This is a genomic window from Deltaproteobacteria bacterium (assembly GCA_026129095.1).
Taxonomy (GTDB): Bacteria; JAGRBM01; JAGRBM01; order JAGRBM01; family JAHCIT01; genus JAHCIT01.
Genome location: JAHCIT010000003.1, coordinates 1 through 115,343, shown reverse-complemented (window position 1 = coordinate 115,343; position 115,343 = coordinate 1). Strand labels below are relative to the sequence as shown.

The 115,343-nt window shown below is 61.4% G+C and carries 93 protein-coding genes and 1 tRNA gene (1 of these 94 running past the window's edge); 29 read left to right on the top strand and 65 right to left on the bottom strand.

Translation table 11 applies throughout. The annotated features are described in order from the left end of the window. Both folP and ftsH read right to left on the bottom strand, forming a co-directional pair. Nucleotides 1–383: the start of a dihydropteroate synthase gene (gene folP, locus KIT79_05420; GenBank protein ID MCW5828736.1), read on the bottom strand. Its footprint begins 400 nt before the window's first position; 383 of the gene's 783 nt are visible here — the first part of the coding sequence; it begins with the start codon at nt 381–383; its stop codon lies beyond the left edge, outside the window. 65 nt (nt 384–448) lie between these two features. Beyond that, on the bottom strand, nt 449–2,332 hold the full coding sequence (ftsH, locus tag KIT79_05415) for an ATP-dependent zinc metalloprotease FtsH (GenBank protein ID MCW5828735.1): 1,884 nt from the start codon (nt 2,330–2,332) through the stop codon (nt 449–451). 225 nt (nt 2,333–2,557) lie between these two features. Between ftsH and KIT79_05410 the strand changes: the two genes are divergently transcribed. Then, nucleotides 2,558–3,859, top strand: a complete 1,302-nt coding sequence (locus tag KIT79_05410; GenBank protein MCW5828734.1) for a ChaN family lipoprotein — start codon at nt 2,558–2,560, stop codon at nt 3,857–3,859. Between the two features lie 28 nt (nt 3,860–3,887). Here KIT79_05410 and KIT79_05405 read toward each other — a convergent pair whose 3' ends face one another. Continuing rightward, on the bottom strand, nt 3,888–5,123 hold the full coding sequence (locus KIT79_05405; GenBank protein ID MCW5828733.1) for a diguanylate cyclase: 1,236 nt from the start codon (nt 5,121–5,123) through the stop codon (nt 3,888–3,890). Between the two features lie 152 nt (nt 5,124–5,275). Here KIT79_05405 and KIT79_05400 point away from each other — a divergent pair, with 152 nt between their 5' ends. The 4 genes from KIT79_05400 to pgsA all read left to right on the top strand — a co-directional run bounded on the left by KIT79_05400 (nt 5,276) and on the right by pgsA (nt 9,026). Next, complete coding sequence (locus KIT79_05400; protein ID MCW5828732.1) at nt 5,276–6,160, top strand: ParA family protein; 885 nt, start codon at nt 5,276–5,278, stop codon at nt 6,158–6,160. Nucleotides 6,161–6,387: 227 nt separating this feature from the next. After that, nucleotides 6,388–6,993 (top strand): lytic transglycosylase domain-containing protein, encoded by a 606-nt coding sequence (locus KIT79_05395; GenBank protein MCW5828731.1) that lies wholly within the window; start codon nt 6,388–6,390, stop codon nt 6,991–6,993. A 2-nt stretch (nt 6,994–6,995) separates the two neighbouring features. Further along, entirely contained in the window at nt 6,996–8,384 is a 1,389-nt protein-coding gene (locus KIT79_05390; GenBank protein MCW5828730.1) for a tetratricopeptide repeat protein, read from the top strand. A 33-nt stretch (nt 8,385–8,417) separates the two neighbouring features. Next, nucleotides 8,418–9,026, top strand: a complete 609-nt coding sequence (gene pgsA, locus KIT79_05385; protein ID MCW5828729.1) for a CDP-diacylglycerol--glycerol-3-phosphate 3-phosphatidyltransferase — start codon at nt 8,418–8,420, stop codon at nt 9,024–9,026. A 4-nt stretch (nt 9,027–9,030) separates the two neighbouring features. Here the strand turns inward: pgsA and KIT79_05380 are convergent, their stop codons facing one another. The 6 genes from KIT79_05380 to KIT79_05355 form a co-directional block, all read right to left on the bottom strand. After that, nucleotides 9,031–10,080, bottom strand: coding sequence for an NADH:flavin oxidoreductase (locus KIT79_05380; protein ID MCW5828728.1), 1,050 nt, complete (start codon nt 10,078–10,080; stop codon nt 9,031–9,033). Nucleotides 10,081–10,155: 75 nt separating this feature from the next. Continuing rightward, entirely contained in the window at nt 10,156–11,652 is a 1,497-nt protein-coding gene (locus tag KIT79_05375) for a hypothetical protein (protein MCW5828727.1), read from the bottom strand. Nucleotides 11,653–11,784: 132 nt separating this feature from the next. Next, nucleotides 11,785–11,860: transfer RNA gene (locus KIT79_05370), tRNA-Pro, on the bottom strand. A gap of 73 nt (nt 11,861–11,933) precedes the next feature. Next, nucleotides 11,934–12,560, bottom strand: a complete 627-nt coding sequence (gene rdgB / locus KIT79_05365) for an RdgB/HAM1 family non-canonical purine NTP pyrophosphatase (GenBank protein ID MCW5828726.1) — start codon at nt 12,558–12,560, stop codon at nt 11,934–11,936. A 17-nt stretch (nt 12,561–12,577) separates the two neighbouring features. Then, the gene (rph, locus tag KIT79_05360; GenBank protein ID MCW5828725.1) at nt 12,578–13,309 is read right to left on the bottom strand and encodes a ribonuclease PH; all 732 of its coding nucleotides are present in this window, start codon (nt 13,307–13,309) and stop codon (nt 12,578–12,580) included. 33 nt (nt 13,310–13,342) lie between these two features. Then, on the bottom strand, nt 13,343–14,134 hold the full coding sequence (locus KIT79_05355; GenBank protein MCW5828724.1) for an enoyl-CoA hydratase: 792 nt from the start codon (nt 14,132–14,134) through the stop codon (nt 13,343–13,345). A gap of 172 nt (nt 14,135–14,306) precedes the next feature. On the opposite strand from KIT79_05355, the gene KIT79_05350 reads away from it, so the two are divergent. Continuing rightward, complete coding sequence (locus KIT79_05350; protein ID MCW5828723.1) at nt 14,307–14,795, top strand: phosphatidylglycerophosphatase A; 489 nt, start codon at nt 14,307–14,309, stop codon at nt 14,793–14,795. 39 nt (nt 14,796–14,834) lie between these two features. Next, a complete protein-coding gene (locus KIT79_05345; protein MCW5828722.1) occupies nt 14,835–16,127 on the top strand; it encodes a competence/damage-inducible protein A in 1,293 nt (430 codons plus the stop codon). Nucleotides 16,128–16,129: 2 nt separating this feature from the next. Here the strand turns inward: KIT79_05345 and KIT79_05340 are convergent, their stop codons facing one another. The 5 genes from KIT79_05340 to KIT79_05320 all read right to left on the bottom strand — a co-directional run bounded on the left by KIT79_05340 (nt 16,130) and on the right by KIT79_05320 (nt 20,015). After that, complete coding sequence (locus tag KIT79_05340; GenBank protein MCW5828721.1) at nt 16,130–16,537, bottom strand: PaaI family thioesterase; 408 nt, start codon at nt 16,535–16,537, stop codon at nt 16,130–16,132. 125 nt (nt 16,538–16,662) lie between these two features. Further along, nucleotides 16,663–17,340, bottom strand: coding sequence for a hypothetical protein (locus KIT79_05335; GenBank protein MCW5828720.1), 678 nt, complete (start codon nt 17,338–17,340; stop codon nt 16,663–16,665). Nucleotides 17,341–17,349: 9 nt separating this feature from the next. Then, nucleotides 17,350–17,793, bottom strand: a complete 444-nt coding sequence (locus KIT79_05330; protein ID MCW5828719.1) for an SRPBCC family protein — start codon at nt 17,791–17,793, stop codon at nt 17,350–17,352. A gap of 87 nt (nt 17,794–17,880) precedes the next feature. Next, nucleotides 17,881–19,338 (bottom strand): HAMP domain-containing protein, encoded by a 1,458-nt coding sequence (locus KIT79_05325; GenBank protein MCW5828718.1) that lies wholly within the window; start codon nt 19,336–19,338, stop codon nt 17,881–17,883. Then, the gene (locus tag KIT79_05320; GenBank protein MCW5828717.1) at nt 19,335–20,015 is read right to left on the bottom strand and encodes a heavy metal response regulator transcription factor; all 681 of its coding nucleotides are present in this window, start codon (nt 20,013–20,015) and stop codon (nt 19,335–19,337) included. Before KIT79_05320 ends, KIT79_05325 begins: the two co-directional genes overlap by 4 nt. 326 nt (nt 20,016–20,341) lie before the next feature. Between KIT79_05320 and KIT79_05315 the strand changes: the two genes are divergently transcribed. From KIT79_05315 to KIT79_05305, 3 genes are read left to right on the top strand one after another with little or no spacing between them, the layout of a single operon-like run. Then, nucleotides 20,342–20,749, top strand: a complete 408-nt coding sequence (locus KIT79_05315; protein MCW5828716.1) for a DUF1844 domain-containing protein — start codon at nt 20,342–20,344, stop codon at nt 20,747–20,749. A gap of 15 nt (nt 20,750–20,764) precedes the next feature. Next, on the top strand, nt 20,765–22,438 hold the full coding sequence (locus KIT79_05310) for a HEAT repeat domain-containing protein (GenBank protein MCW5828715.1): 1,674 nt from the start codon (nt 20,765–20,767) through the stop codon (nt 22,436–22,438). Beyond that, a complete protein-coding gene (locus KIT79_05305; protein ID MCW5828714.1) occupies nt 22,435–23,766 on the top strand; it encodes an HD domain-containing protein in 1,332 nt (443 codons plus the stop codon). The genes KIT79_05310 and KIT79_05305 overlap by 4 nt, the downstream gene beginning before the upstream one ends. 10 nt (nt 23,767–23,776) lie before the next feature. On the opposite strand, the gene KIT79_05300 is transcribed toward KIT79_05305, so the two are convergent. The 23 genes from KIT79_05300 to KIT79_05190 all read right to left on the bottom strand — a co-directional run bounded on the left by KIT79_05300 (nt 23,777) and on the right by KIT79_05190 (nt 57,750). Continuing rightward, nucleotides 23,777–24,355 carry a HEAT repeat domain-containing protein gene (locus KIT79_05300; protein ID MCW5828713.1) on the bottom strand — a complete coding sequence of 193 codons (579 nt, stop codon included), beginning with the start codon at nt 24,353–24,355 and terminating at the stop codon, nt 23,777–23,779. A 9-nt stretch (nt 24,356–24,364) separates the two neighbouring features. After that, the gene (locus KIT79_05295) at nt 24,365–25,675 is read right to left on the bottom strand and encodes a DnaJ domain-containing protein (protein ID MCW5828712.1); all 1,311 of its coding nucleotides are present in this window, start codon (nt 25,673–25,675) and stop codon (nt 24,365–24,367) included. 22 nt (nt 25,676–25,697) lie between these two features. Further along, entirely contained in the window at nt 25,698–26,615 is a 918-nt protein-coding gene (argF, locus tag KIT79_05290; GenBank protein ID MCW5828711.1) for an ornithine carbamoyltransferase, read from the bottom strand. Nucleotides 26,616–26,617: 2 nt separating this feature from the next. Next, entirely contained in the window at nt 26,618–27,874 is a 1,257-nt protein-coding gene (locus KIT79_05285) for an acetylornithine transaminase (protein ID MCW5828710.1), read from the bottom strand. Then, nucleotides 27,871–28,785 (bottom strand): acetylglutamate kinase, encoded by a 915-nt coding sequence (gene argB / locus KIT79_05280; GenBank protein ID MCW5828709.1) that lies wholly within the window; start codon nt 28,783–28,785, stop codon nt 27,871–27,873. The genes KIT79_05285 and argB overlap by 4 nt, the downstream gene beginning before the upstream one ends. A gap of 80 nt (nt 28,786–28,865) precedes the next feature. Continuing rightward, a complete protein-coding gene (gene hslU, locus KIT79_05275; protein MCW5828708.1) occupies nt 28,866–30,260 on the bottom strand; it encodes an ATP-dependent protease ATPase subunit HslU in 1,395 nt (464 codons plus the stop codon). 44 nt (nt 30,261–30,304) lie between these two features. Next, nucleotides 30,305–30,838 (bottom strand): ATP-dependent protease subunit HslV, encoded by a 534-nt coding sequence (hslV, locus tag KIT79_05270; protein ID MCW5828707.1) that lies wholly within the window; start codon nt 30,836–30,838, stop codon nt 30,305–30,307. Next, nucleotides 30,835–31,767, bottom strand: a complete 933-nt coding sequence (locus tag KIT79_05265; GenBank protein MCW5828706.1) for a tyrosine recombinase XerC — start codon at nt 31,765–31,767, stop codon at nt 30,835–30,837. The genes hslV and KIT79_05265 overlap by 4 nt, the downstream gene beginning before the upstream one ends. 80 nt (nt 31,768–31,847) lie before the next feature. Next, a complete protein-coding gene (trmFO, locus tag KIT79_05260) occupies nt 31,848–33,185 on the bottom strand; it encodes a methylenetetrahydrofolate--tRNA-(uracil(54)-C(5))-methyltransferase (FADH(2)-oxidizing) TrmFO (protein MCW5828705.1) in 1,338 nt (445 codons plus the stop codon). Further along, complete coding sequence (topA, locus tag KIT79_05255) at nt 33,172–35,859, bottom strand: type I DNA topoisomerase (protein ID MCW5828704.1); 2,688 nt, start codon at nt 35,857–35,859, stop codon at nt 33,172–33,174. The genes trmFO and topA overlap by 14 nt, the downstream gene beginning before the upstream one ends. Before the next feature lie 61 nt (nt 35,860–35,920). Then, nucleotides 35,921–37,084 carry a DNA-processing protein DprA gene (dprA, locus tag KIT79_05250; protein MCW5828703.1) on the bottom strand — a complete coding sequence of 388 codons (1,164 nt, stop codon included), beginning with the start codon at nt 37,082–37,084 and terminating at the stop codon, nt 35,921–35,923. A 15-nt stretch (nt 37,085–37,099) separates the two neighbouring features. Continuing rightward, the gene (locus KIT79_05245; protein MCW5828702.1) at nt 37,100–38,632 is read right to left on the bottom strand and encodes a LysM peptidoglycan-binding domain-containing protein; all 1,533 of its coding nucleotides are present in this window, start codon (nt 38,630–38,632) and stop codon (nt 37,100–37,102) included. Nucleotides 38,633–38,703: 71 nt separating this feature from the next. Further along, nucleotides 38,704–39,534, bottom strand: a complete 831-nt coding sequence (gene ybgF / locus KIT79_05240) for a tol-pal system protein YbgF (GenBank protein MCW5828701.1) — start codon at nt 39,532–39,534, stop codon at nt 38,704–38,706. A 144-nt stretch (nt 39,535–39,678) separates the two neighbouring features. Next, nucleotides 39,679–39,948, bottom strand: a complete 270-nt coding sequence (locus tag KIT79_05235; GenBank protein ID MCW5828700.1) for an HPr family phosphocarrier protein — start codon at nt 39,946–39,948, stop codon at nt 39,679–39,681. A gap of 38 nt (nt 39,949–39,986) precedes the next feature. Further along, nucleotides 39,987–40,418: a PTS sugar transporter subunit IIA gene (locus KIT79_05230; GenBank protein ID MCW5828699.1), complete on the bottom strand. Its 432-nt coding sequence runs from the start codon at nt 40,416–40,418 to the stop codon at nt 39,987–39,989. Between the two features lie 95 nt (nt 40,419–40,513). Further along, nucleotides 40,514–41,380: an RNase adapter RapZ gene (gene rapZ, locus KIT79_05225; protein MCW5828698.1), complete on the bottom strand. Its 867-nt coding sequence runs from the start codon at nt 41,378–41,380 to the stop codon at nt 40,514–40,516. 2 nt (nt 41,381–41,382) lie between these two features. Then, on the bottom strand, nt 41,383–42,339 hold the full coding sequence (gene hprK / locus KIT79_05220; GenBank protein MCW5828697.1) for an HPr(Ser) kinase/phosphatase: 957 nt from the start codon (nt 42,337–42,339) through the stop codon (nt 41,383–41,385). Between the two features lie 33 nt (nt 42,340–42,372). After that, a complete protein-coding gene (locus KIT79_05215) occupies nt 42,373–42,852 on the bottom strand; it encodes a PTS sugar transporter subunit IIA (protein ID MCW5828696.1) in 480 nt (159 codons plus the stop codon). A 109-nt stretch (nt 42,853–42,961) separates the two neighbouring features. Then, a complete protein-coding gene (gene raiA, locus KIT79_05210; protein MCW5828695.1) occupies nt 42,962–43,492 on the bottom strand; it encodes a ribosome-associated translation inhibitor RaiA in 531 nt (176 codons plus the stop codon). A gap of 127 nt (nt 43,493–43,619) precedes the next feature. Next, complete coding sequence (gene rpoN, locus KIT79_05205; protein MCW5828694.1) at nt 43,620–45,089, bottom strand: RNA polymerase factor sigma-54; 1,470 nt, start codon at nt 45,087–45,089, stop codon at nt 43,620–43,622. 249 nt (nt 45,090–45,338) lie between these two features. Further along, the gene (locus KIT79_05200; GenBank protein MCW5828693.1) at nt 45,339–46,967 is read right to left on the bottom strand and encodes a CTP synthase; all 1,629 of its coding nucleotides are present in this window, start codon (nt 46,965–46,967) and stop codon (nt 45,339–45,341) included. A gap of 86 nt (nt 46,968–47,053) precedes the next feature. Beyond that, nucleotides 47,054–53,893, bottom strand: a complete 6,840-nt coding sequence (locus KIT79_05195) for a hypothetical protein (GenBank protein MCW5828692.1) — start codon at nt 53,891–53,893, stop codon at nt 47,054–47,056. A 26-nt stretch (nt 53,894–53,919) separates the two neighbouring features. Then, nucleotides 53,920–57,750, bottom strand: coding sequence for a hypothetical protein (locus KIT79_05190; GenBank protein ID MCW5828691.1), 3,831 nt, complete (start codon nt 57,748–57,750; stop codon nt 53,920–53,922). A 436-nt stretch (nt 57,751–58,186) separates the two neighbouring features. Between KIT79_05190 and KIT79_05185 the strand changes: the two genes are divergently transcribed. Both KIT79_05185 and KIT79_05180 read left to right on the top strand, forming a co-directional pair. Then, nucleotides 58,187–61,327, top strand: a complete 3,141-nt coding sequence (locus tag KIT79_05185; GenBank protein ID MCW5828690.1) for a polysaccharide deacetylase family protein — start codon at nt 58,187–58,189, stop codon at nt 61,325–61,327. A 323-nt stretch (nt 61,328–61,650) separates the two neighbouring features. Next, on the top strand, nt 61,651–62,076 hold the full coding sequence (locus KIT79_05180; GenBank protein ID MCW5828689.1) for a hypothetical protein: 426 nt from the start codon (nt 61,651–61,653) through the stop codon (nt 62,074–62,076). A 22-nt stretch (nt 62,077–62,098) separates the two neighbouring features. Here the strand turns inward: KIT79_05180 and KIT79_05175 are convergent, their stop codons facing one another. The 12 genes from KIT79_05175 to KIT79_05120 all read right to left on the bottom strand — a co-directional run bounded on the left by KIT79_05175 (nt 62,099) and on the right by KIT79_05120 (nt 78,082). After that, nucleotides 62,099–63,319, bottom strand: coding sequence for a sterol desaturase family protein (locus KIT79_05175; GenBank protein MCW5828688.1), 1,221 nt, complete (start codon nt 63,317–63,319; stop codon nt 62,099–62,101). 3 nt (nt 63,320–63,322) lie between these two features. Further along, nucleotides 63,323–64,825, bottom strand: a complete 1,503-nt coding sequence (locus tag KIT79_05170) for a GMC family oxidoreductase (protein MCW5828687.1) — start codon at nt 64,823–64,825, stop codon at nt 63,323–63,325. A 22-nt stretch (nt 64,826–64,847) separates the two neighbouring features. Beyond that, nucleotides 64,848–65,552: a TetR/AcrR family transcriptional regulator gene (locus KIT79_05165; protein ID MCW5828686.1), complete on the bottom strand. Its 705-nt coding sequence runs from the start codon at nt 65,550–65,552 to the stop codon at nt 64,848–64,850. A gap of 89 nt (nt 65,553–65,641) precedes the next feature. After that, complete coding sequence (gene clpB, locus KIT79_05160; protein ID MCW5828685.1) at nt 65,642–68,260, bottom strand: ATP-dependent chaperone ClpB; 2,619 nt, start codon at nt 68,258–68,260, stop codon at nt 65,642–65,644. Nucleotides 68,261–68,362: 102 nt separating this feature from the next. Next, nucleotides 68,363–69,733 carry a trypsin-like peptidase domain-containing protein gene (locus KIT79_05155; GenBank protein MCW5828684.1) on the bottom strand — a complete coding sequence of 457 codons (1,371 nt, stop codon included), beginning with the start codon at nt 69,731–69,733 and terminating at the stop codon, nt 68,363–68,365. A 15-nt stretch (nt 69,734–69,748) separates the two neighbouring features. Continuing rightward, on the bottom strand, nt 69,749–69,958 hold the full coding sequence (gene rpoZ / locus KIT79_05150) for a DNA-directed RNA polymerase subunit omega (GenBank protein MCW5828683.1): 210 nt from the start codon (nt 69,956–69,958) through the stop codon (nt 69,749–69,751). Nucleotides 69,959–70,054: 96 nt separating this feature from the next. Next, nucleotides 70,055–70,864, bottom strand: coding sequence for an ABC transporter permease (locus tag KIT79_05145; GenBank protein MCW5828682.1), 810 nt, complete (start codon nt 70,862–70,864; stop codon nt 70,055–70,057). Beyond that, nucleotides 70,861–71,808: an ABC transporter permease gene (locus tag KIT79_05140; protein MCW5828681.1), complete on the bottom strand. Its 948-nt coding sequence runs from the start codon at nt 71,806–71,808 to the stop codon at nt 70,861–70,863. Before KIT79_05140 ends, KIT79_05145 begins: the two co-directional genes overlap by 4 nt. Next, nucleotides 71,805–73,397, bottom strand: coding sequence for a peptide ABC transporter substrate-binding protein (locus KIT79_05135; GenBank protein MCW5828680.1), 1,593 nt, complete (start codon nt 73,395–73,397; stop codon nt 71,805–71,807). Before KIT79_05135 ends, KIT79_05140 begins: the two co-directional genes overlap by 4 nt. Next, nucleotides 73,394–75,493, bottom strand: a complete 2,100-nt coding sequence (locus tag KIT79_05130; GenBank protein MCW5828679.1) for a glycoside hydrolase — start codon at nt 75,491–75,493, stop codon at nt 73,394–73,396. Before KIT79_05130 ends, KIT79_05135 begins: the two co-directional genes overlap by 4 nt. Before the next feature lie 57 nt (nt 75,494–75,550). Further along, nucleotides 75,551–76,420 carry a lysophospholipase gene (locus KIT79_05125; protein MCW5828678.1) on the bottom strand — a complete coding sequence of 290 codons (870 nt, stop codon included), beginning with the start codon at nt 76,418–76,420 and terminating at the stop codon, nt 75,551–75,553. A gap of 51 nt (nt 76,421–76,471) precedes the next feature. After that, the gene (locus KIT79_05120; protein ID MCW5828677.1) at nt 76,472–78,082 is read right to left on the bottom strand and encodes a sigma-70 family RNA polymerase sigma factor; all 1,611 of its coding nucleotides are present in this window, start codon (nt 78,080–78,082) and stop codon (nt 76,472–76,474) included. Here KIT79_05120 and KIT79_05115 point away from each other — a divergent pair. Further along, entirely contained in the window at nt 78,066–78,386 is a 321-nt protein-coding gene (locus tag KIT79_05115; GenBank protein MCW5828676.1) for a hypothetical protein, read from the top strand. The genes KIT79_05120 and KIT79_05115 overlap by 17 nt on opposite strands. Nucleotides 78,387–78,582: 196 nt before the next feature. On the opposite strand, the gene KIT79_05110 is transcribed toward KIT79_05115, so the two are convergent. The 6 genes from KIT79_05110 to KIT79_05085 all read right to left on the bottom strand — a co-directional run bounded on the left by KIT79_05110 (nt 78,583) and on the right by KIT79_05085 (nt 88,272). Beyond that, on the bottom strand, nt 78,583–80,082 hold the full coding sequence (locus tag KIT79_05110) for a TonB family protein (protein MCW5828675.1): 1,500 nt from the start codon (nt 80,080–80,082) through the stop codon (nt 78,583–78,585). Nucleotides 80,083–80,247: 165 nt separating this feature from the next. Then, the gene (locus tag KIT79_05105) at nt 80,248–80,718 is read right to left on the bottom strand and encodes a hypothetical protein (GenBank protein MCW5828674.1); all 471 of its coding nucleotides are present in this window, start codon (nt 80,716–80,718) and stop codon (nt 80,248–80,250) included. Between the two features lie 271 nt (nt 80,719–80,989). Then, nucleotides 80,990–82,048, bottom strand: coding sequence for a hypothetical protein (locus tag KIT79_05100; GenBank protein ID MCW5828673.1), 1,059 nt, complete (start codon nt 82,046–82,048; stop codon nt 80,990–80,992). 15 nt (nt 82,049–82,063) lie between these two features. Further along, nucleotides 82,064–85,522: a tetratricopeptide repeat protein gene (locus KIT79_05095; GenBank protein MCW5828672.1), complete on the bottom strand. Its 3,459-nt coding sequence runs from the start codon at nt 85,520–85,522 to the stop codon at nt 82,064–82,066. Between the two features lie 43 nt (nt 85,523–85,565). Next, a complete protein-coding gene (locus KIT79_05090; GenBank protein MCW5828671.1) occupies nt 85,566–87,722 on the bottom strand; it encodes a tetratricopeptide repeat protein in 2,157 nt (718 codons plus the stop codon). Nucleotides 87,723–87,732: 10 nt separating this feature from the next. Next, nucleotides 87,733–88,272, bottom strand: a complete 540-nt coding sequence (locus KIT79_05085) for a hypothetical protein (protein ID MCW5828670.1) — start codon at nt 88,270–88,272, stop codon at nt 87,733–87,735. Between the two features lie 229 nt (nt 88,273–88,501). Between KIT79_05085 and KIT79_05080 the strand changes: the two genes are divergently transcribed. Further along, entirely contained in the window at nt 88,502–90,574 is a 2,073-nt protein-coding gene (locus KIT79_05080; GenBank protein ID MCW5828669.1) for a hypothetical protein, read from the top strand. Nucleotide 90,575: 1 nt separating this feature from the next. Here the strand turns inward: KIT79_05080 and KIT79_05075 are convergent, their stop codons facing one another. From KIT79_05075 to KIT79_05060, 4 genes are all read right to left on the bottom strand, one after another. Next, nucleotides 90,576–91,271 carry a response regulator transcription factor gene (locus KIT79_05075; protein MCW5828668.1) on the bottom strand — a complete coding sequence of 232 codons (696 nt, stop codon included), beginning with the start codon at nt 91,269–91,271 and terminating at the stop codon, nt 90,576–90,578. Nucleotides 91,272–91,334: 63 nt separating this feature from the next. Continuing rightward, on the bottom strand, nt 91,335–94,220 hold the full coding sequence (locus KIT79_05070; GenBank protein MCW5828667.1) for a hypothetical protein: 2,886 nt from the start codon (nt 94,218–94,220) through the stop codon (nt 91,335–91,337). An 11-nt stretch (nt 94,221–94,231) separates the two neighbouring features. After that, nucleotides 94,232–94,735 carry a hypothetical protein gene (locus KIT79_05065; GenBank protein ID MCW5828666.1) on the bottom strand — a complete coding sequence of 168 codons (504 nt, stop codon included), beginning with the start codon at nt 94,733–94,735 and terminating at the stop codon, nt 94,232–94,234. A 55-nt stretch (nt 94,736–94,790) separates the two neighbouring features. After that, entirely contained in the window at nt 94,791–95,882 is a 1,092-nt protein-coding gene (locus tag KIT79_05060; protein ID MCW5828665.1) for a tetratricopeptide repeat protein, read from the bottom strand. Nucleotides 95,883–95,896: 14 nt separating this feature from the next. Here KIT79_05060 and tmk point away from each other — a divergent pair, with 14 nt between their 5' ends. After that, nucleotides 95,897–96,547, top strand: coding sequence for a dTMP kinase (gene tmk, locus KIT79_05055; protein ID MCW5828664.1), 651 nt, complete (start codon nt 95,897–95,899; stop codon nt 96,545–96,547). 67 nt (nt 96,548–96,614) lie between these two features. Beyond that, entirely contained in the window at nt 96,615–97,778 is a 1,164-nt protein-coding gene (locus KIT79_05050; GenBank protein MCW5828663.1) for a hypothetical protein, read from the top strand. 107 nt (nt 97,779–97,885) lie between these two features. Here KIT79_05050 and KIT79_05045 read toward each other — a convergent pair whose 3' ends face one another. The 3 genes from KIT79_05045 to KIT79_05035 all read right to left on the bottom strand — a co-directional run bounded on the left by KIT79_05045 (nt 97,886) and on the right by KIT79_05035 (nt 100,704). Next, a complete protein-coding gene (locus KIT79_05045; protein MCW5828662.1) occupies nt 97,886–99,190 on the bottom strand; it encodes a hypothetical protein in 1,305 nt (434 codons plus the stop codon). 106 nt (nt 99,191–99,296) lie between these two features. Beyond that, the gene (locus KIT79_05040) at nt 99,297–99,950 is read right to left on the bottom strand and encodes a hypothetical protein (GenBank protein MCW5828661.1); all 654 of its coding nucleotides are present in this window, start codon (nt 99,948–99,950) and stop codon (nt 99,297–99,299) included. Nucleotides 99,951–100,098: 148 nt separating this feature from the next. Next, entirely contained in the window at nt 100,099–100,704 is a 606-nt protein-coding gene (locus KIT79_05035; GenBank protein ID MCW5828660.1) for an outer membrane beta-barrel protein, read from the bottom strand. A 189-nt stretch (nt 100,705–100,893) separates the two neighbouring features. Between KIT79_05035 and nadA the strand changes: the two genes are divergently transcribed. From nadA to KIT79_04970, 13 genes are all read left to right on the top strand, one after another. Continuing rightward, the gene (gene nadA / locus KIT79_05030) at nt 100,894–101,850 is read left to right on the top strand and encodes a quinolinate synthase NadA (protein MCW5828659.1); all 957 of its coding nucleotides are present in this window, start codon (nt 100,894–100,896) and stop codon (nt 101,848–101,850) included. Then, nucleotides 101,838–102,881 (top strand): hypothetical protein, encoded by a 1,044-nt coding sequence (locus tag KIT79_05025; protein MCW5828658.1) that lies wholly within the window; start codon nt 101,838–101,840, stop codon nt 102,879–102,881. The genes nadA and KIT79_05025 overlap by 13 nt, the downstream gene beginning before the upstream one ends. 86 nt (nt 102,882–102,967) lie before the next feature. Continuing rightward, a complete protein-coding gene (gene rplU / locus KIT79_05020; GenBank protein MCW5828657.1) occupies nt 102,968–103,282 on the top strand; it encodes a 50S ribosomal protein L21 in 315 nt (104 codons plus the stop codon). Between the two features lie 42 nt (nt 103,283–103,324). Then, entirely contained in the window at nt 103,325–103,585 is a 261-nt protein-coding gene (rpmA, locus tag KIT79_05015; GenBank protein ID MCW5828656.1) for a 50S ribosomal protein L27, read from the top strand. An 87-nt stretch (nt 103,586–103,672) separates the two neighbouring features. Continuing rightward, nucleotides 103,673–104,731 carry a GTPase ObgE gene (gene obgE / locus KIT79_05010; GenBank protein ID MCW5828655.1) on the top strand — a complete coding sequence of 353 codons (1,059 nt, stop codon included), beginning with the start codon at nt 103,673–103,675 and terminating at the stop codon, nt 104,729–104,731. Beyond that, nucleotides 104,728–105,852 (top strand): glutamate 5-kinase, encoded by a 1,125-nt coding sequence (proB, locus tag KIT79_05005; GenBank protein MCW5828654.1) that lies wholly within the window; start codon nt 104,728–104,730, stop codon nt 105,850–105,852. Before obgE ends, proB begins: the two co-directional genes overlap by 4 nt. Before the next feature lie 30 nt (nt 105,853–105,882). Then, nucleotides 105,883–107,145, top strand: a complete 1,263-nt coding sequence (locus KIT79_05000; protein MCW5828653.1) for a glutamate-5-semialdehyde dehydrogenase — start codon at nt 105,883–105,885, stop codon at nt 107,143–107,145. Nucleotides 107,146–107,154: 9 nt separating this feature from the next. Further along, a complete protein-coding gene (rsfS, locus tag KIT79_04995) occupies nt 107,155–107,712 on the top strand; it encodes a ribosome silencing factor (protein ID MCW5828652.1) in 558 nt (185 codons plus the stop codon). Then, the gene (locus KIT79_04990) at nt 107,709–108,182 is read left to right on the top strand and encodes a 23S rRNA (pseudouridine(1915)-N(3))-methyltransferase RlmH (GenBank protein MCW5828651.1); all 474 of its coding nucleotides are present in this window, start codon (nt 107,709–107,711) and stop codon (nt 108,180–108,182) included. The genes rsfS and KIT79_04990 overlap by 4 nt, the downstream gene beginning before the upstream one ends. Before the next feature lie 18 nt (nt 108,183–108,200). Then, nucleotides 108,201–108,602: a TraR/DksA family transcriptional regulator gene (locus KIT79_04985; protein ID MCW5828650.1), complete on the top strand. Its 402-nt coding sequence runs from the start codon at nt 108,201–108,203 to the stop codon at nt 108,600–108,602. A 33-nt stretch (nt 108,603–108,635) separates the two neighbouring features. Next, nucleotides 108,636–110,195, top strand: a complete 1,560-nt coding sequence (gene gpmI / locus KIT79_04980) for a 2,3-bisphosphoglycerate-independent phosphoglycerate mutase (GenBank protein MCW5828649.1) — start codon at nt 108,636–108,638, stop codon at nt 110,193–110,195. 8 nt (nt 110,196–110,203) lie between these two features. Next, nucleotides 110,204–110,602 carry a lactoylglutathione lyase gene (gloA, locus tag KIT79_04975; protein MCW5828648.1) on the top strand — a complete coding sequence of 133 codons (399 nt, stop codon included), beginning with the start codon at nt 110,204–110,206 and terminating at the stop codon, nt 110,600–110,602. Continuing rightward, entirely contained in the window at nt 110,595–111,071 is a 477-nt protein-coding gene (locus KIT79_04970) for an OsmC family protein (GenBank protein ID MCW5828647.1), read from the top strand. The genes gloA and KIT79_04970 overlap by 8 nt, the downstream gene beginning before the upstream one ends. A gap of 36 nt (nt 111,072–111,107) precedes the next feature. Here the strand turns inward: KIT79_04970 and KIT79_04965 are convergent, their stop codons facing one another. From KIT79_04965 to dusB, 3 genes are read right to left on the bottom strand one after another with little or no spacing between them, the layout of a single operon-like run. Beyond that, entirely contained in the window at nt 111,108–112,559 is a 1,452-nt protein-coding gene (locus KIT79_04965; GenBank protein ID MCW5828646.1) for a sigma-54-dependent Fis family transcriptional regulator, read from the bottom strand. Between the two features lie 9 nt (nt 112,560–112,568). Beyond that, on the bottom strand, nt 112,569–113,702 hold the full coding sequence (locus KIT79_04960; protein MCW5828645.1) for a PAS domain-containing protein: 1,134 nt from the start codon (nt 113,700–113,702) through the stop codon (nt 112,569–112,571). After that, nucleotides 113,692–114,798 (bottom strand): tRNA dihydrouridine synthase DusB, encoded by a 1,107-nt coding sequence (gene dusB, locus KIT79_04955; GenBank protein ID MCW5828644.1) that lies wholly within the window; start codon nt 114,796–114,798, stop codon nt 113,692–113,694. Before dusB ends, KIT79_04960 begins: the two co-directional genes overlap by 11 nt. Nucleotides 114,799–115,343: the final 545 nt, after the last annotated feature.

Genomic DNA, 115,343 nt, shown 5'->3' with positions numbered 1-115,343 from the left:
CCCCGGCGGTGCATCAGGACTACCGGACACCCGGCGGCAGCGCAGATGGCCGCCATTCCCGTGTCGCCTTCCAGGGCGCTCACGTCGTTCACGATATCCGCACCGGCCTCCAGCGCTCTACGGGCGACTTCGGCCTTCATGGTGTCTATGGAAACGGCTGTGCGGGAGTCCTTCTGCCGGATCTTCTCGATCACCGGAATCACGCGGCGGAGTTCCTCCCTCGTCGTGACCGGCCGCGAACCCGGCCGGGTCGACTCCCCGCCGATATCCAGAATGGCCGCACCTTCAGCCGCAAGCCGAAGCGCGTGGGCTGCCGCCTTTGCCGGTGATATGTGGCACCCACCATCATGAAACGAATCGGGTGTCACATTCACGATCCCCATGATGAGCGGACCCTTCGAGGCGTCCAGCAGACAGCCCCGGATACGGGTGCGCCACAGTGGAGGAGTCACGTTGCGACTGGGTCAGGAACAGCGATTCCGGGAACCGCAGGGGCTTCCGGTTCGGCTGGTGCGGCAGTGCCGGCCTTTTGCTCCGGCTTCGACCCGGCCCGGACCATCGGAGGCAGTTCCTCGCCGGCGGCGATTGCCTTGACCTCTTTCATGTCAAGGGTTTCGCGTTCGATCAGATAGTTCGCCATGCGGTGCAGGACGTCGATATTTTCCTCGAGGATGGTCTTGGCACGGTCATAGGCCCGCTGGATGATGCCACGCACCTCATTGTCGATCTCGATTGCGGTCGCCTCGGAGTAGTTCTGGCGCCTCTGCATCTCCAGTCCCATGAAGGGCGGATCGTCGGAGTGCCCGTAGGTGACCGGCCCCAGCCGGTCGGACATGCCCCACTCGCAGACCATCTTGCGGGCTAGCGCTGTGGCCCTTTCCAGATCATTGCTGGCCCCGGTCGTGATGTTCTTGAGCACGATCTGCTCGGCCAGGCGGCCGCCCATCAGGATGGCCAGATCGCCTTCCAGATGTTCCTTGTTGTAGTTGAGACGGTCTTCCTCGGGAAGCTGCATCGTCAGCCCCAGCGCCATTCCGCGGGGAATGATGGTCACCTTGTGAACAGGATCAGAGCCTTCGATCCGGAGGGCGACCAGGGCATGTCCGGCCTCGTGATAGGCGGTGACACGCTTGTCCTTTTCACTAATAAGCGCGCTCTTGCGCTCGCGGCCCATCAGGACCTTGTCCTTGGCCTCCTCGAGGTCTTCCATATACACGGCATCCTTGTTGCGCCGTGCAGCCAGCAGGGCCGCCTCGTTCACGAGATTCTCGAGGTCCGCCCCGACATAGCCAGGCGTTCCGCGGGCGATCACCGAGAGATCGACGTCCTTGCCAATCGGAACTTTCTTCGTGTGGACCCGGAGTATCTCCTCGCGGCCCTTCACGTCCGGCCGCGAAACCACCACACGTCGGTCGAACCGTCCGGCCCTGAGCAACGCCGGGTCCAGAACGTCCGGCCGGTTGGTGGCGGCGATGATGATGACCCCCTCGTTCGACTCGAAGCCGTCCATTTCGACCAGCAGCATGTTCAGCGTCTGCTCGCGCTCGTCATTGCCTCCGCCAAAGCCAGCACCGCGATACCGGCCCACCGCATCGATTTCATCAATGAAGATGATGCACGGGGCGTTCTTCTTTCCCTGGGCGAAGAGGTCGCGTACCCGGGAAGCGCCGACGCCAACGAACATCTCCACAAAGTCGGAACCCGAGATGGAGAAAAACGGCACACCGGCCTCGCCTGCCACCGCCTTGGCGAGCAGCGTCTTGCCGGTGCCGGGGGGCCCCATGAGCAGGACGCCCTTGGGAATACGGCCAGACAGCTTGGTGAACTTCTTGGGATCCTTGAGGAACGCTATGATTTCCTCAAGCTCTTCCTTGGCTTCATCGCAGCCCGCCACGTCGGAGAAGGTGAGCCGGTTCTGGTTGTCCGAGAGCATCCGGGCCTTGGACTTGCCGAAACTCATCGCCTTGCCGCCACTGGCTGACATCTGGCGCATGAAAAATATCATGATGGCGATCAGCAGGAGCAGCGGAAGCCCTTGTATCAGTATCTGCAGGAGCGGCGACTGGCCATCCTCCACATACCGCGTGTTGACGCCATGCTGGGCGAGCAGTTCCGACACACGAAAGTCCGACGTAGGCCCGTAGGTGTCAAATGCCTTGCCGTCCTTCATCCGGCCCGTGATCACCGGGCCTTTGATCTCGACCGAATCGATATTGCCGGTCTGCACCTCGGTCATGAACTGGCTGTACGGGATCGTATCTGACTGCTGGCGCCCCCTCTGAAAATACACGATGACAAACAGCATGAGGACGCCGATTAGCACCCACAGCATGAGATTTTTCAGAAACTGGTTCAAAACCGACCTCCGCCCGCGGCAAGCGGACCTGAACGGAACAAAGTAACACCTGTCCGGCACAGGGACAATCCATGCACTTATGTATCGCACCGCTTAGGGAAATCTTCTAAACTGGCTTTAAGGTGACGTGTGGCTATGGGGCTTCCCTGCCAGCAGTCTGATTTTTCAGTTGCCACGGCCCCCGGTGCGTGGGCCCGGCCGATGCGCTTGCGCCTTTTTCGCAACAATCAGGCCCTTATCGCACCCCGGGTAGCCGACCCGTCCGGGCAGATCGATTCCTACGCGCGCCGTTACCGGCGGTCGCTGCACGGAATCGAACCATTGCCCGCTTCGCTTGGCGAATTCCTGGCCAGTGCCGCCGCCCACCCAGTGACGGTAATTGGAGATTTTCATACCCTGCCCCGGACAACGGCCAGTGCCGCCGCGATCGCTGAGGCTCTCTGGCGACGGGGAACGCCGCTTGTGCTTGCACTGGAAATCTTTTCCCCCCGTCACGATGCAGATATCAGAGCCTATCTCGACGGCCGGAAAGACCTGCCGGCTCTCCGTGCGGCGAGCCGGTTCGACCGTACCTGGGGCGAAGCGCTGTGGGATCACTACGCTCAACTGCTCAGATGGGCGCGTGAGCGGCGGGTTCCTGTATGCGGCATTGACCAGCCCGGCGGATCGCTCCCCGGCCGTGACGAGGCCGCCGCCATCGCCATCGGCGGCCAGCTCCGGCGTCAGCCCGGACGGAAGGTGTTTGTCCTCATGGGCGAACACCACACGGCCCCGGGGCATTTGCCGCGGAACCTGCGCAAGTGGACCGGTCGGGAGCCCCTGGTCCTGCACCAGTCGCCAGAACCACTGCTCTGGCGGCTGGACCGCGCCGGCGAGGCGGGCGAGTGGTACAAGCTGGGTAACAGCCGTTTCGTGCGTCCGGCTGCACATCCGCTGGTCCCGCAATCGACCTTTGCTTATCACATACTCGGCGCTGAACACTCCGACCGGTGCGAGAACTGGGAACGGGCGTTCCGCTATGCCGCCAAGCGTGTGGGCGAGATGGCCCATATTGATGTGCGCCCGATGCTGGATGACATCCATATACAACCGGACACCGGCAAGGCATTCAGGATTCATCCATATGGAAACGAAAGCCAGGCGGTCGAATGCAGCGAAACCGCCGAACTGGATGATCTGGCCGCACTCGCCGCCCGGGTCATCGTACGGTTTTCCGGTGGCCGGAAGCTCCGGCCTGTAAAACCCGCGGGCGATCCGGCTCTCCTTGTCCGCGAGGACGCGGCAGCCTGCCTGGCAGGGTTGTGGATCAATCCGTGGCGGTTTGGCCTGGCTACTGCCGATGCCCCAAACCGGGCCCGTATCCTTGCGCTCTCGATTGACCGGGCAATGGCTTTCGGCACATCCCGCCAGATACTTCTCAGGAATCTCTTTCTTGGTTCAGGCTACGCCCGTGAAACCGAAACGGCCCTGCTCCGCCGTCTCGAAGAAACAGCGACTGCCTGAGAAGCCCTTCCTCGGTCATTCCGCTGAATCAGGCTTCGGCGCGGTTGCTGAATTCGGCCAACGCCCCCGCCGCAACCCGGTCCCGTCCTTCACGCTTTGCCTGGTAGAGCAGCGTGTCGGCAACTTCGACCAGCATGTTCACGTCCACCGGTTCATCGTGACGGCCCACCACGCCGATACTGAGTGAAGTCGAGTAGTGGACCCCATTCCGGCCAAACAGCTGGCGCCGGACCGCTTCGGCGATCCGGTTGGCCAGTGTCCGGGCACCATCGAGGTTCGTATCCGTCATGACGATGGCAAACTCGTCTCCACCGATCCTGCCCACCGTATCAAGCCCCATCCTGAGATTGGCCCGCATAACATCGGCTATCGTTTTCAGCACCTCGTCGCCCGCCTGATGGCCATATGTGTCATTGATCGCCTTGAACTTGTCCGTGTCGCAGATGACGAACGAAAGCGGACGGCCGGTGCGGAGTGACCTCGCGACCTCGTTCTGGAGCGTATTGAAGAAATGCCGCCGGTTGGCGAGGCCGGTGAGCGGATCGGTTTTCGACATGCTCTCGATCTTCGCCTCACGCTCCCGCCACTGGAAAATCGTCGCAGCCATGGCCCCAAGCATCAGCGTCATCAGGGCAAAACCCGAGGTGGCGTTTACTGCCGTGTAGACCGGCGACAGTCGGCCATCTCCGTCGATCGGAACGTACGCCACCAGTGGCGCCGCCGGAATGACCCCGGCAAATATCCCGGCACTGATCACGACATAAATGACTGCAAGCGTCGCAATCCCCCAGAGCGCCTGGTTCTGGTCGAAGAACAGAAGCAGCATCATCCCGCCCCCCAGGACTCCCAGCAGATACAATGTCGTGAAGTAACCGGGCGCGTACAGAAAGATCGCGCTGCTGATGCAGGCGAACTGGCTGGCTGCGTAGGTATAGATCTTGTTGTCCCTGGACCGTCTGCGGATAACGAGACCGGCGATGCCAATGGCAATCCAGCCGCCGATCGTCACTTCATGCATCCGCAGGTAAGCCGGCATGAAATCCTGGTTGTAATAGGGCGCCAGGCCGGGGTTACTGACAAAGTAGAGATGCAGCAGGTAGCTCATCACCATCAACGGAGTGATGACCATCCCCGCCGCCAGGCATTTGTCAACGCCATTCCATTTCGGTGGATGGCCGACAAACCTGAGGAACCGCCTGACGGTATCTCGCAACTGACTGTCCTGCGCCGACACGATATCCCTCCGGTAACCGAACCCAAGCACAGGCGCACTGGAACTGGTCCTGCCAGTTTAACGTGGACACTGCCCGATTGGAACAGCAGCCCGGCTCCCTCTTTCCCCTTGTGTCCGGGCCCGGCGGGCGGTATGGTCATAGCCAGCGTGGGGGCATCTTCTGCCAAGGAGAACCAGCAGTCATGGCTGGCCCGACCTCACGCTTCGCCCGAACACTCCGCCGCCTTATCATTCAACCCGAACGCTCGCCGGTCCGCGAAACTGCCCGTTTCCGGGGCCAGATAGCCGCGTTTACCGCCCAGAAAGGCGGCGTCGGCAAAACAACCACGGCGGTCCAGCTGGCAGCATCACTCTGCCGGTACCATGAAAAGCGGGTGCTGCTTATCGATATGGACCCACAGGGGCATGTGGCATCATCCATGAAACGCCAGGTGGGGGATGGCACGGGCGCATTTTCGGACTTCTTCCTGAACCGGGGGACGACGGCGGATTTACTCAGGCTCCGCCGCCCGACCAGTGTCCAAGGGCTTGACGTGATTCCTGCTGACAGGAAGCTGGGCGACGTGGAAAATGCCATCGCCGGAAAGTTCGGCAAGGAATTTCTCCTGAAAAACGCCGTGCGGGCCATTCCCGACCCGTATGACTACATCCTGATTGATTGCCCGCCACACCTGGGAACCCTGACCGTCAATGCGCTCACCGCCGCACACGGGCTCGTCGTGCCAACGGATCTTTCCATCCTCTCGATGGAGGGAGTGCACGACTTGCTGGATACGGTGGGACATATCTGCGAGCACCTGAATCCGGAACTCGAAATCTGGGGCGTCCTGCTGACCAAGGTAGACAAACGCAACAAGTCGCTGAACGAGACCCTGCGGAAAAATCTCGAATCGGCCTTCGCCGAACTGCTCTTTGATGCGGAAATTTCCACAAATACCGCGATCCAGAAGGCCCAGATGCAGGGGAAAGTCATCTTTGACTACGACGCCGGCTCCACCAGTGCCCACAACTACCGGGCCCTGGCGGCGGAGTTCCTGGCCCGTGCGACGGAGGGGGAGAAGAACTAAATACCCTTGTGACCCCCGTCACGGGGGTTTTCCGTTTCCCCTTGTCATTTCAACAAGTTGGTTCCTATACTGTAGGGGTATTCTGTACCCACGCCTCATTGGTGACTATGAACTGCTTGTTATCACAACGTTTTCTGGTGCTGGGCGCCGTGCTGACGATGGCCGCGATTGCGGGGCTGACGCGTGATGCGCGGGCGGACGTCTACATGTGGCGGGATGCCCGTGGCGTGATCCATTTCAGCGACCGCAAGAAGAACGACAATTACCAGCGCAAGGCCCCTGGCAGGCTGGAAGTGGCTCCTGAGCCCCAAAAGGCGGCCCAGCAGACCGGCACGACTGTCCGCTCGCGGATCGCCAAGAACGATATTGACCACGACCAGCTCAATCGCTGGATCGCCAAATACAGCAACGAGTTCGGGGTTGACCCGGATCTCGTTCGCGCCGTTATCCACGCCGAGAGCGACTACAACCATCTGGCTGTTTCCCGTGCCGGGGCAATGGGCCTGATGCAGCTCATGCCGGGCACGGCGGGCGATGTGGGCGTCAACGACGCTTTTGACCCCGAGCACAATGTCCGGGGCGGCACAAAATACCTGGCCATGATGCTCGACCAGTTCCAAAACAACGTGAAGCTGGCAGTCGCGGCATATAATGCGGGACCGCACAACGTCACCAAATACCGTGGCATTCCTCCTTTTGAGGAAACCCGGACTTATGTAAAGCGCGTGATGATGCTTCATGAGGCATATCGCCAGCAGCGGCTCTGGGCCTCGGTACTCCGGCCTGAAACCGAACAGTCTTCCCTTACCAGTCCCGCATCTTTTGATCCCTGAGGATGGCATTGGAACCGGCCACCGACACCGGCGAAACAAAGGAACGAAGCGAACACACCTCCGTGAGCGGCGGGTTTTACCACTGTCTTTTCAAGGGTCAGGAGCTGCTTGAAAAGGGCGAGGTTCGTGAGGCCCGCGAGGCCTTTGCCGATGCCATTGCCCTCAAGCCTGATCATCCGGAGGCCCTTGCGGGGCTCGCACTGGCGAGTTTCAAGCTGGATGATTTCCAGCCTTCGGCAAACGCCTACTCCCGGCTGATCGAAGTGACACCAGGGCAGGCCACGCTGCATGTGAACCTGGGGATTGTCGAACTCAAGCTCGGCCAGCTTGACAGCGCCGAGGCCAATTTCGAGAGGGCCATCGAACTGGGCGGCGACACGGCCAAGGTCCAGAACTATCTCGGTCTCATCTATTCCAGGCGGGGTGAATATGCCCGTGCGCTGGATGCCTTCCGGCAGTCGGGATCGGCCCGGATGGCCAAGCAGATGGAGGAGATGCTCGAAAAACACCGTCACCCCGGACAAAATGCTTCCGATGTGGAGGTGATGGTCAATAACGAACTGAAGGCCGCCGGGGTAGACAGCACCCCGCCAGTAAAATCCGTACCCGCCTCGGCAGAGACTGCTCCCGAGGCTCCAGATACTGCGGAAGACGCTGACGCCGAGCGCCGCCGGAATATCCTCAAGCTTGGGCAACGCGGTGGTAACGGTTCACCCACGACTGCCACCATGCAATCAGGCACGCCGGTTCCGGCAGCAACCTACTCCCGGGGCGAAAACCCCCGAACGCAAATTCCCGCCACCGGCAACAGTGCCTTTATTCTCACCGGACCTGGCCTGCTCACAGCCCGGCTCGAAACCAGGATTTGCGCCAAGCTGAGCGGACTCGCCATTGTCAGGGGCGGCATTTCTGCTTCCGAGCCGCTTTACAAGAAGTTCAAGGGCCGCAAGACGAACGTCCTGTTCGGCGAGGCTTCACGTCCTGTACACCGCCTGGAAGGCACTGGCGAAGCCGTCTGGAGTTCCGGCCGGGAGCAGTTCCACCGGATTGTGCTGGATGGCGACAAGATTTTTCTTAACGAGCGGGTGCTTTTTGCCTTCACCACCTCGCTTGGATGGGAAAATGGCCGAATCACGACAGGCGATCTGGAGGGTGTCCACCTGGTCAACTTCACTGGCCGGGGCGAAATCGTGCTCCGGATCGAAGGTCCCATGACCGTTGTGGATATTGTGGGCGAGCAGTCCCTGGAAGTCCGGGCCGACCGGCTTCTTGGCTGGAAAGGCCGGATTGCCCCGCGCATGCAGGTGGTGGGAGAGGACGGAATCTTCCCCTCCGGGACGCAACTGCTCCAGATGCAGGGTGAGGGCAGTCTTTTTGTTGGCTCAGCCTGATCCGGACGTCTAGGCTCCTCCACCGGAGCGGAGATGGCGTCCAAAAACCTGAACCTTCCCAATACCCTGACCGTCCTGCGGCTTGCACTGGTTCCAGTCGTCGTCGCACTCCTTAATCCGCTGTCGCTCGCGCCACCTACGACGGGAGAAGCCCTTGCAGCAACCGTCCTGTTCATGGCTGCCTTCGCGACCGACTGGCTCGATGGTTATATCGCCCGCAAATACAATCTGATTACACCGCTGGGGGAATTTCTGGACCCACTGGCGGATAAAATCATCATTCTCTGTCCACTGGTTGCACTCATCCCCCACGGGTGGGCCCCAGCCTGGGTTGTGTCGCTGCTCATGTTCCGGGAAATTGCCGTGACAGGCTTGCGGGCTATCGCTGCCGAGCGAGGCATGCGGATCAACTCAACCACGAGTGGGCGGTCAAAAACCGTTTACCAGTTTGCCGCCGTCAGTTTCCTGCTGCTGCACTACAGGCTTAGCGAACTGTGGGGTGATGAGTCCCCCCTGCCCGTTCCAGACGTGAATTTCCACGCCATCGGCCTGGTATTCCTGTATATCGCCACGGTGTTCACATTCTACAGCGGTGTCCGGTATTTTGTTGCCTTCATCCAGGCTGACCGGCAAGCGAAGTGATTTTCTAAAGCCGGGCCATCATCATCGGCTCGAATGGAGTCAATGGCTGGCCAGTGCGAACCCGGTTCGCCCAGTCGGCATTGGCGAGCATCGGCTTCCCGAGTGCAGCCAGTTCCGCCAGGCCCGACCGGACCAGTTCACGGGCGCGCGCGGGGTCTTCACCGAGCTTGCCCACGCCAACAAGCGGCTTCTTCGTCATCTCCCGCACATGGGCAAGCAACGGCTTGCCCGTATCATGAAAAGGCTTGAACGCGTCGTAGGTCGAGACGTGAAACACGTCCACACCGGCCTTTTCCAGCGCAGGAACAAGGGCCCGGAATATATCGAGCGTTTCGGGATGGGAATACTTGAGATCATCCACGCGGAATTCACTGAAGCGGTAAAGGACCGGATAGTCCGGCCCTACGGCCGCGCGGACCCGGCGGACGAGTTCCACAGGAAACCTGATCCGGTTTTCGATCATGCCACCCCAACGGTCGGTGCGTGTGTTGGAATCGGAATAATAGAACTGGTGGATGAGATATCCGTGGGCGCCATGAATCTCCACGCAGTCCATCCCGGAAGCCTTGGCCTTCCGGGATGAATCGGTGAACCCTTGCAATGATTCCTCGATCTGCGCCTCGGTCATGGCCTCGGGCATTTCCATCGGCCCTCCAGCCGACGCATGCATCCCTTTGGCGGGAACCGCCGATGGCGCGAGTGGAGTCCGGCCGATGATCTTTGAGTGCGAGCAGCGCCCGGTGTGGAATAGCTGCATGCCCACAAGACCGCCAGCACTGTGGACTGCGTCGGCGACCTTCTTCCAGCCGGCTTCCTGTGCGCCATTCACAATGCCTGGCTCGCCAAAATAGCCTTTCGACGCCGTAGTGTCGGTATAGACACCTTCGGTGATAATGAGCCCCGCCCCGCCTTCGGCAAAGCGCCGGTAGTACGCAATCACGGCGTCCGTGGGAATGCCTTCGGTCCCGCACTGCATCCGGGTCATCGGCGCCACAACGACACGGTTGGGGAGCTTGAGATGTTTCAGTTCAAAGCTATCGAAAATGTCTGCCATGGCGGCAGGTTTAGCCGGGATCAGCTGTGAGGGAAAGGGAGGCCGCTACAGGCCGACGGCTTCTTTCGGGTGGTCTTACTTGCTGCCCTTGCCTGCGGGAGTTCCGTCCGTGCCATCCGCCTCGGCCGGAAGCGGCGGTTCATTGGGACGAGTGGACAGGGTAAAGCGGGTCACCGGTACACTAACACCGTCGGCCGGGGACAGTTCGACCAAGAGAGGCTTATCCACCACATCGAGAAGCGACTGGACATCCGCGGGGCTCCAATCCTTCGTCCTGTAGAGCACCGAAGAGATAGCGAACCGGCCGCCCTGCATTTCATCCAATGAATCTACCTTGAACCCGATCTCGTGCACTCCGGGATAGCTTTCCGGCGGGTTTGCGGCGCGGTCGTCATCATTGATCTGCGGCGCGTATTTCGTCGGGACATTGAAACCCGGAACAACACGGGAGAACCATCCGAGATTCCGGCCCGGACCGACACCGTAGAGTGCGCTCCAGACGTAGGGAACCCGGCCTAGGACTTCCGGGGTGGGCTCGGTTTTGGGCGTGCCGTCGAAGGTAACTCCCTCCGTATAGGCGCCCGTATAGAACTGAGCTCCTTTCACCGCATCATTGTAATCCACATAAACACCAAATCCCCCGCTGGGGGCAACCCGGCGCAGGTCGAACGGAAGGCGTCCGGTAATCGCCACCTCGAAATGATGAGGGTAGAACACCAGTTCGGTATCAAACCGGACCGTCGGAACGACCGTGATCGTATAGCTATTTTTGGTCCTCCGGATAACACGCACCGGACCATCCACAGCAGCATGGTACCTGCTCGTCCAGTCACATTCATTGGTCTTGATGCTGATAAGCCCGAACAGCTTCACCCATCCGCGGACTTTCAGCCGGTCCATGATATTCACTTCCGGGATCGCGCCGTCCCTCACTGCGAGATAGTCGAACGTAAGCTGGCAGTCCCGGGCCAGACGGAAACCGTATCCCTCGGCAGTGACGCGAAGGCCCTCGTCCGGGTCATCCAGCTTCACACGCTTTATGTCCGAGAGCGGGAGCATATCGGAATGCGGGAACAGATAGGCCCACATCCGTGACCCGTTTCGCTGGTCGATCAAGGTCGCCTCAATGACACCGGCTCCCAGATTCTCGCGGGCCCCGGCCGAAAGGCGCGACCCCGCATCACGGGCCAGGAACACGATTTCATCGTTTTCGTCGAATATCCCTGGTGTCTCGTCACGAAAATCAGCGCCGGGTCCCAGCGAGTAGACAAAGGCACCATTACGTTCGTTACGCTCATCCACCTGAAACGGAATCGGTTTCAGCGAGACGCCATCGCCTGCCGCCACGCCTACCCGAAAACTGCGGATGCTTTTCCCCATGAAACCCGGCAGGGTTTTTCCGTTCAGGATAACCGGCTCGTAAAACCGGGTGAACGGCGGCACGGTCTCAGCCGGTACCGGTTCCGGTTTGCCGCCGGTTTCCGCCGGAGCAGGCGTCACCGCCGTGTTCTTTTTCCGTGCGGGCTGGGCCCCGGCGTCACCGGATGCAGTCAGAAGGACCGCCAGCGTCATGACGACCGGCAGGATGATAAGTATGGAATGAGCCAACCCCGGATTTCGTGGGCGGTTCCGGACAATTCGCTGCACTTGGAAGGTTTCCCTTTCCCCGGCAGATTGGCCTTCTGCCTTAAGTCCAGAGCGGACTGGTCGGGGTGAGAGGATTCGAACCTCCGACCCTCTGCTCCCAAAGCAGATGCGCTACCAACTGCGCTACACCCCGGTTCGGCTGCCGATTACCACAAGGCCCCTTTAAGGGCTAGGGAATGGCCATAAGGCTATAGTATCAATTGGATTCATCCGGCAAAGATTTCGTCCAGCAGCCCGGTTTCCAGTCGCCTGACCAGTTCCCGCACCGCCCGTCCCCGATGGCTTACTGACGCCTTTTCCTCCGGCGTGATTTGGGCGAATGTGCGCCCGGGTAGTTCATCGCTGATGAATACGGGGTCGTAGCCAAATCCGCCCTCTCCCACCGGCCCCGGTGCGATTTTGCCCCGGCACTCGCCACGGAAGTGCCACTGCTGTCCACTGGGCAAGGCTAGACATAAAACGCACACAAATCCGGCTTTTCGTTCACTTTCAGATACTGAACCTAGCTCAGAAAGTAGCTTGCGGACATTGCTCGCATCGTTCGCTTCTGGACCGGCATACCGTGCACTCTGCACGCCGGGTGCGCCGCCCAGAAAATCCACCGTCAGTCCGGAATCATCGGCAAGCGCCGGAAGTTTATAGAAGTCGGCGTACGCGACCGCCTTGAGCCGGGCATTGCCTTCAAACGACTGCTCGGTCTCCTCAACCGGAGGCAGTGGCGACATACCTTCATCAGCGAATGATACGACCGAAAGGCCAAGCGGCGCGAGAAGGTCCCTCAGCTCCCGGATCTTGCCGGGGTTTGTGGTCGCAACGAGCAGTTTTCGCGGCATCGGCGGAGCCTTCAACATCAACCCTCGATGGCTTTCCTCTGAAGACTGACGAGTTCGGCGCAACCCTTGAGACCAAGATCCAGCAGCTTGTCGAGTTCCTCGCGGCTGAACACCCCGCGCTCGGCCGTACCCTGGACCTCGACCAGCTTGCCTGCCCCTGTGGCGATCACATTCATGTCCACTTCGGCCGTAGAATCCTCCGTGTAGCAGAGATCCAGAATCGCCGTTCCAACCAGCATCCCGACACTGACGGCAGACACATGGCCGGTCAGGATTTCAGACACAGGTGGCATCCCCGGGTTCCGTTCATGCAGGTGCACGATGGCATCGTGAAGTGCCACCCAGGCGCCAGTTATCGATGCACAACGCGTTCCGCCATCTGCCTGGATCACGTCGCAATCAATCCGGATCGACCGCTCGCCGAGCTTGCCAAAATCGGTTACCGCCCTGAGCGCCCGGCCGATGAGCCGCTGGATCTCCATGGTCCGGCCGGACTGCTTGCCCTTGGCCGCCTCCCGGTCGGTGCGCGTATGGGTGGAGCCCGGCAGCATCCCGTATTCGGCCGTGACCCAGCCTTCGCCCTTCCCCAGCAGGAACCGTGGCACGGAGCTTTCGACCGTGGCCGTGCAGATCACGCGGGTGAGACCCATCTCGATCAGGCAGCTTCCGGGCGCATGAACGATGAAGTTCCTCTGTATCTTCGCCGGACGGAGATCGGCTGGAGCCCTGCCGTCACTTCGAGTAGTCATCAGGAGGTCACTTTCTGCGGCAAGAGTCGCCGGCTATTTGCCGTGGAATTTCGGAATACGCTTGTCTTTCACTGCGGATATCCCCTCGCGGAAATCCTCCGTGGCGAAGGTCACCGCCTGCTGGATCGCCTCGAAATCGAGCTGTTCGTCCAGCGAGTTCCCCTCCGAATGCTGAAGCGCTTTCTTCGTCAGCCTGACCGCCACTGGCGCCTGATGGGCGATTTCTTCTGCCAGCTTGACCGCTTCGAGCAGAATATGGTCCTTCGGGACCACCCGGTGAACAAGGCCGATCCGGAGTGCTTCTTCGGCGGTAAGGGTGCGGCCGGTCAGCAGCAGGTCGGCGGCTGCCTGCGGACCGACAAGCCGCGGGAGCAGCCATGTCGCTCCCATACCCGGATGAAGCCCCAGCTTCACGAAGTTGAGGGCCAGCTTCGCGTCATCCGACGCAAGACGGATATCACAAGCGAGTCCGATACACAGCCCCGCACCAATGGCCGCCCCGTTAAAAGCAGCAATCACCGGAACCGGTATCTCGCGGATCGTGAGGTACCGCCTGTAGAACTCTTTCATATAGGTGCGGTTTTCGAGGATGGGCTGGTTTCCGTTCTCCTCAATCATCTTGAGGTCGCCACCGGCTGAAAAGGCCTTGCCGACACCTGTCAGCACTACCGCACGGACGTCAGGATCGCTTTTAACGTCAGATATCTTATGGATCAGGGCATCGCCCAGTTCGGCGGTCATGGCATTCAGCGCATTGGGGCGGTTCAGCGCCAGCGTCACTACCCCGGATGGGGACCGCTCCACCTGTATCAGCGGTGTGGACATACTCCTGGAATCTCCCCGGCCGGATTACGTCAAATGCCCCGGCTGCCGGAGACCTAACCATATTCCGCCAGCAAAGTGCAATTGCGCCGTTGGGATAACCCTCGCGCCCGTGCTATCGCACCCGGTCAGGATGCCAAACCGGAAACCGGTCAGACCCATTCAGCACGGCTCTGTGGCCGATCACATCGCCCATTTTATCGGAACGATGGGTTATGTGGGGCATCTCCCGGGCGCTCCTGGTACATGGGGAACGTTGGCTACCGCCCCATTATGGTATTTCGGATTCGGCCTGATGCCCCCGCTGCTCTATGCCGTAACGCTGGCGGGGTTCTATTTCGCCGGAGTCTGGGCAATCAGTGTATGTGATCCGCTATTCCAGACACACGATTCCACTGACATCGTGATTGATGAGCTCGTGGGATTTCTGACGGGCATGATGCTGGTGCCGGTAACCCCATATACATTGATAACCGGTATCGTCCTGTTCCGGATCTTCGATATCGCCAAGCCCTGGCCATGCCGGATCTTCGACCGCAAGCACGAGGGCGCCCACCCCGTCGTTCTGGATGACTTCATGGCTGGCATCTGGACTTTGGTGTGCATGCATATCCTTGGCTATCTTTCCCGCAGCGGGCACCTGCCAGCCTGGTTCTGGGGCTAAGACCCGGCTCCATTCCCTGATCCGCCTGTGGAGGCATCCATGAGTCTCACCTGTGAAATCCTGTCCACTGGCGACGAAGTGCTCACCGGCCAGATTACCGACACCAACGCCACCTGGCTCGCCGATCAGCTGGGGACGCTCGGTTTCGTCGTTACCCGGCATACTACCGTCGGCGACGACCGGGAACGGCTTGAAGCCGCCTTCCGCGAACTTGGAGGACGGGCTGATATCGTCGCCTGCACCGGCGGGCTTGGCCCCACAGTGGATGACCTGACAACCGAAATCGCCGCGAAGGTAGCCGGTTGCGGCCTGAAGCTGGATGAACCGGCCCTGCAGCGGATGCAGATGCTCTGGCAGGCCCGTGGCCGCCCGATGCCGGAGAACAATCGCAAGCAAGCCCTGCTTCCCGAACTGTCTGAGGTGCTGCCGAACCCGGTCGGGACCGCGCCGGGGTTTACGATGAAGCTAGGACGGGCGGTTTTCTTCTTCATGCCAGGCGTCCCTTCCGAGATGAAGAAGATGTTTTCCGAACAGGTCGCCCCGCGAATCGAGAAACTCCGGCCGGAGCCCAGCATATTCCAGGTCCGGGTTCTCCGAACCCATGGGCTTCCCGAGTCGAAAGTGGACGAACTGCTTTCAAGACTGGAAGCACAGTTCCCCGGCGTAAAGCTCGGCTTTCGCGCCCACTTCCCCGAAATCCAGGTAAAGCTCACTGTCCAGGGGAAAGATGCCGAAGCCGCCCGGCAGCTTCTCAAGTCCGCATCCAGGGAAGTGTTCAAGCGGCTTGGTCCCAGTATTTTCTCTGACGGGCCTTCAATGGAAGAAACCGTTGGAGAACTGCTGAAAATGGAGAAGGGGACCATATCACTTGCTGAAAGCTGTACAGGCGGCATGATCGGCGAGATGCTGACATCGGTTCCGGGATCTTCGTCCTACTTCGACCGGAGCTTTGTCACCTACACCAATACAGCAAAGCGGGATGTGCTTGGCGTCAGCGAGGCAATACTCGCCGAGCATGGGGCCGTGAGCGAAACCTGCGCACGGGCAATGGCCGAAGGTGCGCGGAAACTTTCTGGCTCAAGATTTGCGCTTTCGGCTACCGGAATTGCGGGGCCCACGGGCGGATCGCCTCAGAAGCCGGTAGGAACGGTGTTCGTTGCGCTAGCGACACCGGCCTCCACATTTGCGAGGAAAATCTACTTTCCCGGCAGCCGTCATCAGGTCCGGCAGATCACCGCCATGACCGCCCTCGACATGCTCCGCCGCCACCTGACAGGGCTGCCTGTCGACGGGAACCGTACCGATGCCCTGCCGTTGGAGGAACGGGGATAGAACTACTCCCGGAGCTTCTCCGTGTTCTGCATCCCCTTGAGGTTCAGGAAGGCCTGGGCCTTCTCCATATCAAGGGCGAAGAACTTCCCCGAAACGGTAGCCAGTTCCTCGCCATCGGGGTTGATAATCCGGCCACTGGCCCGGACAATCTTCTCACCGATATCGTCCACCCAGCCTTCGATACGTACGAGGCTTTCGATAAAAACCGGCTTCCTGAACTTCACGGTCAATTCCACCGTGACACACTTCTTGTCTGACGACTGGGCGGCGGTGATCCCGACCACCTCATCGAGCAGGGTTGCCACGATACCACCGTGAGCGGTCTTCGACATGCCCCGCATGTGAGACTTCAGCGAAGTATCACAGTAAAAATGCATGTCCCGGTTCCACCGGTAAACCTGAAGCTGCATTCCGCACTGATTTTCCGTCCCGCAGGCAAAGCAACCCCTGGTTGTGGGAATATAGTACCGTTCACTTTCTGGGTGTTCCGTGAGGGCCACTACTGGTCCCTCCTTTCGTTACTGCCTCAAGGCTTTCAGAGCCGTGAGACGCAAGCTCGCTCCCACACCATCACTTCCGCAAAGGCCGGGAACCGGCGCTCCATCTCGCGGAATCTCCGGTCATGGTGATGACCATTCGACCGGTTTTCGGCTTTCGCCTCCCGGATCAGCCGTGCATGACACAGTTCGTGGTAGACCAGGAACTCCATGACCACTGACGGGACATCCGCCCTGTCAAGACGCGGGTTGACGCGGATCAGATGTTCGCCCGGATCGTATACGGCAAGCTGGATACGCCTCCTCCCGCGGCTCCCCCTGCCCCAGCAGATCGCCGCCGGAGGAAGTTCCGGAAAATACTGTCCGTGGACCGACGCCAGGATACCGGCAAGATCGAAGTACCGGCCGCGCGCAGCTTCCAGTGACGGTCGTGGCTTGGGTTCCCGCTGACGAATCCTGTGGCGATGGCGTGCCACATGGGCTGCCAGTTCAGGATGCCTGCCTCGCCCGCGGCGGCAGTATGCTACCAGCGAGTCGAACACGGGCGGTTCCACCTCTTCAAACATGCGGTGAAGACGGAGCGTGGTCACACCGTCCCGCCGGCGCATGGCAATCATTGTGGAGGTATTGTCCGTCCAGTTCAGATCAACCGGCGTGCCCAAGGCGTCACCCAGCCGCCCGGCATCAACCCGTACCTGCTGAAAACCAAAGGCCAATTGAGCCATTTAACCGGCTGCTTTTCCCGTCAGACGTTCGGCGTACGCCTTCAAGCCCTCAAGACAGTTAATGGTTACCTCATCGATCATCTCGCGGACAAGGGCCGCCAGAGGGGACAGAAAGCCGTCCCAGGTCTCCTCGCTACGGACCCGCGTCCGGCTACCAAGGTCGTCCAGCAGGATCCGGTGAACCACTTTCAGACCCGGTCCGCCGCCTTTCCAGGCAATACAGGCTGGCTCACTGAACTCGCACAGCCTGGTCGTCACCGGGGCCTGAAGGCTGCCAATCTTCATTTTCTGGATGAACACGGTGCCCATTCCCGCCGGGCCCGGTTTCTTTCGCGTGACCGAGATCATGCCCGGATACCAGACCGGCCAGCCTTCAAGATCCTGCCACAACTTCCACACTGTCTCGACCGGTGCGTCTATCTCGATCTGGTGTTTGACCAGCATATTCATTTCCCCCCGACGTTTATGCCCGTTTCTGGGCATACGAATTCAGATAAAGCACGGTGCGGTAGGCATGGCAAGGGTACAATTTCACGTCATTGTGCCTGGTAGTGGCGGCGATCCGCCGGGAACCGGCTTGCGGAACGGGAGAAACACCATGAAACTGCTACCCCTGCCCGGCTCGGACTCGACCTCGATACGCCCGCCGTGGGCCTCAGTGATCCACCGAACGATGGAAAGGCCTAATCCAGAACCACCTTCACGTCGTGTGCGGGCCTTGTCGGCCCGGTAGAAGCGGTCGAATATCTTCCCGAGATCTGCCGGGGCGATTCCGATACCGGTGTCCTTCACTTCCATGAATACAAAGAAGGCGTTGGCCTGGCCGATTCTGACGGTAATCGCCCCCCCCGGTTCGGTGTAATGGATGGCATTGTCAATCAGATTGCTCACCAGTTGCGAGAGCCGCGTGCGATCTCCCTCAATCAGCACCGGCTCCTCCTCCCGTGGCCACTCCAGCCGTATCTGCTTCTCACCCGCAAGTATTTCCAGCCCTTCCGCAACCTCATGGACCAGTTCGCGCAAATCCACTGTTTCGTAATTAAGCGGAACCTGGCCAGCGTCGGCCTTGGACAACATCAACAGATTCGTGGTGATCTTGGACAGACGGCCAATTTCCTCCAGGGCCGAGGCGAGAATCTCCTGATAATCCTCCGGGCTGCGTTCCTGCGAAAGTCCCAGCTCAATCTGTCCGCGCAGAACCGTGAGCGGCGTCTTGAGCTCATGGGAGGCATCGGCCGTGAACTTGCGTATCTGCTCAAAGGAAGTTTCGAGCGAGTCGAGCATGGTGTTGAAAGTCCGCGCCAACCGCCCCAGTTCATCATCCGCCAGCGGCTCGTTGAGGCGTTCCTTGAGGTTTCGGGCGTTAATCCCCCGCACGGTCCTGACAATACGGCCGAACGGGCGGAGTGCCTGTTCCACGAATATCGTGCCCGCGAATGTCGCCACCAGCAGTGAAATGCCAAACACTATGGCCATTACAGTGATGAGCCGGTCCAGGGTATCTTCCACATAGCCAAGCGAAGCGGCTACCTGCACAACGGCGTTCGTCACCTGGCCGTTCAGGATGATCGGCATGGTGATAACCCGAACCGGCCATTCGTCCAGATCCCTGAAGGTTTCGTACGTCGCAATACCTCGGCGGGCATTCGCCTTTGCAAGATCGGTCAGAGGAACAATCTCGCGCCGGAGCCGGCCGTGCTGGCCGCTGACTGCCGGTGTGTCGAGGATATCGACGTAACGGTCAATCACCTGACGGCCAAATACCCAACCGAACATGGACTGCCGGCCATAAATGGACCGCTCCGCCTGGGAGGCATAGATACGGGCAAGGCCGACAGATGCGGTCTTCAAGGACGCATCGACCTGCCGGAGCAGGCCGCGGTCAAAAAACAGGAACAGGGTAACGGCAAAAGCCGTCAGGAGGGCAATCAGCAGCCCCAGATACCAGACTAGAAGTTTAGCCCTTAGGGATAAGGGCCTTCGTTTCACGCAGCATCTGCTTCCTTCAGGACGTAACCGACGCCGCGAACAGTATGGATGAGCTTCTTCTCGGTGGGTGCTTCCACCTTGTTACGGAGGTGGTTAACATAAACATCCACGATGTTCGTGGACGAGTCGAAATTCATGTCCCACACATGCTCGCTGATGACGGTCCGGGTAAGAATCTTACCACAGTTCCGCATGAAGAACTCAAGCAGTGCGTATTCCTTGGCCGTAAGATCAATCTTCCTGCCGCTGCGGCGGACCTCCCGGGAAACCGGGTCCAGACTCAGCGTATCTACCTTGAGCACCGCCGCCCGTGAATTGCTCGACCGGCGAAGCAGCGCACGGACACGGGCCAGAAGTTCAGTGAAGGCGAACGGCTTGGGCAGATAGTCATCTGCCCCGGTATCCAGACCCTTTACCTTGTCCTCAAGCGTATCGCGTGCCGTGAGCAGCAGTACCGGAACCTGGCGGCCCTTTGCGCGAATCTGCTCCAGCACCTTCAGGCCATCCATCTTGGGCAGCATGATATCGAGAATGATGAGGTCGTACTCCTGCTGCAGCGCAAACCCAAGCCCTTCTTCTCCGTCATGAGCCACATCAACGGCATAACTCTCTTCGGTCAGGCCCTTTTGAATGAAGCTCGAAACCTTTTTCTCGTCCTCAACGACCAGGATTCTCATCGTGCGCATCCCTTGCTGGGGCCGGAAATGGTCCGGCGAAATGGTGTGACTGCTGTTCGAATTGCTAACGGAACCGGCGGAAACGTGCATATTCACCTCTAATGCCTGTTCAACTCCCCGCCCCTTGTGGTTTACCCCAACGTTTTTAATGAATGCTACAAACCGGGCCCTGTGGCAATTAAAACCGTATCCCTTAAGGAGGTTTCACGGGCCGTTCATAATTGGGGCCCTTTTACATTAAAGCTAGTTAATAGTTGTCGCAACTACCAAGGATAGTTAAGATTTTTCCACATCTGTCCCTAGGTCGTCAGGAGGGGTTCTCACTCATGAGTGATTCATCTGAATCGGGTTTCAAGACCGTGGACCGGCGGCGTTTTACCCCCGAGGGCGAAGCCCGCAGCGAGGGTTCCAAGGAGCCCGCTGAGTCCGCATCCGGCCTCCGCGGGGAAACCTTCGAGCGGCATCCGGAAGAACAGCCATCAGACGCCCCGGAAGTTTCCTTTGGAACACTCTGCTTGTCGCTCCATACCCAGGCCCTGTTTCATCTGGGACTCATCCGGACGGAAGATAATGAGGCTCCCACACCCAACTTCCCGCTGGCCCGATACACCATCGACATCCTGCACATGTTGCGGGAAAAGACCCAGGGCAATCTGACCGCAGACGAAGGCCAGCTCCTGAACGGCCTCCTCTACGAACTTCAGGTCCGGTTTGTCGAGACGAGCAGAAAGTAAGCCGTTGCCGGCCGTATGGAAGTAACACAGCAAGGTGACCGCGGCAGCGGCCGGGAGATTGAAGCGCTCCTGGTGGAGCTTCAGAAGGGGTTGCGCGCAGTTGCATTCTATCCGTCCAATCACCCCTCCCTGCTGAAGATCATCCAGCAGACTTTTACCCCCATACGGCAGGCCGCCCATGCCAGCGGCGAGTTTGTTTTCAGTGTCACCCGCGCCGGGGTCTGGTACAACGAAACCCTGCAAAACCCCGAAAATGAACTGCTTCAGGGGCTCGCCAAGTTTCTTTTCCAGCGCCGCATCAAGAAGCTGTATTTCCTGGATGGCCTCACGCAGGAGGAGTGGCTCCGCTTCCTCAGGCTTGTCTCAATGGAAGCCGAGGATATTTATCTCCGGGGCGGTCTTGAAAAGCTGCTGCAGGAAGCCCACCTGACTCACGTCTTCGTTAACGACATCGATCTGGAGTATCTCAAGCGGGGGGGCGAGCCGGCTCCACCCGATGTGCCTGAACTGCCCGAACCCGAGCCTCCCCCCCCGGACCCCGAAACCCCAGCTGCCGAACCTGTGATCGACACGGTTGGTATCGACGGTGCCATCGTCGGCGACGAAGACAGCATTGATCGTGATAATGAACTGGTCGAGAACCAGATCGGCGACCTGAACGGCACAGCCGATGCGGATGCCTATTATCAGGCGGCACTGAAACTGGCCGAAACGGCCGCCGGCCTTCTCAAGCGGCGACGCTGGGCCTTGCTGTTCAGGATCATCCAGGTTTTCGAGCAGGATTCACGCAATACCGATCTGGACATAGAGTTCCGCAAGTACGCCATACGGGCCATGCGGAAAAGCGGATCGTCACAGGTGATCCGGGCACTGCTGACGGAACTCTGTACCGATGACAAGTCCGAAAGCGAAATCGAATCCCTGCTCCGGATACTGGAACTCTTCGGACCGGCCACCATGGACGTGGTGGCTGAACGGCTCAAAACACCACTGAATTCATACACCGAAACATTGATCTCCCAGTTGTTGGCCCGCATGGGACCACCTGCGATACATTTCGCGCTGGGGCTCCTGCATGGCACACCACAGCCGCCCATTGCCCGGCTCGCGGCCCAAACGCTTGGGGCACTGACAGCCGATGAAGGGGTTACCGCCCTTGAGCCGCTCGTGTTTCATGCCGACCCAACTGTCAGCGAAGCGGCTATCGATGGCCTGCTGGCCATCCGGAACATGGACGCGATCAATGTTCTCGGACGGTACCTGACCAGTAATGCTCCCATTGCCAGTCGCAGGCGGGTGCTGGAGGCATTCGGGACACTCAGGGAGACGCGCAGCTCAGTGCTGCTTCTTGACCTGTTCAGGAAGGCCGACGAGTTCGAACTGACGGTCGATTTTCGCAAGACCCTGAATATCGCCCTTGCCCGCATCGGCGGGCGCCCCATTATTGACGGCCTTATCGACATCCTGAAAGCCCGGAAGCTGTTCGGCCCCCTCTACGACAAGGTCACGCTGAGCGATGCCCTGAAGATCCTTTCGGTCACGGCAGGCCCCGAAAGTCTCGCCCGCCTCCGCAGCGAGGTGACATTGCGCGATTCGACTCTCGCCCAACAACTGGAGGGAGTTATTTCCCATATTGAACACCGGCTGTCGGGAACTTCGCCTGGGAAAAACGAGGGCAACGGCTCGTGAAACCCTACGAACAGATTCTTCATCTCGTTGCCGGAGCCATCAAGGCGAAAGCCCTGTATCCAAAGGAGCACCCGGCCTTCAAGAAAGCAGTGGCAAACCTGCTCCTGGCTCTCAAACCGTTCCACGACCGGAGGCAAGAGATCACTGTTGCCGTCGCAGAAGATACCCTGACCTGTGAGGACTTCGCCCTCTATCACCTGCCAGCAGCCCTTCAGGAACTGCTCGAGCAACTCCTCAAAATCGAAGTGAATGTGATCCGGTTCAAGCCAGGGCTAACCGCAGAAGAAATCATCGACTGGGTGGATATCCTCGATGACGCCGAAACCAACAACCAGAAAGGCGACTGGGTGTCCGGGGAACTGGTGATGCGCGGCATTTCGCACATCACCGTCGAACTGGTGTCGCCCGATTCCACGAAAGTCTACAACGACGCCATCAGTTATGTCGGCAGCATGTTCCACGAACTCCGAATGGGTGAAATACCCCGCCCGGACCGGGCCAAGGGTATCGTCTCCGCGATGACCCGCTGCCTGGATGACAATCCGAGTGCCCTGCTCGGACTGTCAATGATCAAGAGCTACGACAACTACCTGTTCAACCATTCGGTGAATGTGGCCATCCTGTCGCTGGCGCTCGCCAATGCGCTCGACCTGAAGGATCCGATCCTTTCCGCAGTGGGGCTGGGCGGCCTCCTGCACGATCTGGGCAAGATCAAGGTGCCCAAGGAAATTCTCCAGAAGCCGGGCCGGCTTTCTCCGGCCGAATGGGAGAAGATGAAGGAACACTCAGTTCACAGCTTTGAGATCATCCAGAAGATGAATTCACTCCAGGAAACCACGGCCCGCTGTGCACTGGAACACCATGTCCAGTACGACCTGAAGGGTTATCCGGATCTGGGGTCAGGCAACAAGCCCAGTCCCTTCAGCCACATTGTCGCCATCGCCGACTGCTATGACGCGATCACGACGCTCCGGGTTTATCAGAACCAGAGTGGGCCCCGCGAAGCCCTTGTCCTTATGGACAAGCTCGCTGGCACCAAGCTTGATCCCCACTATTTCGAGCGATTCGTGACCATGCTGGGCATGTATCCTGTCGGATCGCTCATCCGGCTGGAGACGAATGAACTGGCCGTAGTTACCGGAACCAATGAAGCGCCTGATGCGCCACCGAAGGTCAAGATAATTATCGATGAATTCGGTAACCGGCTGCCCCAGCCTATTGACCTGAATCTGGCCGGCCCATTGCCCGCCAGCGCGCCATCTCGCCGGATTATCGGGACAGTTGACCCGCTGCTCAAGAATATCGATGTAACTGTCTATCTCAAATAAAGCGGAACCGCTAGACCGAAAGCACACCCAGCACTTCGGCCGCAGCCCGCCGGAGCCGCGTGGGGCCCTTTGACAGGAGAATGATAAGAGCATCCTCGACGGCCCGGTCCCCGATCCGTCCGCTGGCCCGTATAGTAGCCTCCACCACATCGGCATTCTTGCTCCGGAGCATGCCTCTCAGCACATTCATCATTTCCGGGTCCTTGAAGTTCGGGAGGATCTCCAGAATGGCGATCTGGCAGGTTGGCGTCTCGTTTGGCAGCACTTCCAGTAACGGACCGATGGCCCGCGGATGGAGCTGTTCTCCAATGGCCCGGATGGCAGCGGTCCGTACTTCCTCGTCCTCCATCCGGAGCGCGAATACCAGCGCCGTCAGCGACCGGTCATGGCGGATCTTGCCAAACGCATAAAGCGCCCGGATCTGCGATACCTTATCGCCCTTCTTGAAGTTCTCAACCAGCAGGTCGAGGTCAGACAACGCCTCCACCTGCTCAAGCGATTTTGATGCCAACTGACGGACCTGTTCATCCGAATCCTTCAGGGCCTGGCGAAGGGCGGCGAAGCGTTTCTGCAGGTGCTCGGGAATCATGATCGTGCGTCAGTCTTTCAGGCTGTCAAGTTCCTGCCGGGCGGTTTCGTTGTTCTTATCCTTTTTCAGGGTTTTCTTGAGATAGTCCGCAGCGGCCTTCTTGTTCCCCATAGCCTTGCATATCTGCCCCGCAAGCAGCAGGTACTTCGGATTTTCGGGCTCCATGATCAGCGCTGCTTCCACATGGTCCATGGCTTTCCCCAAGTACCCGCCCTCTATCGTATTCTCCCGCTCCTGGAAAAGTAGCCGGGCGTATTCATACCGGTGGGCCGGCCGGGCCGGGTCGATATCAACGACCTCCTCCAGCAGCTTGAGCGCTGCCTTCGCCATCTTTGGATTATGGGCCATATGGACCGCTTCCTGGAACATTTCCTTCGCCCGCTTGATGTTCAGCTTGGGGCGGAGCATATCCGCCTTTTTTTTGTAATCAGGGTTGTACGGATCGAATGTCGCCGCCATCTGAAGCGCATTGAAGGCATCCTGCCAATGCCCCTGATTCATTTGCTGTTCGGCAGTCCTGGCCAGATCGCGGGCCTTCTGAACCTTCATCCGGATCTGGTCCAGAATGGTCCCGCCCGGTTTGGGCTTCTCCTGAGCCGTCACCTTTACCTCTTCGGCCTCTGGCTCGGCGGGCTCTTCCGGTTCCGGTGCGTCCATGTCCGCAAGTTCCTGGTTATACCGGGCCCGTTCAGCCGGATCACTCAGTGTGTCGTAGGCACGGGTGAGCAGATCGAAAGCATCGTTCAGTCGCTCCCCCCAGGTCCCCAACTCCTTGCCAAAAAAGTTGTCGGGATGAATTTCAGCCGCAATTGCACGATAGGCCTTTTTGATTGCCGCCACATCTGCCCTTGGAGATATGCTCAGCACTTCATACCAGTATCCAAGCGACCCACGCTCAATGGCACGCATGACATGGGTAGCCACTTCCACGGACAGCATTCCAGTGTCAGTGCCGGCTGGCAGGACGAAAGGCGCAGCCTCCTTCAATCCGCCGAGGCTCGCCGCCAGTCCACCAGTAGCGCCGGTCTTCCCGCGAACCATGCGGATTTTCAGCTCATTCAACGCCCGTGGAGTAAGAGCGATAATCTCGCCATCCTTCAAACGGACCTGAACCATCCGGAGCACCATCAGCTTGGCGACCGATTCGTCCGTACGGTCTCCTGGCCAGGTCGTGAGAGCGCGCAAGGCTTTCATGTTTGTTCCACCATCAATGCGCGACAACAGGAAGCCGTCCTCAACCGTCAGTTCCTTCGAACTGAAATCGGCTGCCGGCAGCAGCGAAGGGATGCCGTCATCTGGCAAGCGGATAGAAATTCCCATAAACCCGCGGGATTATACCCTTTCAGGACATGAGGAGAAGCAGCAGCGCCTTCTGGGCGTGCAGCCGGTTTTCGGCCTCGTCATAGACGACCAGTTCGGGGGCGTCCTGGAGTTCCAGAGCCAGTTCCTCGCCCCAGTGAGCCGGAAGACAATGCATGATCCGGACACCCGGCGCGCATACCTCCATCAGCTTGCGGTTGATCTGGTAACCCTGAAATGCATGCCGACGGATTCCCGCTTCTTCCTCCTGGCCCATGCTGGTCCATGTATCGGTATAAAGGATATGGGCGTCCTTTGCGGCCGCTCGGGGATCCTGCATGATCGTCAGCCGGCCGCCGCATCTGGCACCCGCAAACTCAAGAAAGCCAGGATCGGGACCGTAACCCGGCGGATGAGCGATCGAAAGCTGAAAGTCGAAAAGGGCGCAGGCCTCGATCCAAGAGTTCGCTACGTTGTTACCATCACCGATATAGGCGATCTTGAGTCCCTCGAACTTTCCAAACTGTTCCTGAATGGTCATCAGGTCGGCGAGTATCTGCACCGGATGCAGAAGGTCCGTCAGTCCGTTGATCACCGGCACCGTCGCGTTTCGTGCAAATTCCGCCAGCCGGGAATGGTCGTGGGTGCGCAGCACTATCCCGTGGCACATGCGCGAAAGTACCTTGACCGTATCCCGGATCGATTCCCCCCGGCCCAGCTGTATCTCGGATGGCGAGAGGAACAGCGCCCGGCCGCCCAGTTCGCCCATTCCGACCTCGAACGAAACACGCGTACGTGTTGAGCTTTTCTCGAACACAAGGGCAAGGGTTTTCCCGGTAAGTGGCGATGGCTGCAGCTTTCCAGCGGCCCGGTCGCGCTTTAGCGCGAGGGCGTGATTGATCGTCTCCCGAATCTCGGAAGCGGTCAGGTCGGACAGTTCCAGGAAATGACGAATGACCATGCTCAGATCCCCATTGCCTGGCGGAGCAACCGGCACGCCGTATCCACTTCCCGGGAAGTGACATTGAGGGGTGGAACGAGCCGGATCACATTTCCCGCCGTACAGTTGGCAATAAGACCCAGTTCAATACCCCGCTTCACGATCTCCGGTCCCTCGCGGGTAACTTCGATCCCGGTCATCAGCCCTATGCCTCGTACATCGGCGACAAGTCCGGTGTGGTCGCCCGCCTGCAACTTCCTGAAGTAGTGCCGTATCCGCTCCCCCTGTTTCCGGACATTCGCAAGGAGAGCCGGCCGGGCAATCTCACGGACCACCGCCAAAGCAACCGCAGTGGCCAGAGGATTGCCGCCGAAGGTACTCCCGTGCGTTCCGGGCCCCAGAGCCTCCATAATTTCGGTGCGGGCACACATGGCGCCGATCGGGACTCCACCACCCAGCCCCTTCGCCAGCGTCATGATATCCGGCTCAAACCCCATCTGTTCGTATGCGAACAGAGTGCCGGTCCGGCCGATCCCTACCTGAACTTCATCAACAAGGAGCAGCGCGCCCCTCTCCCGGCAGATTTCCTGCACCCGCGGCAGGTAGCCATCGGGCGGCAGCACCACGCCACCCTCCCCCTGAACCGGCTCGATCAGCACAGCACAGGTTTTTTCCGTGACTGCCTCGGCGAGAGCGCCAGCATTTCCGAACGGAACGAAACGGACCTGCGGGAGCAGCGGTCCGAACCCCTCCGCATACTTCGTTTGCCCCGTGGCCGAAAGCGATCCGATTGTCCGTCCGTGGAATGAGTTCGTTGTCGAGACGATCTCCACTCTTCCACCATGCTCCTGTCCCCATTTGCGGGCGAGCTTCAGGGCGGCTTCGTTGGCTTCGGCACCGGAGTTGCAGAAAAAAACACGGCCCGCGAAGGAACGCCGCGTAAGCTCTTCCGCCAGTTCCGTTTGCGAAGGGATATGAAAATAGTTGGAGATATGCAGGAGCTTAGATGCCTGCTCCCGCACGGCCCGGGTGATCGCCGGGTGCCCGTGTCCGAGACAGTTCACGGCGACGCCCGCAAGAAAATCCAAATATTTCTTCCCGTTGGCATCCCACACCCAGGGCCCCCTGCCCCGCACGATCGCGACAGGAAACCTCCGATAGGTAAAGGCGACTGTCTCCAGCGTGCGTTTTTCCCACTGGAGATTCCGGTCAGGAGGCTTTGCCTGGCGGGCCGGTTTTCTTCCCGTAACCCGCCGTTTTTTGCCGGGAGCGGCCGTCATGCTTCGTCCACCAGCGGCATATGGGGCCGCTTCTCACGGACGGGATTCCAGCTGATCTCGGAGCCAATCCCCTGTTCAGTAAAGATTTCCAGCAAACAGGCGTGCTGGACACGCCCGTCAATGATGTGCGTCTTGCGGACACCGCCCTGGAGGGCGTCGAGACAGCAGTTCACCTTGGGGATCATGCCACCCTTGATGACGCCCCCCTTGATAAGTCCTTCGACCTGCTCCGCGTTGAGCTGCCGGAGCAGCTCGCCTGCCTCGCCAAGGACGCCTGCCACATCGGTCATGAGAATCAGCTTTTCCGCCTTTAGTGCAGCAGCGACCTTGCCAGCCACGATATCCGCATTGATGTTGTAGCCCTGCCCGGTAGCATCCGCGCCGATTGGCGCAATCACGGGGATGAACTTGTCGGTCACCAAGGTCCGGATGATCTTCGGATCCACATGATCGATTTTGCCCACGAAACCGATGTCCTTCTGGACACCAGTGCCGTCATCCATGAGCAGTTTAGAGGACAGGATCAGCCCCCCGTCCTTGCCGCTGATGCCTACGGCCCGTCCGCCCTGCGACTGGATCAGCGTGACAATCTCCTTATTCACATGACCGGCCAGTACTTCCTCGACGATGACCATCGTCTCGGCATCGGTGACCCGCATTCCATTGACGAATTCGCTCTGGACCCCCAGCTTCTGGAGCCGGATCTTGATCTGCGGGCCGCCGCCATGAACCACGACCGGCTTCATGCCGATATACTTCATCAGCACAATATCGCGGGCGAAGCTCTGCTTGAGCGTTTCGTCCACCATGGCGTGCCCGCCATACTTGATGACGAACACCTTGTCGGCGAAACGGCGAATATAGGGAAGAGCCTCAAGGAGCACCTTCGCCTTGGCTACATATTCCTGCAAACTGGTTTCAGCCTTCCGGCCGGAAGATCATTCACCCGGCGAGGATCCGGTCCGTTTTCCTCCGGATCCGGTCCCTGAAGTCACAATATGTAATTGGAGAGGTCCTGTTTCTTCAAGATGCCATCCAGCCGGCCTCGTACGAAAGCAGCATCCACGACCACCTTCCGGCCGGGATAGTCCGGACCGGCAAAGGACACTTCTTCCAGCACCTTTTCCATGATCGTATGGAGCCGTCTGGCGCCGATATTTTCGGTCTGGCCGTTCACTTGAGCGGCGATCCGGGCCATTTCCTCCAGGCCGTCCGGGGTGTAGGTGATCTCGACCGCCTCTGCCCCCAGTAAAGCCGCATACTGGGCCGTCAGGGCATTCCGGGGTTCTTTCAGGATTCTCAGCATGTCCTCAGCCGTGAGGGGCTCCAGATTAACCCGGATCGGGAACCGGCCCTGGAGTTCAGGGATCAGGTCTGAGGGCTTGGAAACATGGAATGCGCCGGCCGCAATGAACAGAATCTGGTCAGTTTTCACCATGCCGTATTTGGTCGTAACATTCGATCCTTCAATAATAGGCAGGATATCGCGCTGGACCCCTTCGCGGGAAACATCCGGGCCGTGGGCCTGACGGTCGCGGCTGGCGATCTTGTCGATTTCATCCAGAAAAACGATTCCCCCTTCCTCCGCCCGCCGGAGAGCTTCCCGGTTCACGGCGTCTGAATCGAGCATCCGGCGCGACTCCTGCTCGATGAGAATTGTGCGAGCTTCAGACACCTTCACTGTGCGCGACTTCTTTCGGCCGCCACCAAGCATCCCGCCCAGCATTTCGGACAGGTCCATGCCCATCTCCTCGACTCCCTGTGGGGTAACGATCTGGGCAAGAGGCATGGTTTTCTGGGCGACTTCTATGGTGACCTCGCGGTCTTCCAGACGGCCCTCCCTCAGCATCTGACGGAACTTTTCCCGCGTGTCGGCGGCGCCGGGGGATTCCTGAACCGTAGCCGGGCCCCCGGCGGCCGGGGCCACGAAAAACCGGTTTTCAGCCTTCTGTCTGGGCTCGGAAACACCGGGGAGCAGTGCATCCAGGAGGCGTTCTTCGGCTGCCGTTTCAGCCTGCTGACGGACCCGGCCCTTGTGTTCCTCGGTCACCATCTTGACCGACATTTCAACCAGATCCCGGATCATGGACTCCACGTCCTTGCCGACATAGCCCACTTCGGTGAACTTGGAGGCCTCCACCTTCAGGAACGGCGCACTGACCAGCTTCGCCAAGCGGCGGGCGATTTCAGTCTTGCCGACTCCGGTCGGCCCGATCATCAGGATGTTCTTGGGAAAAATCTCGTCGCGGATTGCAGGATCCACACGCTGCCGCCGCCAGCGGTTCCGGAGTGCCACTGCCACGGCACGCTTGGCCTCGGCCTGTCCGACAATATAGGCATCAAGCAGTTCGACGATCTTTTGGGGCGTGAGTGAGGTTGGATCCATTGCCAAACGGTTAGCACCCGGCACCGGGAGTGGAAAGCGGCACGTTACAGCTCCTCCACATTTACCGAAGCGTTGGTATAGATGCAGATTTTCGCGGCGATCTGGAGGGATTCTTCCGCAATCTGCCGGGCGGAAAGCTTCGAATGGCGAAGCATGGCCAATGCCGCCGATTGTGCGAATGCACCGCCTGAACCAATGGCCAGAACATCATCGTCCGGCTCCACAACATCCCCTGCGCCGGTCACCAGATAGCTCCCGGACCTATCAGCGACGATGAGGAGCGCTTCGAGCGTCCGGAGCATCTTGTTCGTCCGCCATTCTTTTGCCAGTTCGACGGCCGCCCGCTGCAAGCTGTCCGGGTACTGCTGGAGTTTTTCTTCGAAACGCTCAAAAAGGGTGAATGCATCCGCCGTGGCACCGGCAAACCCGGCGATCACACGGCCGGAGGCGAGGCGGCGCACTTTCCGGGCGGTATTTTTTAGGACCTGATTGCCGTGGGTTACCTGGCCGTCTCCGGCGATGGCGACTTTGCCGTCCCGGCGAACACAGACGATGGTAGTAGCATGCATCGGCTTCACTCTGGTTTCTCTCCGTCAGCGGAACCGCTATTGCGGTTCCGGAGCTTATCTCTAGCGCGCCCGTGGGCCTCATGATAGGTCCGCATCATCCGGGCCAACTGGACCGCCGTATACCGCTGGGTAGCCGCCAGGGAACTGTGTCCCAGCATCTCCTGAATTGCCCGCAAATCGGCCCCGCCCTCCAGCATATGCGTGGCATAACTGTGACGAAGCATGTGGGGTGTCACCCGGACCGGGTTACTTCCTTTCGCCCCGTATTTTCGCACGATCTTGCCGATCATCGAAACCGAAAGCGCTTTCCCGCGGTTCGAGAGGAAAAGAGGCATATCCGGACCGAGTTTCTTGCGAAACCGCTCTCGAAGGGGCTGGTAAGCGTTCCATGCCTGAATAAAGGCTTCGCTCAAGGGAACAATCCGTTCCTTCTGCCCCTTCCCCATGACCCGGATATCGCCGGACTGGACATCCAGTGCCGAATCGGAAGCTGCCGCCAGTTCCGAAAGCCGCAATCCGGAACCATAAAAGAGCTCCAGCAGGGCCCTGTCCCGTTCCGGTTCCCGGTCGCCTTGGCCGGGAGCATCCATCAGATCTCCCGCGGTCGTTTCAGGCAGAAACCGGGGGAGGCTTTTTTTTCTCTTGGGAGATTCGAGCAGTTCTGTCGGGTCGGCTGGTATCCGGCCGGAGCTCTTCAGCCATCCAAAGAAGGTTCTCAGGGCCGAGACATGGCTTGCCACGCTGTCGTTCGACATGGCGCCAAAAAGGGTCGAAACAAATCCCCGCAAGTCGTAGAGGTTGATCGACGCAGGATTCTCCAGCGCGGCCTTGCGTTTTCCGGCAAGAAACCGGCCGAAGGCTGCCACGGTACCCGCATAGTGCGCCTGCGTTCTTGGCGAACGGTTCCGGAGCTTCAGGTACCTGACGAACTCATCCAAGGTAGTGTCAAAGGCAGATTGATCCGCCTGTTTCGCCGCCGGGGAACGCAGCGGCCCGGAACCACGGGGAGTATACTTTTTCACGCCGCCTCCAGCCCGGTCAGGAACGAGCGGTATTCGGCCCACGCACGCTCGCCCAACAGCCGGTGACGCTCTTCCTTCCGGGCCTTGTGGCCGAGGGGTTCCAGCAGGCCCCAGTTGAAGTTCATCGGCTGGAATGTTTCGGGGTTTGCCTCTTTCAGATAGTGGAGAAGCGATCCGATGGCGGAATTGCGAGGCCATTGGGGAAGCGCTTTCCCCTGAAGCCTGCAGACAGCATGAAGCGCCGCCACGGCCCCCATGACCGTCGATTCGGTATAGCCCTCTACACCGGTGATCTGCCCCGCGAAATAGAGTCCCTTTCGGGCTTTTGCCTGGAGGGTTCCATCCAAAAGCCTGGGGGCACAGACAAATGTGTTGCGATGAATGGAGCCAAGCCGGAGAAACTCCGCCTGTTCAAGTCCTGGCAGGCTCCTCAGTATCGCCATCTGGTCGCCATGCCGGAGTTTCGTCTGGAACGCGACAAGGCTCCACATGGTCGCTTCCCGGTTCTCCATGCGAAGCTGCACGACCGCATAGGGGTCACGTCCGGTTCTGGGGTCCGGCAGACCGACCGGTTTCAAGGGTCCGAACCGGAGTGTGTCGCGGCCCCGACGGGCGATGTCCTCAATCGGCATGCACCCTTCAAAGGGACGCAGGTTTTCGAACGACTTTTCCGGGTAGGGCTCGGCGGCCACAAGCTGATCAACGAGACGGTAATAGGCTGCTTGATCCAGCGGGATGTTCCAGTAGTCATCTCCACCGTGGCCGTACCGGGAAAGACGGTAGAGTCTTGTGCCATCCACGCTCTCGGCATCCACAATGGGGCTGATGGCGTCATAGAATGCGAGATGTTTCTCGCCCAGTATCCGGGAAATGTCCGTACTCAATGCGTCGCTGGTAAGCGGCCCCGTAGCGACGATGACCACCGGATCATCCGGTATCCGCTCCAGTTCGCCCGGCACCCGTTCAATCAGCGGCTCTGCCAGCAGAGCCGCCTCGACACCAGCAGCGAACCGGTCCCTGTCCACGACGAGTGCTTCCCCGCCGGGGATGCGTGCCGCATGGGCACAGCGCAGGACGAGCGAATCCAGTGCCTCCAGTTCGCGCTTCATCACGCCCTGGGCAGATTCGATGCGAATACTCTTGAATGAATTTGAGCAGACCAGCTCGGCTGCATTTGCGGTCCGGTGCGCCGGGGTCATTTTCCCTGGCCGCATTTCGTGAAGCCGGACCCGATAACCGCGCCGCGCAAGCTGCCAGGCGGCCTCGCTTCCAGCGAGGCCCTCGCCGATCACAACGACCGGTGGGGCATTCCGGTGCTCACTAGCCGGCGGCATCCATCCGGGCCTCCGCACCAGCCCCGTCACCGGCCTCTTCCGGCAGTTCGCGCTCGTAGTCGCACCCGGTATTCGGGCACTTGACGAGGCGGCCAGTGCGCTTGGAAACCTTCTCCACCAGGTACGGATTCCCGCAGGTGGGGCATGCCTCTTTGAGCGGCTTGTCCCAGGTAGTGAAGTCGCACTCCGGATACCGGTTGCAGCCATAGAACATCCGCCGACGCTTGGTCGTGCGCTCGACAAGCTGGCCACCCTCCGTCTCGCCACACTTGGGACACGGGACGCCAATTTCATAGGACTTGGCGAACTTGCAGGCAGGATAGTTCTCGCAGGCGACGAACCGGTTTCCGGTCCATGCCTTTCGGACGACGAGCCCCGCCCCGCACGTATCACACTTGCCAGGGTACTTTTCGACCTTCTCAACCCCCATCTTGTTTCCGGCCTTCTTGACGATCTTCCGGGTGAACTTGCAGGCGGGATAGTTCGTGCAGGCGATGAACGGACCAAAGCGGCCCTTTCGGAGTGCCACCGGGCTGTTGCACAGGTCGCAGGGCTCCATCGCCTCGGCACCGAACTCCTCGACCGGATCGACAAGTTTCAGGGAGCCATCGGGCTGGCGCTTGAAATCGGATGTGAAACTGCACGTCGGGTAGTTCGTGCAGGCAATGAATTCGCCCATCCGGCCCCACTTGATCACCGTTTTCCCGCCACAAAGCTTGCAGGGGATATCGGTCGGAATCTCCTGCCGCTTGAGATCCCGCATGTGTTCGGCGGCGTGTGCGAGGGTTTTCTCGAACGGTCCGTAAAACTCCTTCAGGGTTTCCAGGAACCCCGCCTTGCCTTCCTCGATCAAATCGAGCTTGGACTCCATTCCGGCGGTGAAGTTGACGTCGATTACGTCACCAAAACTCTCGACAAGAAGCTCCGTCACCTGCTCTCCCAGATGCGTCGGATGGAACCGGTTTTCGACCTTCTCGCAATAGGCCTTGTCCTGAATGGTCGATATGGTCTGGGCATATGTCGAAGGGCGGCCGATACCGCGCTCTTCCATCTCCTTTACCAGCGATGCTTCGGTGAACCGGGGCGGCGGCTGGGTGAAGTGCTGTTCCGGGTTTACGGACAGGATATTCACGGCATCGCCTTCGTTCAGGGGAGGCAGGACCCGGTCACGATCATCTTCCTCCGCATCTCCGGAATCCTCCTTCGGTTTCTGGGTAGCGACCTTCTCTTCGGCATCTTCCTTGTAGACAGCCGTAAAACCGGCAAACTTCATGACCGATCCCGAGGCACGGAGCAGGAAACGTCCGCCCGTTACCTCGACCGAAGTCTGGTCGAAAACTGCTGGGGCCATCTGGCACGCGACAAACCGCTTCCAGATCAGCTCATAAAGGTCGAACTCCTCCTTGGAAAGATACTGCTCAACCTTCTCCGGCGGATAGTCCATGGATGTCGGGCGAATCGCCTCGTGAGCATCCTGAGCGCTCGCCTTGGACTTGAAGAAGTTGGGCTGTTCGGGAATAAATTCTTTTCCGAATTTCTTTGTAATGTGTCCACGAACCGCCTCGATGGCATCCTGCGCGATCCGGACCGAATCAGTACGCATGTAGGTGATAAGGCCGACCAGACCATCATCGCCTATCGACATGCCTTCGTAGAGTTTCTGCGCGACACTCATGGTCCTCCGCGTAGTGAACCTGAGCTTGCGTGCGGCATCCTGCTGCAACTTGGACGTGGCAAAAGGCGGCGGAGCACCACGCCGACGCTCCTTGCGAACTGCCTTGGAGACCAGGAACGGCGTCTTTCGCATCTCGCTGGCGAGTGCGTTGGCCGTCGTACCGTTATCCACAGAGAGCGGCTTGCCGTCCACACGTGCGAGTGCCGATTGGAACGGCGGCGGTACGGGGCCTTCACCCTGAACGCCGATGGTCCAGTATTCTTCCTGCCTGAAGGCGCGGATTTCCTTCTCGCGGTCAACAATCAGCCGGACTGCAACTGACTGCACGCGGCCGGCGGAAAGGCCCCGGCGGACCTTGTTCCAGAGCAATGGGGATATTTTGTATCCGACGAGACGATCCAGGACGCGGCGTGCCTGCTGGGAATCGTATTTCAGCGAATCCAGCTTGACCGGGTTGGCCACAGCATTCTGAACCGCTTTACGGGTAATTTCGTTGAAGAGAACCCGGTGGAATGTCTTGCCATCACCAACACCGCCAACGAGCTGGGTTCCACTCTCCCCGTCCGGCGGTATTTCGGCACTCTTGGCGGCCTTTACGCCACGCTTGGCCTTGACCGGCTTGGCGGCCTTCGTGTCCTTGGAGGCCGCGCCTTTGGCCGGTTTCTTCCGGCGTCCCTTGGGTGGCGGCGGGTGGGCCTTTCCTTCCAGCGCCATGCGGATATGCCAGGCGATTGCCTCACCCTCGCGGTCGGGGTCGGGCGCCAGATAGATCGTGTCGGCTTTCTTTGCCGCCTTGATCAGGTCAGTAATGACCTGTTCCTTGCCTTCAGTGATGTAGTAGGTCGGCTGGAATCCGTGTTCGATATCGACACCGAGATCGCTCGTCGGCAGATCAAGGATGTGCCCCTTGCTCGCCATCACCTCGAAGCCCTTGCCCAGGTATTTTTTCAGGGTTTTGGCCTTCGCAGGCGACTCAACAATGACGAGAGAATTTCCCATTCGGTTATCCGGCTCCAATCGAGATGACGGTCAGGTACAAAAGCAAAACGGCGAAACGCGCCTAGCGCCGCCCCCTGGTGTCCTGCCTCGCAAACTGCATTCCTGCTGACTGGACGACCCGCCCCGTCAATTCCATTTCAAGAAGTAGGCTCATGGTTTGCTGAACGTCAAGACCACTTTTCGATGCCAGCGCGTCAATGTGCTCTGGCGATGACGATAAAAGCTCCCAAAGTCGGGAGGTTAGCGGACTTTCGGCAAACGGGTTTATTTCCTGCCTCAAGTCCTGTTTTGTCCTGCCTGGCTGCCCTTTGCCAGACAATGCCGCATACTGCGCACTGGAGCGGTTGCTGGCGAGCATCGGCGCGATCTGTTCGATCACATCGGCCGCAGATTCGGCGAGAATCGCGCCTTCCCGAAGAAGCTGGTGAGGGCCGGCAGCCCTAGGGTCCCGCGCACGGCCAGGGACGGCAAATACCAGACGGTTCTGTTCGAGCGCATGGCGGGCAGTAACCAGGGAACCCGATGTCTCCATTCCTTCGACAACAAGCACACCCATCGAAAGTCCGCTGATGACACGATTGCGCTGCCGGAAGAATTCAGGCCGCGGAGTGGTATCGGGTCCGAACTCACTCACCAGTGCCCCGCCAGCACGTATGCGGTCTTTCAGCCCGTCGGTGCGTCTGGGGTATTCGACACGGAGTCCACAGCCCAGAACGGCAATAGTGCGTCCGCCAGCATCCAGTGCACCCTGATGGGCGGCAGTATCGATACCGAATGCGAACCCGCTTACCACCGTGATTCCTGTCTTCGCCAGTTCCTGTCCAAACTCATAGGCAAGTCCTTCCGCATGGGAAGACGGATCCCGTGTCCCGACAATGGCGACCGAATATCCGTCAAGAAGCGGTTGGCCGTCACCCAGGCAAAACAGGACCGGGGGCGGCGGAGACACCTGCCTGAGCAGTCCGGGGTATTGCGGTGAATCCCACCAGATACAGGAGGCGCCAATCTCTTTCAGCCGCGCCATGTCACGTGCGGCTTCGTCATGCCCCCTGAACTCCCGGATTGCCCTGACCTGAGATGCCTTGAGCGGCGGCTGCCAGGCACCCGGATCCCTCAAGATGGCAGCGGCATCCGCGCCCCGTTCCATCAGGGCCGCAAACGTCGCGGCGCCAATGCCGCTTACGCCCAGCAGTGTCCAGCGGGCCAGTTCCGAATCGCCGGTCATCGCCCGTCTCCGGGTTCAGGGAAGAAACGGGTTCTCGCGCTCCCGGTTGACCTCGTACACGGCCCGTGAAGTTTCAGCGTCTGCGCTTACCTGCGACGTGGGCCGTTTGAACAGGATCGAGTTGTCGGCTGTCAGCACCCGGTCGCCAATCATCGCCTCCTGCAGGAGATATGTGACGTAGGCGGTGGCGGTACTGCCGGTCGTACGGACAACAATCGCCTCCCCGATCGGGATGTCAGGCAGGCGGACACGGCCGAGCAGTTCAGGGTCGGCAGCCGTGCGGTTCTGCCGGGAGATCGACAGCAGCGTCCCGGCGGTCAGGCCGTCGTTTTCGCCCTTGTCCAGATAGATCATCATCTTCGGCATAATGCCCATGATCTTGCCCTGGGTGCCGACCAGAACCGCCTCAATCTGCTTTTCCGATACCCTGATGGGGAAATCGGTAGGCGGCTGGTAGTAGGGGATGACATAATCCTTGGTATCTATGCCGTAGAACTTCTCGTCGCCTGGAGAGATTTCCTCATATGACACCTTGATGACTGCGGTAGACAGGCCGGGCTGCACCGACTTGACCTGAAGAATGCCAACCGCCCGGAAGATGTTACCGAGCATCTTGCCGGTATGCGGGTGCTTGAGAGCCTGTTCGTCGCGAACCACCCAGAAGCGGTGTCCGGGTGCGACGCCATGATCGGTGCCGCGGTTGATGTACACGATATCGGACACCGACAACCGGTCGAATTTCTTCTCGTCTTCCTGGCCGAGAATCACTCCGGCGGTACTCACAAACGATTTGTCGACAAACTCAACAACGCCTTCGGTGCCCGCGCGCGGATAGACGAACCGGGTGCGGTCGAACTGGGAAACGGCACGCTTTTTCGACAGCAGTTCCACGGCCTCGGCATCGAATACCTGGATTTCGTCCTTCTGATCAAAGCTCTCGAAATACTGCTCCCGAGCTTCACGTTCCATGTCCGGAAGCTGTTCTGGTTCAGCGATCGCTTCTTCCGCGAGTTCAGCGGCGGCTGCCTCTTCTGTGATTGCAACCGCTTCCGCCTCGATTTCTTCCTCCGCGAACTCGCTGCGATCTTCCCGCGACTGGGCTTCGACGACAGCCTGGCCCGCCATGCTCAGCGATTCCCGCGGATACACGGTAATCGGCTCGCCCGGGTAGATCAGATGTGGATTCATGATCTGCGGATTGTTTTCATGGAGCTGCGGCCAACGGAACGGATCGTTTAGGAAGCGTGAAGCGATATCCCACAGGGTGTCACCCTGCCGGACGATATAGACCTGAGGCGGTTCGCCGGGGGCAGACTGTTCCACCGATGGATCGACCTTGCTTCCCGTCGCCACGCGATCGCGCACGTTCTGGGCGGGGTCATCGGTCGCGATCTGGTCCTGCATTTCTATGACTGACCGGGTGGCGGGGGTGGCAGCGGCATCGGCGGCCCAAGCAGCAGCAGTCGCCGTCATCCAGCCGATAGCGCCCAGAATGAGGGCCCATCGCCACCCATGCCGCAATATTCGTCCCAGTATTCTGTCCATCATTTCCGTACTCCGGGCCCGGCCAATGGCCTGTTTTATAACTCCATGGGGCATTTCGTTTCGGTACATCATACTCAATTCCTGTTTTGGGCCAAATCGGCCAGTCGCTGACGGGCCTTGGGGGCAGCGTCAGAAAATGGATATTCGTTGAGCAGTTTCTGGAGCGTGGATCTGGCTTCCCGATCCCTTCCTAAATTCTGCAATGAAAACCCTACCTTAAGTAGGGCGTCTGGTGCCTTATTCCCTGTGGGGTAACGCTTCAATACCTGTTCGAACTCGGTAATCGCCTGTTCATACTGCGAACGCGAATAGTAACACTCGCCAATCCAGTACTGGGAGTTGTCCGCATAGTCGTGCTTGGGCCACCGCCGGACAAATTCACGGAAAAGCTCCATCCCCTCATCATACTGACCGGCCTCGAACAACTTGAACGCAGCCCCGTACAGTTCCAGCGGCTTCGAATAGTCGCTGGTCCGGCCGGTAGCGACCTGGACGGGTGCGGCTGGCTCTGCTGGCTTCGGCTGCGCGGGTCTCGCGGATGCCAGCGGCGGCACCTTGGGTTTTTCCGGAGCCCTAGGGGCTGACGGCTGCGGCGGGAGATCCGAGGCCGATGCCATCATTTCCGGGGTAACGCGAATGATCTTGAGTTCCTGATTGGTCTTGATCGTGTTGATGTACTGGCGGGCGGTATCCAGCTTGTCTTCCAGAATCAGTACGGCTGACCGGTTATCATCCATCGAACTCTGCATCTGGTCGAGTTGCGCCTGGAGTGAAATAAGCTGCGCCTCGACAGCTGCCAGCCGGTCTCCCTGCTGTTGCTGAACAGTCTTATCGGCACAAGCAGATGCAGCCAGCGCAAGCGCCAGCACGGCAGTCTGGAGACAGTTGGTACAACGGAAAATCACTTCAAAAAGAGCTTCGCTCTCTTGAGTGGGGAAGGAGGAACATTGCTATTAAGGATTACGGGCCGCTTAATGTCAAGACCAATAGCTGTTCAATAAGTGGACAAAGAAGTGAACCTCAACTTCTTTGAGGGTAAATTAGGGTTATCAGGCCTCTTCGCCAAAGCGATTGGCTACCAGCGTCCGGGCAGCGGTCAGTAAATCGTCAGCGTCCTCGCCCTCGGCTGTAACCTCAATCTCCTCGCCCTGCGAGGCAGCGAGCGTCAGTACACCCAGAATCGAGCGTCCGTTCACCGTTTGGCCGGACTTGGAGAGCCAGACCTCGGACTTGAACTTCTGGAAAGTCTGGACGAGCACGGCTGATGCCCGGGCGTGGAGTCCCAAGCGGTTAATAATCTTGAGTCGCAGCGTCGGCATGTTCCCCGTTCCGTTTCCCCCCGGCAAAGAACGTGACGTCATCCCACCTGGGATTTTTCGGTCTTCTTGCCGGGAGCCATGATCTCGCTGGCAAGGGAGATATTCTGGCGGCCCGCGGCCTTCAGTTCGTGCGCCAGCTCAACAACGCCGAGCCGGTTCTGCCGGCTCGTCACCATCTTGAGCAGCATCGGAAGGTTGACTCCCGAAAGAACCTCTACCCGCTCAGGCTCCAGGAACGCGAGGCTGACGTTTGAAGGCGTACCGCCGAACATGTCGGTGAGGATCAGCACACCTTCGCCGGCATCCACCTTCTTGATCGCCGCTTTCAGCTGTTCCGATGAAACCTGGGGCGGATCGCTCACGCCCTGGCCGACGACTTCCACCTGCTCCTGCTTGCCGGCGATGAATTCGACGGCCTCCCTAAGCGCCTGTCCGAGCGACGCGTGGGTCACGATCACAATCCCGATCATTTCTGCTGGTACCTTTCACGCGCCGGGAGACCCGGTCGAATCTGGCCGACGATGGGGTAGCGTCCTGCATGGGAGAGGTCAAACCCATTCAATGCTCATACTCCCGCCAGATCCCGGTGCCTCGTCCGGACCTGGTAGCCCTGCCCTGAAAGCCGCTTTTCCAGCCAGCGGGCCATGACCACACTCCGGTGCTGGCCCCCCGTGCAACCAAAGGCGATCGTAATCTGGCTACGGCCTTCATGTGCATAAGCCGGCAGGACGACTCCCTGAAGCTGGTCCAGCAGGGATACAAACCCCGCAGCAGCCGGCTGGCCCAGCACGTAGTCATAGACACTCTGATCGAGGCCAGTGCGATCCCGCAACGAATCGATCCAGTATGGATTGGGCAGGAAACGCACATCAAAGATGAAGCTCGCATCCGGCGGGATTCCGTTCCTATAGGCGAACGATACAATCGTAACAGCCAGCAGTGACTTTTCGTCGAGGTTTTCACCACCATACTGGCGGACGATATGCGAGCGAAGGTCATGGACGGAAAATCCGGTCGTATCGATCACCCGGTCCGCCTGGCTGCGAAGCGGCTCCAGCAATGCACGTTCCTTCTGGAGTCCTTCGGCGACCGAATCGGAGCCCACGGCGAGCGGTGGCCGCCGGCGGGTCATGCCGAACCGTTTGATCAGTTCATCTCCGGCAGCCTCAAGGAAGATGATTTCCGGCCTTGACCCCCGGCGGAGAATCTCCCGGAGCGCGGGCTCAAGGCCGGGCCAGAATCTTCCCTCGCGCACGTCAATGCCGACAACCACCCGGTCATCGGCTTTGGGCGTGCGATCCAGCAGGTCTGCCAGTCCGGGAAGGAGTGCCGGCGGCAGGTTATCAATGCAGAACCAGCCAAGATCCTCGAAAGCCTTGAGAGCGGTGGTCCGCCCTGCTCCCGACAGACCCGTAACGAGCACCAAGCGCATGATTATTCGATGTCCTCATCAGTCACCGGCCGTGACTGGCGTCGCTCGGAAATCTTCCGCACCAGCCGTTCCTCAAACTCCTTGGCAGAGTAAATGCCCCGGTACTTGAGCATCTGGTTGCGGGCAGCGACCTCCAGTATCGCCGTCATGTTTCGGCCGGGCGTGACGGGAATTATCAGCATCGGAATCTTGACGCCCATCAGCTCATGGAACCGGTCATCAAGCCCCAGGCGGTCATAGTCCTGCTCGGACTTCCAGTCTGTCAGTTGCACGACCAGCTCGATCTTTTTCCGCTCGCGGGTAGAGGAAATACCGAATAGTTCACGCATGTTCAGTATGCCAAGGCCGCGGATTTCCATGTGATGCTGAAGCACCTCGCTGGCCATTCCGATCAGGTTCGTCGGCGGGACCTTGACGATCTCCACCACATCGTCGGCAATGAAGCGGTGACCATTCAGCACCAGATCCAGCGCGCATTCGCTTTTTCCGATGCCGCTTTTCCCGGTCAGCAGGATACCGATGCCGAACACGTCCACCAGGACGCCATGCACGGTTGTTCTCTCCGAGAGCGCTTCTTCCAGCCGCCGGGAAATGCGCTGGACAAAAACCGTCGTGTCGTGAAGTGTGCATAACAGCGGGACGTCGTGCTTCTCACACACTTTCTGGAGCACATCCGGTGCAGGCAGCCCGGAAGTAACGACAAAGGCGAGAATACCGGCGCCAATCAGGCGGTCCAGGTTTTCTTCCTGCCCGCCCTTGTCGAGGTAGCTGATCTCGGCCTTGCCAAGCAGCTGAAGCCGGTCCGGGTGGTGGTGCTCCAGGAAGCCCGTCAGGTGCAATCCCGTCTTCTGCACCTTGGCGGAGGTAATGCTCTGGCCGAGCGCGGCATCTGAACCTGCAAGCCGCACCAGATCCAGTGCGTACTCGTCGGGCGTCAGCAGGTCGGACAGTTTCAGCATGCGCGGGGCCTCCGGGAGCCGGACCGCTAAAGTCTAGGCTACCCGGTCGTCCGCGTCGATAAAGGCCTGATTCATCGCCTCGGCCGTCACACTCTCGATCAGCTTCTGGCGGCATTCGGGCTCCTTGAGGAGCCGGGCCAGCCGTGCGAGCACTTTCAGATGGTGCGTGGGATCATTGTCCGGAGCCAGCAGCGCCACAAACAGCCGCGTCGGCTGGTGATCCAGTGCGCCAAACTCGATTCCCCCAGTATGCCGGGCTACTACCACCACGGCATCTTTGAGGCCGGGCAGCTTGCCGTGGGGGATTGCAATCCCATCTGTAAGGGCTGTTGACCCCAGCCGCTCACGCTCGGATAGCGCCCGGTGCACGGAGTCGGCATCCACCCGGCCGCCCGTGGCGGCCAGCGTAGCGATCTCCCGCAGTACATGATCCGAGGTCGAACCGGAAAGTGCCGGCGTGTAGGCTGCTTCCATCAGAATCTGCCTGATCTTCACCGCAACCGTACCGCTCAATCCGGGAAATTACGCCGTTAGCCCAACGACAGGCTCCGGTTAGCTGACAGGTTCCATACGGGCAATAGCCAGCGGTCGCGAATGCCGATTTTCATGAATCTGTGGCATATCACCGTCCAGGCACGATCAGCCCCAAGGCACCGTCCTTGCGCTTGTAGAGGACGTTCACTTCGTCCGACTCCATATTGCGAAACACGATGAACCGGTTCTTCATGAACCCCAGCTGCAGGGACGCCTCATCGACGGTCATCGGCTTTCCGTCGATCGGTTCAATCCGGATGATCTGCAGGTTCGACCCGGCACGCGGCTCGGCCGCCCGGGAGGGCTTACGGATGGTTTCCTTCTGGGCCATCCGCAGGGAACCGGCATGAGTCGTAGCATGGTGCTCCTTCATGCGGTCCTTGTGCCGGCGGAGCTGCTTCTCGATCTTGTCGACAGCCAGGTCAACCGTCGCGTACATATCGGTAGTCGAATGCTCGGCCTTGACCCGCGTTCCGTGTGCATCGATCTGTATCGATGCCCGGTGTTGTGTTTTTTCCGCAGTCAGGGCGACATGGGCCTCGATGGGTTCGTCGAGGTATTTCTTCACCTTCAGGAGCTTCGTCTCCACATAAGAGCGCAAAGCGTCACTTGAGGGCATGTGTCTGAAACTTACGTTGACTTGCATATCCGGTATACCGGTTCCTTTCATCAGGGCGGATGTTCCGGAGCCGGAGATCTGGCCTGTCTCCCGGCTGCCGTGGCGGCTCCGCCTTGCCGCCGCCACATCAATAGAATTTCTTGCGCTTCGAGGAGGCCGGGATCCCAAGCTGCTCACGGTATTTCGTCAGCGCCCGGCGGGAGATCGTAATGCCTTCCTCCCTCAGGCGGCTGACAATTTCCATGTCCGTCAGCGGCTTGTCGCCCTCCTCGCCGACGAGCTTCTTCAGTCTTTCCTTGACCGATTCGCTCGCCACCGCGCCGCCATAGGTAGTCGAAATACCCGAGTTGAAGAAATACTTGAGCTCAAAAATTCCACGGGGGGTCTGGACGTATTTATTGCTGGTCACCCGGGAGACGGTCGATTCATGCATTCCGATCTTTTCAGCCACATCCCGCAGGATCAGGGGGCGGAGATGGGAAACCCCGTGATCAAGGAAATCCCGCTGGAATTCGATGATCGCCTCCATTACCCGGTGAATGGTGCGTTTGCGCTGATAAACGCTCTTGATCAGCCATTCGGCGCTGCGGAGCTTCTGCTGGACGTATTCCCGGGTATCCTTGGACCCGCCCGCCGCCTGCCGGCGCAGCAGCCCCAGGTACTGATGATTAACCCGGACATAAGGGATATCGTCCTCATTAAGAACAACCCGGTATTCACCGTCCGGGCCCTTTTCGACATAAACATCGGGAACGATATAGCGGTTATCGTCACTGTCCTGCCAGTTCCGGGCCGGAACCGGCTCCAGGGTTTTCAGGAAATGCAGGGCTTCTGACACCTGTTCCGGTTCGACCTTCAGCTTCCGGGCCAGCGGTTTCAGGTTCCGGCCATCGACCATTTCCAGATATTTGTCCACCAGTTCCCAGACCAGCGAACCTTCGAAGCCAAGCACTTCGAGCTGGGCGAGCAGGCATTCACGCAAGTTGCGCGAACAGATCCCCGGCGGGTCCAGCAGCCGTAGCCGGGCCAGCACCACTTCAACCTCTGTCTCGCTGGCACCTGTGGCCTGGGCCGCTTCCTCAGCCGTTGCAACGAGGTAACCCCGGTCGTCGAGGTTCTCGATGCACCAGGCTGCAATCAGGCGCTCTTTTTCGCCAAAATCGGCGACCTTTACCTGCCAGAGCAGGTGCTCAACCAGAGTGTCAGGGCGCGAGATGGACGACTGGATGAATTCGCGGGTTTCGTCGTCCATCCCCTCGGAGGAAAGCGAGGGGTGGGCCCGTTCGATATTGTAGGATTCGAGGTAGCTGTCCCAGTCGAACTCGCCGACGCCCTCTCCCTCCTGCCCGGTCAGTTCCTTGCCCGGAGTTTCGGGAAGGGCGGTGACAGCGGGGGCATCAGCCAGTTCCGGTGAAAGAGGCGGCTCCTCCACCTGCTCCAGCATCGGATTTTCGAGAATTTCCTGCTGTATGTGCTCGGCCAGTTCGAGCCGGTTGTACTGCAGCAGCCGGATTGCCATCTGCAATTGCGGCGTAAGTCTGAGACTCTGGCTCTGCTTGAGACCAACACTCAGTTGCTGGCGGGGTCCAACGGACATTTATCCAATAATTCCCTATAGTTATACCAATATTTGAGCACTTTTACGGCAATATGCGAAAATTATACCAACCATGAAGGGCATGGTCCACAGCAGAAATCATACCGTCCCAGAAGTAGCGGCATAACTAATTGTTACTACAGGCATTTTTTGGGACTGCGAATTCTGAAGCAAGTGGTACAAAGGGGCATCTATCAAGATTCCTTGACAGCCCGGTGAGAGCCGGGACCCAGCCGTGGTGCGACGTGGTTACCCGGCCACTGCTGTGGGCCGGAGGCGGCCTTTCTGATGCTCGATAGAGGCCCGGATAAAGTCCCGGAACAGCGGGTGCGGCGACGTGGGACGGCTTTTGAATTCAGGGTGGAACTGGCACCCCAGGAACCAGGGATGGTTTTCCAGCTCGCTGATCTCAACAAGGCTCCCGTCCGGCGAGAGTCCCGAAAAGATCAGTCCCTTCGACTGGAGCTGCTCTCGAAAGGCATTGTTGAACTCAAAGCGGTGGCGATGGCGTTCGCTGATTTCAAATGCGCCGTAAGCCCTGGCCGCCAGGGTACCCCGCTGCAGCTGGCATTCGTATGCACCCAGCCGCATGGTGCCACCCTTGGCCGTCACCTTCTGCTGGCTTTCCATCAGGTCGATTACGCAGTTCCTGCCGGTTTCATCGAACTCGCGGGAAGTCGCATCCGGAACCCCGCCCACATGGCGGGCAAACTCCACCACCATGAGCTGCATTCCAAGGCATATCCCGAAAAACGGGATACCATTTTCGCGGGCATACTGGATCGCCCGGATCTTGCCCTCCGTGCCGCGCTTGCCGAACCCGCCCGGCACGAGAATCCCGTCACACCCGTCCAGATGACGGGCGAGCGAATCCTCCGGCAGCTCATCGGCATCCACGAAATGCAGGTTCACTTTTGCACCGTTGGCAATCCCGCCGTGAATGAGAGCCTCGTTCAGCGACTTGTAGCTTTCGGTGAGATCCACATATTTGCCGACGATAGCAATATCCACGTGGTGTTTCGGCTGCGTAAGGTTCCGGACGATATTTTCCCACGCGGAGAGATCCGGCTTCTTCGCCCAGATGTTCAGCTTCTCGACGATCCGTTCGTCCACGCCTTCCCGGTGGAGGTTGAGGGGAACCTCATAGATGGATTTGGCATCTTCGGCGGCGATCACGCAGTTCCGGTCCACGTTGCAGAACAGGGCGATCTTCTCCCGCATGTCATCCGGAAGCGGCCGGTCCACGCGGCACAGCAGGATATCGGGGTCTATGCCGATCTCGCGCAGGGTCTTGACCGAATGCTGGGTGGGCTTCGACTTCAGCTCCCCTGAACTGGGAAGATACGGTACCAGCGTCAGATGGATATAAAGGGTCCGTTCACGTCCAATGTCGAACTTGAACTGCCGGATGGCCTCCAGAAACGGAAGGCTTTCGATATCACCGACCGTGCCCCCGACCTCGACAATTGCGGCGTGCCTGCCCTCGGCCGCCATGAGCACACGCCGCTTGATCTCGTCGGTAATGTGCGGGATCACCTGGACAGTCTTGCCCAGATAGTCGCCCCGGCGTTCCTTGTTGATCACTTCCAGATAAACCTGGCCGGACGTGAAATTGTTGTTCCGCGTCATGAGCGCGTGCGTGTAGCGCTCGTAATGGCCCAGATCGAGATCGGTTTCGGTGCCGTCGTCGGTGACGAACACCTCGCCGTGCTGAAAGGGGCTCATGGTGCCGGGATCGACGTTGATGTAGGGATCGAGCTTGATGAGGGTTACTTCGAGTCCCCGCGCCTCAAGAATGGCCCCAATACTGGCCGCCGCCAGCCCCTTGCCCAGTGAACTGGTGACGCCGCCTGTTACAAAGATAAATTTGGTTTTCATTCCCGCAGCCGAAATCTAAGCCCGGGAGCGGATTATAAACCGGCCTCCCGGTCAGTCAACCGGAGGGAGAGAAAATCCGGCCTCACTCAATTGGGCGGCAACGTAGTGAACTCAAAATCGCGGATAGTCCCGTCTTCAGCGCCTGCCGGGTAGTAATGCACCGACGAGCCACTGATGACGGGTGGGGTCGTCCGGTTCCATGTGGGCGTCGTCAGATTGATTAGCGTCAGGTTGTTGCCATCAGTATCCCGTTCACGATTCGGTATGACGAGCCAGCCGGGACCGACCACAGAGGCAGCAGGATCACCGCCCGGAGCGTTTACCACCGCCACATTCACCGGGGACCGGAAGGTGACGTTCCCACCGCCATTCGGAGCAGCGGAATACGGAGCAATATCAATTACATGTACCCGTTTCAGCGGCGCAGACGCGCGGGCGACGGTCATGAATGCAACTCCACCATGGATCTGCAACTGCACCACGGAGCCTCCTCCGCCGGATTCCACCACAAGCGGAGCCGTGCTGCCGGCAGCCGATAGTGCGGCATCGCGCGGACGGCACTCGGTCGAGGGGCAAGAACTGCCCGGTTTCCAGCGCCAGAACTGGGTCAGATCGATCACCGACAGCTTGAGCGAGCTTCCCGTCACACCCGCCACCAGCGCCCGGTCTCCGGCAATTTCGATCGCCTGGATATCGCCCGCATACGCGTTCCCACCCGATCCACGGGGAACGACATAGGCGTTTCCATGCTGGAAATTGGCCGTGCAGTTAGCGTTGAAATCGGCCGCCTGCAGGTTGTCGAGGTTCAGCCAGAACAGGCGCGGCTGGTCCTGGACACCGAAATTGTAACCGACGAGGAGCAGGTTATCCCGTATGGCAAATGACTGGGGTTGGGCGTTGGTCTGGGGCTCGGTCACGATCTGGATCTGCTTGATGGTCGAACAGTTCGGGATGCCGTCAACCAGATTGATTTCCGAGCCGTCATGGAGACTGCGCGCCACAATGCGGTAGTTAGTGTTGCTCGGACTGGCGACAATATATACCCGGCTGCGGCCTTCATCGACGATCACCTGGTAAAGGTCGGCAGTGCTCTGGCCTTCGCTAAGACCAGCGCTGAGGCCCGTGATACCGGGAATCCCGTCATTCTGGTCAAGCGCCATGTCGATCTGGGGATCAACCACGTTCAGGTCGAGACGGCCGGTACCGCCCCCCACCTCGGACACAAAGAGAACCGAATCCCCCACGGCTGTACCGTAGTAGAAAGATTTCTCAATCTTGTCGAGGCGCTGGACCGGACCATTGGAGGATGTGCCCGTATCGATCCGGATGCTCTGCGCGCCGGTGATGTTGTCCGTATCCACGACCTTGCCTACATGGACCACTGACGGCGGATTACCAAAATCCCGCTGTTCAATGACCGCAATCGTGTTCGCCAGTGGCAGTGTGAACATCATCCGCTGGCGCACGGAACTGCTGTCATAGGTTACCGGAGTCCAGAAACGGCCGGCATCGCCGGGGAACAGGCTCGGGAAGTTCTGGGATGTCTCGAAGGTGATCTCGTTGAAGGTCAGGGCCGGGTATGGCGAAACCTTCATCCACGGCAGATTGCCATGACCGGCATCAGCCGCCTGCCGTTCATGCCGGAACTGGAGGATCTGGCTGGAACTGGTGTTCAGCAGGAAGCCCAGTTTGTCGGTGCCCTCAACAACAATCGCCCCGCCAGCACCCGTATTCGGCGAAGCCAGATTCACCGCCGGGTTCCCCGGGCTAAGCGAGTTCTCACCCTGCATCTCGTCACACTGTTCATCATGGGCGGGCGCCAACGGACCGCTATCACCGAGGGTCATCAGCAGACATCCACGGTCATCAGCAGTGCTTCCCGACGGGCCCGGGTCATAGACATTGATCATGCCGATGGTTGTTTCCGTCGTGTCGGGCGAAGCGTCCGCCACGCCGCGGGAGACCGTAACCATCATCGTCAGCCGGTCGTCGAGATCATCAGTGGGTGTCCCGCTGGTCCCACGGTCGTCACGGGTGCCGAAAAGATGCGCACGTGCACGGCCGATACCACCGCCGAGGGTTTCAGTCCGTGCCGTCTGGGTCCGGTGCATCGCTATCCCGGTGGGGAGATCGGCAAGCGAGAAAACACCCTTGAGGTCGATCACGTTCATGCTGTCGATGATCCGGAACTGCGTAATGGCTCCAGACGGCACTCCATCACACTGGTCGGCCTTGACGGTGAACCGGACTGCAGTATCCACGCTCACGACGGTATACCGGTAAATCCGGCTGGACGGCCCAGTCTTGAACAGCAGAATGTCCTGCGGCTGCACCAGATCGTCCGCGGTGCCTTTCACATTGTCAGTCCCAAACAGGCCGTTGCCGGGCAGCCCTGTTACGGCGATCTGCTTGTCGATGGGAACCGTAACAATGTCATCGCGGTCCCGCTGGTCCGGCCCCGGCGTATCGGTAACCCTGGGATTCGGGTCCATGACACACTGGCGAAGAACCTGAGGGTTGGGGTCGGAAGCGGTAAAGCCATATGCCTGCCCTGCCCCGGTGCCGCCACCAGGGGCGTCAAATGCTATTGTGTAGCCCAGCCGGGAGGAAAGCAGGTCATCCCCGGACCGTTGCCGGTCGGGCCGGACATCGACCGGATAAACGAGTTGCGGCCGGTCATTCAGGGCGTCAGGGACCGTGTCGTCGGAGGTTGTCCTGACCGTCAGGAACCCCACATCGGAACGCACTCGCTCCCTCAGCCCCTTGGGCACCTGTGGCATCTCAAACCGGAAAGGCTTCCAGAAGGTCAGCGGTATCCTAGAACTGCGGTAAAGTGCCCCAACCTCCGCATTCGACAACGTGAACAGCCCGGAAAGGAAATCCCCCGGAAGGTTCGTCTGCCTCGCAAGGATCATCGTAATGCCGGTATCGCGGGCCGGATCAGGAACGGGTACCGATACCCGGTCCACACCCGATGTCGCCCCGCAGGTCGAATTGGGATTGGTCGGGAGGAAGGCATCGGGGATGCCATCGCCATCAACATCAAAGCACACATTTGTTCGCGTCGATGCATAGGAGTTCGTATACGGGTCGAAGTCCGTATCGACTTCACACATCACCCATTCGCGCTCGCCGGGACCCGGATCCTGACAGATCGCGGTCGTGTGCTGGTAGCAGGGAGTATCCGGCCCGCAGCCTTCGATTCCCTGAAAGGGGAAGCGAATGTTCTCGTCGTCAAACCACTCATCGCCGGGGTCTTCGCCCGAGGCCGGATCGGGCGTAAGGGCGAAAACCGACAGCCCGCCATGTGTAGTTGAGCTCGGATCCGATTCGACGACCACATAGAGGTACGCCTCATCGGACGAATCCAGGATGTCATCTCCGTTGGTATCCTGAAGATCAACGGTGAGATGCGTCGGACCGGCAAACGACAGGACCGCGTTAAACTCCGGCGTCCTGAGCGAGAGCAGCGGAATCACCCCCTTCGGCTGAGGCACCCCCGACGTTTCCACTTTTGTATCGGGGCGGATGAAGGATATCTGCCCGTCGTCGTCACGCTCTACATTGAACGCATACAGCGCATTGTATACCGGGTCCGAAACGAAGAAGCGGCCAAGAACCCCGACAAGGCCCGTTGACGGCATGTCTACTGCATCGATTCCATCTTCAGGGAAGTAGCCTGCCACATATCGCGGAGAGACTTTCCATGCTGCACCTCCGGAAAGCCGGCCCGGATCCTGCTCGAAGGTCTTGGTTTCGTCACGATCCGGGTACGGAACCGGCGTGCGTGTCACCCCCGGCTCCGCGCCGGAACTGGTGGTGAAGTAGTCGTTATCCGCGTCGATCTCCCGGTAGCGCGAAATGACGCGGAACTGGACGCCCGGTTCCGATACCTGGATCGGGTTCAGGTCACCATTGAGGATCAGCCGGCGGGAGTTGCCGGGAACGCCCAGAACTGCAGTCACCGTCCGGCGGGTTTCCAGCGGCGTGCCAGGCCTGATGATCAGGATATCCCCCGCCGATACCGAGCAGTCGTCGGAAACGTCCGGGAAGAAGTCATTCTCAAAATCCAGATCCCGGTTGCAGTGGTGGTTGCGTTCAACGAGAAAATCGGAGTTGACGGACTCGACCACGTTCGTCGTCACGCCGCCGACGAGATTCAGGTCGTTGCCCTGCACGACGATTTCCTCGCTGACCCGGAGCACCGACAGGTCACCGGTCGTCACGTTGACCACAATAGCCCGGTCCATGAGCGGCTCGCCATCGGGCCCGAGCCGGTCCGGATCGGAACTGAAGAACATGATCCCTTGAGGCCGGATACCGGTCACCCGGAGCGCCTGGAGCCCGTAAGTCTGGTCCGTGTCGACATTGAGGACCGTGGGTGCCGGCGTGGAGAAATCCAGACTCAGCTTGTCGAGCTGCGACCGGGAGCGGTTGGAGACGTATCCGGTATCGAACCGGCTCGTGTATCCGATAAGCTTCGGGACTGACTGCTCGCCGGAGCAGTTCAGGTTATCCCACACACTGATGGCAAGCTGGCCGGTAGTGGGCGGCGGTGTCAGCACGACCTCGAAACGGCCCTGGTCAACGTCGCCGGTACCATCCAGCCCTACTCCGCCGGTAATGCCATTACTGACATTCCCGCAGCCGGTGATCGCCCCGCCGTCGGTCACGCTGACCGAATAGCGGGTGAATGTCGGCGGAGTGCCGCTGCCAAACGGCGCCGTGTCGTCCTCCGATTTGCGGACTGCCCCCAACGCTCCACGCACGAGGAAGCTGCCGACTGTCGTCCCGTCCGGGGCCGCCGGGAGGCTGTTCTGTATCTGGTGGCTGGCCATGACCCGGGAGAGGTTCACTGGTGGCGGCGGACGGTTCGAGAGGCCGAGGGCGAACCGGAAGTCCACCAGTGCACCGGGCCGTGACGTAATAGCCGCCCTCACCGTGATAACCCCGCCCTGGGAACCACTCACGAACTCAAGGCTCTCCGTAACGGTCCCGGCAGGCGCCTCGACCGAAAGCTTGTTCGGCGGTACCTGCTGGTCACCCGGGCAGTTCACCGTGCTGCCGCCGGTCATCGAAATCGTGGGGGGCGACGTGAAGCCCGGCATCTGCGCTGTATAGGTCACGCAGTTCGGCACGTTGACCTGGCTGGTGGCGAGCCGCCCCCACTGGTCGCGGACCTTCACGCCCATCGCGAATGGCCCCATATCGTTGACCAGGTCCGCCTCGCGGTCGGCCAGCGCCGGGTCAGCGTATTCGATCGTGGTCCCCACCGGGCGTTCGGCCCGGATCCGGAAGGTCACTCCGCCGGCCGGTATGATCGGTGTCGCATTGGTGAACGTTCCCGGCGACGGGTTGCCTATGGCCGTTGCCAGGACGACGTATTCGGCACTGTTCAGCGCAGGGTCCGTTGATCCGCCCGTGGTAAAGTTCACGCGAACATTGGTAACAGCCGAACAATCCTTGTTGATGTCAGTGCCGGTGCAGGCCGTACTGGTCCCCTGCGCCATGACCGGATCGGTCAGGTTTCCGGTCCGGCCGCCGAAACCAAACGGCTGGTCGGCAAAGTTCACATTGATCGTGCCGATGAACGGCTGCCCGAACCGGTCGATGATGCTGACGACCATCGGCTCCGGCACCGGAGTATCCGCGGTCAGGTCCAGCGAGCAGGTCGTGTCGTACGGACAAATCTGCCCCGCCCCGGACACGACCTGAAGAACGCCCTGGTCCGCCTCGGCGACCGGGATCACGAAGGTGGTCTGTGTGACCGGTATGATCGGGAACGAGAACAGGTTGGTAACGGTCGCCGTAACGCGAACCTGGTGCGACGGACAGTCGGCCAGCGGCGTCACCCTTATCTGTGTCCGGCCCAGATCGTTAATGGGTAATATCATCTCGAAATCGGAGTCATTCAGCAGCGCCGGGCAGTGATCGACAATATCCACCACGAAAGTCACGTATGGCGCTGCCAGCGGATCGGGCGTATTTGAAGTGGCCGGCGACTGCAGAACGAAATCGTAGACGAACGTTTCCAGCGGCACGCCAAGCTCGATCAGCGGGAAGCCTGCCTGGTCCTCGCCACCGATGGCGATGATCTGGAGCGCGCCTCGGGCGAAGGTGAACGAATTGCCCGCAGTGAGTGCGTCAGTCGTCGCCTGGATGACGATGTCATCCGCGTCCAGAACCGCCACCTGGATGGCGGCGCTGATCTCGAACGCGCCCGCTTCGATCAGGCCGGATGCGTCCGGGGTCGTCACCTGTATGGTGTTGTTGGTGATTGAGATAACCGAAAAGGGAAGCCCGCAGTCAACGGTGGCTGGCGAGACGCCTTGCGGAATCACGCATTCGACCCGGTCAGCCGGGCCTCCGTCGTTGTGAAACACGAAACTGATCCTGAGCTTCTGCCCAGGCTCCACGGCAAATCCATTACCGCTGATCGACACCACCGTTCCGCCGAAAGTGTCGCCGCTCGACGGGTTGATGGCCCCGACCGTGTTCAGGGCAAGGCCCGAACCCAGGATGATCTGGCCCAAGATGACCTTCTCGATCACGAGCACGTCGGCGATGGTAATGTCGCCCGGATCGTTAGCATTCGTGTCATTGCCCCCGATGAACCGGGTTGCGAAATCGGGGAACCTGACCTCATTCGGAAGGCAGGTGATGCAAAGCGACAGCGGGAAGACATTAGCGGCGTTGAGTTCGGCCTCGGTCGGGACCGTTACGCCAAGTGCAAATGCACGGATCAGCAGCAGGTCGCCCAGGCTGACGATGCCGTCCGGCGCGCCACGCGGATAGACGTCGCCGAACAGGCCGGCGGCCTCCGCCCGGAGGGGCGCGGCGAGCAGGACCAGCAGGAGCGCCAGTCTTGTTCTGGATTTCAAATGGGGCGGCCGCCATTTCCTGAGGACCGCGAGGAGCATCTTCATGTGCCGTTACCTCTCCGGTTTCCTCATCATTGCCCGTAGTTCAGTGCCGCATGGACACCAGACGGAGGATCAAACCTGAGCGTTGCCGCGACAGGTTCACCCAGTGCGTTGTATCTGAATATCTCCGAGTTGCCGGTGCCAATGGGAACCGACGTGATTTCCCCCGCCGCCGGATCATACGCGACTCGATCGGCAAGCAAGGCACAGGCAGCGGACGCACACTGTTCCCTGATCCGGAAGATCGTCTGGATCACGTCCCGGCTGCCGGGACTGCCCGACGGGAACAGATAGTCGTTGTCACCGGCCGACTTGAGGACGCGCAGTTCGTTCGTGCCGAACACGTTGCTCTGGATCGTCCCGAGCGACGACAGGATATCCTGGCCGGTGGCCGTTCCCGCCACGTAGGCGATGTTCTGGTCGTTGAAGAACGCTTTCAGTGTAAATCCGGCGAAATCAACCGCACCGGTGCCGCTCGTCCGCGTCATCGGGAAACGGTAAGTCACCTGCCGCCGGACGCTGCGGACGTTCACGTTGCCGGTCGTCTGGCAAAGCGGCTGCTTGGCGACAGGGCAGTTGGCGAGCGTGGCAGTGACAGTCGTCGTGGCGTTCACATTCGGCGCCAGGGTCACGTTGCCATCCGACACGACACAGGCGTAGGCCGTCTGGGCGGAACTGACCAGCGATGTCGTGACTGGAGATGCGGGTGCGGTCGTCTGGCAGTTGTTGTTGGCTCCGTCGTTACGGAACAGGGAACCGGAAGAACCGGACAGCGCGAAAGTGATCCCGACAGCGGTGCCGTTGTAGTCGGACCCGTTCAGCCGCTGGACCCGGACGCGGGCGACCTTCGAGAACAGCGTCTGGTTACGGTAGTCATTGACCGTTCCGTCAGTCGTAATCCCAAACGCGGCGGCGAAACTTGAATCGAGCGCCGCGTGGCGCGAGCGGATCGGGTCCGTGTTGACTGTTCCCGCGACGACTTCGCTCGGCCGGTGGAACGTGATCGTCACCTGGCCGGGCAGCGTCCCGTCCGGATTCACGATCATGCTGAACTGCTGCTGCAGCAGCGTGGCTGGCTGGATGCTGCCACCCGTGTAACGCAGCCGGGCGATCATGTTCGCTGTCTGGTCATTGGCCCGGCTGGTGCTCCGGACGCGGGCATAGACATGGGCAAACCCGCCAACGACATTGACCGTCTGGTTCTGGGCTGTGAAGTTGTTGGATGCCGGGAATGATCCCGACTCCGAGAACTGGACCTCGACACCATTCGATTCCCCGGCGCCTCCATCAGCGTCTATCTCCTGCCCATCGGGATCACCCACCGGCTCGTCACCGGCCACCGTCCGGCCCACGTCAATAAAACGTATCTGGTAGTTGGCGTCATCCGGAAGGACATACGGCCCGCTCGCCGCGGGGCACATCACCTGGCTATCCACCGCCGTATCGGGAAAAAGCTGGCCGAAGGTTTTGACTTCACATGAGAAGCGGGCGCAACTGGCATTGTCCGCGTTGTTGTTCGCCTGAATCCGGTTAGCCGGTGGCTGAAGGCAGGCAGGGCCTCCGGCCGTCGTGGTCCGGGTGCAGGTCACAGATGCCGGCGCGAAGCAGCCGGGGTTGACGATCACGTTCTGCTCTTCCTTGTTCAGCCCCGTCGTGCCGGAGGAAACCGGCTCCACCTCCAGCCGGACACGGTAGGGATTCGCAGGTGTCGAGCTGACCAGCGGCGGGAGCAGGAACGTCGAACCGGACTCCGCGATGTCGTTGTCCAGCGGGAACCATCCCGCCGCGATATCTTCAGCAATGTTGATGTTGTCCTGGCCGCCCACGGCAACCGAGGAGTTGTGGAACAGCCCCGCCGAACGGACGACATAGGGCGGCTGCGCCTGCAGTCCCAGATAGGTGAAATCGAGCTTGACCTTCGACGGCAGTCCGCCCTCGGTCAGTACCTGCCGGTAGCAGTCACCCGGATTGTCCGTCAGATCCGCCACCGAACGGCAGGTGGAGGGCAGCAGTTCCAGCCGGAGCGGAATGCGGGGCACGTCACCGGCCCCGCCCGTGCATACGCCGCTCCGGAACACTTCAGTCGGCGAGCAGCGGTTGTTCAGGATTTCAAAGGAACAGGTTCCCTGATTGAAGTTCGCCGCCCCTTCGCCGAAGCAGACCGACGCATATTTGGACGGATCTTCCGTGCATTTGACGATCCGCTGGTTGCCCGTGCCGCCCTGGATGATCTGGCAGCCGCCCGTGGGCGCACTGGCTGTCACCGGCTCGACCCATTTCACCATGAACGGCAGCAAGATATCCGGGCGAAGCCGGAGACGATTTTCCTCGCCCGCCACGCTGACACCAGCGAATGTCCTCGAATTCCATGTCGGGTTTGTAGGCGTCACAGCCGCCTGGTCATCGTACCGGCGGTTCAGGGTCGGGATTGTCGAGATGGAACCGATGGTTTGGACGCGCAGGCTCGGGAATATCTTGGTAAACCCGCTGGCAGAACGGGCCTTGACCGAATTGGATACGATCTTGAGATACACCTCCCCGATACAGGTATCAGTAGTATTCGGATCTCCATCGCCACAGTTGATGGTTAGACTGGCTTGCCATGGTCCGTCGGGATTGGCGGAGAACTGGCAGGCCGCAGCGGCGACCAGTTCGTCGTTGGCGAGGCAGTCGATCTGCATGTTAACATTGCCAGGCATGCAGACGACATTTCCTTCGCCCGGCGTGAGGGCGTTGCACGACACGCCCTGGGCGAACTCGTCCGCCGTCACAACCCGGACCTGCAGCCTGAACGTATCGGCGCGGTTCAGATCCTTGCCGGTAAATCCATCCAGTCCGCCGGGAGCATTGGCCAGATAGGAGAGAGAAGGGGGAAGGAGGGCCGGAGGGGCCGGAGCCGGAGGGTTAAGCGAACCAGCTACCCGCGAGATCACGCCATATTCAGCATAGATCGGCGCACCGAGGTTCTCGAATATCGTCACCTGCCGGTCATTGTGCAGGGCCGTCCCCACCAGCGAGGCTCGCAACGTGATGGTTCCGCCGTCGGGATAGGTTGCGAGTGTACCAAACTGGACTTCTGCAACTCCGTCTGCCGTGGATGGAACGGCTATCCCATTAGCTGGATCGAAATATCCAAGCGGATCGGTGACTGACGTGAATGCGATCTGGAACAGTCCTGCCGCAGCGCCGGTAATCACGTCGCCCTCGCCGTTCTTGAGACGCGCCTTGACCGTGGTGGTGCCGCCGAAGGCCGGCACGAAACCAAGCGCCTCGAAGAACTCCACCTCGACCGGGACATTGGGATCGGCAATGAAGGCGAGATCGGGAACCATCCGGACCAGCGTGCCCAGATTGGGGTTGTCCGCATCGGGGTGGGAGAACTCGACCGTATAGGTTCCATTCGACGTGGCGCGGACATAAACGATCGTCGCCGGTCCATCCGGAATGACGGCGACCGTCGTCTGCTGGTAGCCGGGAGCGCCCGCCGCCGAATCCGTGTGGATGCGGGCTCCTTCGGGTGCTGTCACGATCAGCGCCACTGGCGCCTGCGTTCCGGGGGCGTCGCCATCAACCGAAACGGTCACAGATATCTGGTACTGGTCGAGGCCATTGGCTATGCAGGTGCTGGTCGGCCCGGTGCAGGTGTGAACTGCGGGCGTCGTGGTGAGTCCAAAAACCACATTGCGCGGTACGTCACGCGTCACTGTCCTGGTTACCGTTTGGGTGGTTGTCCCGCCTCCGCCGCCGCAGCCGGCGAGTACCCAGACTGCGGCGGTTGCGGCCAGCCCGAACCGCCTCAACAGGTTCGCCAGCACCGCAACCGGCGTTGCATGCCTGCATTGAATACTGATTACTGACATCGGACACTCTCCCTGAAAAAGAAACCTGATTTCCTGCTCAACTGTTCTGGTTTCACGCCTGAATACCAGCAGCCTGCAAAGACCCGGCCGGAAAATCCTGACCGGCCTTTGAGCCCCATTTACCGTTCCGGACGCATTCCGGCGTCTACCGTGCGAAGTTCTGCCAGGAACCTGTGCCGCTTCGCACCTTCGGAAAGTTACCCATGGTCACTATTATGGTCCCCCATAACCAAAGCAGGTAACACCGTTACGAATGATTACACGCGAATTGTTCAAGCATTTAAAGGATTTAAATCACTTTTCCAAGACAAACGGCCAACGCGGTGAGTCAGAGGCGATGGTGTCTAATTGCGGCCACCTTACCGAGGAATCATACTGTTTTTGCAGATTTGGATAGTTAAGGAAATCAGGGGCCATACCAGGCCCACATCCATCCATGACCGATAACGACCGGACTCACGAAGAAATCGACCGCCTCGCCAGGCTACTGGCCGGGCGCGAAGAACTTCTTGCCCGGCTCGCCCGCGAGTCTTCCCGGGAACGGGCCGAAGCCCTGGCAATGATCGGGCAGCTCCAGTCGGAACTGGCGGGACGTAGCCAGGAGATCGAACAGCTCGCTGGCGAACGGGCCGCAGCCATCTCGGCCCGCGACGAAAAGTCCCGGGAACTGGCCGCTGCCACAGATCAGCTTGCCGCCAGTGAAGCCCGGTTCAGGGAAGCAACAGCCCAGTCAGCGACGGCGGCAGAGCAGTTCCACCGCGAGATCACGACGCTGACAGGCGCACGGGAAAAACTGGGCGCCGAGCTGGCCGCCAGCCGCGACGCGGCCACCCGGCTGGAACAGCAGATATCAGCCCTCCGGGAGGAGATATCCCTCCAGCGTGCAGACGGGGCCCGGCTCGCGGGTGAACTGGAACAGGCGGCCGCCGCCCGCGAAACCCACCAGCAGACCGCGATCCGGCTGGAACGCGAAGTCAGCCGTCTCGACGGCCTTCTTTCGGCAGCCGGCACGCAGCTTGCCGAACGGGAACGGGCACTGGCCGGACTCGCCCGCACTGCTGCTGCCGAGCGGATGGAGGCCCGCCGCCGGATTGATTCCGGCGAAGCCGCCCTTCGCACCGCCCATGAGAGGCTTGCCTCCCTTGAGGCCCGCCTTGCCTCTTCCGCCGCCGAGGCAGACGGGCTTCAGCAGCGGATTTCCACCTTGTCACAGGAACTGGAGTCCGAACGCCGGGAGCGCATTGCGGCGCTCGATGCCGCTGCCCGGCAGGCGGCCGAACTGAATGCCGAGATTGCCCGCTTGCAGGCAAGCCTTTCGGGGGCGCAGGAGCGGGCCCGGCATTTCGAGGCGAGGGCAGCCGAACTCTCCACCGCCGTTGAACAGGATCGTGCAGAAACCGCAGGCGAACTGGCACGCCGGGAGGGCCGGATCGCCGAACTGGACAGCATGGCGGCGACACTCCGGGCCGAGGCTTCGCACCTACTGTCCGAGCGGGAACGGCTCGCAGCACTTCTGGAAGGCCGCGAAGGTGAACTGGCCCGTGCGCTCGGCGAAGCCGAAGCGGCCCGGAGCGAACTCAGCGCCCTGCGCGAACAGGCTTCCAGGCATCTTTCCGAACGTATCGAAACCGGAGTCGCATCCGTCGAGGAGCAGCTCCGGCGGCTAGCCCAGGTCCATGAAGACCGCACGCAGGAAATTACCCGCCTGGAACAGCTTCTGGGCGAACGGGAGAAGTTCCTCTCGGAACTGGTGGGCAACCAGAGCGAGGAAGTCCGGCGTTACGAGCAGCTTCTTGAAAGCCACCGGACACGCATCCGGTCACTGGAAGCGGCCCTGGGTCCATCGGCATCATCTGCTGCTGCCAATGGCCAGGCTCCTGCCGGCGACGATGCTGTACGGAGCGAACTCGCCGCCCTGCGTGCGGAAACCGTGAGTCTCTCGCGGTCGTTCGACACCGCCGTCCGCAAGGTGCTCGCCGAAAGCGGCCGCACGGCAGAACTGGCGAACCTGCTCACCCGTATCGAGGGAAAGCTGGCCAGTCAGCCGTCACCGCAGCACGGCGAGGACCGGGAAAGGCGGCTTTGGGAATCGCTCGATACCCTCAAGGCGGAAATCCAGTCCGGACAGGCCCATTACAAGGCTGATCTTGCTGCCCTTGCCGCCCGGAGCGACTCCACCGGTCATCTGAAAAAACTGCAGGACGACATCGAAAGGCGGCTCCAGCGGCAGGAACAGCATATCCAGTCCGTGCTTGCGGCCGTGGAAACTATTTCCCGGAGCCGGTCCGTCCCTGCGGAACCGGCCGGAGACGCCAGTTCCAAGGTGATCGGCGTTCTTCATCGTATTGAAAAATCACTCGGCGCAGGCAGCGGTCAGCAGCCACGGCAGCCCGTTCCAGGCGACCAGAAGCTCTGGGTGGCTGCCGCAGCGATCACAATCCTGGTCCTCGCGGGCCTGACGGCCCTGCTCTGGCGGCAGTCCCGTATCGAGGAGCGGCTCGCCCTGCTCGCTCCCGGCCAGGCCGACCTGTTCACACCGGGGGCGGTGGCCGCCTCGCTCCCGGCTCCGGTCCTCGACATTCCCATTCCGGTCCAGACCCAAGCTGACACGGTATCGATCGCTGGGCGTGCCGAACAGGCCGGAGGCGCCGTCATTCACCTTGACGGGATATTCTTCGCCGCCGTCCCTGTCCGGGGCGGGAAGTTTCTCTTCGACCGGATTCCGGCGGAAACGGGTACGCACCGTTTCGAACTGTGGTCGTTTACCCCTGGCAAGGGGTTTTCGCCGCCCGTAACCGGCGAGATCATACGGCACCCCCCCGCTGCCGCTGCCAGGCTCACCCCACCCCGCCCGGCCATCCGGGAGTTGAATATCGAACGCGGTCCCACCGACCGGCGTGAGATCGGCCTTACTTTCGACGGTGACAGCGCCGAGGGGGCCGAGGTCATTCTCGATACGCTCCGGCAGAAACGGATCCAGACCACCATCTTTCTCACGGGCAAATTCATGGATGAAAACCCCGGACTCGTCCGCCAGATGGTCCAGGACGGGCATGAGGTGGGCAACCACACCCAGACACATCCCCACCTCACCACCTACGAACAGAACAACCGCCATGACACACGCCCGGAAGTCACCCGAGAGTGGTTCAACGAGGAGCTTCTCCGGCCCGAAGCCAGATTCGAGGAGATCACCGGCGTGCAGATGGCGAAAATCTGGAGGGCCCCGTACGGCGAAGTAAACGCCCAGATTCTCCGCTGGGCGCACGAACTCGGCTACCGGCATGTCGGATGGACCCGCGACTACACGCGAAGCCTGACGCTCGATTCGCTGGACTGGGTGATCAACCGGAGTGACCGCAACTACCAGCCGGGCGCCAAGATCATCGACCGGTTGCTCGACTTCGAACGGCAGTCGAAAGCAGGGGTAAACGGGGGGATCGTCCTGATGCATCTAGGTACACGCAGGCCGATCGACGATTCGGTCGGTCTTCATCTTCCGCGCCTGATCGACGAATGGCGCGACCGCGGCTACCGGTTCGTCAAGGTTTCGACGTGGCTCGGAGACGAAACGTGAGATGGGACACATGCAAAATCGTCATCTCGTCCTCGACCCAAGAAAGATAAATCTCGTCCATTAAAACAGTGCACCCAATGGTTCGAAATGATGCGGCAAGATGTTCTCACAAGGCGTTCTCTGATAAGGAGAAAGCCACCATTCCCCGAAAAATGCACATGGCATGCTATTTTGGGGCTTCATGCTTTCCGGAGACCCTACGTCCTGCTATCTTTCCGTCCGGCAATGATTTCGAGCCGGGGAACCAGATACCAGCACGGTCGGCCTCCAGGCATCCGAAATAATGCCGGACCTGACATATTTGATCCGGAAAAGGTGTACAGATGATCACCGATCACCAGCTTGAAACCAGCTTTAACCAGATGGTTTCGATATCGAAGTTCAGTATTCCAGCGAACCGTGTCCAGGATCTGTTCCAGACGCTTTCGCGCATTGCGCCGACCTGCATGGTCGACCCGTCCATTGCCAAGGGGTTTGTCAACTGGCTCGTTGAGCAGCACGAGGCGCTGACGCCCACAGTGGTTACCGAACTGGCGCATGCCGAGCTTGCCCTGCGTGACCTGAAGGCGCAACCGGTCCAGGTCCAGGAGGGGCTATCGCTTCCCGAACATCTGGAAATGACCGAGAAGGAACTGATCCAGCGAGCCCTGACACTGCACCGCAAGAAAGGCGATGCGGCAGAGGCGCTTGGGATTCCTCAAAGCACACTTTCCACCAAGCTCCGGAAGTTCGGGCTGATGGATATCTAGCTGCCAGGTCCAGACAGACAGATTACCGGATACCCGCCGCTGACAGACGGGGGAACCAGATCATCCCGGCCAGCGCCACCAGCCCCAGTCCGGCGGCCATCGCCGCCGGATAGCCCATGAACAGTGCGCCGGTGGCAACCGCCCCGATTGCTGCGAGCCGGAACCACTCCACCGGGCGGGCCCAGCTTTTATCTTCCATCAGGCCGCCCCAAACCGCCGTTGTCACGACGACGAGAAGTGAAATTACCGACACGGCGGCCCAGCCGAGCACTTCCCGGAATAGCAGCATCAGTGTCAGGCCCAGCCCGACGCTCACAAAGTGGAAGTTGATATAGGCCTTGTAGCGGTGCGGAAACTGCGTATCCCATTTCACAAACCGGCTCGCCTCGACCGGCGGGGCCGGTTGCGGGCCGCCCAGTTCGGCCGGTTGCCAGGCCGGGTCCGCGAACCACAGATGAAGCCGGTCGGCAAGCCGGCTGATCTTCCGGCTCCGGTCCCGCAGATCCCGCCAGTAGTCGAAATTCGCCCACACGGGGTTCCAGCTCGCGTACGGCTTCACCGTGCCATAGACAGGCTCCGCCCCTTCAGGCTCGAAAGTTCCGAAAAGCTTGTCCCAGACGATGAATACACCCGCATGGTTGCGGTCGATGTATTCCGGGTTGATGCCGTGATGGACCCGGTGGTGCGAAGGGGTGTTCATTACCGCTTCGTACCAGCCCGGCAGGCGCCCGATCGTCCGTGTATGGATCCAGAACTGGTACAAAAGGCTTGCCGCCGCACAGCCGGCGAAAACCAGCGGGGGAACGCCGATCAGGGCCAGCGGGAAGTAGATCGGTGTCGCGGCAAACCCCTGGAACCAGGACTGCCGCAGGGCGACGGCAAGGTTGTAGTCCTGGCTCTGGTGATGGACCACATGCATGGCCCAAAGCACATTGATCTCGTGGCTCAGGCGGTGAAACCAGTAGTAGAAGAAATCCACCCCGATAAAGCCGATCACCCAGGCGGCCACCGGATAGGACGCGAGGTCAAGCAGCCGGAAATTCCCGTAGACCCATGAATAGGCCAGAAGCCCCGCAAGTCCCAGGAATATCCTCACGACTTCGGAGCCGATGCCGCAGCTCAGGCAGGCGATGGTATCGGCGAACCGGTACAGCCTCCGGCCCTGGCGCCGCATGACCACAATCTCGATGCCGATCAGCAGGAAGAAAAACGGGATGGCGAGCGCGATGGGATCGAGCTTCATGTATCAGTCCATCAGTGCGGCGATACGTTCGGCGAGGGCTGCGATAGTGAAGGATGGCGGAATGCCGGGTGCCTTCGGGTACAGCGATCCGTCAGCCACATGAAGGCCTGGATGGCCGAATATCTGCCCGCGATGGTCCGTGGCGCCTTCGGCAGGTGTCGAGGCGATGGATGCCCCGCCCAGCGGGTGCACCGTGAATATGCGCTCCGAGCCCCTGCCCGAGGGAATGTTGACGGCGGAACGGGCCGGCTCGTACTGGCGGGCGATTTCCCCCATCACCGTCTCCATTTCGGCGAAGATTTCCGGGTCCACCGAACGGCCCATGTCGGTAACCAGTCCCTTGCCGTCGAAACGGACCGTTCCGGTAGAAGCATCCCGGCCCATACCGAGAAGCAGCAACGACTGTTCGACACGCTTTTTCAGGAATCCCGGCACTTTGAACTCCGCCGTGGGCATACCCACTTCGCCTACCAGAAACCGGTAGCGCCCGTTCTTGCGAACCGGCACGAAGGAGTTGAATGCCGCACCATAGGCGCTGTTCGTCACTTTCGGCGTCCGGTAAACGAGCCCGCCCATGTCCGTATTGGGCGAGAAATGGCTTCCCAGTGACTCTGGCAGGCGCGGCAGGGTGCCCAGCCGGTCCCGGCAGGTGAACAGGAGCCGAAGCGTGTTCAGGGAACCGGCCGCAAGCACAACACGATGAGCATTCACCGTCAGTTCCTGCCCGGTGATGCGGTCCAGATACCGGACGAAATAGCCCTGTCCCACCTCGCCGATAGCCATGACCTCCGACATCGGGCGTATCACCGCACCTGCCGCCAGTGCCGCAGGGAGATAGGTAAGGTCCATTGTCGTCTTCGCCCGCTCGTTGCACCCCGCAACGCACATGCCGCAATGGGTACAGCCAGCCTGCTTGACCCCGGCGGCGTTATGCGTGGAGGCGGCATCATCAGGAGACTGGCGCCACTGGATCGCCACGTCCGGATATTTCACCTCACCGACGCCGCTGCTGCGGACCATCTGCTCGAAAACCGCATTCTTCTCCGGCCGGTCAGGCATGGGGCGCGGGCGGAGCATCTCCCGCACCCTTCCGAAATAGGGTTGCATCTCGGCCGGAGTGATCTCGGCCGGAAACGCGTCAAAGAAATCGTCCTCGGGCTGTTCCATGATGCTCGTATAGATGAGCGATCCGCCACCCACGCCGCTGCCGGTCACGACATCAAGGTGCCTGAAGCCATGATATTCGTACAGGCCATCGGGGTTCAGCAGGAGTTCGCGGGAGCGGCCACCCCTCGCCCAGCGGATATTCCGGAGGGACTTGCGGAGCCCGTTGAGCGTCCGGGGAAATTCGCGCCGGTGTTCGCTCTCCGAGCGTTCGATACCTGCCGGTCCCCACCAGGGACCGCGCTCCAGTATGAGAACGCGCATCCCCCTTTGGGCGAGCCGGGCGGCGGTAATCGAGCCGCCAAAGCCCGAACCTATGACCACAACATCGGGCTGGTTCATGGCAGCAGCATTCCAGGGTGTTTCAGGACTTGCCGCCTGCCGGCAGGGCGCGGGTGCGGAACAGGGCGTGCATCCCGAACATGGATACCTGATGCAGGAGTTCCTCGGAGGTCAGTTCCAGCCGGCCGTTCGCCCACCGGTAGAGAAGTTTTTCCAGTCCACCAATCATCATGATGGCGGCAATACTGGGGTCCACATCCCCATGAACGAGCCCCTTCTTGCGGGCGACCTCAAAATAGACCGACGAGAGCTGCACCAGCCGGTCGTAGAACTGGTCAATCTTCTCGTCGAAACCCAGAGCCGATCCGTGGGCCTCACGGAAGAATATCTTGACCAGATCGCGGTTCTCATCGAAGAACTTGACCATCGGGCGGGACATCCGCTCGATGGCCCGCTCGATGTCCTCTACCGTGCGGAATTCGCTCTGCGGCTCCTTGACCGTGAGCAGCCTTACCGAATTGGCCAGCATCTCATCCATCAGCGCCGAAAAGACGTGCCGCTTGTCGTCGAAGTAAAGGTAAAAGGTGCCTTGCGCAATACCGACTTCCTTCACGATGTCGGAGACATTTGTCGCATGAAAACCCTTGGCCGCGAATATCTTCCGGGCCGCGTTCATGATCGCCTGCCGGCGTACTTCCTTGCCCGACCTGGAACGGTCCTCACGGGCCCTGGAAGCCTGGGTACTGGTGCTCGGACTGGTTTTGACGGTCGGTTTGGCTGGCGGCATAGGTCCGCACAACGTATGAACCGCCTTGGGGGCCGGTCAAGTCCGGCCGCGTTATGGCCCGGAGGGGCAGAGGAAGACTTATATAGCCCTTATCCCGCCTTGGCTTTCGGCTCCGCCATCCCGGCCCGGAAAACCATTTCCCCTGAGCTGCCTGCATCCACGGTCACGGTGGCACCCTCACCGATTTCTCCGGCGAGAATCTTCACTGCCAGGGGATCAATGATCTCCCGCTGGATGACGCGCTTCAGCGGCCGGGCACCATAGGCCGGGTCGTAGCCGCGTTCGGCCAGCACATTCCGGGCCTTGTCCGTCAGTTCCAGCGTGACACCGCGCTCCGCCAGCCGGGCCCCCAGGGATTTGAGCTGCACCCGGATGATCCGGCCGATTTCCTCACGGCCCAGCGCGCTGAAGTAGACGATCTCGTCGATCCGGTTCAGGAACTCCGGCTTGAACGTCGCCTTCATCACCTCCGAGACGCGTTGTTCGGCGGAGTTCATGTCACCGGCCTGTGCTGCTTCCAGAATGAAACTGGAGCCCACGTTGGAGGTCATGATGAGCACGCTGTTGCGGAAATCCACGGTCCGGCCCTGACCGTCGGTGAGACGGCCGTCGTCCAGAATCTGCAGAAGCACGTTGAACACGTCAGGGTGCGCCTTTTCGATCTCGTCGAACAGGATCACCGAATAGGGCCGCCGCCGCACCGCCTCGGTTAGCTGCCCGCCCTCCTCGTAGCCCACATAGCCCGGAGGCGCACCAATGAGACGCTGGACGGAGAACTTTTCCATGTACTCCGACATGTCGATCCGGACCATCGCCTGCTCGGTGTCGAACAGGAACTCCGCCAAAGCCCGCGCCGTTTCGGTCTTGCCGACACCTGTCGGACCCAGGAAAATGAACGATCCGATGGGGCGGTTCGGATCCTTGAGCCCCGCACGGGATCTCCGGACCGCATTCGATACCGCCTCGATCGCCTTGCGCTGGCCGATCACCCGCTCCCCAAGACGGTCCTCCATCCTGAGAAGGCGGTCGCGCTCGCCCTCCAGCATCTTGTCCACAGGAATACCGGTCCAGCGGGCCACAACGGCGGCAACCTCCTGGTCGGTCACTTCCTTCTTGAACATCGAACCTTTTGCTGACTGCTGCTGGGAAATGTTCTGGTCCCGGTCGGCGAGCTGCTGTTTCAGTTTGGGCAGTTCGCCGTACTTGATCTCGGAAGCCCGCTGAAGGTCCCCCGCCCGCTGGCGCCGCTCCAGCTCCATCTCCAGTTCGCTGATCTTTTCCTTCAACTCGGAAAAGCCCGTCATGGCAGACTTTTCGCTTTCCCACTGGGCGCGCATGCGCTTGCTTTCCTCGCGCAGTTCGCCGATTTCCTTTTCCAGGGCGGCGAGCCGCTTCTTCGAGGCTTCATCGGTTTCCTTCTGGAGTGCCTGCTTTTCCAGCTCCAGCTGGATGAGCTTCCGGTCCACCACGTCGATTTCCGTGGGCACCGAATCCATCTCGATCCGGAGGCGCGAGGCGGCCTCGTCGATCAGGTCGATCGCCTTGTCCGGCAGAAAGCGGTCGGTGATGTAGCGGTTGGAAAGCTGGGCAGCCGCGACGATGGCAGAATCCTGCACCCGGACCCGGTGATGGGTCTCGTATTTCTCCTTGAGGCCGCGAAGGATGGCGATGGTGTCCTCCACCGTCGGCTGGCCGACGAATACCGGGGCAAAGCGACGTTCCAGTGCCTTGTCCTTCTCGATGTATTTCCGGTACTCGTCCAGTGTCGTCGCGCCCACGCAGCGCAGTTCGCCGCGGGCGAGCATCGGCTTCAGCATGTTCGAGGCATCCATGGACCCTTCGGCCGATCCGGCCCCAACGAGGGTGTGCATTTCGTCAATGAAGCAGATGATCTCGCCGTTGCTGTCGGCAATTTCCTTCAGGACCGCCTTGAGACGCTCCTCGAACTCGCCCCGGTATTTGGCGCCAGCCACCAGGCTACCCAGATCGAGCGCTATCAGCTTCTTGTCCTTGAGTCCTTCGGGAACGTCCCCGGTCACGATGCGCTGGGCGAGCCCTTCAACAATGGCCGTCTTGCCGACACCCGGCTCGCCGATCAGCACCGGGTTGTTCTTCGTCCGGCGCGACAGCACCTGGATCACCCGGCGGATTTCCTCGTCCCGGCCGATCACCGGGTCCAGTTTCCCACGGCGTGCAATCTCGGTCAGGTCACGGCCGTATTTCGCAAGCGCCTGGAACGTTGCCTCGGGATTCTGGTCCACAACACGATTGCTGCCACGAAGGGACTTGATCGCATCGCGGATCCGGTCGGGCGTCACCCCGTGGGCAGCCAGCACGTCATAGGCACCATGCCCCTTTTCAAGAGCCATGCCGAGAACGAGGTGCTCGGTCGAGACGTATTCGTCCTTCCCGGCAGTGGCCGCGTCCTCGGCCTTGTCGATCACTTTCTGCAGCTTTGGCGACAGGTGTGGAGAAGCCCCGCCCTCTGCTTTCGGGAGCCTGCCCAGAACCGCCTGAAGGTCGTTCTGGATAGCACCCGGCCGGACGCCGATCCTTTCGAGAAGCGGCGGCACAATACCGTCCGCCTGCTCGATCAGCACTTTCAGGACGTGCTCGGGAAGCAGGTCGGGATTACCCGCCCGGCGCGCCTGATTGGCGGCCTCGTTCAGGGCTTCCTGGGCCTTTACGGTCAGCTTTTCCGGGCGCATGGAGAACCTCTCGCGTATTTCTATCCAGATCAGCCCCCTGGCGGGATGACGTTGGTCAACCCTCCCCTTTCGGGACGATCCGTAAGTGAAACGTAAGGCTGATTATCCCAGCGGCAAGACCACACCGAAAAGCTGGTTTCCACGGGCCCCGTGGACGTAGACGGAACTGCGGTTCAAGGAGCCCCGGAGCAGTTCCTGGAGACCTTTCAGGTCAGGAACGGAGCGGTTATTGATGCGGAAAACAATATCTCCCGGCTGGAAACCGATGCGCTCGGCCGGAGACCCCCGTGCGACGGATCTGACTGAAACCCCGGCCAGTTTCGGGTTCCGGCGGCGGAGAGCCGCCGGAATATCCTCCACCACCAGCCCCGTGCGCTCGGCAAATACGCGTCCCGCTTCCGCGAGGGTCATCACGACCGGCTTCAGGCGGATATCAGCGGGTTTACCCTCGCGCACGATCCTGACGGGCGCCACCTGCCCACCGGTCAGCGAACGCATGATGGCCGTGTAGTCATTGAGATTCCGGACCGGTTTCCCCGCCAGAGAAACCAGGATATCCCGGGAACGGAAACCGGCTGCTTCCGCCGGGGAACCCTTCACCACGTCCACGACAATGGCCCCTCGTCCGTCATGGCCGAGAGCCTCGGCCAGTTCAGGCGTGAGCTCCTGCATCTGGAGGCCAATCCACGGTTCGATCACCTGGCCGAATGCGATCAGATCATCGAATACCCGGCGGGCATCATCAATCGGTATGGCAAAGCCAATACCCTGGGCCTCGCCATGAACCGCCGTGTTGACGCCGATCACCTCACCCAGGATGTTGAGCAGAGGTCCGCCCGAATTGCCCGGATTGATCGGTGCGTCAGTCTGAAGAAAATTGTAGAAAGACTTGTCCCGCGCCTGGATGGTCCGGCCCACGGCCGACAGGACACCCGTCGAAAGCGTGTGCGAGAGGCCGAAAGGATTGCCGATGGCTATGACTGTCTCGCCGATCATCAGGTCATCGGCCCGGCCCAGCGTTACGGCGGGAAGCTGCACCGGGGCGTCAATCTTGAGAACGGCAAGATCGCGGTCCGAATCGGCCCCTACCAGCTCAGCCGGGAACTCCCGGTCATCGGACAGTTTCACCACGATCTGGGTGGCACGCTCGACCACATGGGCATTGGTCAGCAGGTGACCCCGGCCATCAATCACGAACCCGGTTCCCAGGCTCTGGAACTCCCGGCGGAAACCGAAACCGCCGAACTCGGGAAACAGCGAACCGAACGGGCTCGAAAAAAACGGGTCGCGCTCGATCCGCTCGCCGCGGACCCGGATGTTCACCACCGCCGGTGACGCCTGCCGGAACACCCTGACGACGGATGTTTCCCGTGACTGGCGGCGGGCATCGTCATCAGCCCGGGCAACAGACAGTAAAAAAGCACAAAGCGCCACCATAATGGCGGCGCCTTTGGCAATGACCGGGGACTTCACGCGAACCGCAGATGGTTACTGGCCCTCGGGGCCCTCGCGCTTGATGCTTACGCAGCCAGCGGCGATCTCGCGGAGCGCCAGCACGACTTCCTTGTTGTTGTCGTCATTCACGACAGCCGAATCGCTGCCCCGGAGGAGATCCTTCGTGCGGCGGGAGGCGAGCTTGACCAGCTCGAACCGGTTAGGGACTTTTTCGATGCAATCTTCGACAGTTACGCGCGCCATACGATCCTATCCTTTGCCGCCATCCGAAGGGCCAGATACCCCGTGACGGGCCGCTAAGATAGGGTTTTGACGGGCTAAGTCAAGGGGACACCGGGCCTATCCCACACGCCGCTCCCGGTGCTCCAGGTGGCGCCGGAAGGACTCCCCAAGGGAGTTCATCACAAAGACTGTCAGGGCCACCGCCGCCGAGGGGAAAAAGAACAGGTGCGGGTAGCCCCGGATGGCCCTCCATCCGGCCGAGGCGAGCGTCCCCCAGCTGGTTCCCCAAGGGTCGAACGGGTCATTGATGCCAAGCCCGATGAACGACAGGACGCTCTCGGTGAGCATGCTGGATGCGACCAGAAGCGAGAAAACGACAATGGCCGTCGAGCGCAGATTCGGCAACAGGTGGCGGAATACCACTCGCGCCGTGCCGGCACCCGCCACCCGCGCAGATTCGACGAACGCCTCGTGCCGGAGCTTGCGCGTTTCTCCATGAAAGAGCCGCGCCACCTTGGGCCAGCTAACAAGGCCGATGGCAGCGCCGACGCCCCAGACACTGCTGCCGAGAATCTGGGCCAGCAGGACGACAATGAGAAGTTCGGGGATTGAGATAAAGAGATCAATCCCCCGGAGCGACCACTCCGAAGCATCACGACCCGCAAGTCCCGCCAGGATTCCGGCAAGCCCGCCCAGCAAAAGGGTCGTCGCCGCGCCGATCAGCCCCACGGCGATCGATACCCGTGCTCCATAGACGACACGGCTCAGGAGGTCGCGGCCCAGTTCATCGGTACCCATCCAGTGCGCCGGGCCGGGACTCAGCAGGACCCGCTCCTCGAACAGCCCGGACGGCGGATGCGGCGCGATCAGGGGCGCGAGCAGTCCCGCCACGAAAATGACCCCTGCCGCGGTGAGCCAGCCTTTCATGCCACGTCCTCCCCCGGAATCTCGCCCGAACGGGGGTCTATCCAGGCGGCTGCGAGGTCGGCGACGAGGTTTGCCAGAACCAGAACCGCGGCAAAAAAGACGCTCGCTCCGAGCACCGTGGTGTAGTCCCGGTCCATCACCGAGGCGACGAACTGCCAGCCCATACCCGGCACGGCGAATATCTTTTCCACGACGAAACTGCCCGTCAGCAGCGTGGCAAACACCGGCCCCAGATAGGACAGGACACCATGCATGGCGTTCGGCAGCGCGTGCAGGGCAACCAGCCGCAACTGGCCCAGCCCCTTGGCCCTGCCGGTTTGGACATACCGGCTCTGCAGGACTTCCAGCATGGAGTTGCGGATGAGGAGCGTCAGGCTCCCGGCCACCGGGAGCGCGAGCGTCAGCACCGGCAGGATCACCTGGGAAATATCCCCCCACTGGGCGGGCGGCAGCCACCGGAGCCTGAATGAAAAGAGATAAACCAGAAGTCCGCCCAGCAGGAATTTCGGCGCGGCAATGAGCAGCGACGCCTTGGTCATCACCAGACGGTCCACGAACTTCAGGCGCACGTCCGCCGACAGCGCCGCCCCGGCAACCCCGGCCACAACCGCCAGCCCAAGCCCGAACACGAAGGCGAGGGAACCCAGGGCAAATGACACTGGCGCGGCCTCGGCGATGATCGAACGGACCGGCCGGTCGCGGTATTTGAGCGAAACGCCGAAATCGAACGTGAGCGTCCCGCCCACGAAAGCCCACCACTGCTCGTACCAGGGACCGGACAGGTGGTAGCGTTCCTCCAGGTTCTTCAGGACGGCTTCGGGGAGCTTTCGTTCTCCTTCAAAGGGGTTTCCCGGCGCCGCACGGAGCAGGAAAAAGCAGACGCTCGCCACCGCGAGCAGCTGCAATGGCAGGAAAAGAAGGCGGCGAAGTGCGACCTGTCTCACCGGATACGTCCTCCCGCTTTCCGGCCGGGGCCAAACCGGACAGGGAACAGTTTCAGGCGGGCAAAGCCGTCGTAGCTGAACCCCTCGACCCCATCGGCAAAGACCGTGTTCTCAGACGTAACGAACAGCGGGATAATCGCAGCCGCCTCCACCAGCAGTATCTCCTGCAAGCGGTCGTAATGGGCGCGGCGGCTCTCCGGGTCGGGGTTCATGGACGCCTCGGCGATCAGCTGGTCGAATCCGGCATCACCCCAACGGGTGAAGTTGTTGCCGGATGCGGCGGTAAAGAGGTTCATGAAATTGTCGGGATCCGGATAGTCCGCGCCCCACCCCATCCGGTACATGGCGGGCGGGTCTTCGCGGAGTTCGTTCAGGTAGACTTTCCATTCGACGGCCCGGAGTTGTACCTGAATGTTCAGTTCGCGCCTGAGAACCGCCTGTACCACCTGCGCTACCAGCAGATGGAGGTCGCTGTTATTGAAATGGAGTTCGATGGGCGGCATCCCCTTGCCGCCGGGATATCCGGCCTCGGCGAGAAGTGCCCGTGCCCGTTCCGGATCATAATGAAGACCCGCGGCCGGGTTATGAGCGAACATGCCGGGCGGGATCCAGCCTGTGGCACCCCGTTCCCCGGAAAGAAGCACCCGGTCAAATACAGTCCGGTCAATGGCATGTCCGATGGCCCGGCGGACACGCACATCGTCAACCGGTGGACGCGTGGTGTTGAACCCGTAGTAGTAGCCCCGGAGCTGCGGCACCCGGCGGTAGTTCGGATGACGTGACATCTCCCGCACGTCGATTCCGGCCAGCGAGTAGTTGTCGATGATATCGAGCATGCCCCGGTCGAACAGGGCCAGCCCGGCCGTCGGATCATTGACCATGATCAGCCGCACGCGCTTCACGGGCGCCTCGCCGGCGAAATAGTGGGGGTTTGCCTCCAGCACCAGATGGGAGTCGTGCCTCCACTCCTTCAGCAGGTACGGACCGCTGGAGACCCATCGCCCCGCTTCCGTCCATCCCGGCCCCCGGTCCACCACGTCGCGGCGGACAGGCCAGGTAATTTCAAAGGCGCAGATGGCAAGGAAGTAGGCCACGGGGTTCCGGAGCCGGACCTCGAAGGTCCGGTCATCGACGGCCCGGACTCCCAGTTTTTCCATCCCGGCCATTTCCCGCTGGTTCAGCTCACGGGCGTTTTCGATGTCATAGAGCAGATAGGCATAGTCAGAAGCGGTATCCGGATCGAGAACCCGACGCCAGGAATACTCGAAGTCATGGGCCGTCAGCGGGATGCCGTCCGACCAGCGCACGTCTTCCCTCAGGTGAAAGCGGTACAACCGGCCGCCGTCGAGGATATCCCACCGTTCGGCGATCGCCGGTTCGGGTGAATAGTCTGGACCATACTCCACGAGCCCTGCCAGCAGGTTCGCAATGACATTGAACGATACATGATCCGTCGCCCGCGCCGGATCGAGCGACGGCGGTTCGGTGCCGATATTGACAATCAGCGTATGCGGATCACGGGCGGGTGTGCAGGCGACGGACATCCACGCCGCTGCCAGCATGCACAGCGCAATCACCCGGGAGCTCATTTGACCTCGAAGCTGTAGACATTTTCGAGCCGGCCATGTCCGTCATCCAGCGTGAGCGTCAGCGTATGCATGCCGGGGGCACCCGGCACCGGAACATCAAGCAGCCATTCGCATTCGGAATCGGCCGGGAGCGTCAGTTTCCGGTCCAGTATGCGGCTTACCTCGCCGGACGGCCCCGTCAGCACGGCCGAGAGTTGACCTTCCACCGGCTGCGGACGGTCGTTCACCCAGAAAAGCGGGATCCTCCCCCGCCCCTTCCGGTAGTCCTGCTCCGCCAGCGCAAAAAAATAGGTGGGCCGGAAGGCATCAGCGAGCCTGTAGTAGCTCAGCTTCGGCACCCGGCGATCATCCACCACGGTCCACTGGATGCAGGGTTCCGAGTCCAGGAACATGAATTGGAGAATGCCACCAGCCGGGTGATATTTCCGGCGGCGGTAGCGGTCAATGTAATAGCGGTGAACCCAGGACTGCCAGGCGCAGCTCGCCTCGTAGAGCGCCTCGAACGATTCAAATGCTTCCGGCTTTAGCCAGCACCGCAGGAATTCGTCCTGAAGGTGGAAGTTCCGCTCCATCCGTTTCCAGTCCACCTTGCGGATATCATCGCCCATGAACGTGCGGGCATGTTCTGGCTCCGGAGTGGACTGCGCGCCGAACTCCGTGATGAACCGGGCATAACGGGGCATGAGGTTCAGCAAACGCTCCAGGCCGCGCATGTTCCGGCCGAAAAACGGATACCAGCCCCAGTAAAGATGGACGTCCTCGCCGCCAGAAAACGGCGTCATCTCCCCGGAACTGCGCACGACAGGGTGTGTTGGGTCCAGTTCCCGCACATGCCGCCGGCTCCGGCTGGCGGTGACTTCGCGGTTGCGCGAAAATACCATGAGGGAAAAGACGGTCTTGCCCAGTTCCGTCCAGCGGGTTTCCTTGGTATCGACGATATGGATGGGCTCGTTGTGCATGCACCAGACGGAGACCGACGGATGGGAGCCCAGGAGCCGGACCATCTCCTCCGACTGGCGAACGATCTCAGGTGCTGCCTCCGGCACATAGAGCCACTGGAGCGGCATGTCCTGCCAGATGAGCAGCCCCGCCCGGTCGGCGGCCTCGTACAGCTCCGGGTGGTCCACATGCGCATGGACACGCAGCATGTTGAAGTTGCACTGGAGCGCCAGTTCGATATCCCGCTCGCACCGTTTCCGGTTCATCCGGCTGATGCGCACATCGCCGGGCGGATAGTTGGAACCCCGGACGAAGAACCTCCGTCCGTTCAGGTATGCGATAAAGTTGTCGAACCGGAACGTGCGGAATCCGGTGGTGAACTCCACCCGGTCGGAAACCGTCCCCTCGTAATGGATCGTGACCGCCGCCCGGTAGCAGCGGGGCTCGCCGATCTCACGGGTCCACCAGGGATGAATGCCCGTGACCTTCACCCGTCCTGACGATCCGATGTCTCGTCCGGCAGGCAGGGCGACAACCGCTTCGATCCGGACCGGATCACCGGCAAACCCCTCTGGCGTCAATACTGCCTCGATCCGCCCTGCCCCCATCAGGATCGAATCCAGTTCCCAGAGCAGCTCGACCTCTGCTTCGCCCTTCTCCGGATCAATGGAATGAGTCAGGACCGTCGCATTCCGGATACGGACGATTCCGGTGCGGTGGATTTCCACCGGAAGCCACAGGCCGCCAGCATTCTTGTCCGGGTCCAGACAATCCCAGTGGGAAAAGACCCCCGTGATCATCCGCTTGGCGTTCTTGTCCCGTTCAACCGGACAGTTGAGTTCGATCCGCAGTTCGCCCTCGTCTACCCCATCAGGCAGTTCAAACGCATGGGGCATGAAGTAGCCTTCCGCCGTGCCCAGCACGGCCCCCGCGAAGGTCACTTTGATGTAGTAGAACGCGCCACGAACCACGATAAAACGGCGCTCGCCCTCTCGCCGGGGCGGCATCCGTATCTGGCGGCTATATACGGCGACGCCGGTGTGGGTCTCGAATCCTGGCGACATCTGCCAGTGACCCGGCACTTCCGCAACGCCACGGCGGCCGCCCGCCTCCAGCGTCCACTGCCCTGACAAATCCTGTACCGGTCCGCGTGGCATGACCCGCCCCCTCCGGACATTCCCGCCCTGTCCGCCCTCGAACGGCCCCGGCAGCCGTCAGAACCTTGCCGCCAGCCAGTCCGCCAGCTCTGCGATCACCCGGTCCCGTTCGATCTCATTGACAATCTCATGCCGGAGGCCGTCATAAATGCGGCACTCTTTCGTCTCGCTGGAAGCGTGCGCCACGAACTGCCTCGACGCTTGCGGCGACGTAAGCGGGTCCGCCCCGCCGTGCTGGACAAGCAGCGGAACGCGGATTTCCCGTGCCCGTGCGAGCGCATCGGCACTGGCCCGCTCTGACTCCTTGAACCATCTCGGCGTCACCTCGTGGGCGATCAGGCCATCGCGCATCCACGCCTCGATCATCAGCGGATCGTGCGTGAGCTGTTCGGGCGCAAGGTCATTGGGGAACTTGAACCGGGGCCAGTACCTGTCGAACAGGCTTCCCAGTATCCGCTTCCAGGGGGGGACTTCCTTGATGAGCTTCAGAAGGGGCCCGGAAAGCGCCAACGCCCGGACACGCGACGGATTCGCCAGAACGAACCGGGCAGCGATCAGACCCCCATTGGAATGGCCGAACAGGGCCACGGGAGTTCCCTTGAGCTCAGGCTCAACCACGGTCGAGAAGAACCGCTCCAGGTCGCGCACATAGTCGTCATAGGCATCCACATGGCACCGCTGGCCACCCGTCCGGCCATGGCCACGGTTGTCGAGAGCGAAGACCGACAGCTTGCGGGCGTTCAGTGCCTCGGCCACGTGGCGGTACCGGCCCGAATGCTCGGAAAGGCCGTGAACGATCACGACAGCGCCTTTCGCACCGTCAACCGGCCACTTCCGGTAGCAGATAGGCAGGTCCAGGTAGCCCAGCGTCCGGTGAAGGTCGTCGTAGGGTACCGTATTGGCAGTCGTGACGGCTGGAGCGGGCATAGGACCGCTTAGTAACCGGTTTCAGGGAAACGGGGCAAGGAGGAACGGGTCTTACAGGCCTTCTTCGAGGAAGTCCTGCAAACTGACGTTCTTGAGCGGAAGACGCAGCTTTTCGACGCCCTTTTTCTCGATCTGGCGTATGCGCTCGCGGGTGAGTCCGAAATCCTTGCCAATCTCGAGCAGCGTGTGACGCCGTGTGCCGCCGATTCCGAACCGCATGCGCAGGATCTTTTCCTCGCGGGGAGAAAGCGTCTTCAGCGCCTTGTCCAGTTCCTCGGCAAGCGAGATGTTCACCATCTCCTCTTCGGGAAGCGGAACCTTGTCGTCCTCGATGAGGTCGGCGAGCACCTTGTCATCTTCCTTGCCCACGGACATTTCCAGCGAGACCGTTTCCAGATCGATCTGGAGCAGCTCGGTCACGCGGTCCTCGGGCATGCCCAGTTCCTTGGCGATGTCGTGGATGGAGGGCGGCTCTCCGGACGCGCTGGAGAGCTTCTTCTGCGCCTGCTTCAGCTTGTTCAGGTTCTCGCGCATGTAGACCGGGATACGCACCGTGCGCGACTGGTCGAAAATGGCCCGGTTGATGGCCTGCTTGATCCACCAGGTCGCATAGGTGGAGAACTTCAGGCCGCGCTTGTATTCGTATTTGTCCACGGCGCGCATGAGGCCGATGTTGCCCTCCTGGACGAGATCGGTGAGCGACACCTTGGCATTGCGGTATTTCTTGGCGATAGAGATCACCAGCCGGAGGTTTGCCTTGACGAACTCCTCCTTGGCGAACTTGATCTCCCGCTGGGTGCGCTCCACCTCGACAAGGAGGCGTCTCAGGTTCTCCTCCGGATAACCGACCTCAAGATGCGCCGGGGGCAGGATCATTTCGGCGGCAGTCTCGTTTTCGATCACGAGCATACCGGGCATGCCTGCGTCGCGGTGCTTGCCGTCCCGCCACGCCTGCAGCATGCGCACGATACCCTCGACGAACACGATGTTCAGGTTCAGCCTCTTGATGTTGTCCAGCAGTTCCTGGAGCAGCTTGTCATACCGGCTGTCCAGTTTCTCGCGGGCCTGCTTCGACAGCCGCTTGTCATAAAGTTCCTTCATCATCCGGAGGCGCTTCTGGTGGAGCGCCTTCAGGACGGTGGCCGTGCGGATGACCTTTTCCGATACGGCCTCCTCATCGGCGCCACGGTCGATCATCTCGTCGTATTTCACCATGTCCCAGACCTTGTATTTCTTCTCCTTGAGAAGACTGGAACGGTACATGATCAGATGCGTGACGAATGGAACGACAAGCACCGTGTCGTAGAGCTTTTCGGTAATGGCCTCGATTTTCGAGGCCGCCTTCACTTCTTCTTCCGGCGTGAAGAGCTTTATGTTGCCTACCTCTTTCAGGTAGGTCTTCATGATATCGACTTCGTCGTAGATATCCTGCTGCTCTTCCTCAGGACCAAGAATCTGGGCGAGCTTGCGCTTCTGTTCGCGAAGCTTGGCCGCATCCGGTGACGAGAATGGCGCCGGACGCGCCTTCTTGCTGCCGGCAGCCCCGGCGGCTCCAGCGCCCGCCTGAAGCTTCGTAACCTGCTCGTAGGTCATCGCCTTCGCGACCACCTTGCCCTGGGCCTTCGCCGGTACGGCCTTGTTCCCCTTGGCTGGGGCCTTCACGGCCTTTCCCTTTGCCGGGGCAGCCGTTTTCTTTACGACTTTAGCAGCCGAACGTGATGTCATTTTATTGGCAGTCATATTGTTTTTGCCGACAGTAGGTCGCCGGATAGCCCCTGCTGCCGATTTTTTCTTGCTTGAACCAGCTGATTTATTTGGTTTTTTTGATGATGCCATGAATTTGACTTGGCCGCCTGCCGCTGCGCTCCGGCCCTCACTGATTGCCACGGTTTTGACGCAGCGGCCCGAACTTGGATATCAAAAACCGGGCCCGGGCGCAAGCCGTTTTTCGTATATCTCTGCCTGAAATACAGTGATTTTAAGAGTTTATACATTTCTGATACGGTATCAGCTCCTCGTGAGGCCCTCCAGCCGGGCTGCCAAACCAGCAAGAGCCATACCGCCCTGCCGATTTCACAGCGGACGAACAACCGGATAAATAAGGCCGCCGGGATGGATTGACCATCCCGGCGGCCATTTGTGAACGTATTTTAGCCCGGACTTCAGCCGCTGACGGTGAAGATGAACGGGAAGGCAACGCGAACCTCGCCCTTTTCGATCGGTTCGAAGCGGATCTTGCCGATCAGGTCGAGGATTTCCTTTTCAAACTCCGGATAGCGGCTGAAGGCGGAATCCGTAATCTTCTGGCTCTTGACCGAACCGTCGGCCGCAATGGTGAATTCAACCGTGATCTTGCCCTGTGCCGCCGGGGCAGTACGCAGGAGCCGTGTATGACGGCTCTTCAGCAGCGGCTGGTAGCGCCGCATGACCGCCGCGATAGCAGCGTACGAGCGCCGGTTATCACCAGCGGCCTCTCCGGAGACGATCGAATCGTCCACTTTCTCGGCCGTCGTCTTGCCCACGTTGCTCTTGACGGCTTTCAGCCCGGCGATGGCATCGTCGATACCCCCTGCTTCGCCATAGCCGCCGAGATTCTTTATGTCGGTGTCGCCCTTGGAACTCGTGGTCACGGCACCAAGGCCCTGGAACACGTTCTGGAGGGCAGAAGTTGCCCGCGTGATATCCCGGCTGGCCGAGGGACCGCCCTTGGAACCCAGCACGGCCAGAAGTCCCTGGGACTTCACCTGCTCCTTGGCCTGGGCGCGGCGCTCCTCCCTGGTAGCTTCCGCGTTAGGTGCCTTGTCGGGCTTGGCGTCGGCTTTCGGCTCCTCGACCACCTCTTCCTTCTTCATCTCCAGCGGTTTCTCGATTGGCGGAGGAGGCGGAAGCTCCGGCTTTTCTGGAACGAGAAGCTTGGTCACGATCTTGGGCGGCGGGGCGGCGATATCCTTGGGAGGCAGGTAGTGCAGCCGCATGTAAGCCAGCGTGGCCAGCACGCCGATACAGACCGTCGCAACGAGGCCGAATGACCCCACCATTGGCTTGTTGCCCGGATCGGTAACCGGAATCTCCACCCAGCGGATCGGCTTGGTGGTCATCCGGATGCGGCCGCGCTTCTTTTCCTTGTCCTTGTCTTTGGACTTGGCCCGGCGGAACACGGGCATCTTTCCGGGTGAAGCCGGCGGTGGCGCAGGCGGACGGCCCTGTGCGGATGAGGGGGCGGCGGACGGTTTCTTTGCGGATGGCTGTTCTGTGTTTTCCATTTCCCAACTGAACCTGAGGACGGCTTCGCCGATCCTGAGGTCAACTTTCATTTCCTTGGTTACTGGCAGCGCGTAGCGGCCGTTATTCTCGCGGAGCCCCAGCGCCGACGGATCATCAATGGGGGTGGTTTCATTCCCCCGGATGATCCGCCCTGTCATTTCCCGGGTGAGGAACAGGTAAAACTGGTCTGCCGACTTGGACGGGCCGGCAATCTGAACCGGGGCGTCGATCCCCTTGGCCGCAAAAGCGCCATTTCCACCAGGTCCGATCACCAGTTTGCCGCCGGCAAAGTAGCCGCGCCGGCCGCTGCCGCCTTCAATCACACAGGGCAAAAGGCCCTGCTGCTGGCCGCCTGCCGCCGAATGGCCGTGCTGTTTTTCGGAACCCGTTACCGACATCGTGCTTCCAGTGCCGAAGAGAACTGCTTCCGGGCAAGCCTAGCGGCTGACGCCGGAAGGGTCAACGAAATCGCTGGCTTCGGCGGTGTTTTTGCCGTCAAAATGAAGACGAAGTAACGCTCCGCTCCAGTCGGAGCACTGCGTACCGTGTGTCTATTTCAAGGGTTAGCGCTGAACAGTTGCCCGGTCGGTCTTGACCCGGCCCTGGTCAAGGGAAAGGAGCCGCCGCTCGGCATCGCGAGCGGCATTTTCACGCTGAATTTGGGTGACATCGGGGGCCTGCTTGATGCGCCGGTCGAATGAGCGGTTCAGGCCGCGAATGTCCATGAACACCCGGTCCAGTTCGCTCTTGGCTTCGTCGTCAAACTCGCGCTTCGTGCTCGGCGTCCAGTTGTCGATGAAGATGACGCCTGGACCTTCCTTTTCGGTCTCAATGCGGAGGGCCTCGAACTGTACAGCACCCGAGCGAGAGCGGGTCGTGACGACTTCTTTTTCCTTTTTCCCGGTATCGGCCGCCGGTTTTGCGCCCGCCTTCGCGTCTGCCTTGCCCTTCCCGGCGGACTGGGCAAACACAAGGTTCACGTTCACGGCGAGCCCGCCGATTACAGTGAATAAAACGAAGGCAAGAATTCTCATTCCCACTCGCATCCTTCCGCCGGATGGTTTCCTTCCCCGAAAGAACTGTAAACCGATGTGAAGGAACATAATCCTCAGGATACCCGAAACTCAAGAAAAATGAGTGTGATCCCCAACATTTTCATAACATTGTCCCAAGCCTGCTGACGCGCCGCGCCAGCCGAAATCAAACCATTCCAGCCGGTTACATAAGACGTGAGGAAACTCACATAAATTATTCACTTGGAACTGATGAGAACTAAGCCAACTTGGCGAGCCACAGCCCCCGCAATCAGGACGCCTGCGGCGCTGGATCCGGAGTTGGAGCCGATGGCGCCGGACCGGGTGAAGCGGGAGCCGGTACCTCGGGGCTGGCTTCCCCGTCCGCCGGAGTGGCCGGTTCGGCCGGCTTCGGGGGCGGAGCAACGTACATGCCGGGGGTGTCCGGCCGTTCGACGCCGAGGCGGATTGACAGGGCATCAATCCAGACATTCACTTCCTTCTGCCGCGGCCCGCCCTTGCGCAGGTAGTCGACATACGTGACCAGTGCCTTGGCGTATGCTCCGGCATAGAGTTCATACAGAATCCCCAGGCTGTAAAGGGCAGGCAGCGAGTTCGGGAACTTCTTCCGGTGCTCTTCCAGAATCCAGATCGCAGGCTTCAGGCGGCCCTGATCCCTCAACAGGGTGGCCAGATAGACAGTCGCCCATTCATGGTCCTTGTCGAAACCAAGTGCGCGGCGGAGTTCCAGTTCAGCATCTTCCAGCTTCCCCTGCCGGCGGTAAATAATCGCCCGGGCAATGTACCCTTCGGCCATCTGGGGAAACTGCTGGACAAGCGCATCAGCGCGCTGCATCGCCAGCGTCAGGTCTTTCTCATTCAGGTAAAACTCGCACTGCTTGCAGGCCCGGTTTGCCGTCCGCCCTTCGGGGGTCATGCCCCGGCCGGAAGCTGCTGGTGCAGTCGGCACTGCCGGTTTGGCCGGTTCAGCCGGTTTGGCTGGCGCGACCGCCACGGCCTGGCCGGGGGCCGGAGCGGCTGGCGTGGAATCAGGCGCCGGCTCACCGCGCTGGGCCTGACGCTCCCGCTGCCGCTGGCGGGCTGCTTCGCGTTCGGCCTCGGTCATCCGCTTGGTGGGATCAATATCCCCGCCGGCAATCTGGTCCTCGGCGACCCCCAGTTCCTGCAGGACGCGGCGACGCTCTTCATCCGAAATCTGGAACTCCTCTCCCTCGATTTCCCGGCTACTGTCATAGGCCGGTGCGGTCTTCTTCCCGCATCCCGTAGCGGACGTCAGCGAAAGCGCCACGATCCCGGTTGCGATCAGATACTGGTTCCATTTCATTCGCATGACGTCCCCTTTCTCCTAGCGTTTCTTTGGTGCCGCCGGAGCGGGTGCGGGTGGTGGCTGCTGCCTGGCCTTTTCGGCCGCCTCGGCCTCCGCCTTCTTCTTCTGTATCTCGGCAGCTTCTTCCTCGCGCTTCAGCCGGTCCTCGAACTCCTTGTCCGCCTTGCGCTTGGAGTCCCGGGCCTCCTGGTCGCCGAACGGCCGGACGTCGTAAACCCGGTATGCGAATTCGTCGCAGAAGAGCGCGGTTCCCAGTTCCGGGCGGGCGTACTTCGCCGGAACGATGCGGGCCAGTTCGTCAATCGACTTATTGATCCATTCGTTCAGGTAGACGTTCTGCTGCCCGTAGCTCAGGTTACGTTCGAAAGTTTCAATTGCCTTTTCTTCGAACTGGAAGGACTGCTCCTCGAGCTGCAGCTTGTACTCCTCAACCAGCAGTTCATCGATCAGCAGTTCCTTAGGTATCTCCGACACAAGGATGGAGGTACGGAAATCCAGAAGTGCCATGCCGATCCGGTGTGATGAGGCGGTTACATATTCCGGCACGCGATACTGCGCCGATCCGGCATAGAGCTCCAGCAGTTCGGTAAGCGACTTCTGCTTGCGCTGGAACGACCGCTTGAGCGGCAGCGTGATCTTGATGGCCGTGTAGTCGTCGAACCGGCGGTCAGCCTGGAGGAAGCGGGCCCGGGCGGGAAGTTCATCCGTCAGGCCCGGATTCTGGCGCTTCATGTCCCGATGACGGGCGACCACCATATTGAATACACGGTCAGCGTTCGTCCAGTCCTTGCGATCATAGTAAATCAGGCCGTCCACGAACGTCGCGTACAGCGTACGGGCGAGATTCTTGTCCCTGAACCGGCGGACATAGTTCTGGAACGCCGCCTGCGTGTTGTTCCAGTCCTTCAGGTCCTCATAGGTCTTGCCGCAGGCATACTGGAGCTCCTCGGCGTCAGCCATTTTTCTCTGGCGCTCAAACAGGGTCGAGGCCCGGCAATACTGCTCGGCCGCCTTGTCGAGCTGCTTCGTGTCCCGGTAGTACTCGCCGATCGTCACATATCCGGCAGCCGCCTCTTCGGTCTGCGGGTACCTGGCCGCGAGGTCGTTGAAGGTCGCCACCATGTCGTTGAACCGCTCGGCGCTCCGGTGCGAGGTAGCGGCCCGGAAGAACGCCTTGACGGCGATATCCGACTGCGGGAATTCGTTGGGAACACGCATGAATGTCGCCGCCGCCTGCGTGTAGTCGCGCTGCTCGTGGAACTGTTCGGCGCGCTTGTATACGGTCGCCGTCTGCAGCGTGAGCAGGTCATTGCGGTCCTGCGCCGACCACCTGGGGTCTCTGGCCGCGTCGCGATAAGCCTCTTCGGCCTCCTTCAGCATGCCGGCTTCCATGTACGTGACCGCGATGTACCGCTTGGGCAGCAGCGAACGCGGGTCTTTCGGATAATCCCTCACGATCCGCTGGAATACGTTGCGCGATGCCGTCCAGTTCTCGCCGTCATAATGGATGGCACCTTCCAGCACGAGAATATCGAGGGTCTTCTCGTGTTGCGGGTATTTCTCCGAGAACTTGCGGATCGCATCCAGCACCTTGTCGGTATACTGGCTCTGGAGCAGGCCGATCTTGCGTGCATAGACCTGTCCCTTGGCCTTGCGGTCGTTCTCGATGCGGTCGAGATCCTCTTCCAGCGAATCGTTGTAGGCCTGGATGGCCTTGAGGCCGGCCCTCTCCTGCCGTTCCCCGAGCTGGAGCACCCAGGCGACATCGTAGTAATGCCCCGCCGCTGCCGGCATGTTTCCACGCGCCACGTAGACCTCGGCGATCATGTAGCGGGTGTCGCCCGCTTCAGGCGTGTTGGGGAACTCCGCCAGGAACTGCCGGTAGTAGTTTTCAGCCTCCTCGAAATGCGCCGGCTGCTCGCTCTTGGGCGTCTTTGCATGCGTGGCCTTGGCATGGTGGTACTGACCCATCTGGAGGATGGCCTTGGAACGGATGCTGACCGCGAGGGCCACCGTCTCCTGATCCTTCTGGTTCGTGTTCCACCAGAGCCCACCCGGTGCAAGAGCCGTGATGATCTGCTTGCGAGTCTCAACCACCTTTTCCCACTTCTTGTCCTTCTCATAGGTGGTGATGATCAGTTCGTAGACGTTCGGAGCGCGATGATAGGCCGGATATTTCGCCAGCAGCCGCTCGTAAACCGCTATCGCTTCGTCGTAGCGTTCCTCGTTGCTGAGGTACTCACCCAGCGCAATGTAGGTGTATTGCTCATAGGGCTGCGACTTCCGCTTCGCCCAGTATTCCTCGAGATTCCTGGGGCCACTCTTGCCGTCGCCCATTTCCGTAAAGGCAATCGACATGTACTGGACCGCTTCGCGGACCAGCCCCGTGTCCTTGACATACAGTTCGTCGAAGTTCCTGTAGGTCTTCTTCTGCTCGATCTCGATCCGCGACCGGGTCTCGACCAGCCGGGCCATGAAATCCACAGTGACCGAGTACTGCTGCATCCGGAAGTGCGTCCATCCGAGCTTGTAAAGGGAACGGTCGAAATACTCGCTGTCCGGATCGAACTCCGTAGCCTTCTTGTACGACGCCGAGGCCTTCTCCAGCCACGGCCGGGCCTCGAACAGATCCAGCCCGGTAGCGTTGGTGAAATACAGTTCACCCAGCCGGAAGTGAGCCGCCTGTGTACGCTGGTCCTTGGGGTAGCGGGCAATAAAATCGGTCAGTACCTTCTCGGCTGCCGCCACCATCGCCATTTCCTGATAACAGAACGACAGCATGTAGAGGACGCGGTCGTTATCCTTGCGGTCCGGGAACTCGTTCAACAGGCGGTTATAGGACCCGATCGCCTGGGAATAGTCTTTCAGCGGGATATCGTCCGGGCATTCGATCCTGGGGTTCGCCTCACACGCCTTGGTGGCGAGGTCGAAATCCATCAGCGCTTCCTGGTAGCGGGCATTTTCGGCGACGACATACAGGTCCGCGAGCCGGTGGATCGCCTGCGGGACGATATTGGCCCGGCTCTTCTGGGCTTCACCCTTGGCGACAAACTCCTCGCTTGCGGCGATCAGTTTCTTGAGCTGCTGGTCGCTCATGGAGATTTCGCTTGCCTTCAGGGTGGTCGCGGCGGCCAGTTCCCGGCGCTTTTCGGCGCTGGCGGCCTCCAGCGCGGAGAGCTGATCCATCCGCTCGGCCTCGCGCTTGCGGTCCATCTCCTCGGCCAGCTTTCGTGCGGCAGTCTGGGCCTTCAGCTCGGCATCCAGCTCGCGGCTCAGCTCGGCCGCCTCTGAACCGAAATCCACGATGGGGCCGCCCTGCACCGGTGCCGGTGTATCCTCGATCACCAGGTCCTGCTGGATACGTTCGACCTTCTCGACTTCACGCAATTGTGCGCCCGGACGCCGCCGGCGCTGGGTGATGTCTTCCTTCTCTGTGCATCCGGCCACAGCCAGCAGCGATATCATGCACGCCGACACGGCGGCGCGACATGCTGATTGATGCCGGTCACTGCCCATCGGGTTACCTTCCCGTCTGCTTGTCGAGTGCTGTCAGGATTCCGTAACTGGCCTCAAGATCGAAGCGCTCAAGACGTTCGTCATGGTTCTTGTATTCGGCCACGACCGCCCGGTTGAGCTGGTCCACCAGATTGACGTACAGCCTCTCGGTCCGGTCGAGCACCTGTTTCACCCGGGCCTGGAGATCGTTCGCCCGGACCTTCATGTCCCGGTGACGGTTGCGCACGCGATCAACATCATCCCGAAGCTGTTCGATCCGCCGCTGAACGCGGTCGATGTCCTGCTTGATGCGTGCCACGTCCCGCCGCTGCCGGGTTTCGATTCCCGCTTCGCGCGAAACACGCTGGGTCGGGTCAACAGCGACGATCTTCCAGATCGCCTCTCCGGCCCGAAGACGCTGCATCCGCTTCAGTTTCTCGACACGATCGCCGGATGCCGCCACACGGCTGGTAATATCCTGCGCCGCGTCCGCCTGGAGCCGGCTGGATACCGAACCGACCTGTCCCTGCACCCCTTTCAGATCCGTCTCGATCTCCTGGATGGCGTTCTTCTTCGTCTGGAGATCACGCAACAGCATCGTCTCCTTCGGCGAAGCCATGGCCCAGATATCGAACCGCCTGCCCTTGGCATTGATGCGGTCATCAAGCTGGGTGAAATCCTCCAGCAGGTCCTTGAAACGCGGGGTCCATTCCTTGTCCAGGACATCGGCAACCCGTGCGACTGTCCGCAACTTGTCGTCAATCATGATCTGGTAACGGACCAGATTGTCACGGCGGTCATTCAGTGCGGCCAGGTAGCGGCCGATATCGTCGAACTGCGTGTAGCTGTCGCGCACCACCGGATTGGATACGATATTCGCATAAACGAGCTGGTCGAAATCCGTGAGCCGCGACTCGGCAAGACCGAACGGATCACGGGCACCTTCACGTTCCAGGATGAAGTAGCTGCGGATAAGATCGAAGCGGTCGCGGAAGAAGTCCGCCTCGGCCACGGCCCGGACAACCTCGCGCTCGCGCTTGTACAGCTCCTGCGCCGACCGGTAGGACTTGATTGCCCGGTCATAGGCGCCGAGATTCATGAAACAGGAACCAACCACCAGATAGGCCTCGTAAGCGAACTGTCCGGTGCGCGACCGTTTCAGCAGGCTGTTGAGCAGTACGATCGCTTCGGTGAGCCGCTTCTGGTAGATGAGCGCCCATGCCTTCGCGTAAAGCGCCTCGATGAAGTAGGCGTCGGTTTCAGGCACCGCCGACAGCGCATCGAAAGCCTGCTGGTACTGCTTGAACTGGATGTAGTGATAACCCAGGCCGATCTGGGCGCGTGACCGCAAACCCTCCAGCGCCTTCAGTTCCGAATCGGTCAGCGGCGTGAGCGTAGTCCGGATGGTCTCGCTGCCCTGGACCACCTGTTCCTCGGCGTTTTCGGACCCCGGCCCACGCGCCCGGAGCACCGTCACGACACGCTCCGCCACCTCGATGCCGCCGGCCTTGACCGTCCGGTCAGCCAGGACGATAGCCTCCCGGTAGGCCCTGACAGCTTCGTCCATCCGGTTGAGCTGGGTATAGGCAACGGCCAGCGAATAGCGGGCATAGGCACCCCAGCGTGTGCTGATATCAACCTGGTTCAGCACCTCGACGGCCTGGTCGGGGGCATTGAGACGCAAATAGGCCTGTCCCGCCAGATACCGCGCCTCGTCCAGCTTCCGGAACTGAGGGTGCTTCGCAACGAACGAATAGCTCGATGCGGACCGGGCATATTCACCCGCCTGGTAGTACACTTTCTGGAGCGTGAAGAAGGCACCGGGTTCGGCCTCCTTCCGGGCCTTGCCCTTGATGATCGCCTGTATCTGCTCTTGGGCCTCGACAAAGAGTCCGATGGTTTCGTACAGGCTGCCCGCACCGAGTTGCACCAGCGGGTGCACGTCGGAATTGGCACGCGAGTGGTTCAGCATGTTCACCACCGACGGGTCCTGGTTGATCCAGTTGTCGGTGAGCCGCTCGTATTCGGCGCTCATGAGCTGGACGCGGATCTTGTCCGAGGACGAGTACAGGGGGCTCACCGAGAGATGGACGGGATCCTGCGCGGCCCGAAGGCTTGCCCCCCGGGCTGTCAGCAGGACAGCCGCCACTGCGAGTGCGTATGTGGCCTGTCGGCGCTTCACCGGGTCCGGTTTACTCCCAGATATCGTATGTGAAGTCAGGGGCCCGCTTGGTGCGGTCGTAACTCACCTTCAGTTCGACGAAGGAAAGCACCCGGCTCCGGCCGCGAAACTTGATCTGGATGGCACGGTTGACCTTGGTCTTCAGTGAATCGACACCGGAGAACTGGGCCTGAATGGTGTGCTCACCTTCGGAAATCGGCCCCATATAGAGCTCCTGGGCACCGCCGTTGTCCAGCGCGATGTTTTCCTCCTGCCGGTAGACATGGGAGCCCACGACCTTGCCGTTCAGGAGCACCTTCACCTGCTCCAGCTGGAAATCCCGGCCAGAGCTGGAGGTCAGGAATATCTTGACCGCCGACATCCGGGGCAGCAGGAGGTCCTTTTCCAGCTCGTCCAGATCGGCGTTGATCTTGACCAGCTTGGAACGGAGGTCGTTGATTTCATCGTCGACACTGCGCACGTCCTGCGCCGAAAGTCCCAGCGGGGCCAGCCCGAGGAACACCAGCGAGAGGCCGCAGACGGCGGTTATGAGACGGAGGGCCTGTTTCATCGTTATTCGATGCCTTTGCTCACACTGATTGCAGCGGGAGTTAGTCTAGGGACGGATGAGCCAATTGGTCAATAGTGTCCACAGGTTCTATGGGTTTGTAACCGGCTATATTAGCGTCCGTTCAGCCAGTCCGGTATGTGGAGGCAGCTTCATGAATCCAGAGCCCCCCGTCGTCCTGCGGCCAAAATGTACGTCGCGGGCAGCAGGAATCTTCAGGACCGCCCTACTGATGACGGCTGTCACGGCCGGTATCCATTCCGTCCATCCCGCACATGCCGCAGAAAAGCCCCCTGAAAAACTTTCCGAGCGTGCCGCCCGGGGAACTCCCAGGGACCGGACATATCTTCACGGCGCAATCCTGACGGTAAAAAACTGGGCTACCACGGCCGCGGACCTCAAGCTCGCCGGAGAACTGAGGGGGTATTTCCGCAAATGGGCCGCCGACAGTTACGACGACCTGCTCCGCTGGATAGAAGCGGAACAGACATTCGGCCCCCTGAGCCCGGATGACAGGGGGTGGGCCATCGCCACCCTCGCGCAACTCAACCAGCAATCGGGCAAATGCCGCATTCCACCGGAAATCGTGAACCGCTCGGAGTTTTCCGCACACAACGCCGCCCAGATCGAAACCGAGCTTCTCCTGCCCTGCGAGACCCTGGCTCCTGATGAGGCGACACAGGCGGTCCCCGCCGTCATCCACCCGGCCCGCGCTGCCCTCCGCCCGAAAGAGGTCGGAGCCTACTTCGACGCACGGCTCAAGGACCGCCAGATGTCCGCCAGCCTGTGCCAGGCGACACGGGCGGTGAGCGCCCTGCTCGGCCGATGGAACACATTCGACGGCTGCGCCCGCATTCTCGGCACCGGGGAGCCGCGTGCCGAGTTCGTGGAGGGCGCAGCCCTGGAACTTCTGAACCTGGACCTGCATCCGGCCGCACTGAAAGCCCTCAGCCGTCCGTGGCTCACACCGGCAGAAAAAAAGATGCTCCGGGGAGCCCAGGCCCGCATCCTGCTCGCCCAAGGAAAGCCCGCCGCGTTCAAGGATGTGATCCGGCAGATACTGGTACAGGATCCGCTCGATTCGCCGGATTTCCTGTGGGCTGCATCGGCATCTTCATCCGACATGGTTTCGGGCGTTCTCGGACGGATCGAGCCCCTGGTAACTGGTAGTGCCGATGATCTCGCCACCGGAACGGCGGCCTTGCAGGCACTTTTTGAAAAGCACTGCCCACAGGCAACCGATCCGCTTTCGGCCGCGCCGGACTGCCAGACCGGACGGAACCTATCCCTCTGGCGGTCGAAGCTCCTTCTCCGGATGGTCAGCCCCGCCTCGCCTTACTCTCTCCAGCGAGCCGCCGAAGAACTGCTGCTCCTGCTTCCCGCGGCGGCCTGGAAAGGCACGGCGCCGCACGTTTGCGGCGGGGCCGGAGCGGAGGAAGCAACCGGCTCCCTCCGGGCCCGGCTCGCCGTCCTGTGCAGGCGCATTGCAGGTCCTGAACAGGCTCCCCAGCTTGCCCTGTGGCTCCAGACAGGCGGACATGCCGAGCGACTGGCCATCCTGAACGGGCTGGCGGCAGGCGGAACGAGCGGCCAGCTTCGGACGGCACTCCGGCCGGAACTCGAACGCATGGCGGCACTGGAGAGCGCGCCGGTATCGGAGCGGAGAGCCGCCCTGTTCGCGCTAGCCAGTGACAGCTGTGAGGCGACGGCGCCGTTGTCGGAAGCGGCGGCGGGTTCCACCGACATCCTTCTGGCCGAGGCGGGTGTGCGTGGCCTTGGCTGTGCCGGCAAACATGACTCCCTTGCCTCCATCGTTACCGACGATAGCCGGGATGAAGTCCTTCGCTGGGCGGCCTTCGATGAACTCCTTCGCCGTCAGCCAGAACTGGCGGCAATTGCCGCGCAGAAGGCTGGCGGACAGTTCGCCAACGAACTGGAGCGGCGGCGTACGGCTCCCGCCAGTTTGATCCTCCGCGAACGGTATTTCGACCTGCCCATGCAGGGGGTCATCTATCCGGCTGTGAGACTGCCTGACCGGCGGACGGTGTTTCTCGTCAACAACCTCGCCGCTGAACCGGTCCTCAAGGTGGACACCGGCACCGATTTCGGCCCGGTCATTGCCATCGGCATGGAAAACCGGGGCCAGGACGGCGAGCCCGCCGGCCACCGGGTTCTCAGGCTGTACCGGCAGCCCGCTCCGGACGGGGACCGGACCATCTATGTCTCGGAACGTTATCCGGCGGAGTTTGACGAGGATGGATCGCTGAAGCGGCCAGCCTCAGGCGGCGGCTGGACGGAATTCTGACCTAGCGGATCAGCTTGTAGCCTTCGGTCGGGACGGTAATGATGAGGTTGTCCTCGCCGAAGAACGGCTTCAGCTTGACCCGCAGGTTCTTGATGTGGACGTCGATCGTGCGGGTTTCGATGTCCGGCCCGTACCCCCAGACCGTCTTCAGTAGATACTTGCGGTTCATCACCTTGTTGGGGGCGGTCGCCAGTACGTAGAGCAGATCGAACTCCTTGGGCTGGAGCCGGATCGTGGTCCCCTTGAAGGACAGTTCGTATTTTTTGGGGTTCAGTTTCATGCCCCGGATGGTGAGGGTCTTCTCCCGGTCGAGCGCGGGCGCGTCCTTTTCCTTGGCCGTGCGGCGAAGGACCGACTTGATCCGGGCCACCAGTTCGCGCTTGGAGAACGGCTTGGTAAGGTAGTCGTCGGCCCCGATTTCGAGGCCCACCACCTTGTCAACCTCCTCGTCCTTGGCGGAAACGATGATGACGGGCATGCCCGGACGTTTCTGCCGGTATTCGCGGCAGTAGTCGAGCCCGTCGCCGTCCGGCAGCATCAGGTCCAGCAGGACGATATCCGGATTTTCAGCCTCGGTCTTGTTGCGGCCATCTGCAAGGGTGCGTGCCGTAAGGGCAGCAAATCCCTCTTCTTCGAGGAGTATCTTGACGGCTGTGAGGATGTTTTCGTCATCCTCGATCACCAGTACCTTTTCCATAGGCGGGCACAGTGTAACCGGGCTGAAAGCGGGTGCAAACGGCCCAAATCACTTATGTTTCCGTCAGGCGGCAACCGCGGCCTGCGAGAGGGGAAGCGCCACGCTGAGAATGGCGCCGCTGCCGGCAGGAGACTCGGCCCATATGCGCCCGCCGTGGGCCTGCACGAACTCCCTAGTGATAGCGAGGCCCAGCCCCGTTCCGCCTTCGGACGACTGGCGCACGTAGTCATCCTGGAAAAACCTGTCGAAAATCCGCTCCAGGTTCTGCTGGCGGATACCGGAGCCGGTGTCACGCACGCGGATGAGGACACAGTGGCCCGGCGGGCCCCAGTTCTCCGCCCGGACCGTTTCCGGGAGCGACTCCGTGGGGACGACCCGGATTTCCAGGCCGATTTTCCCGCCTGAAGGGGTGAACTTGACTGCGTTCCCCAGCAGGTTGTCGAGCACCTGCCGGAACTTGAGCCGGTCGATCGGAAGCGACGGCAGGTCCGCATCGGCCTGGAAATCCACCCCGATGTCCTTGGCTCTGGCGGCGCCTGAAACCAGTTCGACGGCCTCCGCCGCCAGTCTTTCGATGTCGGTCGGCTCGAAGCGGTACTGCATCTGTCCGGAAGATATCTTGGAGAGATCGAGAAGATTCGTGACAATACGGGTCAGTTTGTCAGCCGAACGGTCAATAACGCCGAGGTGCTGGAGTTCCCTGGCGCCGATCGCCTTTCCGGGGTGGCTGAGCAGGATTTCCGTGTATGACTTGATCGATGTCAGGGGAGTCCGCAGCGAATGGCTCACGATCGAAACGATCTCGGTCTTGAGCCGGTCAACCTTCATCAGTTCGGTAATATCCTGAAGGGCCAGCACCGTCGCCACGAGGCTCCCGTCATCGGCACGAACTTCCGACAGCGTGACACGAAGATCGACTTCCCCGCCCCTGCAGATGAACGTGCGAACCGAACCGGGCTCCTGCCCCGCCTCGCGAAGCCGGGCCAGCTCGTATTCAAGCTCCGGTATGCCCAGTTGTCCGGCACCGACAGGCACCGCCTGTGGAGCCGGCACGTCTTTCAGTATCCGGCGGGCGGCGCGGTTCATGAACGTCACCTGGCCCTCCGGGTCGAGTACGACCACCCCTTCACCAATGGAAAGAAGGATCGTTTCGATACGCCGGCGCTCGCCCGCCAGCTCCCGGTTCTTGAGGTCCAGGACCCGGTTGCGGTCTTCCAGCACACGCTTGCGCTCCACCTCGAACCCCATTCGCTCGATGGCGACGTTCTGCCGGGTGAGCACCACCGACACGACAGCCGCGATCACGACGGCCACGAACATCGTGAACAGCAGCATGAGAAGCGTCGCGCCGCGCAGCTTGCGGGTGGATTCGACGATCGTCGTGGTCGATACAGCGCGGGCAAGCACCCAGTCGCCGTGATCCACCGGGTACAATGCCAGGTAGATCCGCCCTCCCGGCAGGTCGAGCTGGAACCACCGTTTCGCACCCAGCGCATCTTCCCACGCACTCCCCCGCCGGTCGATCTGGTAGCCCACATAGTCAGCACGCGGATGGGCGAGGATGGTGCCTGTCTCGGTGGCGATGAAGTCCCACCCCGAGCTGCTGTCATATCCCGCGAAATGCGAAAGCAGCGACTGGACCGGGATGACGCCCTTGACGAATCCGAGCGCACGGCCCGACCGGTCACTGACCGCTGCCGCCAGCATTACTGAAGGCTGCGACTCCGGCATGGCTTCCGGAGTGGTGCGTATTCCACCAGCATCGGAAATCAGCCCTCCCCGCGCCGACTGGTCCAGATCAAAAATCAGCACCCGGCCCGGAGCCGCCCACAGCTGGTTCATCTGGCTGGCGGTGAGCGCCGGCGCTGCGCCGGGCACACCGCCATAGGCCGAATACACCAGCAGGAGAAGATCGGCCGGATCGGTGAAGCTGACCGTGTTGAATTCACGTGGAATGTACCCGCGAACCAGATCGAGGCCGAGTTCGCTCACCGCCGCGCTGGAGGAATGGAAGCGGGTGCTGAAAAACTGGAAGACCGCCGGCTCGGTCAGCCGGGAGAGCGAGCCGGCCAGTTCATCCAGTGTCTCCGTAATATCGGCGGCGATCTTCCGGCCTTCACCCCGGTAGCGGACCAGTGCCTCGTCCAGCAACCGCACACGCAGCAGGTAGTTAAAGGAGAGCGTCAGGATGAACGTCACCAGTACCACGAACGCAAGCACGAAGACCCGCATTGCGAACGACCGCCACCTGACGTCGTTGAAATCGTATACGATGACGATTCCGCCCACGACAGCAAGCAGGCCCGCAACCTGTCCCGCTGACGAACTCACCGCCGCCGCCGGGATTGATGCGCCTAAAACAACCGGCAGGTTGAGAAACTGCCAGGCAGCCAGCCCCAGCGCGACGAGCCCCAGCCGCCGCGGCAGCGGAAAACCGACGCCCGCACGCAGCACCGCTACCCCCGCAGCAGCCAGCAGGAACGCCCGGAGAAACCCCATCCAGGCCAGCGGGGTCTGGGCAAACGCATACTGGCCCCGGATGATCAGCGGCAGGCCAGACGCACCGGTCAGGTGGGCCGCCGCCCCGGATACCAGTGCGGCGGCAATCACCACTCCCAGCGACCAGCGCGCCCAGACGAGACTCCAGCCGCTCACCAGCAACGCCAGCAGCAGTCCCGCACCGAGCGTTTCGGTGATCGCCAGAAGCGGCAGGAAGTACCCCGCGCTGAAGGGCAGGTTCGACGCAAGGTGGTATCCGCTCCGGAGCGCCTGCAGCCCGAAGTGGAAAACCATTACGGAAAAGAAGGCGGACAGGCACCACCGAGCAAAGGCCGTCTGCATGCTCCGGGCGCCTCTCCAGCCCAGAGGGAAGAGGAAGATGGAAACTGCCAGCGCCGACAGGTCAACGAGGTTCTCGAACTCGACGGAAAGGAAAAACTGCTCACCCATGGCAGTCCCGCTCAGCCGCTTCCGGCGGGATACCCGTCCCGCAACGGATCGAACAGGCCGCCCGTCCAGACCCGGATCTCAATCCCCGGCGTTGCCAGTTCACGGCCGAGAAGATCCACGATCCTGTCCATCTCTCCCTCTCCCCGGCCGATCCGGTTCAGCCCGATGGATAGTTCGCTGACACCCAGCCCGCGTGCACGCTCGACGATGCTTTTCGCCCATGTGACACAGGCCGCATCCGATCTGTCCGGGGGACCTGGAAGGACCAGAAGGCCCTCGGACAGGAGCCAGTCCAGACCGACAAACAGGTCTGCCTTGCCGTCCCGGCACAGTTCCGGCCGCCAGGTCCTCAAGACCCCGCCCGTCCACCAGTCGATCTGTCCCAGCCAGCCATCGAACCGCGGCCCCCTGCGGGCCAGTTCGACAGCCCACAGGCCGGCACCATCAGGCACCTCGCCGGGGAGGAGCCTGACCGGACAGATGGAGGTTGTGTCTCTGGCGGGAGTCTCTGTCATGTTTTCGCCGGGCTTTACTGTAGCTGGTGAACCGCGGCCGTGGATACCCCGCGCTTCACCGCATGCCGGCTTTCATCTCTTCCAGGGTTTCGCGGAACTCGGCCGAGGTGGGCAGTTCGCTGGACGCCTGCTCTACCTCGGCAACGCCCTCTTTCATCCTGCCCTGATTGTACAGAACCACGCCAAGCGCATAGCGCACCCGCGACAGCCGGGAGTTTTTTTCCAGCGCCCGGCGGTAGATCGCCTCGGCGCGAGCGAGATCGCCCGCGTTTTCATAAAGCTCGGCCCACAGGATGACCGGCTCATGCAGGGTGGAGTCGGTATCGAAAGCCATCTCGTAGGCCTTCTCCTCGCCTGCCCGGTGTCCCGCGGCGTTCATCAGTGCCGCCGCCTTCAGTATCCCCCGCGTGTTCTTTTCCGCCCTGAAACGGCCCAGATACTCGTCCACCGCGTCGAACCGCTTCGACGCCACGAGGATTTCAACCGCCTGGATGGCGAGTTGTTCGCGAAAAACCCGGAAGCGCATGCCGTACTGGTTCTCGGATATATCCGCCTCGGCAATGGCGGCGTCGATATCCGCGATGGCACCGGTCGCATCACCCGCGGCGATGCGGGCGCGGGCCCGTTTCTGGTAGAGGGTAATGAGCGACGTGCGGGCATTGGCATAACCGTGGTCCGCGTCCAGAACCCCCCGGTATCTCGTTTCGGCCCCGTCCAGGTCGCCCGCCTTCTCCAGCAGGTAGGCGAGATTGAACAGGACCGACGCTGCCAGAGGTTTCAGGTCCGGATAGTCCGCCGCTAGCGAGGTGGCCGCCTCGAAGTGCTTTCTTGCCGCCGCCGGATCGGAATCGAGCCTCAGCGTTCCCAGCCGGGCCTCGATCAGTGAATCGCCGCACCCGGCAGCGACGAGCGCCTCCAGCCCCTTGCGTGCCGCCGGCGCGGATTTGTCCGATTTTTCAAGGGCAGACAGGTGTTTCTTCGCGTCTTCAAGACATTTGCCGGGAAACCGCCCCTTGTGACGGGCCGCGTAGGCGTCGCCTTCACCGCCAGCCAGAACGGCCAGCGGCAGCAGGACCGCCATGACGACAGCCGGTATCACTGGGCGCATCTCGATCATCCCTTGCACGGCTCCCCCGGTTCGTCGCATGATCGCCTCCGCCCATGAACCCGCCCAATCTCACCGTTCCCCGTGGCCTGCTCATCGCCTACGAGGGTATCGACGGAAGCGGCAAGACCACCCAGAGCAAGCTCGTCTTCGAGGAGCTGCGCCGGAAGGGCTACCCGGTCCGCTGGACGCGGGAACCGACAGACGGGCAGTACGGCCGCGAGATTAGACGGCTGGTGAACGAGGGGAAAGCGGACGACGGGGCGGAAATCTTCCGGCTGTTCCACGAGGACCGGCGCGAGCATGCCAGCCGCGAGCTGTACCCCGCCCTCGTGAACCGCCAGATCGTCATTACCGACCGCTACTATTTTTCGAGTGCCGCCTACCAGGGCTCCATGGGCGTTGATCCGGACCGGATACTGCACCTGAGCGAAGCCGAGTTTCCCAGGCCCGACCTCGTCGTCTGGATCGACTGCAACGTCGATACGGCGCTGGAGCGGATCCGGGCGTCCCGCCCGGAAGGACACGACAGCTTCGAGAAAAAGGAGTTTCTGGAAAAAGTCCGGTCACAGTATGCCCGCTTCAGGCGGCGGGACGACTGGTACTGGGTGGAACCCGAACTGTCGCTGGAACAGTCGGTCCGCACCGCGACCGCCCGGATCGAATCGGTTGCCGCCAAGGCCCGCCGCAATGCGGAAACCCCCTGAACGATCAGGCTGTTGCCATTCCCGGCACTTCCATGACAAAAGGCACCCCCATGAAGGGGATTCCTGCTTGAACCTGTTAACCCGCCCGCTATTTACCGCACTGCTTTGCCTGCCACTTGTTGCCTGCGGAAACGATCCGGCGCCCGTGATCGAAACCGAGGAGCCGCCCGTTTACGGCATCGTCCAGACGTTCGCGGGCAACGGAACCCAGGGTTTCAGCGGCGACGGCGGACCGGCACTGGAGGCCAGTTTCCATCTGCCGGGCGGCATTGTGATCGACGGGCTCAGCAATGTGTACGTGACGGATGTCCGCAACCACCGGATCCGGCGGATTGACGGTGAAACCGGCATCATCACCACCATCGCCGGAACGGGTGTCGAGGGGAACGGCGACAGCGAGGATGATGGCGACGGCGGACCGGCAGTGAACGCCCGGCTCGCCCGGCCCCGCGAACTGGCCCGCGATGCGGCGGGCAGCCTCCACTTCGTGGAGCTGAACTCCAACCGCTTGCGCAAGATCGAGGCTCATACCGGAATCATCCGCACCGTCACGGGCGGCGGAGCCGAAGGCTTCTCGGGCGACGGCGGACCGGCCATCGAGGCCGAAATTGCCCGCCCTCATGGCATCGCCATCGACGGCGGGGGCAACATCTTCATCGCGGATTTCAACAACCACCGGATCCGGCGAATCGATGCGGCCACCGGCAAGATCGACACCATCGCAGGTGACGGTACTGCTGCATTCTCCGGCGATGACGGACCGGCTGTGGATGCACAGGTGAGCTTCCCGGCCAACGGGGATTTCGATCCGGCCGGGAACTACCTCTTCTGCGACGCAGGCAACCGCCGGGTCCGGCGGATCGACGCCGTGACGGGCATCATCACCACGGTTGTCGGTAATGGCGAAGCTGCGGCTTCGGGCGACGGCGGGCCAGCCACCGGGGCCAGCGTCTTTTCGCCCCATGCCATCGCCTTCGATGCCTTTGGGAACCTGTATGTCGCCGACGCGCCGGGACATCAGATCCGGCGGGTGGACGCCCGGACCGGTGTCATCACCACCATCGCCGGAACGGGTGAGGCCGGATTTTCCGGCGACGGCGGACCGGCCACCGAGGCGATGTTCAACCAGCCCCGCGGCCTGAGAGTCGACTGGCGCACCCACATCCTGTACGTGGCCGAGGGTGTGAACGAACGGTTCCGGACAATCACGCTCCCGCCGCCGGAAGAGTGATATCTCGCCGCCGGACGGCAGGTCTTCCTGCTGGACGACGAGCCGTTCTACCACCCGGAAAAACTGCGCGCCCGCTGGGAACTGGTCCCGGCGGGCGCGGAATCCTTTCAGGAAGTTGCGGGAGCCGCCGAAGCGAACCGTTCCTCCACCCACGGAACCAGCAGGTCCATGAGCTTGTCCACGTCCGGCGTCTCCTTCTGGCCGAAGGGCGGCTCGAAGTAGTGGAGCGCTTCCGGGAAGTTGACGTACTTGCGGTCCTTTGAGACCACGGCCTCGTAGATCGGTTTGGCGTCGGTGTTGGGGAAAATCTCGTTGTCGCGTCCGGCGTTCACGACGATCACCGGTTCCTCGATCTGCTTCAGGTTCGCACGCAGGTCGGCCTTCGACGATACCCCCGACCAGGTGGAGAGCCACGCCCGCGGTGTGCACATGCGGCCGAAGCCCAGGTACTGCCAGTTCATGAGGTCCGGCCGCTCGCTGATGAGCGAGCCGTAGGGACGGTCCGAAGGGTCCAGGTGCCGGTCCACATAGTGCAGGTTCGCCATCGTCCGGTAGATCACCATCACCGGCTCGAACGCTTCTTGCCGGAGTATCCGCATCCGTTTCTCGTAGGGGAGCTTCTTGAACTCCGGATCAGCGCGGAGCAGTTCCGCCCGGCGGAACTCGTCGATGTAGCCCCTGGCGATGCCGTCGATCCGCTTCACGCGGGCGATCTGAGCCGCCCGGAACCGTTCGCAGAACTCCGTCGAGTACTCGGTCCAGTCGGGCGGCTCCCGGAAGCCGTTACGCGGGTCGTACATGTCGAGATCGGGGTCGGTAAGTTCCGGGTTCCGTTCATCCACGACCGACGGGTCGATGCACTCGTTCATGATCTTCCCCTCGCCCTTGTGGGCCGAGCAGAGGATGATGCCATCGGCCGGGACCATCTTGGCGCCTTTAAGCGCGACGGGAATGCCGGCCGGGTCATGGCTCAGCCGCTGCTGCGGCGCGAGCCGGGCCTGGGCCTGGAAGAAGGCGAACAGGCTGCCGCCGCCGGAGTTCCCGAACAGGAGCACCTTCTGGCAGCCCTTCACGTCCTTGAGGTATTTCACGCAGGCGTTGGCATCGAGAATGATCTCCTCGTGGATCGTGTTGGTGTCGTTGTTGGGGTTGCGCGTGTTGGCACCCAGCACGGCAAACCCGGCCTTCGTGAAGCGCGGGACGATGTAGTGGTGGGTAAAGTCCGCACGGGGGTGCATGACCACGACACCGATCCTGGGCTTTTCGTTCCCCTTCGCCGTCCAGTAGAGGCCGCGAAGCTCGCGGAAGTCGTCCGCCTTCATCGTCACCGGCTCGCACTGGGCGTGCTCCGGCCAGATACGGAAGTTGAACGGCATTCCGAGCCAGTAGGTCTTGGAGACGAGGATGGGCATGACGGAAAATCCCCCCGGAAAAGAAATGAGTCCGGGCATCAGAACCCGGACTCATCCGTCTGGCGAAAACCGGCGGGAGTGTCAATAAACGGGCGGGGCTACCGGGTCAGAAGGCCAGTTTCCCGCCGAACAGGAAGGCGAGAGAGTTGTAGCGGTAATTGTCCTTGCCCAGGTTACCAATCTCCGCTTTTGCGTTGTTCGTCTTGTAGGCAATCTCAAGTCCCAGGAACGCGTTTTCCTTCACTTCATACTCGCCGCCCACCGCAAGCCTGAACGCAACCATGGGATTCGGCTTGACCTTCGGTGTGACACCGGGAGCCATATCGAAAAAGTTGATATTGGCACCAAGCCCAAAACTTCCGGTCAACACAACTTTCGAACCCGTCAGCCGTGCCCGCGCTTCAGCATAGGGAATAATCGAAACGACGTGGCCGGTCCCCGCCTTCAGGCCACCGACTTTCAAGTCATGACTTTCCCATTCTGACATCAGCCCGATTGCCACAATATCGTCAATAACCCTCGCAAAGGAAGCATTCACATGGGGTCCGGGATCCGCCTTCACACCACCATAGGCAACCTTTGCCGGAACCAGCGACAATCCGGCCCTCAACCCGCCGAGCCAGTAGTTCTGCCGCCGCGCCGTTCCGTAGACAATGCCGTCATCAGCCGGTTCCTGCGCCGCGGCAGAACCCGCCAGCAGAACCCCTGTCATTATAAAAATCGAAAAAATGTACACAGTTGCCCATCCAGGTGTTCGCATACTTCCTCCTCTTCAAGCTTTTCTAAAGCATGATAACACAGTTATGCGGATTATACTAAATCGCTGCGACACTAATATACATTTTTTTTTCCAGTTGGCGAACTCGCTCCACCACAACCAGAGTCGCTTCCTGAGAACCGGCCGCCAATCAGAAAATCAGCCGGGCGCCGAACAGGAGCGCGAGCGAGTTCATCCGGTAGCTGCCGCTCGTCACGCTAGCCGCCGCGCTCCGGATGCTGGAGTCGTTGATCTTGTAGGCAAGCTCCATCGTCACGGCGGCCGTATCCGCGAATACCCAGTCGGCCCCGATACCGAAGCGGTAGGCCTCCTTGTTCCGGGCATTCAGCGCCCCGAAGCTCGGATCGTCGTCTAGATCGTTGATGTTGACGCCGATGCCCAGATTGGCGAACGGCACCACCGGCATTCCCGGCAGGTCGAGGCGGGCCTCGGCGAAGGGGAGAACGGAAAAGGTGTAGTGGTCGCCCAGCTTCAGGGTGCCCTGCCGGACGTCGTGGCGTTCGGCGTCCAGCATCAGGCCCACCAGCAGCGGCTTGGCGATGCGGTACCCGCCGTGAATGTTCAGGTGCCCGCCCGCGTCGGCGTCCTTGTTGCCGTCCACCTTCTGCAGGATCCACGAAATGCCGCCCCGCGCCCCCAGCACCCAGTTGCCGTCGGCTCGGACCGGTGATGCCCCGCTGAAAAGGACAGCCAGAAACACCATACACTGCAAGGGTGAAAACCGGATGTTCAGCACTTGTATTTTCCTCCTGAAAAATGGCCCAGCCCGGGGAGAAGCCTAACCGGGGCTCCAGCGAAAAACAGTGACTCAAGACACCAGCGCGCCGCCTTGAAAACCCCCTCGCCCGACCCCACACTGACACAAGGCGTCAGCGGCGCTGATGCCCGCAACCGGGTTACACCCGGCGGAGCCACGGACGACAACATGGAACTGGCCGAAAAGATCGACCCCACCCTGGACCTCGCTGGCGAGATCGTGCGCCTAAAGAAGGAGCGCAACGCCGTCATCCTCGCGCACTACTACCAGGAGGATGACATCCAGGACATCGCCGATTTCATCGGCGACTCTCTCCAGCTCGCGCAGGCGGCCAAATCCACCGCCGCCGACGTCATCGTTTTCTGCGGCGTCCACTTCATGGCCGAGACGGCCAAGATCCTGAACCCCTCGCGCACGGTCGTGATCCCCGACATGGACGCCGGGTGCAGCCTCGCCGACGGTTGCCCGGCCCCGGAGTTCGCCCGGTTCAGGGCGCAGCACCCGGACCATTTCGTCGTGAGCTACATCAACTGCTCGGCGGCAGTGAAAGCGCTCTCGGACGTGATCTGCACCTCGTCCAACGCGGTGAAGATCGTCAGCCGGATCCCGAAGGACCGGCCCGTCATCTTCGCCCCGGACAAGCACCTCGGCGCCTGGGTGAGGAAGCAGACCGGCCGCGACGACATGGTGCTCTGGAACGGCACCTGCATCGTCCACGAGACGTTCAGCGAGCGCAAACTCATTGATCTCAAGGTCCGCCACCCCCAGGCGAAGGTGATCGCACACCCCGAGTGCACCGCGCCGGTGCTGAACCTTGCCGACCACATCGGCTCGACGAAGGCGCTCCTCGAATACACGCGGCAGTCGGAGGCCAGCGAGTTCATCGTCGCCACCGAGCCGGGCATCATCCACCAGATGGAGAAATACTCGCCCCGGAAGAAGTTCATCCCCGCCCCCGGCGAGGACGAATCGTGCAACTGCAACGAGTGTCCCTACATGAAGCTCAACACGATGGAGAAAATCTACGCCGCCATGAGGGATCTGAAGCCCACGATCGAGATGGACGAGGCCGTCCGGCTGAAGGCCCTCAAGCCGCTGGAGCTCATGCTCGAATGGAGCGCGTGAAGCTGCCGGACAAACCGGCCCGGCGGCATCCGGGCTGGATGCGTTTGGGGGCCGTCGCGGGCTCGTTTGCCCTGGCCTGCGCGGGAGTGGTGGCGGCCGAACTCACCTTGCGGGCCGCCGGGTTTACCTGGTTTATCTCGGTTTCCGCCAGTGAGAAACCCGGATACATTTTCGATCATAAAGGGAAAGGCCCTTTTCGGTCGGGATCAATCCGCACAAACAATAGTTTAGGCCACCGAGCACCAGAACCGACGGAGTTCAGATGTTCAGTTCCCATCATCGCATTAGGAGATTCATTTACTCAGGGACACTTGTTGCCTGACGGACAATCCTGGCCGGAACAACTTGATAGACGTCTTAAAGGAAAGGGCCTCGATGCTTGTGTATACAACGCCGGAGTTCCGGGCACAGGTTTGGCCGAACAAAGACGACACCTCAATCGTGTATTACAAGGGGGGGGGGGGGCTACCCCATTCGCGGTCATCCATATGTTCTTTTTCAACGACTTCTTAGAGATCGCCAGTCCAATGACTGCGGAAGCAATCCGAAGCAACTCCTTCTTTCCCCTCTTTTTACTTCAAGGACTCACAACAAGCTCGCTGCGTTTTCATTATCATTTGGCTTGGAAGCATGAATGGATACGTAGTTCGATCCCACCAGCAAGCCTCCTGCATATTCTTTGGCCGGTTGGATACGACAATGACTTGAAAACTGCATACACAATCCTATGGGAGGAGTTTGCAAGGGAGCTGGATACAAATGGGACACATTTGCTTACTGGCTTGATCCCGAACTTTACATCCATGCTCCGCGAGCAGGCTCCCGAACTCGAAACGCTTCTGGATGCCCACCGGAAACGAGGAATCCCCCATTACGTCTTTACCCGGAAGGATTTCCCCGAAGACCCCATGCTGTTCAACGATTTTCATTTCAACGCCGGTGCCTACGGCCGGATCGCGGAACGGTTCGAGTCCATGTTCACGGAAACCCTGTCGGCAAATCCCGCCTCCGATAGCCCCTTGACTCCCTGAGCCGTTTCGGCCACAAAAGGCGCCTTCCGGGGGTGTCCCGGCAGGGCCGCTTCGGGCGGTTTCCTGAGCAAAGACGGAGAGTTAGCATGCACGCCGTAATCATTACCCAGGGCAAGCAGTACCGCGTCGCCCAAGGCGACAGGCTCGTCCTCGACCGGGTGGACGCCGCGCCGGGCAGCGAGGTCACCATCGACAAGGTGCTGGTCGTGGAAAAGGACGGCGGCGAGACGGTGGTCGGCAAACCGTACGTGAGCGGCGCGAAGGTGACGCTCAAGGTGATCGAGGAGATGCGCGGCCCCAAGATTCTCATCTGGAAGCACCGGCGGCGGAAGAACTCCCGCAAGCGTCAGGGTTTCCGGGCCGAGCAGTCCCGGGTGGAAGTGACGGCGATCTCGGCCTGAGCCGGCGCCAGTCAGCAGCAGCAGCAGGAAGGTTTTTGAGTCATGGCAGATCGGGTTAACGGACGCGATTCCCACGGGCAGCGGCGAGGCGTCAAGCGCGCCGACGGACAGACCGTGCAGCCGGGCAACATCATCGTGCGCCAGGTCGGCACGCGGGTTCACCCCGGCCGCAACGTGGCCATGGGCAACGACTTCACCATCTTCGCCACCGCCGAGGGAACCGTGAAGTTCACCCGGTGGGGCAAGGCCAGGAAGCGGGTCCATGTGATCCCGCTCGAGGAGGCCGCGGCCGCCAAGGGCTGATCGTCTTCCCAACGGTTCCGGCCCCCAAGGCACTCCGCGCCCCCTTCGCCGCCAGCCGGCAAGGGGGCGCAGCATATCAGGATACCCATGCGGTTCATCGACGAAGTCACGATTCACGTCGCTTCCGGCCACGGAGGCCCGGGCTGCGTCGCCTTCCGGCGGGAGAAGTTCCGCCCCAAGGGCGGGCCATCGGGCGGCAATGGCGGCGCGGGCGGCAGCGTGATCCTGAGGGCCAGCACCCGCAAGCACACCCTTCTCGACTTCCGCTACCAGCCCCGCGCCATAGCGAAAAACGGCCAGCAGGGGATGGGGAACGACATGTACGGGAGGGACGCGGAGAACCTCGTCCTCGAAGTGCCCGTGGGAACCCGCGCCTACCGGGCGGACACGAACGAAATCATCTGCGACCTGACCGAGGACGGGCAGGAGATCGTCATCGCCAAGGGCGGCAGGGGCGGCATGGGGAACATGCACTTTGCCACCGCCCGGCGGCAGACACCCCGCTACGCGCAGCCCGGCGAGCCCGGCGAGGAGATGGACGTCCGGCTTGAGCTGCAACTGCTGGCCGACGTGGGACTGGTGGGCCTTCCCAATGCCGGCAAGTCCACGCTCATCAGCCGGATATCCTCCGCCCGGCCCAAGATCGCCGACTACCCGTTCACGACGCTCGCGCCGAACCTGGGCGTCGTCGAGTGGGCGGAGTTCAAGACCTACGTCGTCGCCGACCTGCCGGGAATAATCGAAGGTGCCCATCATGGCGCGGGCCTCGGCATCCGGTTCCTGAAGCATGCGCGGCGCTCGCGGGTGCTGCTGTTCGTGATCGATGTGGCCGCACCGGAAGACCCCGTGGCGACGTACGACCTCCTTCTCAAGGAGATCCGGGCCTTCGACAAGTCCATGCTCGACAAGCCCCGGCTCGTCGCCCTGAACAAGATGGACACGAACCCTGACGCCGCTATCCTCAAGAAACTGCTCGCCCGGTTCAAGCGCAAGAAGGTCGAGGTGTGGACAATTTCCGGTGTTTCCGGCCAGAACATACCGGAACTGAAGACCCGGCTTGGGCACCTGCTGGAGGAGATGGGGGCACGCACCCATGCCGAGGCCGTGGAACCCGAAGCCACTGAAGCCGCCGGAGACGACTGGTGAAACGCAGCGACATTCCCGAGGTCCGCCGGGCCGTCATCAAGCTGGGCTCGCGGGTGCTCGTGAGCGGCGACCGGATCGACGCCGCACGCCTTGGCCGCCTCGTTGACGAAATCGCCGCGCTCCGCAAGCGGGGGCTTGAAGTGGCTGTCGTGACCTCCGGTGCCGTGGCCTCTGGCCGCTCGCGGCTTGGCCTGAAGGAAAAGCCGAAAACGATCCCGCTCAAGCAGGCCACCGCCGCCGTGGGCCAGAGTCTCCTCATGCACTCCTACGGGCAGGAGTTCGGCCGCCACGGGCTTGTCACCGGGCAGGTGCTCATCACGCAGCAGGTGGTCAGCAACCGGCAGCTTTATCTGAACGCCCGGAACACGCTCGAAACCCTGTTCGAGCTGGGCGTCGTGCCGGTCATCAACGAGAACGACACGGTATCGGTCGAGGAGATCAAGTTCGGCGACAACGACAGGCTTTCGGCCATCGTCGCGGGCCTTTTGCAGGCGCAGCTTCTGGTGATCCTCACTGACGTGGACGGACTCTACGACCAGAACCCGAACGAGCACCCGGACGCCCGGCGAATCGGCGAGGTTTCCCAGATCACCGACAGCCTGAAAGGGCTTGCCGGCGGCACCTCGTCGGAGGTTGGCCTCGGCGGGATGAAGACCAAGCTGGACGCGGCCGAGACCGGAACCCGCGGCGGCGCGGCCGTCGTCATCGCCTCCGGCATCCGCGAGGGTGTCCTCAGCCGGGTTTTCGCCGGAGAGGACGAGGGGACGTTCTTCGCTCCCGACGAGAAGGGCATGTCGCGCCGCCGCCACTGGATCGCCCACACGCTCCAGCCAAAAGGGGAGCTGGTCCTCGACGCCGGCGCCACGCAGGCACTCCGGGGCGGGAAGAAATCGCTGCTCCCGGCAGGCGTGCGCGAGGTCCGCGGGGAGTTCGATCCCGGCGACTGCGTGAAGTGCCTCGCCCCCGACGGCCGGGAGTTCGCACGCGGGATCGTGGCCTACGGCTCCCGGGACGCGGCCCGGATCGCCGGGCGCAAGACCGAGGAGATCGAAAAGCTTCTCGGCTACCGGGACGTGGACGAGCTCATCCACCGGGATGACCTCGTAATCCTGAACGGTTAGTGTAGATCCGGGTGCCGGAAGGAGTGTTCTGTGTCCCTCGCTGATGACATGCTGAAGGTGGCCCACGGCGGCAAGCTCGCCGCCATCCGGGGGGCCCGGCTTTCGACCACGGTGAAGAACCAGGCGCTGCTCGCCATCGCCGACGGCATCGTCGCGGCGAAAAGCCAGCTCGAAGCGGCTAACCGGCTCGATGTCGAGGCCGCCGAAAAGTCCGGTCTTGCCAGCGCAATGGTGGACCGGCTCAGGCTCACGCCCAAGGTGATGGACCAGATGGTCAAGGGGCTGCGCGAGGTCGCCGCCCTGCCCGACCCGGTGGGTTCGGTATCGCGCCAGTGGATCCGGCCCAACGGCATGCGCGTGGGGAAAATGCGGATCCCGCTTGGCGTCATCCTCATCATCTACGAATCCCGGCCCAACGTGACCGTGGATGCCGCCGCCCTGTGCCTGAAGGCCGGCAATGCCGTCATCCTGCGCGGCGGCAAGGAGGCACTCCACTCGAATCTCGCGCTCGGCGAGGTCATCCGGGGGGCTCTGAAGAGCACTGGCGTGCCAGGCGACCTGGTGCAGGTGCTCCAGACCACCGACCGCACGGCGATGGAAGAACTGCTCAAGCTCGACGAGGAGATCGACCTCGTGATTCCCCGCGGCGGCGAGGCCCTGATCCGCTACGTGGCCGAGAAAAGCCGCATCCCGGTCATCAAGCACTACAAGGGAACCTGCCACGTCTACGTGGACGAAAGTGCCGACACGAAGATGGCGAGCGACATCGCCTTCAACGGCAAGGTCCAGCGCCCCGGCGTCTGCAACGCGCTCGAAACCCTGCTCGTCCATGAAAAGGCCGCCCCGGCGTTCCTGCCCGGCGCCCTGAAGCGGATGCACGAAGCGGGCGTGGAACTTCGAGTCTGCCCCGGGACGGCGAAGCTGGCCGGCGGCGTCCCCACCAGGCCAGCCACCGAGGCCGACTGGTACGCCGAATACCTGGACCTCATTCTCGCCGTACGGATCGTCCCCTCCATTGATGCGGCGATCGACCACATCTCGACCTATGGCTCCAACCACACGGAAACGATCGTCACCAGCGACTATGCGCGCTCGCAGCAGTTCCTGAAGGAGGTCAACTCCTCCTGCGTCTTCATCAATGCCTCGACCCGGTTCTCGGACGGCTTCGAACTGGGGCTTGGCGCCGAGATCGGCATATCCACCACCAAGCTCCACGCCTACGGTCCGATGGGCGTGGAGGAACTGACAACGGAGAAGTTCTTCATCTACGGCGACGGACAGGTCCGCGCCTGAGCCCCATCTATGCCAGCAAAACGGAAACCCGCGAAGAAAACAGCCCCGAAACGAAAGCCCGCACCCCCGCGTGCAAAAACCCGGAAGGCTCCGGCGGCGGCGAGGCCGAAAACCCGGAAAACCCCGCCGCCTCCTCCCCGGAAGGCGGCCCCCCCACGCAGTCCCGCCGCCCGGCCCGATCCAGCCAGGATCCAGCTCGACCGGCTTGTCGCGGCCCTTCTCGACAAGAAGGGGCTCGCGGTGACGAGTATCTACGTGGGGCCGATGGTCGCCTATACGGACTACTTCCTCGTCGTGACCGGCACGTCGGCGCGGCACAACCAGACCCTGAGCGACGCCGTGAGCGAATCGGAACGGAAGGCCGGACGCGACAAGCCCCGGACCGAGGGATACGGCACCGGCCTGTGGATCGTCGCCGACGCGGGCGACGTGGTTGTGCATATCTTCGATGATGCCTCCCGCCACTATTACGACCTGGAACGGCTTTTCCCGGATGCGGAGCGCAGGCTGTACGGCGAGGATGGCCGCGTGGTGGACCTGCCCCGTGCGGGCCGCCCGGCCAGATGAAACTGGCCGTCATCTGCACCGGGAAACTGAAGCCGGGCCCGCTGGCCGAGCTGTCGGCCGACTATGCCAAACGGATTGGCCGGTTCTGTACGCTGGAACTGCGTGAGGTACCCGAGACGAAAATCCGCGACCGCTCGCCCTCGGAGGCCGACCGGCGACGGGCGAGCGGAGAAGAAGGGGCCCGGATCCTCCAGAAGGCCGAAGGGGCTCTCTATGCACTGACGCCGGAGGGGAAGCCCCTCTCGACGCTGGAATGGAAGCAGCTTCTCGACCGGATCGAACTGTCCGGCCGGGCGGCATCGTTCGCCATCGGCGGCCCGTTCGGTCTTGCGGCGGATGTCAAGCGGAATGCCCGTGAACTCGTTTCGCTCTCGCCGGCCACCTTCACCCATGAACTTGCCCGCGTGCTGCTTCTGGAGCAACTTTACCGGGCTTGGACGCTCAAGAAGGGCGTCCCTTACCATTACTGACCGAAACGAGGCGGCCGCATGCCCACACGCGAACAGACCGGACAGTGCAAGGCGAAGCTGGAGGAGATGCGCACGGCGCTGCTCCGCGAGGTGGCGAGCCTGAAGGAATCGACCGCCGCCCTCGAGGCCGAACAGGGGGCGTCCGATCTCGCCGATGCCGCCATGTCGATCTACGACAAGGCGTTCATCGGCCGGATGTCGCTCGCCGACCAGAAAATCCTGGAGCGGGTGGACGCCGCGCTCCAGCGGATCAACACGCCTGACTTCGGCACTTGCGCCGACTGCGGCGACGAAATCCCGTTCAAGCGGCTGATGGCGGTTCCGTACAGCGAGCGGTGCGTCGCGTGCCAGGAGATCGTCGAGCGAGACGAACGAACCCGCGCCACCGGCGAGACGGCCGGTGCAGAAGGTCTCGAATAGGGCGCAGGCCCAGAGGGAGGACTGAAAGCCGGAATGGGCGGGAAGAAACCGGTACTGCTGGTGATCGTGGACGGCTGGGGACTCGGCAAGGACGAGCCTTCCAACGCCGTGAAGGCCGCCAACACGCCATTCATCGAAAATCTGTTCGCCGGGAACCCCTGGGTTCCGGTCAAGACCTCCGGTGAGGACGTGGGCCTCCCCAAGGGACAGATGGGAAACTCCGAGGTCGGCCACCTCAACATCGGCGCGGGGCGGATCGTCTACCAGAGCCTGTCGCTCATCTACCGGGAAATCGAGCAAGGGACGTTCTTCACCAACAAGGAACTCACCGGCCTGTGCCAGAAGGTCCGTGACGCCAACGGTGCCCTGCACCTCATGGGACTCGTTTCCGACGGCGGCGTCCACAGCCACATTGACCACCTGGTCGCGCTGCTCAAGCTGGCCAAGGAGCAGGAGATCAAGAGAGTCTACGTCCACGCCTTCCTCGACGGCCGGGACACCGCCCCCAAGAGCGCGCCGGAGTTCATCCAGCAGCTGGAGGCGGCGCAGGCCGACCTCGAAACGGGGAAAATCGCCACCGTTTCCGGGCGTTTCTACGCCATGGACCGCGACAAGCGGTGGGACCGCATCCAGGCGGCCTACGACGCGATGCTGAACGGCCGGGCCGAGTTCACGGCTACCTCGGCACGGGAGGCGGTCGAGGCGGCATACGCCCGCGGCGAGACGGACGAGTTCGTCAAGCCCACGATCATCACCAACGAGCGCAAGAACGCCGTGGGCCAGATCAACGACCGTGACGGCGTGATCTTCTTCAACTTCCGGGCCGACCGGGCACGGGAGATGAGCCGTGCGCTCACCGACGCGCAGTTCCAGGAGTTCGAGCGCGGAAGGGTGCCAAAGCTCTCTGGCTACGTCTGCTTCACCGAATATGACGCCACGCTGAAGCTCCCCTTTGCGTTCACGAACGAGGAGCCGAAGAACACACTCGGCGAGGTAATCTCGAAGGCAAAGCTCACGCAGCTCCGTGCCGCCGAGACCGAGAAATACGCCCACGTGACCTACTTCTTCAGCGGCGGTCAGGAAAAGGTGTTCGAGGGCGAGGACCGCATCCTCGTCCCCTCGCCCAAGGATGTGAAGACCTATGACCTCAAGCCGGAGATGAGCGCCGCCGAGCTGACCGGCAGGGTGATCGAGGCCATCGGGAAGAAGACGTACGACTTCATCGCCCTCAACTACGCCAATTCCGACCAGGTTGGGCACACAGGCATCTTCGAGGCGGCAGTGAAGGCCAACGAGGCAGTGGACCAGTGCCTTGCACGCCTTGTCCCCGCCGCGCAGGAGAAGGGCTACACGGTGCTCGTCACGGCCGACCACGGCAACTCCGAGCAGATGGCGGACGCCGCCGGGAAGCCCTACACGCAGCACACCACCAACCCCGTCGCCTTCATCCTCGTGGAGCCGAAGCCAGACGGGAAGCGGGAACTCCGTCAGGGCGGCCGCCTCAGCGACATCGCGCCGACCATCCTCGACATCATGGGCATCAAGGAACCGCCGGAGATGACCGGCCAGTCCCTGATCGAGCATCACGAGTAGGTTCACCGGTGAAAATCCTCCACACCATGATCCGCACCGGGAACCTCGAACGTTCCATTGATTTCTATATCCGCGTGCTCGGCATGAAACTGCTCCGCAGGAAGGATTACCCGGATGGCAAGTTCACGCTGGCCTTCGTCGGCTACGGTTCCGAGGACGACCACACTGTCATCGAGCTCACCTACAACTGGGGCGTGGACCACTACGACATCGGCACCGCCTTCGGCCACATCGCCATCGGCGTGGACGGCATCTACCAGATCTGCGACGAGGTAAAGGCCAAAGGCGGCCGGGTGACGCGGGAACCCGGCCCCATGAAGCACGGCCCGACGGTGATCGCCTTCATAGAGGATCCGGACGGATACAAGATCGAACTGATCGAGAACAGGAGCAGGCAGCATGGGTAATCCCGAAGACGACGTTCATGGTTTCAAATGCCGGCTCGTCTGGACCGGCGGCGGCGCGCAGCCGTTCGCCTATGAAACCTATTCCCGCGAATACCGCGTCGATTTCGACGGGAAGGGTTCCCTCAGCGGCAGTTCCGCCCCCGCGTTCCGGGGGGATGCCGGCCTCCACAATCCTGAGGATTTCCTGATGGCGGCGGTCGTTTCATGCCATTTCCTCACCTACATCGCCCTCTGCGCGAAATCGCGGATCGAAGTGCTCGCCTACGAGGACGCCCCTGAGGGGACGATGGAAAAGGTGAACGGCGTCGTGAAGTTCAGCAGCATCGTGCTCCACCCCAGGGTCACGGTGAGAAAAGGCGCCAATACCGAACGGGCCATCGCCCTCCACGAACGCGCCCATGCCCACTGCTTCATCGCCAATTCCGTCAATTTTCCCGTGACGGCCGTACCACGAATCGTGGAGAGCTGAGGCGGGTTCTGCCCCGGCATCACCGGGAAGGCCCTCCTACTCCTTCAGGCCCAGTTCCTTCAGCCGCTTGCGCAGCGTGTTGCGGTTGATGCCGAGGGCATCGGCCGCGCGGAGCTGGTTCGAGTGCAGCCGGTCCAGGACGAGGCGGAGCAGCGGCCGCTCGGCCATCTCCAGCACCTGATGGTAGAGCTCGCCGCGCCGGTTGAGGTCTGTTTTCATGATGAACCGGACCAGGTGCTGCTCGACGAGGCTCTCCAGCGACGCCTCGGCCTCGGCCGCCCCCGGAACCGGATCGGTGCTGAAGAACTGCACGATGTCGTCGCGGCTGATGACGTTGCCCGACGAGAGGAGAAGCGCCCGCTTGACGAGGTTTTCCAGCTCGCGGACGTTGCCGGGAAAGGCGTAGTTCCTGAGCGCCTCCACCGCATCCGGGGCGAGATAGCGGTTTCCGAGGCTGAACTGGGCCGAATACCGGGCAAGGAAACTGTCGGCCAGCAGCGGGATATCCTCCTTGCGCGCCCTCAGGGGCGGCACCTCGATCTGGATCACGTTCAGCCGGTAGTAGAGATCCTCGCGGAAGGTGCGGTCGCGCACCATGTCGGAAAGCTGGCGGTTGGTGGCCGTGATGAGCCGCACGTCCACCCGGATCGGCTTCTCGCCGCCCACCCGGTCGATGGTCCCGTCCTGGAGGACGCGGAGCAGCTTCGACTGGAGGTCCAGCGACATCTCGCCGATCTCGTCGAGGAACAGCGTTCCGCCGCTGGCGAGCTCGAACTTGCCCTTGCGCCGGTCGGTGGCACCGGTAAATGCGCCCTTTTCGTGGCCGAACAGCTCGCTCTCCAGCAGGTCGCGGGGGATGGCCGCGGCGTTCACGGCGACGAACGGCTGCTTCGCACGCGAGCTGTTGAGATGCGTGATGCGGGCGATGAGTTCCTTCCCGGTGCCCGATTCGCCGTGGATCAGCACGGCGGCGGTGGAGTCGGCCACCCGGCCGATCAGCTTGTAGATCTGCTGCATCGGCCCCGAACGGCCCAGCAGCACCGGCTCGCCCTCGGCGGCGGGAGGCGCGGCCTCGGCCCCGGCAGGGGCTTTCGGCACAGCAGTGGCGAGTTCCCGCTCCTTGCGGCGGCTCTCCAGGGCGCGGGCGGCGAGCAGCTCGGCCTGCTCCAGGTCGAACGGCTTGGTCAGGTAGTCGTATGCGCCGAGTTTCATCGCCTGCACGGCGTTCTGCATGGTGTTCTGCGCCGTCATGATGATGACCATCGGCGGGCGGGCGAGCCCGCGGCACCGGGTCAGGAGATCGAGGCCCGACGGCCCCGGCATCTTCACGTCGAGGAACGCGAGCGCATACCCCCCCTCGCCGAGCCGCTTCCACGCCTCGTCGCCGTCCACGGCGTAGTCCACCGCGTAGCCCTTCGCTTCGAGGGCTTTCCCCAGCACGAACCTGAGGCTCTGCTCGTCATCGGCAACCAGTATTTTCGCGCTCATCGCGTCACCTCATGCTCCTGCCCGCTGGCGGGCCGCCTCCGGCAGGTGGACCACGAAGGTCGCCCCCTCGCCCGGTTGCGAGTTCACCGTGAGAAACCCCTCGTGCTCGCGGACGATCTGGTGGGCCGTGGCCAGTCCCAGGCCCGTCCCGTCCTGCCTGGTGGTGAAAAACGGCGTGAACAGGCGTCCGAAATGCTCCGGCCGGATGCCGGGGCCGCGGTCGGTGACCGACACCTCGATCAGGCGGCGGTAGCCCCGTTCCTCGACCTCCCGGAACCGGAAGGTGTTGACGAGCCGCGTGCCGATGATGACCGACCGGCCCTCCGGGGAGGCCTGCACCGCGTTCTGGACGAGGTTCAGGAACACCTGCTTGAGCTGCCCGGCGTCGCCGGCCACCGGCGGCAGGCTGGGGTCGTATTCGCGCACGAACTCCTGCCCCGGCCGGGCGAGGCGGACCAGGGCGACCGTCTCGTCGAGAAGCTGGTGGATGTTCAGTTCCTCGGGCATCACCTGTTCCTGCTTGGCGAACCGGAGCAGCCGTTCGATGAGGCCGTTCACCCGCTCCACCTCGCGGCGGACGATCTGCGCCGCCTCCCGGCCCGTGTCCGAGAGCGAGCCCTCGCGGAGCAGCAGTTCGGCCGCCCCGGCGATGCCGCCAAGGGGGTTCTTGATCTCGTGGGCGAGGCCCGCCGCGATGGTGCCCATCGAGGCCAGCCGGTCGCTGCGGACGAGGTCACGCTCCATCTCCACCGTCCGGGTGCGGTCAATGATCGTCACCGTCGTGCCCCGGCGGGCGCCGCCGTCGTCGTTGAGCGGCGTCACCTTGAGCGCCACCGGCACCCGCTCCGGGTGTCCGGGCAGTCCTGGCGGGAAGTCGAGGAACGCGCTGCGGTCGGCAAGGCTGATGCCGCGCTCGCCCGACGTGGCAATCATTCCGGCCAGATGCGGCTGGTTCAGCGCGTCCGAGTAGTGCAGCCCCACAGCCGACTGGCGCGAGAGGCCGAGGAGCTTCTCGGCTGCGTCGTTCAGGTATTCGATCCCGCCCTCCGGCGAGAGCACCAGTACGCCGTCCTCGAAACTGTCGAAGATCACCCGCCAGTCGAGGGCGCCGGACACCGGCTTCTGGCTGGGCTTAGCCGGCATAGGCGAGGCAGTCCTCCGGCGTTTCGGGCGGGTTTCCGGCCGAGGCTTCGGGCTCTCCTGCCCACGGGTTCAGGCCCGATGCCTCCAGCGTGTCGAAATAGGCGTTCAGGGTGGCCTGCACCGCCGCGGCCTCAAGGAAGCCGAACGCCTGGGCCCGGAGTTGCGCCGAGTTGCGAAGCCCCTTCGTGTACCAGCCGATGTGTTTCCGGAACATCCTGACGCCCCGGTTCTCGCCGTAGAGGCTGCAACTGCCGTCGAGGTGCTCCAGCATGACGGCGCGCAGTCCGGCGACGGACGGGCGGCCGGGGTCGGGCTTTCCCGCGAGCCCGGCAAGGGCGCGGCGGAATATCCACGGATTCCCCTGGGCCCCGCGGGCGAGATAACAGCCGTCCACGCCCGTCTCCCGCTGCATGCGGATGACATCGGCCGGCGTGAACAGGTCGCCGCTCCCGAACACGGGGATGCGGCTGATCTCCTTCGCGGCTTTCAGGAAGTTCCAGTTCGCCTTCCCGGTGTACTGCTGGGCGCGGGTGCGCGGGTGGAAGGCGATGGCGTCGAGCCCCTCTTCCCCGGCGATGCGGACCACCTCGGTGAAGACGAGCGATTCCATGTCCCAGCCCGCCCGTATCTTGCAGGTGAAGGTGCCGCCGATGGCCTTCCGCATGGCGGCGAAGATGCGGCCGATGAGGACGAGATCCTTGAGGAGGCCGGAGCCCGCCTCGTGGTTGGCAACCTTCGGAACCGGGCAGCCCATGTTGAGGTCGATCCACTGGACGCCCTTCGATTCGAGGAGCGTGCAGGCTTTTGCGAGCACGTCCGGGTCGCCGCCAAACACCTGCACGGCGAGCGGCGCGTCCTCGGCGGCGGTACGCAGGAGATCGAACGTCTTTTTCGAATCGTGCAGCAGCGCGACGCTGCTCAGCATCTCGGTAAAGCAGAGGGCCGCGCCCTCGCGGCGGGTCACGCGCCGGGTGGCCAGATCCGTCACGCCGCACATGGGAGCGAGCACCAGATTGCCCGCCAGCCGGACCCGGCCGACCGTCACACCCTCTATAGGGGTTCCGTCCGGTTTTTCGCCCGTTTTGTCCGCTGCCACATTCATATTCATCGGAAAGCGCCTGTTTACAGGCTTAAAGTGATATTAAAGGCATTTATCTGGCATTTTTGCCGGTTTGCGTATTTTTTAGGCTGCCCAGTAACTATGCAAACCGCCTTTTTCAGGATTTGCCGAACGGCACGGGAAGTCAACCGGCGGGCCGGTGACAAGACGAAAACAGTACGGCCTGAGGCGTGGTGAGCCGTGGTGAGGTGAGGTTTCCAGATGCCTCACCCCCTTAATCCCCCGAGAGGGGATGGCCTCACCCCCTATAATCCCCCTCTCCGGGAACCGGAGAGGGGGAGAGGATTGTTCCCGCCCTGAAGGAAACCACTCCCCCTGCCCCCTCTCCGGGAACCGGAGAGGGGGAGAGGATTGTTCCCGCCCTCTCCAGTTCCTGGAGAGGGCCGCGACCCGTCAGGGGCGCGGGGTGAGGCAGAAGGAAGGATGGCCTCACCCCCTTAATCCCCCTCTCCGGGAACCGGAGAGGGGGAGAGGATTGCTCCCGCCCTCTCCAGTTCCTGGAGAGGGCCGCGACCCGTCAG

Bases quoted from the DNA above. Each gene is read 5' to 3' on its own strand.
- ftsH (MCW5828735.1), bottom strand. From the start codon at position 2,332: ATGCTGTGGGTGCTAATCGGCGTCCTCATGCTGTTTGTCATCGTGTAT.
- KIT79_05410 (MCW5828734.1), top strand. From the start codon at position 2,558: ATGCGCTTGCGCCTTTTTCGCAACAATCAGGCCCTTATCGCACCCCGG.
- KIT79_05400 (MCW5828732.1), top strand. From the start codon at position 5,276: ATGGCTGGCCCGACCTCACGCTTCGCCCGAACACTCCGCCGCCTTATC.
- KIT79_05390 (MCW5828730.1), top strand. From the start codon at position 6,996: ATGGCATTGGAACCGGCCACCGACACCGGCGAAACAAAGGAACGAAGC.
- pgsA (MCW5828729.1), top strand. From the start codon at position 8,418: ATGGCGTCCAAAAACCTGAACCTTCCCAATACCCTGACCGTCCTGCGG.
- KIT79_05380 (MCW5828728.1), bottom strand. From the start codon at position 10,080: ATGGCAGACATTTTCGATAGCTTTGAACTGAAACATCTCAAGCTCCCC.
- KIT79_05375 (MCW5828727.1), bottom strand. From the start codon at position 11,652: ATGACGCTGGCGGTCCTTCTGACTGCATCCGGTGACGCCGGGGCCCAG.
- rdgB (MCW5828726.1), bottom strand. From the start codon at position 12,560: ATGCCGCGAAAACTGCTCGTTGCGACCACAAACCCCGGCAAGATCCGG.
- rph (MCW5828725.1), bottom strand. From the start codon at position 13,309: ATGACTACTCGAAGTGACGGCAGGGCTCCAGCCGATCTCCGTCCGGCG.
- KIT79_05355 (MCW5828724.1), bottom strand. From the start codon at position 14,134: ATGTCCACACCGCTGATACAGGTGGAGCGGTCCCCATCCGGGGTAGTG.
- KIT79_05345 (MCW5828722.1), top strand. From the start codon at position 14,835: ATGAGTCTCACCTGTGAAATCCTGTCCACTGGCGACGAAGTGCTCACC.
- KIT79_05340 (MCW5828721.1), bottom strand. From the start codon at position 16,537: ATGCAGCTTCAGGTTTACCGGTGGAACCGGGACATGCATTTTTACTGT.
- KIT79_05330 (MCW5828719.1), bottom strand. From the start codon at position 17,793: ATGCTGGTCAAACACCAGATCGAGATAGACGCACCGGTCGAGACAGTG.
- KIT79_05320 (MCW5828717.1), bottom strand. From the start codon at position 20,015: ATGAGAATCCTGGTCGTTGAGGACGAGAAAAAGGTTTCGAGCTTCATT.
- KIT79_05315 (MCW5828716.1), top strand. From the start codon at position 20,342: ATGAGTGATTCATCTGAATCGGGTTTCAAGACCGTGGACCGGCGGCGT.
- KIT79_05310 (MCW5828715.1), top strand. From the start codon at position 20,765: ATGGAAGTAACACAGCAAGGTGACCGCGGCAGCGGCCGGGAGATTGAA.
- KIT79_05300 (MCW5828713.1), bottom strand. From the start codon at position 24,355: ATGATTCCCGAGCACCTGCAGAAACGCTTCGCCGCCCTTCGCCAGGCC.
- KIT79_05295 (MCW5828712.1), bottom strand. From the start codon at position 25,675: ATGGGAATTTCTATCCGCTTGCCAGATGACGGCATCCCTTCGCTGCTG.
- argF (MCW5828711.1), bottom strand. From the start codon at position 26,615: ATGGTCATTCGTCATTTCCTGGAACTGTCCGACCTGACCGCTTCCGAG.
- KIT79_05285 (MCW5828710.1), bottom strand. From the start codon at position 27,874: ATGACGGCCGCTCCCGGCAAAAAACGGCGGGTTACGGGAAGAAAACCG.
- hslU (MCW5828708.1), bottom strand. From the start codon at position 30,260: ATGGATCCAACCTCACTCACGCCCCAAAAGATCGTCGAACTGCTTGAT.
- trmFO (MCW5828705.1), bottom strand. From the start codon at position 33,185: ATGCCGCCGGCTAGTGAGCACCGGAATGCCCCACCGGTCGTTGTGATC.
- topA (MCW5828704.1), bottom strand. From the start codon at position 35,859: ATGGGAAATTCTCTCGTCATTGTTGAGTCGCCTGCGAAGGCCAAAACC.
- dprA (MCW5828703.1), bottom strand. From the start codon at position 37,084: ATGACCGGCGATTCGGAACTGGCCCGCTGGACACTGCTGGGCGTAAGC.
- KIT79_05245 (MCW5828702.1), bottom strand. From the start codon at position 38,632: ATGATGGACAGAATACTGGGACGAATATTGCGGCATGGGTGGCGATGG.
- KIT79_05235 (MCW5828700.1), bottom strand. From the start codon at position 39,948: ATGCCGACGCTGCGACTCAAGATTATTAACCGCTTGGGACTCCACGCC.
- KIT79_05230 (MCW5828699.1), bottom strand. From the start codon at position 40,418: ATGATCGGGATTGTGATCGTGACCCACGCGTCGCTCGGACAGGCGCTT.
- rapZ (MCW5828698.1), bottom strand. From the start codon at position 41,380: ATGCGCTTGGTGCTCGTTACGGGTCTGTCGGGAGCAGGGCGGACCACC.
- hprK (MCW5828697.1), bottom strand. From the start codon at position 42,339: ATGCTGAAACTGTCCGACCTGCTGACGCCCGACGAGTACGCACTGGAT.
- raiA (MCW5828695.1), bottom strand. From the start codon at position 43,492: ATGCCCTCAAGTGACGCTTTGCGCTCTTATGTGGAGACGAAGCTCCTG.
- rpoN (MCW5828694.1), bottom strand. From the start codon at position 45,089: ATGTCCGTTGGACCCCGCCAGCAACTGAGTGTTGGTCTCAAGCAGAGC.
- KIT79_05200 (MCW5828693.1), bottom strand. From the start codon at position 46,967: ATGAAAACCAAATTTATCTTTGTAACAGGCGGCGTCACCAGTTCACTG.
- KIT79_05195 (MCW5828692.1), bottom strand. From the start codon at position 53,893: ATGAAGATGCTCCTCGCGGTCCTCAGGAAATGGCGGCCGCCCCATTTG.
- KIT79_05190 (MCW5828691.1), bottom strand. From the start codon at position 57,750: ATGTCAGTAATCAGTATTCAATGCAGGCATGCAACGCCGGTTGCGGTG.
- KIT79_05185 (MCW5828690.1), top strand. From the start codon at position 58,187: ATGACCGATAACGACCGGACTCACGAAGAAATCGACCGCCTCGCCAGG.
- KIT79_05180 (MCW5828689.1), top strand. From the start codon at position 61,651: ATGATCACCGATCACCAGCTTGAAACCAGCTTTAACCAGATGGTTTCG.
- KIT79_05175 (MCW5828688.1), bottom strand. From the start codon at position 63,319: ATGAAGCTCGATCCCATCGCGCTCGCCATCCCGTTTTTCTTCCTGCTG.
- KIT79_05170 (MCW5828687.1), bottom strand. From the start codon at position 64,825: ATGAACCAGCCCGATGTTGTGGTCATAGGTTCGGGCTTTGGCGGCTCG.
- KIT79_05165 (MCW5828686.1), bottom strand. From the start codon at position 65,552: ATGCCGCCAGCCAAACCGACCGTCAAAACCAGTCCGAGCACCAGTACC.
- clpB (MCW5828685.1), bottom strand. From the start codon at position 68,260: ATGCGCCCGGAAAAGCTGACCGTAAAGGCCCAGGAAGCCCTGAACGAG.
- rpoZ (MCW5828683.1), bottom strand. From the start codon at position 69,958: ATGGCGCGCGTAACTGTCGAAGATTGCATCGAAAAAGTCCCTAACCGG.
- KIT79_05145 (MCW5828682.1), bottom strand. From the start codon at position 70,864: ATGAAAGGCTGGCTCACCGCGGCAGGGGTCATTTTCGTGGCGGGACTG.
- KIT79_05135 (MCW5828680.1), bottom strand. From the start codon at position 73,397: ATGAGCTCCCGGGTGATTGCGCTGTGCATGCTGGCAGCGGCGTGGATG.
- KIT79_05130 (MCW5828679.1), bottom strand. From the start codon at position 75,493: ATGCCACGCGGACCGGTACAGGATTTGTCAGGGCAGTGGACGCTGGAG.
- KIT79_05125 (MCW5828678.1), bottom strand. From the start codon at position 76,420: ATGCCCGCTCCAGCCGTCACGACTGCCAATACGGTACCCTACGACGAC.
- KIT79_05110 (MCW5828675.1), bottom strand. From the start codon at position 80,082: ATGTCGGTAACGGGTTCCGAAAAACAGCACGGCCATTCGGCGGCAGGC.
- KIT79_05105 (MCW5828674.1), bottom strand. From the start codon at position 80,718: ATGAGAATTCTTGCCTTCGTTTTATTCACTGTAATCGGCGGGCTCGCC.
- KIT79_05100 (MCW5828673.1), bottom strand. From the start codon at position 82,048: ATGCGAATGAAATGGAACCAGTATCTGATCGCAACCGGGATCGTGGCG.
- KIT79_05085 (MCW5828670.1), bottom strand. From the start codon at position 88,272: ATGAAACAGGCCCTCCGTCTCATAACCGCCGTCTGCGGCCTCTCGCTG.
- KIT79_05080 (MCW5828669.1), top strand. From the start codon at position 88,502: ATGACGGCTGTCACGGCCGGTATCCATTCCGTCCATCCCGCACATGCC.
- KIT79_05075 (MCW5828668.1), bottom strand. From the start codon at position 91,271: ATGGAAAAGGTACTGGTGATCGAGGATGACGAAAACATCCTCACAGCC.
- KIT79_05070 (MCW5828667.1), bottom strand. From the start codon at position 94,220: ATGGGTGAGCAGTTTTTCCTTTCCGTCGAGTTCGAGAACCTCGTTGAC.
- KIT79_05065 (MCW5828666.1), bottom strand. From the start codon at position 94,735: ATGACAGAGACTCCCGCCAGAGACACAACCTCCATCTGTCCGGTCAGG.
- KIT79_05060 (MCW5828665.1), bottom strand. From the start codon at position 95,882: ATGCGACGAACCGGGGGAGCCGTGCAAGGGATGATCGAGATGCGCCCA.
- tmk (MCW5828664.1), top strand. From the start codon at position 95,897: ATGAACCCGCCCAATCTCACCGTTCCCCGTGGCCTGCTCATCGCCTAC.
- KIT79_05045 (MCW5828662.1), bottom strand. From the start codon at position 99,190: ATGCCCATCCTCGTCTCCAAGACCTACTGGCTCGGAATGCCGTTCAAC.
- KIT79_05040 (MCW5828661.1), bottom strand. From the start codon at position 99,950: ATGCGAACACCTGGATGGGCAACTGTGTACATTTTTTCGATTTTTATA.
- nadA (MCW5828659.1), top strand. From the start codon at position 100,894: ATGGAACTGGCCGAAAAGATCGACCCCACCCTGGACCTCGCTGGCGAG.
- KIT79_05025 (MCW5828658.1), top strand. From the start codon at position 101,838: ATGGAGCGCGTGAAGCTGCCGGACAAACCGGCCCGGCGGCATCCGGGC.
- rplU (MCW5828657.1), top strand. From the start codon at position 102,968: ATGCACGCCGTAATCATTACCCAGGGCAAGCAGTACCGCGTCGCCCAA.
- rpmA (MCW5828656.1), top strand. From the start codon at position 103,325: ATGGCAGATCGGGTTAACGGACGCGATTCCCACGGGCAGCGGCGAGGC.
- obgE (MCW5828655.1), top strand. From the start codon at position 103,673: ATGCGGTTCATCGACGAAGTCACGATTCACGTCGCTTCCGGCCACGGA.
- rsfS (MCW5828652.1), top strand. From the start codon at position 107,155: ATGCCAGCAAAACGGAAACCCGCGAAGAAAACAGCCCCGAAACGAAAG.
- KIT79_04990 (MCW5828651.1), top strand. From the start codon at position 107,709: ATGAAACTGGCCGTCATCTGCACCGGGAAACTGAAGCCGGGCCCGCTG.
- KIT79_04985 (MCW5828650.1), top strand. From the start codon at position 108,201: ATGCCCACACGCGAACAGACCGGACAGTGCAAGGCGAAGCTGGAGGAG.
- gpmI (MCW5828649.1), top strand. From the start codon at position 108,636: ATGGGCGGGAAGAAACCGGTACTGCTGGTGATCGTGGACGGCTGGGGA.
- KIT79_04970 (MCW5828647.1), top strand. From the start codon at position 110,595: ATGGGTAATCCCGAAGACGACGTTCATGGTTTCAAATGCCGGCTCGTC.
- KIT79_04965 (MCW5828646.1), bottom strand. From the start codon at position 112,559: ATGAGCGCGAAAATACTGGTTGCCGATGACGAGCAGAGCCTCAGGTTC.
- KIT79_04960 (MCW5828645.1), bottom strand. From the start codon at position 113,702: ATGCCGGCTAAGCCCAGCCAGAAGCCGGTGTCCGGCGCCCTCGACTGG.